We start from the raw sequence: 114,077 nt of genomic DNA, 5'->3' as shown, positions 1-114,077 counted from the left end.
CGCCGCGCGGAGATCGCGCACCAGATCACGGCGGCCGTCGAATCCGCCGCGGCACTGCACGTGGTCCTGATCATGCGCGACGACTTCTACCCGCAGTTGGCCGCGGTGACCCCCGCCCTGCTGGAGGCCGCCATGCCGGGGCTCCTCAACGTGCCGGGCACGTTGAGCCGGCAGGACCTGCTCGACATCGTCATCCGGCCCGCCGAGGACGTGGGGCTGCGCTTCCAGCCCGGCCTGCCCGAGCAGATCGTCGCCGACGTCCTGGCCACCGCCCCGGAGGGCGCCACGGCCCGCCGGGCACCGGTCACCGTGCTGCCGCTGCTGGAACTGGCACTCAAACAGCTGTGGGAGCGGCGCGAGGACGGATTCCTCACCCACGACGCGTACCGGCGCATCGGCGCGGTCACCGGAAGCCTGACCAACTGGTGCGACACCGTGCTGAGGCGGCTGACGCCCGCCCAACGGCCCGTCGCCCAGCGCGTCCTGACCTCCCTGGTCCGTCCCGACGACCCCGAGCTCCGCATTCCCGCCATCCGCGCGCAGCTGCCCCTCGACGAACTGCGCGAGCTGGCCGCCGGGCCCGGTGGGACACCCGACGGCGACGGCACCTTCGACGAGGTCATCACCGCCCTCACGAGCCAGCGGATCATCACCACCCAGACGCTCCGCGCCCCCGAACACCCCGGCCCGGAGGCGGGGCAGCCGACCGCCGAACCCGGGCAGCCGGTCGCCGAACTGATCCACGACGCGCTCATCCGCGACTGGGGCACGCTGCGCGAATGGGTGAGCCAGGACCACCGCTTCCAGAGCTGGCTGGACCGGACCCGGGAACGGCGCGCCCGCTGGGCCGAGAAGAACGACCCGGGAGACCTGCTCGGCGGAACGGCCCTGGCCGAGGGCCTCGACTGGGCGCAGCAGCGGGCCCTGCCGGGCGACATCGCAGCCTTCCTGGAGGCGAGCAAGAGCCGGCAGCAGGCCGCCATCCGCCGCAGCAGGCGCCTCAACACCGTCCTGGCGGCCCTGCTCGCAGTGGCCCTGGTCGCCGCGGGCGGCGCGCTGTGGCAGTGGCGGACGGCGGTCAGGGCACGCGAGGCCGCCCAGTCCCGGCAGCTCGCCTCCGAGTCGAACGCGCTCATCACGGCGAACCCCGAACTGGCCTCGTTGCTGGCCGTCCAGGCCTACCGGACCAGCCCTTCGGCCGAAGCCCGGGAGAGCCTGCAGAACGCTGCCGCCCTCCCGCTGCACCACCGCTTGTCAGGCCACGAAAGCGAGGTGTACGCGGTGGCGTTCAGTCCCGACGGGCGCACCCTGGCCAGTGGCGGCACCGACGGGACCGTACGGCTGTGGGACGTGGGCACCGGTAGACCGGAGGCCACCCTGGATGTGGCCACCGCCGCGATCGCCCTGGCCTACAGCCCCGACGGGAAGACCCTCGCCACCAACAGCGGCGAGTCGGATGTGGGTCTGTGGGATGTGGCCACCCGGAAACAGACCGCCGTGCTGACCGGGCACAGCGAACAGGTTCACGCGGTGGTCTTCAGTCCCGACGGGCACATGATCGCCACCGGCGGCGTCGACGACACCGTACGGCTGTGGAATGCGGCCGGCAAACCCCTCTTCCTCCTCGACGAGCACGGCGACAACGTGACCTCACTGGCGTTCAGCCCCGACGGAGGCGCCCTCGCCAGCGGCAGCTACGACGGAACCGTGCGCTTCTGGAACCCGGCCACGGGCAAGGCCCGTTCCGCTCTGCCCGAACAGCGGGGGGCGGTGTCGGCGGTGGCGTTCAGTCCCGACAGGCGTACCCTCGCCAGCAGCAACGGCGACGGGACGATGAGCCTGTGGAACCTGGGAGCCGGAGGCGGAACTCTTCGCACCACCATGGACGGGGATGCCGCCTCGATGTCGTTCAGCCCCGACGGGCGCACCCTCGCCACCGCCGACGGCCACAGCGTGAAACTGTGGGACGTGGAGACGGGTACGGAGCGCGCCACCCTGTTCGGGCACTCCAACGAGGTGACCTCGGTGGCGTTCAGCCCCGACGGGCGCAGCCTTGCTTCCGGGAGTCTCGACCACAGCGTCCGCTTGTGGGAGGTGACCGACCGCAGCACGCTGACCGGGCACACCACCGGCGTACTGTCCGTGGAGTACAGCCGCGACGGGCGGATGCTTGCCACCGGCAGCCCCGACGGGACGGTGCGGCTGTGGAACCCGGCCACCGGAAAGCCCCGCACCCGGCTCGACCAGCACGGCCCCTCGGTGATCTCCACGGCTTTCAGCCCCGACGGCCACACCCTCGCCACCGGCAGTCTCGTCGACCCGCGCGTTCGGGTGTGGGACGTGGGCAGCAGAAAGATCGTCGCCACCCTGGACACGCACACTCAGCAGGCGAACACCGTGGCGTTCAGTCCCGACGGGGGCACTCTTGCCGTCGGCACCTCGGACGGAACCGTGCAGTTGTGGGACCTGCGGACCCGCAGCATGCGAGGCGTTCTGGACGAGCACATCAACGCGGTGACGTCCATGGCGTTCAGCCCCGACGGCAAGACCCTCGCCACCGGCGGTCTCGACCGCACCGTGAAGCTGTGGGACGTCGCGAGCGAGAAGAGCCTCACCACCCTGGACGAGCACAGCGACCGCGTGACGTCGGTGGCGTTCAGCCCCGACGGGAACACGCTGGCGTCGGGCAGCTTCGACCGCACCGTTCGGCTGTGGAACCTCGCGGCCCGCAAGACCCGCACCACCCTGATCGGGCACGCCGACGCGGTGAACTCGGTCGAGTTCAGCCCCGACGGGCAGTCCGTGGCCAGCGGCAGCACCGACACCACCGTACGCGTGTGGGACGTCGGCTCCGGAAAGACCCGCACCACCCTCATCGGCCACTCCAACGCGGTCGAGTCGGTGGCCTTCAGCCCCGACGGCCGGACCCTCGCGAGCGGCAGCCTCGACAAGACCGCGCGGCTCTGGAACACCGTGCTCCCCGCCCCCGCCGCCGCGGTCGAGAAGATCTGCCGGGCCATCAAACGCGACCTCACCCCCGAGGAACGCACCGCCTACCTGGCGGGCCGGGCCGGTGGTGCGGTCTGCCCGTCCGGCTGAGGGGGCCGAGGTGGCCGGGCACGCGGTTCGGCTTCACCGTGTCTCTCGCAGGCAGTGGGCAGCCCGATGCGCAAGCCTGAGGCATCCCGATGTCGGGGTTGTATGCAGCCGGAGTGCATACAGGCCCCCGGTGAGGATCCGGCTTGCATGCACGTAGCCGCATACGCGGCAGACGGCAACGCACTCGAAGACAATTCCCGCAAGGAATATCTTGCTTGGTACATCTTTCACGCATGGTCCGGTGCTCAAGGAGCAGTCCTGGGCCCACCCCGCCCGGCAGACGCCCGCCCGTTCCGCGATCATCGCCGTGATGCGCACCACTCTGCGGGCCCCTCGGGTCGGGCATGCGCGAGCATGACCGGAATGGACACTCGTTTCCTCGGCATTGCCGATCTGGTCGAAGCCCCGTCCGTGGCGGTGGTGGTCGACGTCATGCGTGCTTTCACCGTGGCTGCCTGGGCCTTCGGCCAAGGGGCGGAGAAGATCGTTCTTGCCGAGTCGCTGGACGAGGCCCTGGCCCTCAAGGCTCGCCATCCGGATTGGGCTGCGCTCAAAGACGGTCCGCACGCGCCCGGCTTCGACATGGTCAACTCGCCAGGTCTGCTGCGGTCTGTTGACCTCAGCGGACGGACCGTCGTGCAGAAGACGACGGCAGGGACGGTCGGCGCCCTCGCGGTCAAGGACGCGTCGCTGGTGCTGTGCGCCGGCTTCGTGGTGGCAGAGGCAACGGCCCGGCTCTTGCGGACATGCAGCAGTGACGGTGTCACCTTCGTGGTCACGGGGGAAGACGGGCAGGCCGACGAGGATCTGGCGTGTGCCCAGTACATCGCTCGGAGGGCCACCGAGGCGGAGACGGATGCTGCAGAGTTCCTGCGTCGCGCTGCCGAGTCCCGCGCCGCCGCCGAGCTGACGGAGGGCGTGCGTCAAGGAGTACATCCCGATGACGTTGCGCTCTGCCTTGAGCTCGACCGGTTCCCCTTCGCCATGGCGGCCGCTTTGGAAGGCTCGCTCATGGTCCTCCGTCCGTGCGCCGTACCGTCGCTGACCGAAGATGCGCCCGTTTGACCGCTGGTGACGTCCGACTGTCACCAGACAGGGGTGCGCCCGGCGTGTGGGGCCCGGAAAGGGTGCGGCGGGCGGGGGGCGTATCGCCAGACTCCGGCAGAGGCCGGGGACAGGGTGTCGGCGGTGTCGCGTATGCGACGGCGGCCCAGGAGCCGCGGTCGTCCGCGAGGATGACAAGGTGGCCTCGCCGCTGCCGTCGGCGGCCTCGGCCGGCAGGTGCCAGGCGTCCGGGGAGGGCCAGGTCGATGAAGAACAGGCCTTGGCGTCGGAGGGCGCAAGCGCGCGATTCGGTTCAGTCCTGTCGTGGTGGGCTGGGGCACGGCATAACCTGAGAAGTGTCTGCGGTCACGGTCTCGTGAGAGCCATGACCCCAGTCGGCACAGATGGCTGCCATGCCGACGCCGGGCGGGGTTCCGAGGACAGGCCGTGTTCCAACCGTTCACGCTTGAACGCTCGTCGGCCCTCGTCCATGGCTGGTGCGGCGGGCGCCAACCGGCTTGAGGTGAAGCGCCATGTCCCACACCATGCGAAGGATGTCGCGGGTCGCAGCCTGCTTTGGTTTCGCGGCCGCTTGCATCTTGCCCAGCCTGGCGAGTACGGCCGAGGCGGCGGCGCCGGCGACTCCAGTCGGCCAGGGCTTCTTCCTCATCAAGGCCAGGCATTCCAACATGTGCTTGGACGTAGCCCACGCCAGCACGGCGCACGCCGCCCCGGTCGTGCAGGCCCGTTGTTGGAGCGGCCACAACCAACAGTGGCGCCTTGTGCCGCAAGGCGACGGGGTGCGATTCAAGATCCAGGCCAGGCACTCCAACCTGTGCCTGGACGTTGCGCATGCCAGCCGAAAGCACGGTGCCCCGGTGGTGCAGGCCAATTGCTCGGGCGGCAGCAATCAGGTGTGGTGGTTCGCGCCCGCGCAGGGAAGGAGGCCACTGGTGAACGGGCCCCTCGGGCGGGTGCCCCATATCGGCAACAGTGCCGCGATCGTCTCGGACCACACCGGGATGGTGCTGGACGTCCTCAACCGCAGCCAGGCCCACGCCGCACCGGTGGTCGTCGCGGGTCTCGGAAACGGACGTGAACCCGCCACCAACCAGCTGTGGCGCTTCGAGAGGCCGACGGCCAATCTTTGACCACTAGCCTTGCCGCAGACCCCGCCACGGGGATCAAGGACCTGAAATGGCATGGCACTGGTGCGCGGCCGCCGATATGTCGTGATGGACCGGCACAGATGCGTTCTGGGCACCCCTGCAGTTGAGGGTGCTCGAGGAGGGGAAATCCGCTGGTGGCGGGCTGGCGTACGGGGGATGCTGGCGTTGTGATCGAACGGGATGACGCGATACGCATCGTTGAGGAACACCTGTCGCGTGGCCATCAGGCGGGGGTCGCCCCCGGGGCCGAGCAGTTCCGGCGCAGCGTGATCGTCGGCGTGGTCGAGCACGAGCTGGTCTGGAAGGTCTACGTCCAATCCGAGGAGTATGCGCGAACGCGCAACGCAGCCGCGTTGCTGGTGGGACACGGTCCGTATCTGGTCGACCGCGCCGACGGAGGGCTCCACTCGGTCGGAGCCGTCTCCGAGATCGAGGGGGCATGGGAAGACGACTACCGGGGCCGTATCCGAGGACTGCCGGTACGCACTGCGATGGATGATCTCCACGACGAGCTACGGACGGCAACTGAAGCAGCGGGCGGGCGCATGGCCGCCGTCCGTGTCCTCCGCCGGAAGGTGCCCGAGTTGTCCCCGACACGTGCCCTCGCCTATGTCACCGGCCTCCTCGAAGGGGAAGTGCCGGCAGAGCTCCTGGCCGTTGCTCGCCGCGAGCTGGTGAAACCCGTCGACCGTGTACTGACCGTACGTACCTGCGGCGTTGATGCCGACTTCTGAGTTGCGACGCGTCGAACCCACCGACGGCATGCCGCCGACTTCGGTGGCTTCCGGTCCGGGTGTATGCGTCGCCCTCTCGCAGGTCAGCACGCCTGCGAAGTCGGGTCGGCGACAGTCCCTCGGTTCGGCAGAGGCGGGGCATCACGCCGGGCTGGGCAAGGACCAGCGTCCGCACCAGAGCGCAGGAGGCTCGCCCGTACGACCGGCGGTTGCTCAGCTTGATGCGCGTATGAGGTTCTGGCCGCGGCGTGCGCGGGCGAGGGTGCTGGACTCGGGGTCGCGGGGGTCGCGGGCAGCGGTGAGATCGGGGCCGTCAGGCGGTACTGCCGATCGCCAATCCGGCGTACGCCAGTGCCGAGAGGGCCAGGGCGGCGGCGGGCAGGGCCCGCGCGGGCGGGTCGCCGCGGTGCAGGTGGACCACTGCGGCCGCCGTCATGAGTAGCGCCAGCCCGATCGCGGCGGCCACGCCGAGGGGGGCGGAAGCCGGTCCGAGCACCAGCCCGACGGCTCCCGTCACTTCCGCGGCTCCGACGACGCGGTAGAGGCCCGGCGACATGCCGAGGTGTGCTGCCGCCCGGCGCATGAACGGCACTGCGGCGATCTTGGCCGCTCCCAGGGGCAGGAAGACCAGGGTCAGGAGGGCGGCGAGGGTGATCTGCGCGGTTGTCATGTCGACCGGCCCTGGCGTTCGGCACCCAGGCGGGCGAAGTAGTCGATGAGGTCGGGGGTGTCCACGGCAGCCGGGTTGACGACCTGCTCGACCGGGGCGCCCTGGAGGAGGCGTTTGACGGGGACTTCGAGTTTCTTGCCGGTGCGGGTGTGCGGGATGCCGGGGACTTCGAGGATCTCGTCGGGGACGTGGCGGGGTGAGGCGCCGGTCCGGATCGCCCCCTTGATCTTCTCGCGGAGCGGGTCGTCCAGGGTCGCGTCGGCGGCGAGGACCACGAACAGCGGCATCCAGTAGCCGCCGTCGGGTTCTTCCGCGCCGATGACAAGGGCCTCGGTGATCTCGGGGAGGCGCTCGACGACGTCGTGGATGTCGGCGCTGCCCAGGCGTACGCCGTTGCGGTTGAGGGTGCTGTCGGAGCGGCCGTGGACGATCACCGAGCCGTGGGGGGTGAGGGTGATCCAGTCGCCGTGGCGCCACACGCCCGGGTAGGAGGTGAAGTAGGCGTCGCGGTGCCGGGTGCCGTCGGGGTCGTTCCAGAAGGACAGCGGCATGGACGGCATCGGGCGGGTGACGACCAGTTCGCCGACCTGGTCCACGACCGGGACGCCCTGGGCGTCGTACGCGGCCAGGGCCACGCCCAGGTGGGGTGCTGAGAGCTCACCTGCCCAGACGGGTGTGTTGGGGGCGCTGCCGGCGAAGCCGGAGACGACGTCCGTGCCGCCGCTGATGGACGCGAGCAGGACGTGGTCGCCGACGTGGTGGCGGACCCAGGGGTAGGCGGAGGCGGGCAGTGCGGAGCCGGTGCAGCCGACCACGCGGATCGAGGACAGGTCGTGCGCCGAGGGGTCCATGCCGTACTTCGCCATGCCCAGCAGGTACTGGGGGCTGGTGCCGAAGACGGTCACCCGGTGGCGCGCGGCCAGCTCCCACAGGACGTCGAGCTTGGCGAAGGGCGCCGGGCTGCCGTCGTAGGTGCACGGGGTGGCGCCGGTGAGCAGCGTGGAGGCGACCAGGTTCCACATCATCCAGTGGGTGGTGGTGTACCACAGGAGGCGGTCGCCGGGGCCGAGGTCGGAGTGGAGTCCGAGGGTCTTGAGGTGTTCGAGCAGGACGCCGCCGTGGCCGTGGACGATGCCCTTCGGCAGGCCGGTGGTGCCCGAGGAGAACACGACCCACAGCGGGTGGTCGAACGGCACCGGCGTGCAGACGAGTTCCTCGGTGCGGGTGGCGGCGTCGTTCCACGGCACCACCGGTGTCGGGTACGGGTGCGACGGCCACGGCAGGCCCACGTGGTCCACGAGCAGCGCCGCCTTCAGCGTCGGCAGCTCACCGGCGAGTTCGAGGGTGGCCTCGCGGCGGTCGTGGGTGGTGCCGTTGAAGAGGTAGCCGTCGGCGGAGATCAGGACGGTGGGTTCGAGCTGGGCGAAGCGGTCGGCGGCGGCCTTGGGGGCGTAGTCCTGCCCGCAGACCGACCACACGGCGCCCAGGCTCGCGGCGGCGAGGAAAGCGACGATCGCGTGCGGGGTGTTGGGGAGGTAGCCCACGACCCGGTCCCCCGTACCGACGCCCAGGTCGCGCAGGGTGGCGGCAACGGAGGCCACCTGCGCCCGCAGCCGGTTGCCGGTCAGCTCGTGTCCGGAGCCGGTCTCGTCGAGGGCGATGATCGCCACGGTGTCGTCGGTGAGGTTGCGCAGGGCGTGGTGGGTGTAGTTGAGGGTGGCGCCGGGGAACCAGCGGGCGCCCGGCATCCGCTCCTCGGCCAGCACCTGCTCGTACGGGGAGTCCGCGTCGATGTCGAAGTACTCCCAGACCGCGGCCCAGAAGCCTTCCAGGTCGGTGACCGACCAGCGGTGCAGGGCGGCGTAGTCGGTCCCGTCGAGCCCGGCGTGGCGGGCGAAGTCCATGATCCGGCTGTCGGCGACGGCCTGCGGATCGGGCGTCGTGAAGGGTTGCGGGTACGGCCTGGTCATCGTGGGGCACTCCTCGGCAGGCTCTGCTCGACGGTCCGTGGGGAAGGGTGGGGGCTGCGCGTGGTGTGCAGGAGGGATGCCCAGGCGGCGGTGTCCGTGAAGTCGTGCCTCCCGGCCGGGACGCGGTCGATGACGACGCGGTCGGGGCGCAGCAGGACGGCGTCCGACCGGCCGGCGCGCAGCCAGGCGGCGAGGGTGCCGTCGTCACGGAGGTCGGTGACGGGGATCGCCGGGACGCCGAGTCCGCGGGCGAGGGCGCGCAGCGAGGGCGGGGGTTCGGTGGCGGTCAGGACGGTGAAGCCGTCGCCGAGCAGGTCGTCGAGACGGGAGCGCCGGCCGTCGAGTCCCACGACCCATGGCTGGGGGCAGTGGGTGCCTGCGAGGCTTCTGCGCATACGGCGCCGGACGAGGGGCCCGGCGGTCAGGGGCGGGCTGAGGTCGCGGCCCGCCGCCGCGGTGAGGCCGGGTACGCGGCAGGCCGCTGCCAGGATCCTGCGGCGCAGTGCGGCGGCGCCGTCCTGGCCGCCGGTCATGGCCCAGCCCATGGCGACCGCGAGCCGGATGGCGTGCCGTGCGTGCGGCTTGCGCTCGCTCTCGTAGGTGTCCAGCAGCCGTTCGTCGCCGCCCTGGCCCAGCACGCGGGCCAGTTTCCAGGTGAGGTTGTGGGCATCGCGCAGGCCCGAGCACAGTCCCTGCCCGATGAACGGCGGGGTGAGGTGGGCGGCGTCGCCGAGGAGGAAGATCCGTCCGCTGCGCCACCGGTCGGCCACCCGCGCCCGGAAGGTGTACTGCGTCTCGCGTACGACGTCGAAGTCCCCGTCGTACGAGGGCGACAGCCACGGTGCGATCAGTTCGCGGACCGGTCGCTGCCCGTCGTGCAGGCGGAACTCCCAGCGGTAGCGGTCCTCGCCGACGCGCATGAACGTCGCCGGCCGGTGCGGGTCGCAGACCTGGTCGACGCCTTCCCAGCAGCGGACGTCGGCCTTCGTGCGGACGTCGATGACGGTCCAGCGCTCCTCGAAGCGCAGGTCCTCCCATGCGGCGCCGATGGCGGCACGGGTGAGGCTGCCCGCGCCGTCGCAGCCGAGGACCGCCTCGGCCCGGAGGTGGTGCTCGCCTTCCTCGTCGCGGTAGGTCACGCGCACGGGGCCGGTGGTGTCCGGGACGATGCCGGTGACCTCGACACCGCCCCGCAGCTCGCACTCCGGGCGCTGGGCGAGGGCGTCGCGCAGCAGTCGTTCCAGCTCGGGCTGGTCGAACATGCTGGTCTGCGGGTAGCCGTGATGGCCGTGCTCGGTGCGCCGGAACTCGGCCATGACCCGGTGGCGGGCGTCCAGCAGCCGGAGTCCGTTCGCGGGGCGGGCGATCGCGGCGAACTCCTCGCCCACGCCTGCGGCCTGGAGGATGCGGCGCACCTCGTCGTCGGTGGCGACGGCACGCGGGAGCGGGTAGACCTCCTGGTGGCGTTCCAGGACGAGGGTGCGGATACCGCGCCGGGCGAGGAGGAGGGCGGCGGTCACGCCCACCGGTCCGGCGCCGATGATCACGACGGGTGCGGGGTCCGGCTGCGCGGGCCCGGGTGCGGTGTCCCGGGGTCCGGCCTGGTCGGCGGTCATGTGCGGCTCACCTCGGGTCCTTCCCCCGAGCTCTTCGAGCAGGGGGTGCCCTCGGCGTCCGTGACGGGCGTGCGCTGCTCGCCGAGGTCGATCCGCCCGTCCGGGGTCGAGATCGTCGCCGTGATCACGTCCCCGGTGTGCAGGTAGTGCGGGTTGCGCGCCTGGCTCTTGAAGAACGCCTTCCACTTCACGGCGGGCGGCAGCAGCGCGCCGATCTTCTCGACCGCCTTGGGCGGGGCCTTCAGGGCGGTGCCGCCGGGGGTTCCGGTGAGCAGCAGGTCGCCGGGGTCGAGGGTCTGGAAGCGGGCCAGCAGGGTCAGCGCCTGCGCCGGGCGGACGATCATGTCGGCGAGGGTGCGGTCCTGGCGCAGTTCGCCGTTGACCGACAGCCGCAGCCGCAGGTCGAGGAGGTGGGTGAAGTCCTCGGGCTCCAGCAGCGCCAGGTAGGGCCCGGTCGGTGTGAAGGTCGGGTACGACTTGCTCTCGTAGAACTGCGTCTTGGTCAGCTGCACCTCACGGGCGCTGACGTCGTTCGTGATCACCAGCCCGGCGACGTACGACGGCAGGTCGCGCTCCTCGACCACGGTGCCGACGGGCAGGGGCGCGCCCATGACGAGCCCGAGTTCGATCTCGTAGTCGAGGAACTTCACGTGCGAGGGGCGGACGACGGCCTCGCCCGGACCGCTGACCGAACCGGACGCCTTGCGGAAGAAGGCGGGCGGGATCTCGCCGGTGAAGCCCGAGTCGCGGGCGTGGCTGCGGTAGTTGACCATCTGGGCGACCACGCGGCAGGGGGTGGTGACCGGCGAGAGGGCGACCAGGTCGGCGACGGGCGTGCCCGCCTCCCCGGAGAGGGCGGCCTCGCGCACGGCAGCCCGGTCGGCGATCAGCTCGGCGGTGGTGACGGCCTTGGTGGCGACGGGGACGGCGCGGTCGCATGGGGTCTTCCCTGCTCGAGCGGTGTCGAGGGCTTGGGGAAGGAGGACCCACCATCCCTCGGCGGTGCGCAGGACGTTGGTGCTCATGTCGGTACCTTCGTGTGGGGGTCGGGTTTCAGGACCTGGCGGCTTTGAGCAGGCCCAGCAGGCGTGCCGGATCCATCTCGTTGTCGCCTCGCAGGGCTTCGATGACGTCACGGACCCGCTGCGGGGAGGGGCTCGCGCCGAGGAAGTCGCGGGTGGCAGGAGGTCCCCACTGGGCGAGGCCGGTGGTGGACATGGGTGCCCAGCCGGGCTCCAGGTCGCAGGAGAACAGGTCGCCGTCGGCGAAGTGCTCGAGCATGAGGCGGTCGGGGTCGCGCCAGTAGTCGAAGAGCTGGCTGCCCTGGATGTGCCGGCCGATGCCCCAGCTGCGCTGGTAGCCGCGCTCGGCCAGGTACTCGCCGCCCGCGGCAATCGAGTCGAGGTCGGTCACCTGGTAGGCGGAGTGGACGTAGCCGTTGCCCGGGCCCAGGTGCATGGCCAGTGTGTGGTGGTCGACGGCCCGGCTGCCCTGGTCGCAGCGGATGAACGCCATCGTCGGGCCTCGGCCGCGCTGGCCGTCCAGGAACAGGAAGTCGGACACGATCATCCCGAGGGTGTCCAGGTACCAGTCCAGGGCGCGCCCGAACACCCTTGTCTCCAGGACCACATGGCCCAGGCGCTGGATGCGGGAGGGTTCACGCGGCGGGCGCTGGGTGACGTTCGTCCGATGGTGATCGGTGCCGAAGTTGAGCAGCAGCGGCTGCTGCTCGGGCAGTGCCGGCAGTTCCTCCGCGCAGTGCACGACCCGGACCGGGAAGCCGGAGGGGTCGAGCAGGTCGACCGCCTTGCCGCCGCCGGGCACGTCCGCGTCCCGTACGGACGTGCCCGTGGCGCGGGCCAGCCGGTCCAGGTCGGCCCGCTCGGCGGCGCGGAACGCCGGGCCGATGAAACGGGAGGTCCGGCCGCGCCGGATCACCATGCACGGCGGGCCGGCGAAGGTGCCCCGCAGCCACAGTTCGCCTTCGCTCCGGGCGGCGATGGCGAAGCCGAAGTCCCGGGCGAAGACCTCGGCCCGGTCCAGGTCGGGCTTCTCGAACTCCAGCCATGCCAGGTCGGCCGCCTTGATCACGGGATTGCGGGACCGCCCGGGATGTTCGCCGCGCAGGGCTCCCTGCGCGCTGTGGAGGTCCTGGTGGGCCGTCCTGACGCCCGGGACGCCGACTGCTTCGATGCGGGCTTCGGACATGGTGTCCTCCAAGCAACATAGGCGTAATGATGAAATCATCAAGTGTGAGAGTTCCATCGTCAAGGTGCTCGCGGCGAGAGATGATGAATTCATCAGGACTGCGATGGTCATCGTCTCCACGGATAGACTCTGCGTATGCCTACGTCCGCCCCGCCCAGCAACCGGTTCGAGCGGCGACGCGCCGAGACCCGCGGAGCCCTCGTCCGCGCGGCCCGCCGGATACTCGCCGAGGCCGGGGACACCAGCGTCAGCATCCAGGTGATCGCGGAGCGCGCCGATGTCGGCTTCGGCTCGTTCTACAACCACTTCGACTCGAAGGCGGAGCTGTTCGAGGCCGCGGTGCAGGACGCGCTGGAGGAGTTCGGCCGGACCTTCGACGAGCACCTGGCCGGCATCGACGACCCCGCGGAGCTCGTCGCGGCGGGCTTCCGGCTCAGCGCCCGCATGGCCGAGTCGCACCCGGAGCTGATGCAGGTGCTGCGCCGCCGCGGCCTGGGCCACATCCACGCGGACAACGGCCTGACCCGGCGAGCCCTCCGGGACGTCCAGGTCGGCACGGCCTCCGGCCGCTTCACCGTCAGCGACCCGACAGTGGCCCTGTCCGCCCTGGGTGGAACCCTGCTGTCCCTGGTGGAGCTGCGATTCGCCCGCCCCGAGGTGGACGGCGACGACGCCGCGGTGAACCTCGCCGAGATGGTCCTGCGCATGCTGGGCGTACCGCCGGACGACGCCCACGAGGTCGCCCGGCGCCCCCTCCCCGACCTCGCCTGACCGCCCACCGGCGTCCGCCCTCGCCCCGCAGCGCACGGCGCGCCCGGACGTAACAGGAACGCGGTCGCAGCGACCCGACGGGGCGGCTCCGGCGGCCCCGCCCGAGGCCTCGGACCGTCCGGGCCGAAGCCTCCAACGTGCGCCGAACACCGCTCCGCGGCTCCCCCGCCGTCCCGGCACGGCTTTGCCGTACGGCTTTCCGCGCAAGCAGCGCGGCACGGTCGACAGCGACGCGACCGCTCGGCAACGAGACGACTGACGTCCTCCCCGCCGTGCAGAGCGGGGATCCCCAGACGCGCCACCCGCGAAGCGGACCAGGTGCGCCGACGGCCGCCACCGCGGGAGCCACGGTGGCGCAGAGGCCCGCCGGAGCGCCGGCGCGGCACCACCTCCGCCAGGCCTCCCCCACCCGCGGATCCGGTTGCCCCGAGGCGTCGGCGACGTGCGCGCGGGTCACGTCGGAACCTCCGGTCGATGAGGCATGGGACCCAGTAGTTGCACACTCATGGGCAATAAATTAACCTGCACATCAGTGGGCAATTAACTGCTTGCCCCGCCGGCCCACGGCCGCGCCCGCCCTCCACCCCCATCCACGGACCCGAAGCCTCCGCTTCGCCTCCCCCGAGGAGTTCTCGATGCCGCTCTTTGCGAACACACCCGCCGAGAAGACGACCGGGCCCTATCCACGGCGCTGGTGGGCCCTGCTGGTGCTCTGCCTGAGCCTGTTGATCGTCGTCATGGCGAACACGTCGCTCGTCGTGGCCGCGCCGGAGCTGACCAAGGACCTGGGCCTGTCCAGCAGTGACCTGCAGTGGGTCATCGACGGCTACACCGTCCCGTACGCCGCACTGATGCTCGTCCTGGGCGCGGTCGGCGACAAGTACAGCCGCCGCGGCGCACTCATCCTGGGCCTGCTGATCTTCGCGGGCGGTTCGGTGATGGGCGGCCTGGTCGACGAGACCAACCTGGTCGTCATCGCCCGCGCGATCATGGGCGTCGGCGCCGCCGTCGTCATGCCGGCCACGCTGTCGCTGCTGGTCGCGATCTTCCCCAGGGCGGAGCGCGCCAAGGCCATCACCGCCTGGAGCGCCACGTCCGGTCTCGCCATCGCCGCCGGCCCGGTGGCCGCCGGCTGGCTCCTGGAGGAGCACGCCTGGGGTTCCACCTTCCTCATGAACGTCCCCATCGCGGTCCTCGGCATCGTCGGCACACTGCTCCTGGTGCCGCCGTCCAAGGCCGAGGGCATGGGCCGGATCGACTACGTCGGCGGACTGCTCTCGATCGTCTTCATCGGCAGCCTGGTCTACGCGACCATCGAGGGCCCGCATTTCGGTTGGGGCGCCGGCCCGATCACCGCGGCCGTCGTGGCCGCTGCCGGCCTGCCGGCCTTCGTGGCCTGGGAGTTGAGGCATCCGAACCCGATGCTGGACGTGCGCAGGTTCAAGGAGCGGCCCTTCAGCGGCTCGATGCTCGCGGTGCTGTTCTTCTTCTTCGGCACCTTCGGTTCGATCTACTACTCCACCCAGTTCCTGCAGTTCGTTCTCGGCTACGACGCCCTGGAGACCGGCATACGCCTTCTGCCGCTCGCCGGAGCCGTCTTCGTCGGCGCCGCCGCCACCGGCAAGCTGGCCCCGAAGCTGGGCGTGAAGCCGGTCGTGGGCGCCGGCATGGTGATCGGAACGGCGGGTGTCTTCCTGCTCACGCAGATCGAGTCGGGCTCGACCTACTCGGACTTCCTGACGCCCCTGCTGATGCTCGGCTTCGCGATCGGCCTGAGCCTGTCCCCGGCCACCGACACCATCATGGGCTCCTTCCCCGAGTCCGAGCTGGGCGTCGGCGGCGGCGCCAACGACACCGCGCTGGAACTCGGCTGCGCGCTGGGGATCGCCGTGCTCGGCTCGCTCCTCGCCACGTCCTACAAGGACAAGCTGACCGCCGTGGTCGGCGGCCGCCTCCCGGCCGAGGCGATGGACACCGCCAAGGACTCGGTAGGCGGCGGCCTCGCGGTCGCCGAGCACATCGCCAAGACCCCGGGCGGTGGACCCCAGCAGGCCCAGACCCTGATCGAGGCCGTGCACGAGTCCTTCGCCCACGCCATCGCGCACACCAGCCTCATCGGCGCGGTCGTCATGGGCGCCGGCACCCTGATCGTCATCGCCGTGCTGCCCGGCCGCAAGGCGACCGTGAAGCACCGCCGGGAGGAGGCGGTGACGGCGGAGGCCGAGACCGTGGGCGCCGCCTGAGCCCCACGGGCCCGGCGCGCCCCATGAGCGCCGACCGGCCGGGGCCTCGATCCGGCCTCCTCCCCCCCATCGGGCCGTGCCTGAGCGGCGCACGGCCCCGGGCGGTGCCGGAAGAAGACACCCGGCACCGTCCCTTCTTGTTGATGCGATGCCACCACAACGTCGGAGGCGGGGGCACACGCGACAAGACCCCGGTGCCTTCGCACCGGGGTCTGTTCGGCCTCTGCGTCAACAGCCGTGTCGCCACTCAGCTGTCGGCGACGGCCTCCGCCGCGACCGCGGCAGCCACGTCGTCGACTACGACGCGCGCCTGGCTCTCCGGCACGCCGGCCGCGATGAGCGTGGCGACGGCCGTACGCGTCCCGTCGTCCTCCAGCGCGCCGGTGTTGACCTCTTCCAGCAGGGCGACCGTCATGGCCTCCAGGCCGGCACCCATGACCGCGGGCGGCAGGTGGGAGTGGAAGACGCCGTCCCGCTGCCCCCGTTCCAGAATGGCCGTGACCCTGACCCGGGCGGGCTGGAGGATCTCACCGACCCGTTCCCTGCCCAGATCCCGCTGGGCCAACGCCAGGAGCATCCGGTACCGGTCGCCCACCGGCCACATCGCCAACGAGAAGCGCGCGAGTGCCCGCTCGGCCGGGTCCGCCGCCGTCACCCCGGCCGCCGCGGCGGACTGGAGAGCCTCGGCGGCCTCCTCGGCCAGCGCCTCCAGGAGCGCCGCCCGGCCGGGGAAGTGCCCGAAAAGAGTGCGCCTGACGACACCGGAGGCCCGCGCCAGCTCCTCCAGAGTGGTATCGGGGTTCCGCCCGAGCTCCTGGCGTGCGGTCGCCAGGATGCGCGCCCGGTTGGACCGTGCGTTGCGTCGCTGCGGTACACGGCCGACGGGCTGGGACACGGAAGGACCTCGCTGATGGCAACCGGACGAAGAACGGGCACAGCCATTCTGACACGTGGGTTCCCGCCGATCCGTGGCCGCATCCGTGGATCGGCCTGCCCGGTCAGGCGGGAAGCTCGTCGATGCTCGCCGGCTCCTGGGGGGCGACCCCGTTGAGGCGGTGGCGGAAGTCGCTGGAGCTGGGATAGGCGGCGCGGCGGGAGCGCATGATGGAGCCCAGCGGACGGTGGGCCTCCAGGGCGTGCCACGGGCTGAAGGACAGGACGTCGTCCGCGTAGCGGCGGCGGGCGTCGCTGTAGGCGTCCTGGGCGGGCAGGTGGAGCACGGCCACGACTTCGTGGGGTGACAGCTCCTCGGGCCACAGGACCGACGCGTCCTCCACGGGCATGCGGTCGATGTCCGTGCACAGCTGGGCGCGGATGTCGTACTCGGCGCTGTTGTGCGCGAAGAAGTCGACGACGAGGTCGCGCAGCGCCGACTCGCCGGCCTTCTTCTCCACAGGTCGGCCGGTGAGGGCCCGTACGTTCGCGGAGCGCGGCGCGGCCGAGATCTTGGCGAGGTGGTCGCCGTAGCGCAATGCGGCCATGGAGTGGAAGGTCTCGCCGAGGATGTGGTGGTTGGCGGCGGCCAGGGTCTCGACGGCCGGTGGGAGCGGGCGTCCCGCGCGGGTGAGGGCCTTGGCCGCGGCGCGGGCGACGAGCCCGCTGAGCCGGAGCTGCTGGTCGCTCTGGCGGGGCTGCTTTTCCAGCAGGTCCTGGAGTTTGGCGTATTCGGCGACGTTCCCGAAGGGGAGTGTGGGGTGGTTGACGAGGAGGAAGTCCTGGGTGGTGTGGCCGTCGTCGAGGGCGCGGGGGCCGGGGGCGCCGATGACCTTGATCGCGATGCCGCGCTGGACGGGTACCTGGTCGGAGCGCAGGTCGCCGGGGGCGGAGGAGAAGCGGACGATCACCGGGTAGGCGGCCGGTTCGGCGAAGAGGCCCTGGGCCAGGTGGGCGGGGAGATCGGAGTGGATGCGCAGTTCGCCGGCGAGGACGCCGTGGCTCTTGGCGTGCGCGTCGCGCAGACCATGCCGGTGCTTGTCGGCGACTTGCCGGTTGGCGTTTGCCATCGCCCCGACGACCTGCCGGATGAGTTCGTCTTCGCCGGGATGGGGCTGCTCGACATCGTCGGAATACCGGACGTAGGTTCTGTTCGCTGGGGTCACGTACGTCTCCCGGTGGTCGGCGGTCAGCCGGCGAGCCAGCGGATGGCCGACAGACTGGGCACGAACAGGTATTCGCCGCCTCGCAGGCTGTTGAAGGTGCGGATGTCGTGGACGCGGCGCGGCGGCGCTCCCGGCACGGTGAAGTAGGCGCCTTTGTCCTGGACTCCGAGCATCGGGTCCTTCTCCTTGCCCAGGCCCATGAAGCTCCCCGAGTTGATCCATTCGCTCTGCAGGAACTCGACGGTGTCGACGGCGCGGGCGCCCAGGGCGATGAAGTCCAGGCCGCGCGGCTGGCCGTCGTCGGACAGGACCGATGGCGGCACGGGGCTGCCGTAGGAGGTGCCGCGCCGGATGATGCGGCGGATGTTGGGGTCGCTGAGGATCTCCATCTTGGTACCGCGCGGGTTCATGCGGCGGATGTGGGAGCCCAACGGCGTGTGAAGACCGCGCGGGTCATCGGCGTAGTCGAAGTCGTTGATCCGCTGCGGGTCAGCGCCCAGTGCGGCGTCGTCATGAGCCGGTGCGAGCGCCAGGGGGGCGCCACTGCGCCAGCGTCCGACGAGTTTGGCCGCCAGCAGCTCGCGCTCGGCCTCGGTCCTGCCGTTGTCGTGCACGTAGCGGTTGAATGCGGCGACATGCGAGTGGTACTTGCGGAACACCAGGTAGGTGCCGTTGCGGCCCAGGACGTCCGGGTACGGCATCGGCAGCGGGTGCCCGGATTCGCTGGGATGGCCCAGGAGGAACTCTCCGGCCCTGATCGCTCGCCCGTCGCCCGGCAGCGGCTCGGCACCGCTTCCCTCGACCACCGGCTGGGAGAATCCATCGCGGTAGCCGAACACGTTGAAGCCGTCGGCCCCGAAGTCCTGGCGGCCGAGCAGCCTGATGCCGGGCAGTCCGCGGAGGCGCTCCTCGTAGGCGGCGGTCTCGGCATGCCAGTCGGCCTCGGAATGGGCGTAGATACTGACGGCCAGATGCACGCGTCCCGTTCCGAAGGGCTGCTCCCAGCCACGCGGGGCGTTCGGCCCCGTGTCCCGCAATCGTTCGGCGCGAGCCGCCATCCCGGCACGGAAGTGGGCGGGGAAGGAGGCCAGCGATTCCTCCGGCAGACCCAGCGCGACCAGTCCCTGGTAGCTGAGGGCCAGCGAAAGCCACGCCTGCCGCGGCTCGTCCCAGCCGGCGGCCGTGGCCACCTGGGGCGCCAGCCGGCGCAGGGCCTCCTTGCCCGCCGCGGCCTCGGTGATCTCCAGGACCGCGTGCGTCCCGACGTACGGCTCGGGCCGGGCCCGCAGAATGACGCCCTGAATGTCATCCAGATCCAGGCTCGGCCGCCGGACGATCCGCTGGAACAGATTCACCGGATCGTCCTCAGTTGAGCTCGGTGACGAACTTCTGCACGGCCGCGTCCTGCCGCTTGAGCCGCCTGCCCTCGGAGACGGTGAGGGTGGGATGCGCCACGAACCACGCCTCCGCCGGGATCTGGTGCTTGACGATGAAGTCCTTGACCTCGGGCGAGGCGATGCCCGGCCAACCCTCGACGTTGCTGAACAGGTAGTCCATCATGTCGGGGATCTTGGTGGCGAAGTCGTCGATGTAGGCGTCCCACTCGCCGTCGTAGGCGGTGGCGAACAGCAGGCCGGTGTCGTTGTCCAGGAACACGAAACGCATGTTGTGCAGCGTGCCGACCTGCCCGGCGCCCACCAGGTTCCCGTCGATCAGCTTGAAGAACTTGCGCAGCCGATCGGCGCCGCCCGGCTTCAGCGGCAGGATGGTCGTCAGCTCCGACACCTCACCGCTCTTGGCGCCCACCCGGCCGGCGGTCGACACCGCGTGCTCGTCGCGTTCCTCCGCGCTGGTCAACATCTGGCCGACCCGGATCTTGAACGCGACGGACGCGTCGGTCAACGCCGCCTCCACCTTGTCCCGGATCCCCGCCGGGAACTCCTCGAACCTCGCCTTGAGATCCTGCTCACCCACCGTGCACCTCCAGCACCCAGAACACCCAATACCAATACATCGCATCACATATCGGACACGTCGCGTACTCAAAAGCGCCGATCGTGTCGCCGGATGCTCCGGGGCATGCGCGACGACCGGAAGGTCGTCGGCTGCCGGGCCGGGCCCGCGGCCGTCGTCGTTGCCGCCGCGGGGCGCCCTGGGGGGCGCGGCGCTGCCCATCCGCCTCCCGCGGCCCTCGACCGGACCTTGGCACGGGCGTCGGCGGCGTCGTCGGCGAGCAGAGCCGGTTCGGCGAGTTCGCGGCACTCCGCGAGGGTGTGCGCGGCCAGTGCCGCCCGTACCTCGGGGAGCGAGGCGGGCGCGGCCGACAGGCTGGTGATGCCGAGGCCGACCAGCACCAGGGCGAGCGCCGGGGCGGCGGCCGCCTCACCGCACACGCCGATCGGACGGCCGTGTGCGGCTGCGGACCGAGCGGCGGAAGCGACCAGCGTGAGCAGGGCCGGCGTCCAGGGGTCGAGGAGCCTGTCCGCGCATGGCCGAAGGGTGGGCCGACGGTTGCGAGGCGGGGGCGTCCCATGATCCACAAAATTGCCGCACGGCAGAACCGAAGGTGCTCGGGCCGCGTGATACGGGGGGAAGTCTTGGCATGCGCATGAGAGCGGGGGATCACAGGTGGTACCTGTGTCGAAAGTGAGGACGGCGGCGCTCGCCGCGGCAGTGGCGGCGTCGCTGATCGCGGGAACGGCGGCCGCCGCGGGGCAGCCGCCGGCGGCTGGGCCCGCCGCCCACCGGGGGAAGAAGGAACCGGCCCCGGCGGCGACCGTCACACTGGTCACCGGTGACCGGGTGGCCGTGGCCGCGGACGGGTCGGTCGTGCGGATCGACCGCGCCAAGGGCCGTGAGGGCACGCCGGTTTCGATCCGGCGAACGCCCGGGCACACGTACGTCATCCCGCAGGACGCGCTGCGCCTGCTGGACGAAGGGGTACTGGACCGGCGGCTGTTCGACGTCGCCGGGCTGGTCTCGGCCGGGTACGACGATGCGCGCCGCGGAACCCTGCCGCTGATCGTGTCGTACCGCCGGGACGGCGCCGGGGCCAGGGTCCCCAGTGCCTTCGGCGAGGCGCTGGCCGACTCCGCGCGAGACCGGCGGGCGCTGCCCGCCGTCGACGGGGAGGCGCTCGAATCGCCCAAGTCCGTTGCCCGGGAACTGTGGTCGCAGCTGGTGGGCCGTGCTCCCGCCGGGGCCGCGGCCCGGTCCGCGGCGCCCGTCGCACGACTGTGGCTGGACGGCAGGGTCCGCGCGGCCCTGGACAAGAGCGTCGCGCAGATCGGCGCGCCCACCATGTGGCAGTCCGGCTACACCGGAAAGGGCGTCAAGGTCGCGGTGCTGGACACCGGTGTCGACCAGACCCACCCCGACCTCAAGGGCGTGGAGGTGGCCGAGAAGAACTTCAGCAGCTCACCCGACAGCAAGGACCGGCACGGCCACGGCACGCACGTGGCCTCCACCGTCGCCGGCTCGGGTGCCAAGTCGGGCGGCAGGTACAAGGGCGTCGCCCCCGGCGCCCGGCTGCTGGACGGAAAGGTCCTCGGCGACGACGGCCACGGCAGCGAGTCCGAGATCGTCGCCGGTATGCAGTGGGCCACCGACCAGGGCGCGCAGATCGTCAACATGAGCATCGTCGCCGGCGACGGACCCGAGGTCGACCCGATGGAGGCGGCGGTCGCCAAACTGTCCGCCAAGGCCCTGTTCGTGATCGCGGCCGGCAACGAGGGCCCCAAGCCCGGCACGGTCACCTCCCCCGGCAGCGCCCCGGCGGCACTGACCGTCGGCGCGGTGGACAAGCAGGACCGGATCGCGGACTTCTCCAGCCGGGGTCCGACGGCCGCCGGCCTGTCCAAGCCCGACCTCACCGCCCCGGGCGTCGACATCGTCGCCGCCGCCAGCACCCAGGGCGGAGCGACCGGCGGCAACGGCTACGTCGCCATGTCCGGCACCTCCATGGCCACCCCGCACGTGGCGGGCGCGGCCGCCCTGCTGCTCCAGCAGCATCCCGGCTGGAGCGGCGCCCGCCTCAAGTCCCTGCTGACCGGTTCGGCCGCGCCGCGCCCCGAGCTGAACGCCCATCAGCAGGGTGCCGGCCGGGTCGACCTGAACTGTGCGCGGACCGCCTCCGTCGTCTCCGAGCCCGGCTCGCTCGACTTCGGCACCCAGCTGTGGCCGCACGCCGACGACAAGCCGGTGGCCAAGACCCTCACCTACCGCAACCAGGGCACCAGGGCCGTCACCCTCGCCCTGACCGCGGCCGGAACCGACGCGGCGGGCCGCCCGGCCCCCGCCGGGATGTTCACCGTCAAGGACGCCAAGCTCACCGTCCCGGCCGGCGGCACCGCGAAGACCACCGTCACCGTCGACACCCGCAAGGGCACCAAGGACGGCTCCTTCGGCGGCACCGTACTGGCGTCCGGCGGCGGTCAGTCCGTACGGACCGGCCTGGCCGTCCTGCGCGAGGTCGAGTCGTACGACGTGACCGTGCGGCACCTCGACGACGCCGGCAGGGCCGCTTCCAACTACTCCACCCAGCTGACCAAGGCGGGCAGCGAAGGGCAGGACCGTCTGGCGGTGCCGTACAAGGAGTCCGGCACGGCCGTCCTGCGCCTGCCCAAGGGCGACTACCAGCTGGAAGGCCAGGTCATGAGCCCGGGCGGCGGGAACCGCATGGCGGTCTTCGTCCAGCCGGCCCTGAAGGTGGCCGCGAAGAGCACCGTCACCCTCGATGCCCGCGCGGCCAAGCCGTTCGCCGTCACCGCCCCCGACCGCAACGCCAAGCTGGTCAGCGCCACGGTCGGGTACTACGACAAGAACGCCCTCGTGAGCGGCAGTTGGGTGTTCGACGGCACGACGCAGTTCCGCACCGCCGGGCTCGGCCAGGCCGCCGGCGACGGCATGCAGTCGCAGCTGTCCGGCGTCTGGCGGTCGCCCGCCGCGCCCACCACCGACTACCGGCTCGCCTTCCACCGCACCGGCAGCTGGTTCACCGGCCTCACCCGCACGGTCGCGCACGCCGACCTCGCCGAGCTGAAGTTCGGCTTTGGGGCGTCCGTCCCCGGCACCACGGGCCTGGTGCAGATCACCGCCTCGACACCGGACGGTTTCAGCGCCGGCCCGATCGCCACGATGCAGCGGGCCCTGCCGCTGGCCGGCACCCAGTACATGAGCACGACCGGCGTGCACTGGAACTGGACGGTCACCCAGGCCGACCCGCAGGGCGAGGCGCGGGTCATCTACAACGAGGGGCCCGTGTCCTACAAGCCGGCCGGGCGCTACACCCTGGAGTTCAACAAGGGCGTGATCGGCCCCGACCTGGCCGCCACCCCCGACCGGCAGGGGGCCAACCGCTACGGCAACACCCTCGACACCAACGTGCTGCTGTTCGTCGACGGCGCCGGTCACGCGGGCGAGCCCGTCCTGGCCGGGGGCTTCACCCGGCTGGAATCCGGCGGGCGGATCCTCGCGCAGACGGGCCCCAGCGAGTGGCTCACCACCGAGGTCCCGGCCGCCTCCGCCGTCTACAAGCTGACCAAGGAGGCGACCCGGTCCACCAAGGACACCACCACCAGCACGAAGGTGACCGGGGTCTGGACGTTCACCTCGGCCAAGGCCCCCGACCAGGGCCTCCGGCTCCCCCTGTCGACCGTACGGCTCTCCCCGCAGCTCACCCTGAACGGGACGGCGAAGACCGGCAGCACCCTGAAGCTGCCGCTGCACGTGGCCGGTGCCGCCGCCGCGCCCGGACAGCTCGCCGCGCTCACCGTGCACGTCTCGTACGACGGCGGCCGCACCTGGCAGCCGCTGAGGGTGACCACCGACGCGACGGGGGCCCGCTCGGCGACCGTCAAGCACCCCGCGACCGCGGGAGGCGTCTCCTTCCGGGTGGACCTGAAGGACAAGCAGGGCAACACGGCCCGGCAGACGATCACCGACGCCTACCGGCTCGTGCGGTGATCTGAGCACGACGACCTGAGCCCGAGGCCACACACCACCGAAGGGCCCGGCCCCGCACACCGCGGAGCCGGGCCCTCAACCAGACCCCGGATCGCGGCACTTCGCGTGGTCCCTCCCCCGGGTCGAGAACTGCTCGCGCGCGCCGCGGTCCGTAGGTGCCGGGACGTCGAGCGCTGCCGGCTGCGGTGACGCATGCCGAAGGTGATCGTTACTCAGCGAGTGGGTCGGACCGGGCGCTGGGCCCGTGGGGGAAAGGGTGTTGCGTGGCGACGTTGTGCCAGCCTGCCGTGTCGGTTCCGGAGTACGTCATCACCAGGGAGGAGACGCTTGAGTTCGCGCGCTCGCGCCATGCCGGTCATCCCCAACTGGGCCTCGTGCTCCGCCTGATCGATTTCTACATCGTGCACGCCGGAGGGCCGCGGATCCTCGACGACCTCGGCAAGTTCCTCGGCGTGCCCCCGGACTCCTTCAGATTCAGCCGGGCCACGCTCACCGAGTACGGGAACGTGGCGAGCGTCGTCGTGCTGGACGCGCTGCGCCGGCTGTTCGACGAGGGCGGTGCCGCAGACCGGGCGTGCGGCCTGCTGGCCGGATTCGGGCCGGGCGTCACCGCCGAGATGGCATTGGGCCGCTGGAGCCGTACGCCGTGACCATGTCCGAAGCAGGCGCCACGCCCACTGACGCCACATCCTGCACCGCCCCGCGACCGGCCGGCGGCCTGATCGTGCCGCCCGGCGCCGGCCGCGCGCTGCGTACCGCCGCACAGCAGGTGACGTTCAAGGTGACCGGCGCGCAGTCGCGCACCGCATCGAGCTTCGAGGTCGTCGTGCCGCCCGGATTCGACGTCGGCGCTCACGTCCACACCCGCAGCGAGGAGCTCTTCTACGTTCTCGAAGGGGAACTCGACGTCCTCGCGTTCGAGCCGCGCGTGCGGACTCCCGACTGCTGGCGCGGGTGGCGGTCCCCGCAGGGAGAACGTGTGGTCCGCGCCACACCCGGCACGGTCATCGTGGTCCCGCCGGGCTGCCCGCACGCCTTCGCCAATCCCACCGAGACCCCGGCGCGGATGTTCTTCCAGTCGGCCCCGCCGCCGGACCACGAGCGGTATTTCGAAGAGCTCATGGACATCCTGTCCGCCGGCGGGCCCCCCGAGGACGACGCCATCGCGGCGCTGCGCCGCCGCTACGACATCGAGCAGCTCACCCCGCTGCGCCACGACCGGCCGGAGAGGAGTCGGTGATGCAGCACACTGCTCCCCCGGTGTACGAGGCCGCCGATCTGGCGGCGCTGGAGTTCGACCCGTTCCTGCGCAAGGCACTGCGGGAAGCGCCGGTCGTCCGGGTCCGGCTGCTGCACGGCACCCCTGGCGAGTGCTGGCTGGCGACGCGGCACGACGCGGTCCGGTTCGTCACCTCGGACGCCCGGTTCAGCCGGGACATCGTCGGCCGTCCGCTGCCAGGCATGAACATGTACCTCGTGCCGCTGGACCGGGCGGTCAGCTTCGTCGATCCCCCCGACCACACCAGGGTCCGTTCCGTGGTCTCCTCGGCGTTCAACCGTTCGGGCATGGCGGCGCTGCGGCCGCGTGCGCAGGCCGTGCTCAACGGCCTGGTCGACCGCATGGTGGCGTCAGGGCCGCCCGCGGACCTCGTACGGGAGGTGACCTCGCCGTTCCCCCTGCACGTCATCGGAACGGTGCTGGGCGTGCCCGAGGCAGACCGGCCGCGCCTGCGCGTCTGGGCGGACACCGTGCTGGCGAGGGCGACGGACGAGGCAGGCGTCGAGCGGGCCCGCCAGGCGAAAGAGGCCGCCCGTGCCTTCTTCCGCGAGCTGGCCCGGGAGCGCCGGGCCCGGCCGCAGGACGATCTCACGAGCACGTTGGCGGCCGCGGTCGCCGGCGGCCGGATCGAGGAAGAGGAAATGCTCGCGCTGGCGGTGCTGATGGGGCTGAACGGTTGGCACGCCGTCCGCAATCACACCTCGAACATGATGTACGTACTCCTCAGCGACGACGGCCTGATGAACCGCGTGCGGTCGGACCTGCGGGCCGTGCCGGCGGCCGTGGAGGAGCTGCTGCGCTGGATTCCGCACAAGCACGGCGTCGGGCAGCCGCGCGTCGCCACCGAGGACGTGGACGTGGCCGGGGTCCGGATCCGCCGGGGCGAGGCCGTGTACGTGTCGTACGTGGCGGCCAACTGGGACGAGGCGTGCTACCCCGAGCCGGACCGCATCGACATCGGCCGACAGGGGCCGCCCCACCTGGCCTTCGGGTACGGCCCCCACCACTGCGTGGCACCGTTGCTCGCCCGGCTGGAGGCCGAGCTGCTCCTGACCACCCTGGTCGAGCGGCTGCCGGGCCTACGGCTTGCAGTCGATCCCGGTGAGGTCGCCTGGCAGAAGGACGTACTCATCCGCGGGCCGGTGGGACTGCCGGTGACCTGGTAGGCGCAGCGACGGGGCCGCAGGCAGGCGGTCCGGCAGCGGCGGGCAGGTGTGCGGGCCGGGACCGGTTGGCGCCCACCCCGTCCGCCGCGGCCGGCAGGACGGAGAAGGGGATGCGCGGTCTCACGCGGTGGGCAGCGCGTACGCTCGAACTCCTGGGCCGGGCGCGGTGGCTGGAGCGGCCTGCCGTACCCGGCCCGCGCCCGGCCCGCGCCCGGCGGCGCTCAGCGCAGTGGCCGGTAGGTGGCGATGATCACTCCGCTGCTGGTCGGCCGGGCGCTCACCAGCTGCAGCTTCTTCAGGGTGGCGTCGTCGGCGAACAGCTTCTTGCGGCCCTCGCCGGCGACCACCGGGTGGATCAGCAGCACCAGTTCGTCCAGCAGATCCTGTTCCAGCAGCGAACGCACCAGGGTGGGGCTGCCCGCGACGGTGATGTCCTTGCCCTCGCCCGCCTTGAGGTTCTCGATTGCGGTCGCGAGATCGCCGTCGACGAGCGTGCTGTTCGCCCAGCCCTCGACGCTGTCCAGCGTGGAGGATACGACGTACTTGGGCGAATCGTTGATCCACTTGGCGAATCCGGCGTCCTCGCCCTCGGTCACCGTCGGCCAGTAGCCGGCCCACTCGGTGAACGTCACACGGCCCATCAGGATCGTGTCGGCCGTCTCCAGAGTCTCGCCCAGCGCTGCCCCCATCTCCTCGTCGAAGGCGAACTGCCACTCGTTCGGCGACTGGGCGACACCGTCGAGCGAGACGAAGAGACCCGAGACGACCTTGCGCATGATTCCTCCGTGAGAAGAGTTCGGGGTCGTCTGCCGCGTCCCGGGCCGTCCGGCCGGGGGGGGAACCGACCCCGTCGGCTACGTCAGGAAGACTACGAGTCGACCGAAGAAGAGGGCTTGTACAGAAGCGACAGTGGTTCGGCACCGTCCGGAGCCGCCAGCCGGGTCGCGGTCCGGCCGATGAACCGGGTCAAGGACCGCGAGAGATGCGGCTGGTCGAAATAGCCCAGCAGGTGGACGACTTCCTGGGGCGGCGTCCCTCCCTGAATCAGCACCGCTGCCTCGCGGGCGCGCTGGATCTGCCGAATGGCGCCCTGGGTGAGGCCCGTCGACGCAACGAAACGCCGCTGAAGGGTCCGCTCGGAGACATCGAGGGCCGCGCCGCCGAGCACGGCGGGCACGATCGGGTCGCAGTCCACGACGCCCTCACGCATCATGCGCCGGACGAAGGCCTCCGCGTTGTCGTAGTCGGGTATGTGCCAGGCCGAGCCCTTCAGCCAGACCGAGCGCCGCGTCACGTCGGGTATCTCCGCACCACCGCCCACGAGCCGGCTGATCGGCACGTGAGGCATCGAGGTGCCCAGGGCGAAACTGATCCCGAAGAACGTGGCGTCCTCGGGGACCGGAGCTGAGCGCGCCTCGGGCTCCGGGCCCACCACGGCCGCCTGCACTTTTCCGTCGTGCTTCCAGAAGACGAGGTCCCAGTGCGAGGCCGCGATCGAGGTCATCCGGCCCGCGCCGATACTGCGGCTGCGCCATACCCGCTCGATGGAAGGCAGCTCCGAAGGCCGGCTCTCGATCTCCAGATCCACTCGGGCCCTCCCCCTCGCTGCGGCCTGAGCCGTCAGTGTGTCACGCTGGGCTGCGGCCTGTGCCCGGTCACCGGGGCGTTGGCGCGACCACCGGCAGGTGGCCGACGCGGTCGCGCTCTTCAACGGGCCTGCGGCGATCGGCTTCCGTGCAGCAGGGTGACATGATCGTGTCGTGAACAACACGAACTGGGAAGGTCTGTACCGGCAGCTCCTGGCCGCAGTGGCGCTGCTGGCCGCTCCCGCACCTGAGCAGGTGGCCTGGCTGAAGGAACACGCCGTCCCGGTCGACGAGATCGCCCTGAACTTCGACGACGCCGCCGTGATGGCACGGCAGCTCGCAGACGAGGGCTGGCTCACCCCCGAAGCGCTCTCCGAGCTCGCGCACATGGACGACCTGCTCAACCGCCTGACCGCGGACGAGGGGTCCGCCGTCTGGAACGTCTCAGGGCTCGGCACACACCCCGTGTGGGAACAGGTCCGTCAAGAAGCCGACCGGTTCCTCCGCGCAGAAGGCGAGACGGAACGGACGCTGCCGTTCGCCGAGTCGGCTCGCTGACGACCCGGCGCGGGTCCGGCGCGCCAGGGCCTCCACGCAGGCCCGTGAGCAGGCGATCACGATCCGAGTAACAGCCCTTGTGCCGGCCGGCCTCGGAGCGGGCGCCGGCCACCCCGGTAGGCGGTCTTCCGGGCGGGCAGCGCATCGTTGCAGACCACCCGGGCGCAGCCGAACGTACGGGCCGGCGCCGTGCGCCGGCCCGCAGTCGGCTCGATCCGAAACGAGTACCGCAGGCACGCGAGCAACGTACCGGCAGCCGCCGACAACGCCGTTCCGCCCAGGGGACGAACCGGCATCCCCTACCCTGCTCCGCAGGAGTTTCGCTTCCTCCCTCGGCTGAAGCCGGGGGTATCCACGAAAGGACTCCGATGACCGGACCCGAAGGCGAGCAAAGCCCGCCCGTCACCTCCGGTGCAGCACCGGCTTCCTCTGCACCGGCTTCCTCTGCACCGCCGGCCTCGGCGGCCGGGGGCAGCGCATCCGAGGCGGCAGGCGGCCCGGCAGGAGGAAGTGCGCCGCGAGACGCCGCAGCTGCCGGTGGCACCGCAGCGGACACCGAACGGCACCGCGTCACGATGATGGATCTCGGGCGGTTCACCGTCTCAGCCATCACAGTGGTCGCAGCCCTGGCCGGGCTGGTCCTCGGCATCCGGGCCGAACAGCGCGCGGGCAAGGAGGAACAGCGCGCCGAGGCGATGGACAACCTCGCCCGGGACACACGAGACAAGGTCTACGCCAACCTCGTCGACCTGTATTGGGACGGGTCGGTGCTGCATGTGGTGAACGGCAACTCCCGGGTGATGTCGATGCGGCTCGCACTTCCGGAGCGCAAGGTGTCCTGGGACCTGGATCTGGTGAAGCCGTGCAAGACGCTCCTGATCCCGGCCGGGGATCTGCGCAGGTCCATGGCCGGCAAGGAGCCGACCGTGAGGCTCGCAGACGGCGACCTGGCCAAGGTCCGGCTGCAGTTCATGGACCCGAACGGGACCGCCTGGGAGCGCATCAGCGGCAAGAGGCTGACCAAGACAGACACCTGGAAGCCGTCGGGAAGGCCCAACGCCGTGAGTGCCGAGGAATGGAACGTGAGGCCGGAAGAATCGCCGCAGTGCGACAAGGCTTGACGACATCACCATGCCTCCCCCCTCCGCACCGCCCGACCCAACCGAGCCCGCAGGTCAGGCGGCGGGACGGGGCGTGTGCGGATGCAGGCGGGCGGTGAGGAAGGTGAGGATCTCGTCCCGTGCCCTGACCGTGGGGTGGCCCGCCTCGTCGACGAGGTGGGCGGTGACCACGCTGTGCGGCGTACCGACCAGGTCGGTGAAGAAAGGGGGCGGCGCCGGGTTGGCGGCGGTGTCCGGGAGGACGCGTCCGTCGAAGGCGTCGCCCAGCAGGGCTCGGTAGGCTGCGAAGCGCTGCTCGGTGCACCAGCGGTCGCCCTCGAAGCGGTAGGCGAGGACGGTGAGTCCGTCGCGGTGGAGGCGGTCGCGTACCGCTCGGGCGTCCGCCGGGTCGAGTTCGATCCCGCCGGGGTCGTCGAGCGGCAGCGAGGGGTGGTTGACCACCGGGGCGATCACGGCGGGCTCCAGGGCCATGGTGAGGGCGAAGTTCCCCGTGAAGCACAGGCCGATCGCCCCCACCCCCGGCCCCCCGCACTCCGCGTGGGCCTGGCGTGCCAGGCCGCGCAGCCAGAGCGTCACCGGGCTGGTGCCGCCCCCGGCGAAGGCGCGGAACTCCGCGCTGACGCATGCGCGGCGGACGGTTTCCCGGCCGCGGTCTACCGTGGGGAAGGCGCCGTCCGTCCCGAAGAGGGAGGGCACGTGGACGGTGAAGCCCGCGTCCCGCACCCACCGCGCGAGCCGCAGGACGTGCGGGCTGATGCCCGGCATCTCCGGCAGCACCACGACGGCAGGGCCGGCCCCGGCCACATGCACCGTCTTCTCCACCCCCTCCACGGCGACGGTCCGGCGGATGAAGTCGGTGAGGGGATCGTCTTCGGTCATGGGGCCAGCCTGACGCGAAACCGGCGCCCGCGTGAGGGGCGGGATCGCCGGTGCCGGGGGCGATCTCGCCATACCCTGGGCGGAGGTGGGACGCGGTGCGCGGCAACAGGGGGGACGGGTGGGAGCGCAGGACAGGCAGCCTCCGGCGGGCGGCGAGGGGCCGGGGGATCTGCGGGTCGGGGTCCTGGCGTACCCGGGCTGCTTCGCGTCCGAAGTGTTCGGCGTGCCGGACCTGTTGACGATGGCCGGGCTCGCCGCCGGGCCGGATGCGCCCGGCTGCCGGGTGACGGTTGTGTCGCCCCGCCGCCGGGTCACGGCTTCGGGTGGCACCCGTCTGGACGTGCGGCCCCTGCGCGAGGTCGACGTTCTGGTGGTCCCCGGCTTCGAACTGGGTCCGGGTACGGATCTCGACGCTCTGCTCGACCGCCTCACCCCGGAGACCGCGGCGATCCGGGCGCAGGCCGGAGCCGGCACGGCCGTCGTCTCCCTGTGCGTCGGCGCGTTCCTGCTCGGCGAGGCGGGCCTCCTCGACCGGCGCCGGGCCACCACCTCGTGGCTGCACGCCGAAGACCTGGCCCGGCGCTGTCCCGAAGCCGAAGTGCAGCCCCAGCACCTGGTCGTCACCGACAGGGGCGTGACGACCACGGCCGCCTTCAGTGCCATGCACGACTTCGCCCTGGACCTGATCCGCCGGCACTACGGCGCCCGGGTGGCCCGGACCACCGCCCGTGTCGCGCTCCTCGACGACGTACGGAGCTCCCAGACCCCGTACGTCGATCCCCGGCTCCTGCCCCAGCCCGGCCGCGAGTTCTCCCAGCGGGTCATGCGGCGGCTCGACCAGAGCCTCGCCGAGCGGTACGACCTCGGCACCCTGGCGGACGCCTTCCAGGTCAGCACCCGTACGCTGCTGCGCCGCTTCGCCGAGGAGACCGGCCACAGCCCGCTGGTCCACCTCCAGGCCGCCAGGGTGCGGCGGGCCCGCCATCTGCTGGAGTCCACCGAGCACACCGTCGCCGCGGTGGCGGCGGCCGTCGGATACCAGGACCCGGGCACCTTCGCCGCACTCTTCGCCCGCCACACCGGCCGGCGCCCGAGTGCCTACAGAGCCGCGTTCCGCCGGGCGCCCTGAGGCGGTCGGGTCCGTGCGGACGCGGAGCCGGGGCGGGCGGGCGCCGGGGTGAGGCGTGCCGGTCGGGGGCCGGTCGGGGCGTGCGGTTACCGTCTGGGTATGACTTCTGATTCCTTGCGTTCCGTCACCGTCGAGCGGACTGCCCCCGGGGTGTTCACCGCGACCAACTCCCGGGGGGACACCGTCACCTTCAGCACCGGGGATGCTGCCGGGTTCACCCCGGTCGAGCTGCTGCTGGCGGCGATCGGCGGGTGCTCCGCGGCCGATGTGGACGCGGCGACCACGCGGCACACGGAGCCGGCCGTCTTCTCGCTGGACGTCAGCGGGCACAAGGTCACGGACGAAGGCGGCGGGAACCTGCTGACGGACCTGGCCGTCGCCTTCACCGTCACCTTCCCCGAGGGCGAGGCCGGCGACCGGGCGCGGGCGATCCTGCCGCGGGCGGTGAAGACCTCCCACGACAGGCTCTGCACGGTCAGCCGGACGGTGGAGGCCGGAACACCCGTACGTACGACGGTTGTCGACGCGGACTGAGTGCGCCCCTTGAGGAGTCTCAGGGGGTCGCACGTCGGCTTGAGGTGCCAGACGCCGCCGGGCGGGCCGACCGTCAGCGGATCGTGCCCGCCCGGGGCCCTGGTCGCCGAGCGCCACGGAGGGGTCGGGCCGAGGCCCTCGACGTGGAACCGCTCGGCGGCGGCGAGGGCCGCGCTCGGGGCGGTTAGCCTGTGGGCATGTCAGAGCGTGCGGTCCCGTGCCCGGCAGACCGACTGATCGTGTGGGGCGCTGCGGACGACTTGTGGGCCGGTTTGACGGCCTGTGCTGCTGTGCCGACGGTGTCCGGGACGGCGCCCCGCCCTCTTGCCGGCGGCCGGGTGGGGTACGTGCTGCTCGGCGCCCGTGTGGTGGAGGCGGTGCAGGACGGCGGCGTGTGGCGCGTACCGGAGACGGGAGTGCGCCGGGCGGCCGCGGAACTGAACTCCCTCGCGGTCGACGACCAGGACCTGGTACGCATCGGTCCGTTCCGCGGGGTGCCGCATCAGGAGCGGCGGCAGGTCGACGGCGGGCTGCGGCTCTGGCGCCGGCACATCGTGCAGGAACTTCAGGATGCGGTGGGTCCCGAGGGACGGGCGCGGGTGCGCAGCGGTCGGCCCCGCCCTCTCGCGGGGGTCGACTGGCAGCGGATCGCCGTGGCGAGGAGCGGCCACCAGGGAGAGCGGACGTGGTGGCTTCCGCGAGCCGTGGTCAGGCTGCTGGACGCGGCCGAACACGCCGAGGCCCGTTGGCTGCAGACCGCTCCGGCCTCCGCGGCCGCCCCTACCGGGTCCGGAACAGGGACCGGGACCGGGATCGGGTCCGGAACAGGGACCAGCACCGGAACCGGCACCCGCACCAGGACCGGGACCGGCACCGGGACCGGGACCGGAACGAGCACCGGGGAAGCCACGCGCCCGCGGCAGACCGCGGCCGCCGAGCGCCGACCGCCCGGCCGCCCTGAGGCCACCGCCGCCTCCCCGCGTCCGTACAACGGTGAGCTGAGGGGCCAGTTGTACTCGGCGCTCAGCAGGAGGCCCGGTCTCGCCCGCAAGGTGGCCGGGTGGATGTGCGCGGTCTGCCGCACCGCCCCCGCCGCCGTACTCGACCACTGCCACGAGCACGGCTACGTCCGCGCCCCCGTCTGCCCCTCCTGCAACACACTGGAGCGCCCGGACCACCTGTACCGCAACGACATCCGCGTCGCCGGCCGCTATACGCGCCTGTTCGACACCGCCGCCGCCGACTGGCTCGGCCACTGGCACCGCTGCCCCGGCTGCCGGGCCCGTACCACCCTGCCCCTGCCGCACCTGGCGGCATGGACCGCCCACACCGCCTGCCGCCCCCTTCGCCCGACGCACCGGAGCGCTCGCGGCCGTCAGCCGTGCGGGGTGCTGCGGGTGTCGTGGACGGGCAGTCAGAACGCGCCCCGCTCCTGCCTGCTGACGGTGTCGGTCGATTTCTGCCCTGCGGGCGAGCACCGTGTCCTGGCGCGGGTGCCCTACCGGGAGGCCGCCGAACGGTTCGGCACCTGGTTGGCCGAAACGGCGCCCGAGGTGGCCGCCGCAGCAGGCCCGGACCGTCTCGACGGTCTGCCCACGGAGTTCCGGCCGGTCATCGCGGACACCGGCGGCGAGGGTCTGGCCCTGTTCTGACGGCGATCACGCGCGTGTGGCGATTCCTGCGCCCCCGGCCGGCCCGAACGTGCGGCCCGAGACGCGAAGCGCGAAGCACGCGAGGAGGACCGCGCGCCGGGGGCCGCGCCCGGGCGGCCCGCCGGTCCGCCGCCGACGGACGGCGGCTACCGTGGGCGGCACCGTCGCGGCAGGGCTGGTTCACAGAGTGCGCGCACGGTCCGAGAGAGTACGAAGAGGGGGAGGAACCGAGATGGCTTTCCGCAGGCTGCTGGGCGCGCTGGGCGTGGGAGCGCCCGAGGTCGATACGGTGCTGGACCGGACGCGGTACGCGCCCGGCGAGGAGGTCACCGGGACGGTGACCGTGCGCGGCGGCGCCGCGGACATGGAGATCGAGCAGCTGACGGTCGAGTTGCTGGTGCGCTTCGAGGGCCACGGCAGCGAGGCCCGCTACCTGCGCCGGATGGCGAGCCGGGATGTCACCGGGCCGTTCACGCTCGCCGCGGGGAAGACCCGCACCGAGACGTTCTCCTTCCCGCTGCCGCTCGCCATGCCGCTCACGCACGCCAACGGCCGCGCGCTCCAGGGCGCCTACTGCGCGGTCCGCACCGAGCTCGCCGTCGACAAGGCGGTCGACCGCGGGGACCTGGACGTGCTGGAAGTGCACGCCCTGCCCTCGCAGGCGGCCGTTCTGCGGTCCTTGGAGGAGCTCGGCTTCCGGCACCGCGAGGCCGAGGTCAAGCCCGGCGTCGCCCACAACTCCCGCCAGGACGTGGACTGGTGGCAGGAGATCGAGCTGTCGTTCCCGGCCGAGTACCGGCTCGGCACGGTCGAGCTGCTGCTGGCCGTCCTGCCGGACGAGATCGACGTACGGCCCGGGACCGCCGTGGCACCTCTCACCCTGCGGCACGAGGAAACGGCCGACCACGCCGCACTGACCGCCCGCCTGGACGCCTACCTGAAGGCCGCGTTCCCGAAGCGCTGAACGGGCCCCGGCGGTCGGACGTACGCGTGCCGGCCGCCGGACGCACGCACCGGCGCCCGCCGTACGCGCCAACCGCCGGAGGGCGACGGGCGACGGGCGGGCATAGCCTTGTCGAGCGGGGGCCGGGAACGGGACGCGCGCAGGTGAGGACCGTGGGGACGCTGGGAATCCACCCCTCCGAGGAGGGCCGCTTCCGCCACCGCCGCGCGGACATCGCCTACGAGGTGGCCGGCATCGGCCCGCCGGCCGTGTACGCGCACGGCGGGCTGGCCGGCCGGGCCTGCGAGGACCGGATGGGCCTGTTCCGCTGGGCGCCTCTCCTGGACGCCGGCCGGAGCCTGATCCGGTACGACGCCCGGGGACACGCCGGGTCCACCGGCGAACCCGTCCCCGCCGACTACACGTACGCCTCCCTCGCGGACGACCTCCTCGCCCTGCTCCGCCACCTGCGGGTCACCGGGCCCGTGGACGCCATCGGCGCGTCGATGGGCTGCGGCACGGTCCTGCACGCGGCGGTCCGCGCGCCGGCCCGCTTCGCCCGGCTGTGCCTGCTCCTGCCGCCCACGGCCTGGGCGACCAGGCCCGCCTACGCCCGGGGCAACCGCGCCGCGGCCGACACCGTCGAGCGCGAGGGTGCAGACGCCTGGCGGGCCGGCCGCCGTGACCGGCCGCCGCCCGCGGTCGTGGCAGACATCGCCGTGCCCTCCCCCACGCCGCCCGCCGCCCTCCTGCCGTCCGTCCTGCGCGGGCTGGCCGACTCGGACCTGCCCGCGCCGGCCGAACTCGCCGCCCTCCGGCACCCCGCGCTCATCCTCACCTGGGCGGACGACCCGGGACACCCCCTCTCCACCGCCGAGGCCCTGGCCGACTGCCTCGCGGACGCCGACCTGCACGTCTCCCGGTCCCGCGCCGACGTCGCCACATGGGGCGAGCGCATCGCCCGATTCCTCGCCTGACCCCCGCCATCTCAGTCCCCGGCCGGGCGGCCGGACTGCCGCTGCCGCTGCCGCGGCAGACTCAAGCGGATAAGTCATCCGATTGTGCTACCCTCCAACTAAGCGGATGACCTATCCGGTTGGTTCTCGGGGTGGAGGAACGCATGAAGAAGTCGGCTGTGGTCACGGCCGGGACGGGGGGCATCGGCCTGGAGACGGCGCTGGGGCTGGCCGCCGCCGGGTTCGCGGTGACGGTGGTCGGGCGGGACCCGGAGCGGGGGGCCGGGGCTGTCGAGCGGATCAATGCGGCGGGCCCGGCGCACCCGGCCCGGTTCCTGTCCGCGGACCTCGCCTCGCTCGACCAGGTGCGTACGCTCGCCCGGACGATCGCGGCCGACCACGCCGCCTCGGGGGCACCGCTGACGGTGCTGGTCAACAACGTCGGGGCGATGTTCGCCGAGCGCCAGACCCGGGGCGGGGTCGAGGCGTCGTTCGTCGTCAACCACCTCTCGCCCTACCTGCTGACCGAACTGCTCCTGCCCACCCTCAGGGCCGGTGCGCCGAGCAGGATCGTGAACGTGACGTCGGGCGCGGTGACCGTGGCCAAGCGCGCGTTCGACGCCGTCGAGCCGCCGGGCGGCTACTACGGCTTCCACTGGTACGGCCGCGCCAAGCTGGCCAACCTGGCCTACACCTTGGACCTGGCGGCCCGGCTGGACGGCACCGGGGTCTCGGTCTTCGCCGCCGATCCCGGAGGGGCCGCGACCGACATGACCAACGGCACCATGACCGACCCGAAGATCGTCTCCCCCGCCCTGCGGCTGCTGTGGCCCCTGGTGCGCCGCACCTTCGAGCGCTCGACCTCGGGTCCGGCGTCCGCGGCAGCCAGGCCTTCCCTCGCGGCCGCCACGGACGAGACGCTGACCGGCCGCACCGGCATCGTCATCGGGGCCCAGGCGCACCCGGTCACCCCGCACCGGGCGGCGGCCGACCCCCGCGTCGCCGAAGCCGTACGCCGTCTCAGCGAGCAGCATGCGCCGCTCGCCCCCGCCTGAGCGCCGCACGGGGAGGGCGGCGCTGCGGGTACCGGGCGGGTACCGGGCGGGCGGCGGACTATCCGGATGAACCATCCGATTAGCATGTCCTCATGACGACGCCCCTACGCAAGGACGCGGCCCGCAACTGGCAGCGGATCGTCTCCGTCGCCCGCGACCTGGTCGACGAGGGCACACCGTTGCAGCTCAACGACGTCGCACGCCGGGCCGGGCTCGGGGTCGGCACCGTCTACCGGCACTTCGCCACGCCCGAAGCACTGCTGGAGACCGTCGCCGCCCCGTGCCTGGAGGCCCTGGCCGCCCACGGGCGGCAGGCGCTGACCGATGCCGACCCCTGGCGCGGCCTGACGGGCTTCCTCTTCCACACCGTCGAAGCTCAGGTCACCGACGCCGCCCTGCCGCCCGTCGCCGCGGCGGCCACGGACGCCGTGCCGCGCACCACGGAACTGAAGGAGTCACTGGCGTCGGCCGGCGCCACCCTCCTGGCCCGGGCCCGCGATGCGGGAGTGGTCCGCCCCGACCTCGCGGCCGCCGACCTCGTCCCGCTGATGTGCGGCATCGCCCACGCAGTGAGCGTCCACGGCGGCGGCACCCCCGGCGACCGGGTCGACACCGCGCACCGCTACCTGGCCGCCCTCCTCGAAGGCCTGCGCACGACACCCCCGGGCGTGTAGGCGTCGGGGCCCAGGCCCAGGCGCTCGACGGCTTTGCGTTGCCGCACCGGAGGCGCCGCGGGGTGCGGTGCCTCCGGCCTGCGCGATCGGGATGGTTCAGACGCGCGTGACGAGCCACGCACCGTGGCCGTTGCAGAGGTTGCGGTTGTTGGTGTTGGTGGCGCGGTAGCCCGGCGGGATGGGTGAGCCGGAGCAGGCCCACACGCCGTCATAGACCAGCTGGTGGTACCACGCGCCCCGACCGCTGCAGAGGTTGGCGTTGTTGTTGGTGAGGACGTAGCCGGGCGCGATGGGCGAGCCCGAGCAGGCCCATATGCCGTCACGGGCCAGTTGGTGGTACCACGCGCCCTGACCGTTGCAGAGATTGCGGTTGTTGTCCGTGATGACGTAGCCGGAGGCGATGGGCGAGCCCGAGCAGGCCCATATGCCGTCACGTTCCAGCTGGTGGTACCACGCGCCCCGACCGCTGCAGAGGTTGGGGCTGCTGGCGGTGATGACGTACCCCGGCACGATGGGCGAGCCCGAGCAGGCCCACACGCCGTCATAGGCGGGCTGCTGGTACCAGGCGCCCTGGCCGTTGCAGAGGTTGCGGTTGTAGTCGGTGATGACGTACCCGGCCGGAATGGGTGTCCCGGAGCACTCCCACCCGGATGTCGCCGCCTGCGCCCCCCGTTCCGCCGCGGCGGCGGAGACCGACGTACCGGCGAGCAACGCGGTGGCGACCAGGGCGATCGCTCCGATCACCGCCGCGACTCTGCCTCTGGCGGCCGCCATCCCCGTACGGACTCTCCCCGCCCCGCGGAAGGCGCCGGCCGGTTCACCGCTCCGCGCCCGCGCCGGCACACCGCGCCGCTTCAACTGCCGTTCTCGGATGCTCATGCATAGCCTCCAGGCCAAGGACTGCGGCTCATGCCGCTGTCACGACGGGCAGAACGTAGCAACGGAATTGCACGCATGACCGGCAGCGGCTGATTTGCCGGGAAAAAGGGCTCAAGGTCAACCCTTGACAGCGTTCGCACGCATGATCCATGGCCCAGCGCGCGCGGTGACGGGGCCCGGCCGCGCCGCTGGGGCGTCCGGGGGCCGCCCTGAGGCACGCCGACACGGTCACCGGCTGACGGGCCGGCTACGCGAAAAGCGGCCCTGGTCGCGCAGGGTGCCGATCTCGGCGTTGCGCCGGGCCTCTCAACGGACGGTGGCGCGGTAGCGGGAGGGCGAGGTGCCGAAGTGGTCGGTGAAGGCCTGGCGCAGGGATTCCGGCGTGCCGAAGCCGCAGCGGTCCGCCACGGCGGCGACGGGCAGGTCGGTCGAGGCGAGCAGGTGGGCGGCGGCCTCGGTGCGGGCCCGGCGCACGTACCGGGCGGGGGCCTGGCCGGTGTGCTGGGTGAACAGCCGCGCCAGGTGGCGCGGGGTCACCCCCGCCCGCGCGGCCAGGGCCGCCGTGCCCAGGTCGCCGGCGGGGTGGGCGACGATGTACTCGACGACCTTGCGGACCAGGTCGTCGGCGGGGGCCGGTGCGGCGGTGAACAGGCTCATCTGCGCCTGGTTGCCGGGACGGTGCAGGTAGGTGACCAGGTCCCGGGCCACTTGGCGGGCGAGTTCGGCGCCGTGGTCCTCCTCGATGAACGCGAGGGTGAGGTCCAGGGCGCTGGTGATCCCGGCCGCCGTGTAGACGCTCCCCTCCCGGATGTAGATGGGGTCCGCGTCGACGGTGACCCGCGGGTGCTTCCCGGCGAGCCAGGACGCGTACCGCCAGTGGGTGGTGGCGCGCCGGCCGTCCAGCAGTCCGGCGGCCGCCAGGACGGCCGCCCCCGTGCACACCGACGCGACCCGGCGGCTCTCACCGGCCAGGCGCCGTACGTGTCCGACGAGGCGCGGGTCCTCGGCCGCCCGCTCGAAGCCGATGCCGCCGGAGACGACGAGGGTGTCGAGCGGGCCGACGACGCGTTCCAGGGACTGCTGGGCCTGGAGGACGAGACCCGAGCCGCAGACGACGGGGGCGCCGCCGGGACCGGCCAGGCTCACCCGGTACGGCCTGTCCGGCGCGCCGAGGGCATTGGCCATGGCCAGGCCGGTGGTCACGCAGGCGATGTCGAGCAGTTCGGCCGACTCGTAACCGACCACCACCATCAGCCGCTCCCCCATGGGCCGACCCTATGCCGGACGGACGCGTAGCCCAAGAGAACGGACAGGGATCCGGCCCGTTGCTGCCACGCGGGTGCGGCCTGCGGACAGTGGAGGGACCCTGCCGCGCCGCCTCACTTGGAGACACCCGTGATGACAGAACCCGTCCCGCACGACCGCGGTCCCGCCCGGCCCCACCGCCGTCGTTCCCTCCTGGCCGCTCTCGGCCGGCGCCGGCCCACCCTGTTCGCGCTCGCGCTCGCGGTCGTGACCTTCGCCGACGGCCTCCCGGGGCGGGGCTTCCTCGCGGGCCTGCTGATCACCATGCCGGTGTGCTACCTGCTGTTCGGCACGTTCCGCCGGGCGTGGGGCACCCCGCGGACCCTCGTGCTGCAACTCGCCGGGCTTGCGGGCTTCGCAGCCGTGGCGCTGGGCGCGCTGGCGGTGGACGAGCCCTTCGGCCTGTACCTGCTGGCCGGCGGCTGGCTGGGCCACGCCGTCTGGGACTTCGCCCACCACCGCACCGGCGGCGTGGTCCCGCGCGCCTGGGCGGAGTGGTGCGGCGTGGTGGACCTCTGCGGCGCCTGCGCCCTGGCCCTCCTCGCCTGACACGGTCGCCCGTTCCGGCGCCGCGGCCCGTGTCCGGAGAGGTCGGCGCGCGGCGGGGACCTGCCACCCGATCCCGTGCCGGGAAGGCGGTCGAACCAGTGCCGACCCGGCCTCCGCAGGCACGGGGCGGGGCGCACAGGAATGCGGCCAATCCGCATTCCTGTGCGCCCGGCTTAATTCGCCTGCCGTTCTGCTACAGGTCGCGGGCGATGAAATGCACGCTCGCGCACTGGCCGTAATCGATTTCCTTGGTGACGGAGTCCTTGACCAACTGGCATTCCTGCAAGTACATGCTCTTCATGTTCGAGGCAAAATTATAGGAGATGGGTTCGTCCGTCTGGTATCCCGAGGTGTTCCAGACCTTCTCACTGCGACTGCCGCCGTCGTTGTACAGCGCGACGATGCGCACGGCGGCACCCTTTCCGTCGCTCATGGTGTCCCTCACCTTGCCGGCGAGGTACCAGCGACCGTCGTATCCCTTCCAGAGGGAGCCGTGGGCCCAGGTGCCTGCGATGTCCGCATCGGTGTGGGTGAGGTCCCACCCGGGGAGCGCGTGGGCGGGGGCCGTTGCCAGCGCGAGGATCGCGGGGGCGCAGAGTCCCACGAGGACGGACTTGAGCTTGTTCTTCACTTCTCTCCCTTGGAGTGGCGGAATACTGCGGGCCGACGATTTCAGAATCGCCCCGGAACGCGAGACGGACATTAATCTCACCCTTCCCCCTCGAACAGATCTTTCCGCTCCGGTGACCGGATCCAATACGGCCAGGCGAAACGGACAATCCGAGAAGCTGCACGTCAGCCGGGATCCTCGTTCCTTGATTCACCACCCGGTAAAGGATCTTTCACATCCGGAGTGACCGATATCGCCTCACGGAATGCAGGATTCCCGCTGATGGAAATCGGCGTCCTTACGCCAGGGGCACCCGTGGCCGGGGCCCTGTCCCGGGGCGCTACTCGCCCCGGACGCGACGCGGCCGCCCACGACGACCGGCCGGCGGCCCTCCGGGCCAGGTGTGCGCTCCGGGGAAAGTCGGCGGGCACGGACGGTCAACTCCCCTCGCTGCCGCGGCCGTACGTTCGGGGCGTGCCGGGCCGCGGGACTGCGGCGGGCACGTGATGCCTCATTCCACACCCGACAGACGGGATTGCCATGTTCGACATCGCCCAGGTGCAGGCCGCTCCGAGCGCCGACCTGCTCACCCCCGACAACGCCGTCATGCTGTTCGTCGACCACCAGCCGCAGATGTTCTTCGGCACCGGCAGCGGGGACCGGGCCGCCATCATCAACAGCACCGTGGGCCTGGCGAAGGCCGCCCGCGCCTTCGACGTGCCGGCGGTCCTGACCACCGTGGCGGCGGAGTCGTTCTCCGGCCCGCTGCTGCCGCAGTTGGCCGCCGTCTTCCCCGGTGAGAAGCCGATCGACCGCACCAGCATGAACGCGTGGGAGGACGAGGCCCTGGTCGAGGCGGTCAAGGCGACCGGCCGCAGGAAGATCGTGCTGTCCGGGCTGTGGACCGAGGTGTGCCTGGTGCTGCCCGCGTTGTCCGCCCTCGCGCAGGGTTACGAGGTCTACGTGGTCACCGACGCGTCCGGCGGGGTCACCCCGGCCGCCCACGAGCACGCCATCGCCCGGATGACGGCCGCCGGCGCCGTGCCGGTGACCTGGGTGCAGGTCCTGCTGGAGCTGCAGCGCGACTGGGCCCGCCAGGAGACGTACGGCGCGGTGATGGAGGTCGTCAAGGAGCACGCGGGCGCCTACGGCCTCGGGGTCGTGTACGCGCAGAGCATCCTCGGCGCGCACGCCGCCGGCTGACTCCGTTGGACACCGGCCTCCTGATCCTGCGCCTGCTCGTGGGCCTGCTGATCGCGGCCCACGGAGTGCAGAAGGTCAGCACGCACCTCGGCGGGCGCGGGCTGGCGGGCGGAGCCGAGGAGTTCCGTGCCGACGGTTTCCGCGGCGGCGCCCTCACCGCGCTCGCGGCGGGCGGCGGCCAGATCGGCTCGGGGCTGCTGCTGGCCGCCGGACTGCTGACGCCGCTCGCCGCGGCCGGGGCCATCGGGGTCATGACCGTCGCCCTCACCGTGAAACGGCCGCACGGGCTGTGGGTGCAGAACGACGGCTACGAGTACCCGCTGGTCCTGATCGGCACGGCTGCCGCGCTGGTGGCCACGGGCCCGGGGGCCTGGTCCCTCGACGGCGTGCTGGGCCTGACGCCGTACCCGCTGTGGTGGACCGTCCCGGTGCTCGTGGCGGGGGTGGGCAGCGGACTGCTGACCCGGCTCGTCCTGCACCGGTCCGCCGCCTAGACCCGCCGCACGTCCTCGGCCGCCCGCTCTGTCCCCCCGTACCGGAGCGGGCGGCCCGACGCCCCGCGCAGCGAGCACGTGCGCACTGGCCCGAACACCTCTCGAACACCTCTCCCCTCCCCTTCCGGAGCGATCAACGATGCATCCCGTACCTGCGCCCGCACCCCCGCCCGCGGAGGCACCCGCACGCAGCGGCGGCCGACTGCCGTCGTACCGCGAGGACGGGCAGATCCAGCCCTTCGGCACGCTCAGGCAGCTGCCGCTCGGCCTCGCGGACGGAGCGCGCGCCCAGACCTGCGACCGGCTGGTCGGGCTGCTCGCCGACACGCAAGTCCTCTACTCCCTGTACAAGAAGCACCACTGGCTCGTGCACGGGCCGACCTTCCGTTCGCTGCACCTGATGTTCGACGAGCACGCGCGTGCCCAACTCGCGCTCGTCGACGCCCTGGCCGAGCGGATCCAGGCCCTCGGCGGCGTCGCCGTGGGCGACCCGCGGCACGTCGCCGAGCTGACGTCCGTGCCGCGCCCACCGGACGGTGTCGAAGGGGTGCCCGCCATGCTGGCGCGGCTCCTGGAGGCGCACGAGCTGATCCTCGTCGAGGCCCGTGCGGCCGCGGCGGGGGCCTCCGCCGCCGGCGACGAGGGCACGGCCGACCTCCTCGTGTCGGGGGTCGTGCGCACCGGCGAGGCGCAGGTGTGGTTCCTCGCGGCCACGCTCGCCGAGAGCCCGGCCCCGCGGGCCTGACCCGGGCGCACGGCCCGCCGGCTCCCGGCCACCGAACCCCGACCACCAACCACCAACCACCAACCACCAACGTTCCCGTATCGAAGGAGCACCCATGCCCTACATCGACGTCGCCGAAGGCACCTCCGCCCCCGTCCGCCTGTACTACGAGGACCACGGCGCAGGCCGACCCGTGGTGCTGATCCACGGCTGGCCCCTCAACGGCGCCTCCTGGGAGAAGCAGACGGCCGCGCTGCTCGCCGCCGGCCACCGGGTGATCACGTACGACCGGCGCGGCTTCGGCCGCTCCGACCAGCCGGCGGACGGGTACGACTACGACACCTTCGCCGCCGACCTGCACGCCGTTCTCACCACGCTCGACCTGCGCGACGCCGTGCTCGTCGGCTTCTCCATGGGCAGCGGCGAGGTCACCCGCTACCTCGGCTCCTACGGCTCCGAGCGGATCGCCAAGGCCGTGGTCATCGGCGTGGTCCCGCCGTTCCTGCTGAAGACCGAGGACAACCCCGGCGGCGTCGACGGCAGTGTCTTCAAGGGGATCGAGGAGGCCATCGCCGCCGACCGGTTCGCGTTCATGACCTCCTTCCTCGCGGACTTCTACAACTCCGACGTCCTGGGCGGGGACCGGATCAGCGAGCAGGCGGTGCAGGCCAGTTGGAACGTGGCCGTCGGCGCCTCCGCCAAGGGCACCCTCGACTGCGTCCAGGCCTGGCTGACCGACTTCCGTGCGGACCTGCCGCGGATCGACGTCCCGACGCTGATCATCCACGGCGACGCCGACCGCATCCTGCCCGTCGACGCCACCGCGGTCCCGCTCGCCCGGCTGATCGACGGCGCCGCGCTCACGATCGTGCCCGGCGGCCCGCACGGCCTGCTGTGGACGCACGCCGACGAGGTGAACGCCGCGCTGCTCGCCTTCCTGGACTGAGCCGCCGCCGCTGCCGGGCGGGGGCCGCCCCCGCCCGGGAGCGGCCCCCGCCCGGGAGCGGCCCCCGCCCGCGCAGCCCGGACCACCCGCCTCCGCACACCACCCGCCCTCCCCCGAAGGAGCACCCCATGCCCCACGACCCGGTCCCCGTTCTCGAGCCTGCCGCCCAGGCCTTCGCCGAGGCGACCGCACGGCCGCCGTTCCTCTACGAACTCCCCGTCGCCGAAGGGCGCAAGGCGGTGGAGGAGGTCCAAAGCGGCGAGGGCGTGGCCCTCCCCGAGGCCGACGAGGAGTGGACCACCGCGGCCGGCGGTCCCACCGGTTCCGTCCGGGTCCGCATCGTCCGCCCCCGCGGAGTCACCGGTCCCCTGCCCGTCCTGCTGTACGTCCACGGCGCGGGGTGGGTGTTCGGGAGCGCCCGCACGCACGACCGGCTGGTCCGCGAGCTGGCGGTGGGCGCCGGCGCGGCCGTCGTCTTCCCGGAGTACGACCTGTCGCCCGAGGCCCGCTACCCGGTCGCGATCGAGCAGATCTACGCGGTCGCGCAGTGGATCGTCCGCGAGGGCGCCGCGCAGGGGCTCGACGCCGGCCGGATGGCCGTCGCGGGCGACTCGGTCGGCGGCAACATGAGTGCCGCGCTCACCCTGATGGCCAAGGAGCGCGGGGACGTCGTCCTGCGCGCGCAGGTGCTGTTCTACCCGGTGACCGACGCCTCCTGCGACACCCCCTCGTACGAGCAGTTCGCCGAGGGGTACTTCCTGCGCCGCGAGGCCATGCGGTGGTTCTGGGACCAGTACACGACCGAGGCCGCCGACCGCGCCCGGATCACCGCCTCGCCGCTGCGCGCATCGGCCGAGCAGCTCTCGGGCCTGCCCCCGGCGCTGGTGATCACCGCCGAGGCGGACGTGCTGCGCGACGAGGGCGAGGCCTACGCGGCCGCGCTGCGGGCCGCCGGGGTGCCCGTGACCGCGGTGCGCGTGCTCGGCACCCTCCACGACTTCGTCATGCTGAACGCCCTGCGCGAGACCCGTGCCGCCGGTGCGGCCCTCCGGCTGGCCACCGCCACCCTGCGGGAGGCCCTGGCATGACCGGCACCGACAACGGCACCCCCAACCCGCGCATGTCCGGCCCGCGCATGTCCGGCCCGAGCATGCCCGTGGCCGGCATCGTCCCGGCTTCCGGAGCCGGCGGGTCGGCCGCGGCCGACCTGCTGCTGCGCAACGCACGGATCCACACCGGCGACCCGGCGCGGCCCTCCGCGACGGCCGCCGCCGTGCGCGACGGCCGGATCCTCGCCCTCGGCGACGACCACGACCTGGCTGCGCACGTCGGACCGGAGACCCGGATCGTCGACGCCCTCGGCCGCCGGGTGGTCCCCGGACTCAACGACTCCCACCTGCACGTCATCCGAGGCGGCCTGAACTACGTCCTGGAGCTGCGCTGGGACGGGGTGCGCAGCCTGCGCGAGGCTCTGGGGATGCTCCGCGCGCAGGCGGGCCGCACACCCAAGGGGCAGTGGATACGCGTCGTCGGCGGCTGGACCGCCGAGCAGTTCGCCGAGCGCCGGATGCCGACGGTCGCCGAGCTGAACGCGGCGGCTCCCGACACCCCGGTGTTCGTGCTCCACCTGTACCAGTCGGCCCTGATGAACCGGGCTGCCGTGCGGGCCGCCGGTTACACCCGCGACACGCCCGACCCGCGGGGCGGGCAGATCGTCCGCGGTCGCGACGGCGAGCCGACCGGGGTGCTGCTGGCGGCGCCCGGAGCCCTGCTGCTGTACTCGACCCTCGCCAAGGCGCCGGCGCTGGACGCGGCCGACCGGCGCACCTCCACCCGCCACTTCCTGCGCGAACTCAACCGCTTCGGCCTCACCTCGGCCGTCGACGCCGCCGGCGGGTTCCAGAACTTCCCCGACGACTACGCCACCGTCGTCGACCTGGCCCGCTCCGGCGAGCTGTCGCTGCGCATCACGTACCACCTCTTCCCGCAGACCGCAGGACAGGAGCTGGCGGACCTGCGCCGCTGGACGCAGACGGTGCGGCCCGGGGAGGGCGACGAGTGGCTGCGCCTCGGCGGCGCGGGAGAGAACCTGACCTGGGCCGCCGCCGACTTCGAGAACTTCGCCGAGCCGCGGCCCGAGCTCGCCGCCGGCTACGAGGCGGAGTTCGAGCAGACCGTGCGGCTGCTGGCCGAGCACGGCTGGGGCTTCCGCCTGCACGCCACGTACGACGAAACCATCCGCCGCAACCTCGCGGTCTTCGAGAAGCTCGCCGCCGAGGGGTTGTTCCCCACCGGCGGCCGCTGGCTCTTCGACCACGCCGAGACGGTGTCCGACGAGAGCCTCGACCGGATCGCCGCCCTCGGGGGCGCCCTGTCCGTACAGAACCGGATGTCCTTCCAGGGCACCGTGTTCCTGGAGCGGTACGGGGCCGAGGCGGCCTCGCGCACCCCGCCGGTCCGGGCCATGCTGGAGCGCGGGCTGACCGTGGCCGCCGGCACCGACGCCACGCGCGTGTCCTCGTACAACCCGTGGGTGTCCCTGCACTGGCTGGTGACCGGCCGCACCGTGGGGGGCACCGCCCTCTACCCGGCCGCGAACCTGCTCGACCGCCGGACGGCCCTGGAGCTGTACACCCGGGGCGGCGCGCGCCTGACCGGCGAGGAGGACGTCAAGGGCATGCTGCGCGAGGGGTTCCTCGCCGACTTCGCGGTGCTGTCCGCGGACTACTTCACGGTGCCCGAGGCCGCGATCCCGGACATCGAGTCGGTGCTCACCGTGGTCGGGGGGCGGATCGTGTACGCGAGCGCCGAGTACGCGGACCTCGACGAGCCGCTGCCGCCCGTCAGCCCGGACTGGAGTCCGGTGGCCCGGTTCGGGGGGTACCGGTCGGCGGGTGCCCGCCAGGCCGATGCCGTGGCCGAGGTGGTCGCCGCGTCCGAGGAGCACCGCCGCTGGCGGTCCGACCGGGGTGCCGTACCGGCGGGCGGGCCCGCCTCCATCGATCCGTGTTTCGCCCACTGACCGGGGAAGGACCGCACATGAGTACGGACTCGGCCGCCGACGAGCACGGCGGCGGCGGGGCGGACCGCCGCTTCGAACCGGATCTGCGCGCCATGACCCGGATCACCCTCCGGCCCATGGCCTCGCCGATGCCGCTGGGGTTCTTCACGGTGGCCCTCGCCTCCGTCCTGACGGGCTGCCTGCAGCTGGGGGTGTTCGACGGGGCCGACCGGCGCGCCGTCGCCCTGTGCGTACTGCCCGCGTTCGCCCTCCAGTTCCTGGTGAGTGTCCTGGCCTTCGGCGCACGCGACGTGGTCGCGGCCACGCTCATGGGCGTCTTCGCCGGCAGCTGGCTCGCGTACGCCCTGGTGACGGGGACCGGTGCGGCGGGCGGACCCCGCGTGCTGGGCGTGTTCAACCTGGCCTTCCTGGTGCTGGGGATCCTCATGGCCGCGGTGACCCGGCCCAAGCGGGCCCTGTGGCTGGTGATCGTGGCCTCCCTGCCCCGGTGGGCCGCCGCCGGGCTGGGAGGGCTGACCGGCGAGGAGGCCCTCGTCCGGACCGCGGGTGCGTGCGGCCTGGTGGTGGCCCTCGCGGCGGGTTACGCGGCCTTCGCACTGATGCTGGAGGACATGCGCAGCGAGGAGGTCCTCCCGATCGGCCGCAGCGGGCCCGCCCGGCACGCGGTCGAAGGCGACCTCGCCGTGCAGCTGCGCAACCTGGAACGGCAGGCCGGAGTGCGCCGCACGCTGTGAGGCCTCCCCCCGGGCGCCCCGGGGCCGGAGCCCGGAGGGGGGTCCGGGCGGGCCGGGGCGGGGCGGTCGCCTCAACGGGAGGCCGCCTGCCACTCCCGCGGCGACATCCCGTACGCCGTGCGGAAGGCCCGGCTGAAATGGGAGGGGCTGACGAAGCCCCACCGCTGGGCGACGGCCGAGACCGCCTGCCCGGTGCCGGAGCGGCGCGCGAGGTCGCGCCGGCACCGGTCGAGGCGTTCGCGGTGGATCCACCGGCCCACGGACGTACCCTCGGCTTCGAAGAGCCGGTGCAGGTAGCGCACCGACACGTGGTGCGCGGTCGCGATCCGCTCCGGTGTCAGACCGGGATCGGCCAGGTTCTGCAGGGCGTACTCCTTGACGCGGGTGAGCATCGCGCGGGCCGTCTCGGGCGCCTGCGGGTCCGGTCGGCCCTGCCGCTCGCGTACCAGCACGGCGAGCAGTTCGGCGGCGGTCAGGGCGAGCCGGTGGCCGGTCTCCGGCTCCAGCCCGGCCGCGTGCTCGGCCAGTCCGGCGAGGTAGCGGACGAGGAGCCCGGCCGTCCCGGAGCGGCTGTCGAAGAGGGTCCCCGTCACCGAGCCCAGGTCGTCCTCGGAGACGCCGATGTCCTGCTTGCGCAGGCGGAAGGCGGTGAACCGGAATGCCTCCGGCTGCTCCCTGCGGTACGGCCGGCCGGCGTCCGAGCAGGTGAAGGTCCCCGGCACGACCAGTGCCTGCCGCCCGTCCTGGGTGAGCCGGGCGGTGCCCTGCTGCTGGACGGTGAGGGTGACGAACTGCCCGCCGCCCTGCGCGATGCGGCGCCGGCTGCGGACGACGGTCTGCGGGCCGGCCCCGACCTCCGAGATCTGCAGGCCGCCGACGTGCCGGCTGGCGATCGTGCCGAGTGCGGACCGCCGTTCGTGCAGGGTCAGGTCCAGCGGGACGAAGGTGTCCGACACCAGGCTGTGCCAGTGGTCGGCGCGGTCGTCTGCGGACAGGGCGGCAGTGGTGGTGACCAGGGGCAACGTGACTCCCGAGGGCGTGCGGGGGGGGTTCCGCTTCCACTCTCGGAGCAGGGCGCGCCCCTGCCATCCGTCATGTGACTTGCCTCGTGCACGTCACACCCCCGGCGGCCGGGGGTCCGGCCGCGCTCAGTGCCCCCTGCGCGCCTCCTGCTCCACGACATCGCGCAGTTGGCTGCGGGAGGTGACGCCCAGCGCGGGAAACGCCTGGTAGAGGTGGGTGCCGACGGTCCGGGGGGACAGGAAGAGCCGTTCGCCGATCTCACGGTTCGTCAGCCCCTGCGCGGCGAGGCGGACGATCCGCTGCCGCTGCGGGGTCAGCGACCGCAGGGCGCTGTGGCGGGCCGACTCGACGGTGACGCCCGCGGCCCGCAGCTCGGCCTCGGTGCGCTCGCTCCAGTGCACGGCGCCGAGGCCGTCGAAGATCTCCCGTGCGGTCGTGAGGGCCTCGCGGGCCTCGGCGATCCGGCGCTGCCGGCGCAGCCACTCGCCGTACTCCAGCCAGACCTGGGCCCGTTCGAACGGCCACCGCTGCCCCGACGGGTCGTGCAGCGCGGCCAGGAACAGTCCTCCGGCCTCCGCCGGGTCGGCCAGCAGGGCGGAGGCCCGGTCCATGACCTGCCGCAGCCGGGCCGAGGCCCCGTCCCCCACCTCGGCAGTCACCCGTTCCAGCACCGTACGGGCCTCGTCGGCGCGGCCGGTCTGGACGGCGGCCGCGGCATGGTCGGCGACCGCGTAGCAGGACAGGTGGTGGTGGAGCGGGGCACCCGCGGCGTCGAAGAGCGCGCGCAGGTGCCGGTGGGCGCCGGCGTGGTCGCCGAGGGCGGTGGCCGCCAGGCCTGCGGCGCGGCGCGCGCGCACCACCGTCCCCAGCGCGCCCGCCGGTTCGGTCACGGCCAGCGCCTCGGCCGCCTGCCGCAGCGCCCGCTCGGGTTCTCCGGTGAGGGCGTGGACGGTGGCCAGTACGGTCAGCGCCCGTACGGAGCCGAGCGTGTGCCCGCCTTCGGGGACCCGTGCGACGAGCCGCTCGACCCCCAGCCGGGCGTCGGCCCACCGTCCGCCGTCCACGTTCGCCCAGGCCAGGTCGGCGGCGGTCATCCCGGCGTGGAAGGCGTCGGCGTCCTCCCACTGGGGGTTCACCAGTTCCCCGAGCAGGCTGACCGCCGTCTCGGTCTCGTCGAGCACCATGCTCAGCACGCCGAGGGTGTGGAGCTCGGTGGGGAGCCGTCCGGGGGCCGCGGCGACCGCGGGCAGCCGGTCGCGGATCGAGGGTCCGTGGACGAAGGGGTCCGTCACGCCGAGGTCCCAGAGGTGGAACGGGTGGTCGGCGATCCCCTGCGGGTCACGCCCCCGCAGCAGTGCCCGCAGGCGGTCGAGCTGGGCCGGGGAGCCGGAGTGGTAGGCGATGCCCGTCGCGATGGTGGAGACCCCGGCGCCGATCGCCGCCGGGTGCATCAGGCCGTCGGTGTCGACCAGTGCGAAGGCCCGGTCCATGCGTATCGTCAGCATGGCGACGAGCCCGCCGAGGGCGGAGATCCAGCCCGTGGCCGCCGGATCGGTGTTGGCTTCGAGGGCCCGCGCGGCGAGTGCCTCGGCCTGTGCGAGGTCTCCGACGAGGACCGAGGCGTACGCGGCGGTGGCCAGCCGGCGGGTCCGGTCGGCCGCGTCGGTGCCGAGCTGGGCGGCCCGCTCCAGACCGGCGACCGCCTCCGCCATGGCTCCGCGCGCCACCGCCCGCATGGCGGTCTCCTCCAGGGCGCTCGCGACCGATGCATCGGGGGCCACGGTCGCCGCGGACAGCTGCCAGGCGCGCCGGTCGGGGTCTGCGCGGAGCGCGTCGGCGAGACCGAGGTGGGCGCGGCGGCGTTCGGCGAAAGGAGCGGCGCCGTACACGGCGGACCTGATGAGGGGGTGGCGGAAGTCGATGCGTTCGGCGTGGAGGCGGATGAGCCCCGCCTGCTCGGCGGGCTGCCAGACGTCCACGTCCGTGCCGGGCGGCAGCGCGGCCATGACGTCCGCCAGGGCGGCTCCCTCCGCCGCGGCGGCCAGCAGCAGCGCCTCGCGGGACGCGGCGGGCAGCGCGCCGACCTGGTCGGCGAAGGTGCGTTCCAGCAGGTCCGTGACGGGCACGTGGCCCGTCAGCGGGAGGCCGCCGTCCTGGGCCGCCTGCCGGGCCAGCTCCACCAGGGCGAGCGGGTTGCCGGCGGCCGTGTCGAGCACCCGGCGGCGGGCCGAGCCGACCGGGGCGTCGGGCTGGGCGCCGAGGAGTTCCTCGGCTTCGGCCGGCTGGAGGGGCGGGACCACCAGTTCGGGCACGGACCGGTCCAGCCAGTCGGGGCGGCCGGTGCCGCGGGCGGCGACGAGCAGCCCGATGGGCTCGCCGGCGAGGCGGCGGGCGAGGAAGCCCAGCACCTGGCAGCTGCCGCGGTCGATCCACTGGACGTCGTCGGCCACGAGCAGGAGCCTGTGCGCGGAGGCGAGTTGCGAGGCGAGGGTCAGCACCGCGAGGCTCATCATCATCAGGTCGGGCGGTGCCGGGTCGTCGCCGAGGCCGAATGCGCTCAGCAGGGCGGCCCGCTGCCGGACCGGCAGGCCCTCGACGCCGTCGAGGACGGGGAGCAGCAGCTGGTGCAGCCCGGCGAAGGCGAGTTCGGTCTCGGCGGCGTTGCCGCGCACCCTGAGGACCCGCGCACCGGCCGCCGCGGCCTCCTCGGCGGCGGAGTCCAGGAGGGTGGTCTTGCCGACTCCGGGCTCGCCGAGCAGCAGCAGCGCCGCGGCGGGGGCACTCGGCCCGAGCGCTTCGGCGATGACCATCCGTTCCTTCTGACGACCGATCAACTCACTGCTCCTGAACTTGCCGTACACATCCGAAGGCCGTTCTTCCGGGGTCGAGCGGCGAGCGGCGAGCGGCGGGTGAACGGCGAAGGACCGAGCATATCTCCCGTGATCATGAAGGAGCGACGGCGGGCGGGCCCGGTCCCCTCGGCAGCACCGGTGCCGCGTGGCGTCGGTTGCGACGGCCGTCTTCCGCCTCCGTCGCGACCGTGCGGGCGGTGCAGCCCACGTAGATCCCGGCGGGGGTGGGGCCGCTCACTCCGCGGGAGGAGGTCGCCGCTCTGCGGGGGGCCTTCAGGAGGAGCCGGGGTGGAGCACGGGGGTACGGTGCACCGGGCTGACGGCGCTCGCGGGCCCGGGGGGCAAGTGCCGCTCCGGACGGGCCGGTCGGGATTCCGAGGGCCCGCCCACCCCGTGTCCCGCGGAACGCGCTCCAAGCCCATGGAACGACCGGCTTCGTGTGCGGGCCGTGACAGGGCACGGCCCCATCCTTGAGTCTCGCTCAACGGCACTGTTCCGATCGTGGCTTGATGGTCCTGTGGGCGGGGCGGTGTAGTGGTCGGGCAATGCTCCGACCAGCTGGGACAGGTGAACCATGAGGATGCGGGCGATCGGCCAGGACCGCTTCGGCGGTCCCGAAGTGCTGAAGGTGGTGGAGGCGCCGCGGCCGCAGGCGGGGCCCGCCGAGGTGCTCGTGCGGGTCGTCGCGGCAGGGGTCAATCCGACCGATGCCTGGCACCGTTCCAGCAGCGGGCTGTCAGGTGGCGACCTCCCCATCCGGTTGGGCTGGGACGTGTCGGGCGTGGTCGAGGCCGTCGGAGTGGGTGTCACCGCCTTTGCGCCTGGGGACGAGGTGTTCGGGATGCCACGCCATCCGCGCCCTGCGGGCACCTACGCCCAGTACGTCACCTCCCCGGCCCGGCACCTGGTGCACAAGCCGTCCGGGATATCCCACACCCAGGCCGCCGCCTTGCCCCTGGCCGGTCTCACCGCGTGGCAGGCGCTGGTCGACACCGCCGATGTGCGCACCGGGCAGCGCGTGCTGGTGCACGCCGCGGCGGGCGGCGTCGGGCATCTGGCCGTCCAGATCGCAAAGGCCCGCGGTGCCCACGTCATCGCCACGGCCCGGTCGGCGAACCATGACTTCGTACGGGGCCTGGGTGCCGACGAGGTCATCGACTACACCCGGACCGACTTCGCTGCGGCAGTGCGCGACGTCGACGCCGTCATCGACACGATCGGCGGGGAATACGGGCCGCGCTCCCTCAGGACCCTGCGGCCGGGGGGTGTCCTCGTCTCGCTCGCCTCGCCGGCCGAAGCGGCACTCGGCCGAGTGGCACGGCCGCTCGGGCTCCGCGCCCAGTTCATGATCGTCGAAGCCGACCGGGAAGGCCTGCGGCAGCTCGCCTCGCTCGTCAGGGCGGGTCGGCTGCGGCCCGAGGTCTCCGCCTGCCTGCCCTTGGAGCAGGCCGCACGGGCGCACGAGCTGGTCGAGAGCGGCCGTACCCGCGGCAAGACCGTACTGACCGTGGGGCGCGTCTGATGGCGACCTTCGTCCTGGTCCCCGGTGCCTGGCACGGCTCCTGGACCTTCCAGCGCCTGGCACGGCAGCTGCGCGCGCACGGCCACGAGGCGCACCCGGTCACCCTGACCGGCGTCGGCGACCGCAAGCACCTGCTGACCGGCACCGTCAACCTCGAAACGCACGTACGGGACCTGCTGAACCTGCTGGAGGACGAGCAGATCTCCGACGCCGTCCTGGTCGGCCACAGCTACGGCGGAATGGTCATCACCGCAGTCGCCGACCGGCGCCCCGACCGGGTGAGCGGCCTGGTCTACATCGACGCGATGGTGCCCCGGGACGGCGACTCGTGCTGGTCCCTGGTCACGGAACTGGAACGGGGCTGGTACCTCAACGGCATCGGCCTGACCGGCTACGCCAGCGTCCCCCAGCCCTTCTTCGACCCGCGCGCCACCCCGCACCCGCTGGCTTCCCTCCTCCAGGCCGTCCGCCTCCGCAGCGACCTGTCGGCCTTCCCCGGCGGCAAGGACTACATCTACGCGACCGGGTGGGAGACTCCCTCTCCGTTCGAGCCCCTCTACCGGCGCCTGCTGGCCGACCCCTCCTGGCGGGTCCACGCCGTCCGATCCGGCCACAACGTCATGCGCGACGCCCCCGGGGGAACTCCTCGACATCCTCATCCGAAGCAGTCCGGAGCACGCGCCGGGCCGGACGCACACGACACCGGACGACACGGTGCCGGCCTCCGGCGCGCACGCATGAGGCCGCCCCGTGTGCTGGCCGCGGCGCAGTTGCTGAACTCGATCGGCGACGGCGCGTACTACGTCACGTCCGCGCTCTACTTCGCCGGGACCGTGGGCCTGACGCCCGCCCAGATCGGCTTCGGCCTGACCGCGGGCTGGGCGGTCGGATCGGTCGCCGGGGTGCCGCTGGGAATCCTCGCCGACCGGTGCGGCGCGCGCGGCACCGCCGTCGTCCTGGCGCTGGCCACTGCGCTAGCGGTGGCGTCGTTCCTGCTCGTAGGTTCTTTTCCGCTCTTCGTGGTGGCCGCCGTGTGCTACGCGAGCTGCCAGTGCGGTCTCGCCGCCGCACGGCAGGCGCTGCTGGCCGGACTGGTGGAGCAGGCCCAGCGCACAAAGGTGCGCGCCTTCCTGCAGTCGACGGCGAACGCGGGCCTGGCGGTCGGCGCCGCACTCGGCGGGCTCGCCCTGCAACGGGACACGCGCGAGTCCTATGCGGCGGTGCTGGCGGTGGACGCGCTGAGCTTCCTGGCCGCGGCGCTCGTCCTGAGCCGACTGCCCGTCGTCGCCCGGGCGCGGGCGAAGCCGGGTGAGCCCAGGTTCGCGGTCCTCCACGACCGCCCGTACGCGGCCGTCACCGTCGTCAACGCGGTCATGCTGTTCTACATGCCGCTGATCAGCCTGGTGATTCCGCTGTGGATCGTTCAGCAGACCAGGGCACCCACGTGGGCCGTCTCCGCGCTCCTGGTGGTCAACACCCTCAGCGTGGTCGCCTTCCAGGTCCGGATCGCGCGGCGGGTGACGGGCTTGGGGAGCGCGGTGCGGATGGTGCGGGGCGCCGGTCTGGTCATGTTCGCCGCATGCGCCGTCTTCGCCCTTTCCGCGGCCGGGTCGGCCGCCTGGAGCGCCGTACTGGCTCTGCTGGCCGCGGCGGGTCTGCAGGTCCTCGGCGAGATGATGCTCGCCTCCGGCGCATGGGAGATCGGCTTCGGACTTGCTCCGGCCGACAGGCAGGGCCAGTACCAGGGCTTCTTCGGCACCGGGCAGGCTGTTGCCAGGATGCTCGGGCCGGTGTTCCTGACCGCCTTGGTCCTCGGTTGGGGTACCGCCGGCTGGCTCGTCCTCGGCGGCCTCTTCGCCGCGGCCGGGGCAGCCATGGGGCCGGCCGTCCGCTGGGCGGAGCGCACCCGGACACCTCCGTACCGCTCCCCGGCGATGGCTGGAGCCGATGTGCCGGCCAAGCCCGCCGGCTCTTCCGGGGCCGCCTGAACCGGCCCGTCACCGTCGACGGATGCCGGTGGAGGCCGAGGCTGAGGTGGCGGGACGGGTGTCAGGTGTTGGCGTCGACGGCGGCTTGGACGAACGCGCGCAGACGCGCGCTGACGTTGCTCTCCAGCCAGACCGGTCCCCACTGGACGGGCGCGGCGTCGTTGAGCGCCACGTACGCGATGTCGGGGCGCGGGTAGAACCGCCGGGCGTGCTCTCCGACCGGGAGGACGCCCTTGCCCGCAGCGACCAGGGCCAGGACCTCCGGGAAGGTGGCTGCCATCGGGCCGCTCGGCACCACCCTGCCGCCGGGGGTACGGGGAGGCGTTCGTTCGTGGCGCAGTTCCTGTGGCAGGTCGTGGGGCAGCTGGATCACCGGCTGTTCGGCGAGGACTTCGAGCGACACCGACGCATGGGCTGCCCACACGGATCCGGCGGGCACGGCCAGGACGCGGGCCTCGGACAGCAGGACGGGCCCGGCGGTCGCCTGTGAGACGGGAAAGGCCGTGATCAGGACGTCCAGTTCACCTTCGTGCAAGCGGGACATGGCGTCATGGATCTGGCCCTCGTGGATGGTCACCTGGCAGTCGGGGTGGCGGACCGCGAACAGCTCAAGGGTCTTCAGGAGGAGCTGCCCGGCCGCCGCCCCCAGGAATCCGGCTCTCAGCAGGCCGGTCGTCCCGCGGGCACGCTCCATCGCCCGGTGCACCGCATCGTCCATGCCGCGGACCAGAGGCGCCAGTTCCGCGGCCAGGTCGCGGCCGAGCGGGGTCAAGCGGACCCGACGGCTGGTCCGTTCGAACAACGGCGCGCCGATCCGGCGCTCGACCTTCCGAATGGTCTGGCTGATCCGCCCGGTCGTCAGACCGAGCCGCTCGGCGACCCGGCCGAAGTGCAGCTCCTCGGCCAGGGCCAGGAAGGTCTGCACCTCCGTGCGTTCCAGAAGCACCGCGCATCCCCCGCTCTCGAGCACCACTGCACGACACCGCTCCGGACCACGGCTCGGCAGTTCGGCTGTCGGGAGGGCCGACACGCGTTCCCCAGCGGCTGGAACAGCCAGGCCATGATGCCAGGCACCGCCGCAGCGGCGGCCCTGCGCGGGCGATGGCGGGCCGGTTTGTTCACGTATCGGACAGGGTGTTGCGGGCACGCCTCACCCTGCCCAGACTGAGCGGATCCGCTTCCCCGCAGAACAGCAGGTGCCGTCATGGGCCAACATGTGCACATCCGCCTCAAGGACGGCATGGAAGTGTCAGCCGCCGGTGAGCTCGTCGAAACGTTCCACTGCCGGTGCGGCAGGACGTGGGCCAAGGTCTACCCGCTCGAGGGTCGCGAGCCCTACACCGTGCACGGCGCCGCCTGAGGCGCTGCCGCCTCCGGGGCGCCAGGGGGACGCGACGGGTCGGCGCCCGCCGCGTCTGCTCGGCCTCTGCTGCTCCGGTACTCAGATGCTCTGGGTCCCCCGCATCCCTTCGCTCTCCCCCATGCCTTCGCTCTCCCGCACACCTTCGCTCTCCCGCACGCCTTCGCCCTCCTGCACGCCTTCGCTCCCTTGCATGCCCTCAGCCGCCCCGGCCGTGCCCTGCATGCCCTGAGGGGCTTCGGACGCCTGGGGCTGCCGGGACGCCTTCCGGGCCTCGGCGCCCGTTCCCTTGAGCTCGATCTTGCGGCGCTTGCTTTCGGTCACCTTGGGGATGCGTACGGTGAGCAGCCCTTCGCTCAGGTCCGCCTCGCACCGGCCCGCGTCCACTGAGCTCGGAAGGCTGGTGCGGTAGGAGAACTCGCCCGTCCTGCGGGACAGGACCTTTCCGCGATGCTCCTCGGAGACCTCTCCGCTGATGCTGAGCTCGTTGTCGCCGACCTCGATGTCGACGTTCTCCGCGGGAACGCCCGGCAGCTCCATCCGGACGATGTACGCGTCCTCGGTTTCCTCTTCCTCGGCCATCGGCAGCCACTGATGGCCACTGGTGGCGGCGGGAGCCGCTGCCCGCTCCAGCAGTCGGCCCATCTCACCCCACATGTTCTCGAACTCCAGGAACGGGTCCCAGGACGAGCGCAGTCGCTCGGAAAGAGCGCCTCCGCGGCGGATCGGCAGCGCCATCGCCAACACCTCCATGTCGTCGGCGGCCGGGAGCGGAGCCGCAACCACTCGGAGGGGGTGGTGCCGGTGCTCCCGTCCCCCGGCGGCTGTCCACGCCACCGCCCGTCAAACCCCGTGGACGCCCCGGCGGACCAACGCATGCGCGGCGATTGCCGGGTCCGGGCAGGGGTAGCACCCGAGCAGGTGGGGTGCGCGTCGGGCTCGCCCGGCGCGGCCGGGGGTCTCGGACGGTCACCGCCTGGAGTGGAGGAGCGGACATCATGGCTGGCAACGCATCGCTCGACCGGAGTGACTGGGCGAGCACACTCGACGAAGTCACCGCCGCCCACGAGGGGGAGCTCGTCACCATTGAAGTGATGGACCAGTCGATCGGGCACCAGTACGAAGCCGAACGGCTCCCCTTCTCCTACCTCGCGTACGACGCGAAGGGCGACGCGGTGATCGTCGCCGTGGGCGGGCAGCCGCCCCGCTACCCCGTCGTACTGCGGCACATGGTGGCGCATCCCAAGGAGATCGACGTCTCGACGGCCGAGGTCCCCGGGGCGGCCATCCGGGTCCTGGACCAGGAGGACACCGCCACCTTGATCACTTTCTACGCGGCCGGGTCGGCCGCGGAGTCCTGACGATCCGGCCCCCACGGCCGCGTCGTGCAGCACACCTCCACTGCGCCGGATTCCGGCGGCGGCGACGGACGCACAACGGCCCTGCGGCGCTGCCGCAGGGCCGCCACGGGCGCCCGGGACGGCCGGGCGCCCGTTGGCCGATCACGGCTGCAGCTGCTTGCCGCCGCCGGTGCCGATGTCGATCTTCCGCGGCTTGGCCTGCTCGGCGACCGGGATGCGCAGACTGAGCACACCGGCGTCGTACACCGCCTCGATGTGCTCCGTGTCCAGGTTCTCGCCGAGGAACAGCTGCCGGGTGAACGTACCCGTGGGCCGCTCGGAGATCACCACCTCGGCGCCTTCCCTGGCCTCCGGCTTGCGTTCGACCTGGACGGTCAGCACGTCCTTCTCGACGCTCAGGTCGACGGAGTCGGGGTCGACGCCCGGCAGGTCGAACTTGACCCACACCGAGCCGTCCTCGCGCCAGGCGTCCATGGGCACCGCCGCGGGGCGCTGCACGCCGTCGAAGAGCCGGGCGAATCGGTCCAGCTCATGGAAGGGGTCGGTCCGCATCAGCATCGGATCATCGCCTCCTCATCGGTGTCGATGGCTGTTCGCGGTGTTGCTCCCGACAGCTCTTATATAGCTCGCAGCAAGTAACTTGACAAGGTCCGGCTCAGTTTTAACCGGGCCGAGAGGGGGGCCGGCTCGCCACCCGTTGACCCACAGTTACTCGTATGTAATGTGGCATATGTAACGAATCGGAGATTCAGTCGCTGTGCTCGAGCGGGGTGTGACGCGAGCACGTGTGAGCGGGGTGCTTGCGGCCCGGATGCCCGGGCGCGCGACGCAGGGGTGAGCACGATGAGCAGGTACCGCACGCTGTCGCCGGCGGGCACCGACGGATTCCTGCCCGTGACGGAAATGGCGGTGGCGGCCGTCGATCCCACGGGGACGGTCACCGCGTGGAGCCCCGGTGCCCAGATGCTCCTGGGCTACGCGCCGGCCGAGGTGGTCGGACGGCAGGCGGCCGGGCTGCTGGCGGACGGCCGCCTCCCCGACCCCGCCCGGCGGCACCTGGCGGAGCACCGGGCGTGGATCGGCAGGGTGGTCCTGCGCCATCGCAGCGGGTACCGGATCGAGGCGGACCTGCAGGCGTGCCCGCTGCTGGACGCCGGGGACGGCATGTGCGGGTGGTCGGTCCAGGCGACGATCCCCGAGGAGAGCGACGGAGCCGCCCTTGCCCTTCAGCGCAGCCTCATGCAGCAGCGGCTGCCGCACCTGCTGGCCGTGGAGACCGCGACCCGCTACCTTCCCGCCGAGCCGCACGCGGGGGTGGGCGGCGACTGGTTCGACGTGATCCCCCTGTCCGGTGCCCGGGTCGCCCTCGTCGTCGGCGATGTCGTGGGTCACGGCATCCACGCCTCCGCGGCCATGGGGCGGCTTCGCACGGCCGTGCGCACCCTGGCCGACGTGGACCTCCCGGCGGACGAGCTGCTGACGGACCTCGACGACCTGATCCTCGAAGAGGCCCGCGAGCGCCCGAGCTCCGACGGGGAGATCGGGGCGACGTGCGTGTACGCGGTCTACGACCCGGTCTCCGCGCACTGCACGGTGGCCAGTGCCGGCCATCCGGCGCCGGTGGTGGTGCGTCCCGACGGCGCGGTGGAGGTACTCGACGTGGAGCCGGGCCCGCCGCTGGGGGTGGGGGGCGTGCCCTTCGAGGCCGTCGACGTCCCCCTGCCGGCGGGCAGTCTCCTGGTGCTCTACACCGACGGCCTGGTCGAGGCGCGCGGCCGGGACATCGAGACCGGCATCGAGGCGCTGCGGCGCGCGCTGTCCGGCCCCGCCCCGTCGCTGGACAACGTGTGCGACACCGTGATCGGGTCCCTGCTTCCCGACGCCCCGGACGACGACGTGGCCCTCCTGGTCGCCCGCACCCGGCCGCTCGACGCCGCGCACGTGGCCACGTGGGACATCCCCGCCGACCCGGCGGCGGTTCCCGACGCGCGCCGTCGGGCCGCCGCCCAGCTGGAGCGGTGGGATCTGGAGGAGGCGGTGCCCACCACCGAGCTGATCGTCAGCGAACTGGTCACCAACGCGATCCGGCACGCCGGCGCCCCGATCGAACTGCGGTTGATCCACAACGGCATGCTGATCTGCGAGGTCTCCGACTCCAGCAGCACCTCTCCGCATCCGCGGCGGGCCCGTGCGCTGGACGAGGGCGGACGCGGGCTGCTCCTGGTCGCGCAGCTCGCCGAGCGGTGGGGGACCCGTCACACCGCTGCCGGGAAGACGATCTGGGCCGAGCAGGCCCGCCCCCTGCACCCGGCGGCTCCCGCCCGGACGCCGCAGCGCCCGGGGCGACCGGGGACCGTCGCCGTCGAGGGGCCCCGGCCGCCCTGCGGGGCCGGAGCCTGACGGATGCGCGGCCCGGCGGGCACGGGGGGCCTGAGCCCTCTCCTCGCTGCAATCTGAACCTGCACCGGGGCCTGCATCCGCTCCTGCGTCGCGGGGGCCGCAGTGCCGAGGCCGTGAGCGAGCGGACCCGGCCTGCGTAGCGCCCCGCCGGATGGGCAGGCGCGGGCCGAAGCGAGAGGAGGAGATGACCATGGTCCTGGTGACGGCGGAACTTGCGGGGGCGCCCTGCTGGATCAGCCTGACGGCGCGGGATCTGACCGCCTCCGAGAACTTCTACCGCGCGGTGCTCGGGTGGACGTTCCGACGGGGATCCCTGGGCCGGGCGTTCTCCGTGGCGGAGGCGGACGGGGTCCCCGTGGCCGGCATTGCCGCGGTGGCCCGTGAACTGGCCGTCCCGGTGGCGTGGACCCCGTACTTCGCCGTCGACGACGCCGACGACGCGGTGGCGCGGATCCGCGAGCGCGGCGGCACCGTCGGCGTCGGACCCGTGGCCTACCCGCCGCGCGGGCGCGCGGCCCTGGCAGTCGACCGGGAGGGCGCGAGCTTCGGGATCTGGGAAGGGCGGGTCCTGACGGAGTGGCGGATCGGAGACGGGACGGCCCCTGCCTGGCTGGAACTGCACACCGGGGACGCCTTCGATGCCGCCCTGTTCTACGGCGAGGCCCTCCAGTGGGCCTCGGACGGCGGGACGGGCTGCTGCGAGGTCTCCTACGAGCACGACCAGGTCGTCCTGCGCTACGAGGGCGAGGAGGTGGCGCGCCTCAACAGCGGTCCCGTCGAGGAAGCCGCCGAGAAGCCGCAGCTGCGACCGCGCTGGCTCGTCCACTTCCGGGTCCGGGACCTGGACACCGCCACCGGGGCCGCCGTCGAACACGGCGGGACGGTGGTGCAGGAGGGCACGTGGCCGGGCGACGCGCGCCGGGTCACCGTACGGGACCCGGACGGGGCGCTGTTCACCCTCGACCAGTCCCACACCGCCCCCTGGCCCCTCAGGCCTGAGGCGCCTCCTTCCGTGCGGGGGTGAGATCCGGGAAGGCGGCGCCGGCCCGGGCATGCCGAAGCCGAACGCGGGCAGGCGCCGGAGGCCGCGTGGGGGACGGAGACGGTCCGGCTTGGAGGATGGCGATGGCGAAGGCTGTGGGTATCGACCTGGGTACGACGAACTCGGTGATCGCCGTCTACGAGGGCGGCCAGCCCCGGGTGATTCCCAATACCGAAGGGGGCCGGACGACGCCGTCGGTGGTCGCGTTCACCGACACCGGCGAGCGGCTCGTCGGCCAGATGGCACGACGCCAGGCGGTGCTCAACCCCCAGGGCACCGTGTACTCCGCCAAGCGGTTCGTCGGCCGGAGGTACGGCGAGGTGGCCACCGAGGCCGGCCAGGTCTCGTACGAGGTCGTGCCGGGTCCCGAGGACGCGGCGCGCTTCTCGGTGCGCGGCAAGCAGTACGCCCCGGAGGAGATCTCCGCCTCGGTGCTGCGCAAGCTCGCCGACGACGCGGCCAAGCAGCTCGGGGAGAAGGTCACCCAGGCGGTCATCACCGTGCCGGCGTACTTCAACGACGCGCAGCGGCAGGCGACCAAGGACGCCGGCCGGATCGCCGGGCTGGAGGTCCTGCGGATCATCAACGAGCCGACCGCGGCCGCCCTGGCGTACGGGCTGGACAAGAAGGAGCACGAGACGGTCCTGGTCTTCGACCTGGGCGGCGGCACGTTCGACGTCAGCATCCTGGACGTGGGCGACGGCGTGGTGGAGGTGCGCTCCACCGCCGGCGACACCCACCTGGGCGGCGACGACTTCGACCGGCGGCTGGTGGACCACCTGGCCGAGGACTTCCAGCGGCTCAACGGGATCGACCTGCGCCGCGACCCGCAGGCGCTGCAGCGGCTGTACGAGGCCGCGGAGAAGGCCAAGGTCGAGCTGTCCTCGACCGCGCAGACACAGATCAACCTGCCGTTCGTCACCGCGGACGCCTCGGGCCCCAAGCACCTGACGACCACCGTGAGCCGGGCGACGTTCGAGCAGCTCACGGCCGACCTGGTGGAGCGGTGCATGGGCCCGGTCCGGCAGTCGATGGCGGACGGCAAGGTGACGGCCGACGACCTGGACGAGGTGATCCTCGTCGGCGGGTCCACCCGGATCCCGGCCGTGCAGGCGCTGGTGCGGCGGCTGACCGGCGGCAAGGACCCGAACATGTCGGTCAACCCCGACGAGGTCGTGGCGCTCGGCGCGGCGGTGCAGGCGGCGGTGCTCCAGGGCGAGGTCAAGGACGTGCTGCTGCTGGACGTGACCCCGCTGTCGCTCGGGGTGGAGACGCTCGGGGGGCTGATGACCAAGCTCATCGAGCGCAACACGACCATCCCCACCCGGCGCAGCGAGACCTTCACCACGGCCGAGGACAACCAGCCGGCCGTGGACGTGGTCGTCCTTCAGGGCGAACGCGAACGGGCCGCCGACAACCGGGTGCTGGGCCGGGTGCGGCTGGACGACATCCGCCCGGCGCCCCGGGGCCTGCCGCAGATCGAGGTGACGTTCGACATCGACGCCAACGGGATCCTGAACGTGTCCGCGAAGGACAAGGACACCGGCGCCGAGCAGAGCATCACCGTCTCCGGCAGCGGCACGCTGGAGGAGTCCGAGGTCCAGCGGATGGTCCAGGACGCCGAGCGCAACCGGGCCGAGGACTCCCGGATCCGCGAGCTGGTGGAGGCGCGCAACGAACTCGACAGCTTCGCGTACCAGGTGGAGCGGCGTCTCGGCGAGCTCGGCGACGCCGTCGCCGTGCACGAGAAGGCGCGGGCCGAGGCACTGGTCGCCGATGCGCGGCAGGCCGTCAAGGAGGAGGCGCCGCTGGACCGGCTGCGGTCGTTGACCGGGGATCTCCAGCAGGTGCTGCACGGGCTGGCGGCGGCCGGCGGGCCCGGTGGCGCAGGCCCCGGCCCCGGCCCCGGGCAGGGTCCCGGCTCCGGGACCGGGCCGCAGGGCGGCAGGGGTCCGGGCGGGGACGAGGACGTGATCGACGCCGAGTTCCGGCCCGGCTGACGCCCGTGGGGGTGTGAGGTGACCATGAACGACAAGGCGCGAGAGCCCGGCCGCCCGGCGCAAGGCCCGGACGTACCGCGCGACGCCGTACGGGACGCGGCCCGGGGCCGGGCAGACGAACCCCGGGAGGTTCAGGCGCCGGAGCAGGAGGCGCGGCCCCCGCGTGACCCGGAGCAGCAGCCCGCGCCCGCCCTCCCCGAGCTGGACGCCGAGGAACTGCGCGACCGCTGGCAGCGCGCCGTGGCAGACATGGAGAACCTCCGCAAGCGCTGCGAACGGCAGCAGGAGGAGGTGCGCCGCAGCGAACGGGACCGCGTGACGGCCGAATGGCTGCCGGTCGTGGACCACCTGGAGCTGGCGCTCCAGCACGCGGCGGCCGATCCACGCGCGATCGTGGCCGGGGTGGAGGCGGTCTGCCAGCAGGCGTTCGCGGTGCTCGACCGGCTGGGCTACCGGCGGATCGCCGAGGTCGGTGACCGCTTCGACCCGGCCCTGCACGAGGCCGCCCAGGTCCGCGCGGAGCCGGAGGCCGCGCCGGGCAGCATCGTCCAGGTGCTGCGCCCGGGATACGGCAGCGGCAGCGGGCTGCTGCGCCCGGCGGTCGTGTCGGTCGCGGCGAAACCGGAACGATGACGTTGCGGCGGCGTACGAGGACGTGCATGCCGCGGCGGACGGTGGTTCGAGGACGGGTGAGGTAGCCGATGGCCGCGCAGAAGCGTGACTACTACGACGTACTCGGCGTTTCCAGGGACGCCGGTGCGGAGGAGATCCAGCGCGCCTACCGCACCCTCGCCCGCCGCTGGCACCCCGATCTGAACAAGGACCCGGGCGCCGAGGAGCGGTTCAAGGAGGTCAGCGAGGCGTACGAGGTCCTCTCCGACCCGGAGAACCGCAAGCGCTACGACCGCTTCGGCCACGCGTGGCAGCAGGCTCGGGAAGGCTCCGCGCCCGGCCCCGGCGGGCCCTTCGGAGGGGGCGGCGGGCGGCGGGTGTACGTCAACACCGGTGGCGGCCCCGGCTTCGGCGGGTTCGGCAACGGCTTCGATGCGGGCGGCCTCGGGGGCGGCTTCGGCGGGACGGACTTCGAGGACCTGCTCAGCGGTCTGTTCGCCCAGGGCGGGCCGCAGGGCGGTTACGGGCGGACACCGGGCGCCGACCAGGTGGCCGAGATCACGCTCCAGGTGGAGGACGCGTACGCCGGCGGCCGCAGGCGCGTCGCCCTCGACACCGCCGCCGGCCCCCGCAGTTACGAGGTGAACGTCCCGCCCGGCGTGACCGACGGGCAGCGGATCCGGCTGGCCGGAGAAGGCGGCGCGGGAAGCGGGGGCGGCGCGGCCGGCGACCTCTACCTGCGGGTGCGGCTGGCTCCCCATCCGCGCTACCGGGTCGACGGGCGGGACATCGCCGTCGACCTCCCGGTCGCACCGTGGGAGGCCGCGCTCGGAGCGTCGGTCCCCGTGGACACCCCCGGCGGGACGGCCACGGTGGACCTGCCGGCCGGCTCCTCCAGCGGGCGCAGGCTGCGGCTGCGGGGCCGCGGCATGCCCAACCCCCGGGGGCAGCCGGGCGACCTCTACGCCGAGGTGAAGATCGTCGTCCCGCCGCGGCCGACCCAGGCCGAGAGGGATCTGTTCGAGCGCCTCGCGAAGGAATCCCGCTTCGACCCCCGCAACCCTCCCAGCGGAAGGGGATGAGCGTCCGTGGGGCACGACCGGAACCGCTACCCGCTCGCCCGCCCGAGCGCCGTCCACGGCTCGCACCGGGCCGTCGTCACCGTCGAGGAGTTCGCGGCCGCCACCGGCCTGCACCCCGACCTGGTGCGCCGCTACGTCACCCTGGGCCTCCTGGAGCCCGACACGGATCCGGCCGGGGGCCTGTGGTTCGGCACCGGGCACCTGGTTCGGGTGGCCCGCATCCGGCGGCTGCGGGCCGGCCTGGGCCTGAACTACACCGCGCTGGCCGTCGTACTGGACCTGCTGGAGCGCATCGAAGAACTCGAAGCCGCCCTCGGCGGACGGCACCCCGACATCGACGCCGTGCGCGGGAGATGACACCTCGTGGACATGAACCGACTCACCCAGAGGTCCCAGGAGGCCCTGCAGGACGCCCAGACCAAGGCGCTGCGCTTCGGCCACGTCGAAGTCGACGGGGAGCACCTCCTGCTGGCCCTGCTCGACCAGGACGAGGGGCTGATCCCCCGGCTGCTCGGTGCCTGCGGAAGCGACCCGGGCCGGGCCCGCGCCGCGGTGGAAGCGGAGCTGGGGCGGCGCCCGAGCGTATCGGGCCCGGGCGCCACCCCCGGCCAGGTGTACGTCACGCAGCGGCTGGCCCGCCTGCTGGACACGGCCGAGCAGGAGGCGAAGCGCCTCAAGGACGAGTACGTCTCCGTCGAGCACCTGCTGCTCGTCCTGCTCACCGAGGGCACCGGCAGCGCGGCCGGCCGCATCCTGCACGAGCAGGGCCTCGACCGCGAGCGGTTCCTCGAGGCCCTGACCGAGGTGCGCGGCAACCAGCGCGTGACCTCCGCCACCCCCGAAGGCACCTACGAGGCCCTGGAGAAGTACGGCCGCGACCTCGTCGCCGAGGCCCGCACCGGCAGGCTCGACCCGGTCATCGGACGGGACGGCGAGATCCGGCGCGTGGTGCAGATCCTGTCCCGCAAGACCAAGAACAACCCCGTCCTGATCGGCGACCCGGGCGTCGGCAAGACGGCCATCGCGGAGGGGCTGGCCCAGCGCATCGCCCACGGCGACGTGCCGGAAGGCCTGCGCGACAAGACCGTCTTCGCCCTCGACATGGGCTCGCTGGTGGCGGGCGCGAAGTACCGCGGCGAGTTCGAGGAACGGCTCAAGGCCGTCCTGCACGAGGTCACCGCCGCCGAGGGCCGCGTCCTGCTGTTCGTCGACGAGATGCACACCGTCGTCGGCGCCGGAGCCGCCGAAGGAGCCATGGACGCCGGCAACATGCTCAAGCCGCTCCTCGCCCGCGGCGAACTGCACATGATCGGCGCCACCACCCTCGACGAGTACCGCAAGCACGTGGAGAAGGACGCAGCCCTCGAACGCCGGTTCCAGCCCGTCCTGATCGACGAGCCCAGCGAGGAGGACGCCGTCTCCATCCTCCGCGGGCTGCGCGAACGCCTGGAGGTCTTCCACGGCGTGAAGATCCAGGACAGCGCCCTGGTCGCCGCCGTCACCCTGTCCCACCGCTACATCTCCGACCGCTTCCTGCCCGACAAGGCCATCGACCTCGTCGACGAGGCCTGCGCCATGCTGCGCACCGAGATCGACTCGATGCCCGCCGAGCTGGACGAACTCACCCGGCGCGTACGGCGCCTGGAGATCGAGGAGGCGGCACTCGCCAAGGAGGACGACCCCGCCGGCCGCACCCGCGTGGCGGAGCTGCGCAGGGAACTCGCCGACGCCCGCGCCGAGGCCGACGCCCTGCGCGCCCAGTGGGAGGCCGAACGCCAGGCCCTGCGCAAGGTGCAGGCCCTGCGCGAGGAACTGGAGCACGTACGCTACGAGGCCGAGGAAGCCGAGCGCTCCTACGACCTCAACCGCGCGGCCGAACTGCGCCACGGCCGGCTGCCCGACCTGGAGCGGCGCCTCCAGGCGGAGGAGGAGCAGCTCGCCGCCAAGCAGGGCGGGCGCCGGCTGCTGCGCGAGGTCGTCACGGAGGACGAGATCGCCTCCATCGTGGCCCGCTGGACCGGCATCCCCGTCAGCCGGCTCCTGGAGGGCGAGCGGCAGAAGCTGCTGCGCCTGGACGAGATCCTGCACGAGCGGGTCATCGGCCAGGACGAGGCCGTCCAACTCGTCGCGGACGCCGTCATTCGTGCCCGCTCGGGGGTCAAGGACCCGCGCCGGCCCATCGGTTCGTTCCTGTTCCTCGGCCCCACCGGCGTCGGCAAGACCGAACTGGCCCGGACCCTGGCCGCCGCGCTGTTCGACACCGAGGACAACATGATCCGCCTCGACATGAGCGAGTACCAGGAACGGCACACGGTCAGCCGCCTGGTGGGCGCCCCGCCCGGCTACGTCGGTTACGAGGAAGGCGGCCAGCTCACCGAGGCCGTGCGCCGCAAGCCGTACTCCGTCGTGCTCCTGGACGAGGTGGAGAAGGCCCACGCGGACGTCTTCAACACCCTCCTGCAGCTGCTGGACGACGGCCGCCTCACCGATGCCCAGGGGCACACGGTCGACTTCCGCAACACCGTGGTGGTGATGACGAGCAACATCGGCTCCCAGTACCTCCTGGAGGGAGTCACCCCCGACGGCGAGATCAAGGAAGAGGCCCGCGCCGCGGTCATGGCGGAACTGCGCGCCCACTTCCGGCCGGAGTTCCTCAACCGGGTCGACGACATCGTGCTGTTCAAGCCGCTGACCCTGCCGGAGATCGAACGGGTCGTGGACCTGCTCACCGAGGACCTGCGCCGGCGGCTCGCCGGCCGCCGCCTCGGACTGCACCTGACCGAGCCGGCCCGCCGCCACATCGCGGCCGAGGGCTTCGACCCCGTCTACGGCGCCCGGCCCCTGCGCCGCTTCATCCAACGCGAGGTCGAAACGCGCATCGGCCGCGCGCTGCTGACCGGTGACGTCGCCGACGGCTCCACCGTCACCCTGGACGCCCCCGACGGACAGCTCACCGTCACCTGGACGGCGCCCGCCGGGGCCGGGCCGCCGGAGGGGGATGCGGAGGCGGACGCGGGCGCGAAGGCGGCGTGAGCGGCCGACGGGAACGGTCGGGGTCATGCGCCTCGGCGGCCCAACGGCAGACGCAGCGGCACGTCCGATGAAGGGTCGGCCAGCTCCGGCCACCCGGCACGGACCCGGCGCCGCGGGGCATCCGCACGTGCATCCTGGAAGCCGCCTCGCCGATGACTCGGCGGGCGGCCGGCGGGGAACAATAGAGATACGACCAGCCTGGTCTGGTGAGGGACCCCGCGCCACCACGAGGTCACGTAGCGTGTGGCCGCAGGACGGTACGGGAGGTCTTGCTCGGCTGCGCACGGCCAACCCGTGCGCGTGACGGCCTCCGTTCCCGCAGTGCTGCGGCAAAGCCGACCGTAATGGGCTCCCGACACCCGAAATGGCGGCCCCCGCCATGCTCCCCCACACCCACCCCCGTGCCCCGGGCCCGGACCCGTTCGCCCCCGCGCGCGCCGCGACCGACGCCGCGCCGTGCATCCGCCACACCTTCCGCGTGATCATGCAGCGTACGGTCCTCGGGGGCGTGGCCCCGGCCGACGCCGAACGCGCACAGGCCCACGCACTCCTCGAGCAGCTCGTCCCGCGCCCGACGGAGGCCACGCTGCAGGCCCGCATCGCGTCCCTGTGGGAGGCCGTCATCGCCCTGGCGCTGGTCGGCGCACGCGCCCACAACCCGCTCGGCCACCTCGCCGGAGGCTGCGCCGCCACCCTCGAACCCCTCATCCGCCGCAACCACACCCCCACCCCAGGGGAACTCCAGGACGCCGAAGCCGCCCTCCGCGACCTCCACCAGGCCCTGATCGTCCGCTACGGCACACCCCGGACCCCCGCCTCCTGAGCCGGCCGAAGACGTCGGTGGACCGGCTCGGCGCTCTCGTACGGGGCGCCCTACCGGCTGATGTGGAGGACGCAGACGTCGTCGCGGCGGGCATCGGGGTCCACCAGCGCGGCCAGGACGCCGTTCAGGAGCGTGGTGCCGGCCTCCGGGTGCAGGGCCGTGCGGGCGAGGCGCTCCAGGCCGCCGTCGAAGTCCTCGCGGGGCTTTTCGATCAGGCCGTCGGTGTAGAGCAGGAGCTGGTCGCCGGGCATGAGGCGCACGGTGGCTGCTTCGTAGTGCGAGCGCGATGCGGCGCCCAGCAGGATGCCGTCCGGCGGTGCGAGGTAGCGGGCCTCGCCCCCGCGCAGGAGCAGGGGCGGGGGGTGTCCGGCCTGGACCCATGTGAGTACGGAGGTGCCGGGCTCGTAGCGCGCCATGATCATGGTGGCGGTGCTGAACGCGCGGTCCCCGCTGTGCAGCAGGAGGGTGTTCAGCCGGGTCAGGATCTCGGGCAGGGGCGTGCCGGTGACGGCCATGCCCTTGGCGGTGAAGCGGAGCTGGGCCATGGTGGCCACGGCGTCGAGGCCGTGGCCGGCCACGTCACCGACCACGATCAGGGCGTTGCCGTCGGGCAGTTCGACGGCGCTGTACCAGTCGCCGCCGACGGCAAGTCCTTCCTGGAGTGGCTGGTAGGCGACGTCCACGGTGAGTCCGGCGAGTTCGAGGGTCTGCTGGGTCTGCGGGAGCAGGGCGTGCTGGAGCCTGGCGGCGAGGTCGCGTTCGGCATCCAGCAGAGTGCGCTGGGCCGAGGCGGCCTTCTCGGATTCCAGGAGCCTGGCTTCGGCGTCCTTCACGGCGGTCAGGTCCTGGAAGAAGCCGTGGACTTCCACGGGCCGGCCGTCGACGTCCGTCTCGGCTTCGGCGACGATGCGCACGTGCCGTACGCGTCCGCTGGGGGTGGTGATGCGGAAGGTGTGGTCGATGGGACTGCCCTGGCCCAGCAGGCGGGGCACGACCTCGCCGAGGGCGGGCAGGTCGTCGGGGACGACATGGCGGGGCAGCTCTTCCAGGGTCATCGGCCCCAGGGACGGGTCCCGGTCGAAGACGGTGAAGGCTTCGTCGGACCAGGTGATGGTGTTCCGCACCAGGTCCCAGTCCGCCCACCCCATGCTGCCCAGGCGCTGCATCACGGTCAGGCGCCGCTGCTCGCGTTCCCCGGTGTCCAGGCGCACCCAGGAGACGGTCAGTCCGCCCCGGCAGGCCGCCGCCCGGACCGCGAAGCGGGAGTGCCGCGGGATGCCGGCGAGGATCTCCTCGTACTCGAACGGATCCCCCTGGTAGCGGGTCCCTGTCTGGAGGGCGTCGAGGTAGCCCTGCCACAGCGGGGAGCCGACCACGGTCGGGTAGGTGTGGACGACGCTGAGCCCCACGAGGTCTTTGCCCCGCCGGCCGCCGATGTCGACGGCGTCGGGTGAGGCCGCCAGGATGCGGAAATCCGCGACCTCGCCATCAGGTCCGTACTCCGGGGCCAGGAAGATCACCGATCCGGGGAGGCCGTCCAGGATCTCCTGCACCGCTGCCGGCGGCAGTGCCTCATCGGTCCGCGCGCCTGCCTCGGGAGGCCGGGAGGGCAGATAGCGGCGGGACGAGAAGACCGAGGCGCCGTCGGCTTCACCGGGGCCGCTGTCTTCCGGGCCCGGTACCGAGCGCCCCGCGTTCCCCGTCATGGACCGAGCATGTCACACGTCGCGGTCGGGGCTGCGCCCAGGCGGCCGCGCGGACGGCCCGTGCCGGACTGCCGGGCCGATTCCGAGCGGGACTCCCGCCGTCCGCGGAAGGCCTGCGTACGGGTTCGGCCCCGGCAGATCCACCCGAACGAGCCCGCCCCGCGCGGGTGACACGCAGTGGGCGGCACACCGCGGAAGGCGGGGGTTGGCGAGGGCGGAGCAGCGGTGGCAGGTGGAGGGGTCGTTTGCCGGGTGGGTGATGCTTGGGGGATGCGTGCTGCCCGTCTGATCCGCATGGCTCTCCTGATCCAGTCGAACCCCGGCCTGACCGCGGCCGCTCTCGCCCGTGAGCTGGAGGTCTCCGAACGGACGGTGATCCGCGACGCGCAGGCGTTGCAGGAGGCCGGCGTCCCGGTGCGCTCGGAGCGGGGGCGGGTGGGCGGGTACTTCCTTGCTGCGGGATACCGGACCCGGCTCACCACGCTCCATCCGAGCGAGGCGGAGACGCTGTTCCTGTCGGGTCTGCCGTCGGCGTTGCGGGACCTGGGGCTGTCGGACGCGGCGGAAACCGCCCGGCTGAAGCTCACCGCGACCCTGCTGCCGTCGGTGCGCAGGGCTGCGGAGTCGTCAGTGCGCCGCTTCCACCTCGACGCGCCGGCCTGGTTCCGCGAACCCGCCACCCCGGAACTGCTGCCGGAACTCGCCCGCGCGGTGTGGGCGGACCGGCCCGTCGAGCTGTCGTACGTGCGCCCGGGCCGGGACGGCGCGCCGTCCTCCGTCGTGGCGCGGGTGGTGGAGCCGTACGGGCTCGTGCTGAAGGCGGGCACCTGGTACGCCGTCGTCCGCGTCCGCGGTGGGCGGGAGGATCACGAGGGCGGCTGGCGCACCTACCGTGTCGACCGGATCGCCTCACTCGGACCCGCTGCCGGAGCAGAGGAGCCGTTCCTGCGTGATCCGGGCTTCGACCTGGCCGCACACTGGGAGGCCCGTTCGGCGGCCTTCGCGCGCGCCTTGCTGCGCACCACCGTCACGGTCCGGCTGACCGACGCGGGACTGCGGCGGCTGCCCGCCGTCGCGGACCCGGCCGCCGTCGCGGACGCGCTGGCCTCCGCGAGCGGCCCGGACCCCGCCGGCCTGGTCACCCTGGACCTGCCGACGGAATCCGAGGACGTCGCCTTCGATCAGCTGGCCGGGCTGGGCCCGGACGCCGAGGTACTGGCCCCCGCCCGCCTGCGCGGCCGCTTCCGTGAGCGCGCCGCAGCCCTGGCCGCCCTCTATCAGGCCGACTGGCGGGCGGCGGAAGCGGAGGAGCCCGCGGATCAGCGGTAGTCCTCCGGGGCGGCTTCCCGGCTGCGGTCGAGGGCCTCGAAGTACGCCCACGCGTCGGGCCGGCTGCCGTCCACGTCCGTCACCCCGTACGCCCGGGCGAGTTCCGCGCTGGAGGTGGACTTGCCGTTCCACCGCTTCGCGCGGTCCGGGTCGGCGGCGAGCGCCGCGACCGTGCGGGCCAGGTAGGTCGGGGACTCCGCGATCGCGAAGGCCGGCTCCTGGGCGATCGCGTCACGCCAGTTCTCCTCGCTCACCCCGAAGTGGGCGAGCATCTGCTCCGAGCGCAGGAAGCCCGGCGAGACGGCGACCGCCGTGCCCCCGTACTCCGCCAGCTCCTGGCCCAGCCCGAACGCGAGGCGGATCGGGGCGTTCTTCGCCAAGTCGTAGTACATGTTCTCCCGGTAGCGGCGGTTGGAGTGCGCGGTGCCGTCGGTGACCTCCACGTGGAGCGGCGCGTCGGAGCGGATCAGCAGCGGCAGCAGCAGCGCCGCCGTGATCACATGCGAGCGCACTCCGAGCTCCAGGATCCGCAGGCCGTCGGCGAGCGGGGTCTGCCAGCTCTTCTTCCCGAACACCGAGGCGACCAGAAGGTGCTCGCCGCCCCACAGGTCGTTGACGAGGACGTCGAGCCGCCCGGCCTCACGTTCGATCCGCTCGGCCAGGGCGCGTACCTGGGCTTCGTCGAGGTGGTCGGTGGGAACCGCGATCCCGGTGCCGCCCGCGGCGCTGACCAGTTCGGCGGTCTCCTCGATGGTCTCGGTGGTCCGGCCGACCTCGCTGGGCCGCTCCCTGGTGGTGCGGCCGGTGACGTAGACCGTCGCGCCCGACCGGCCCAGCTCCACGGCCTGGGCCCGACCCGCCCCGCGGGTGGCACCCGCGACGAGCGCGACCCGCCCCGCGAGCGGACCGGCCGCGCCGCTCCGTCCGGTCTTCCGAGTGTGCTGGGTGTGCTGGTTGGTGATTTCCGTGTGGGTCATGCCATCGAGCATCCACGCTAAACCCGACAGACCATGTCACCTTTTTCTTCCGGCGTAACGCTCCACCACGATTGCCGCGAGTACTTGCTCCATCTGCGGACCGGGCGGGGCCCCCGCCCGGTCCGGAGAGCTTGGGCAGACGGGCGTACGGCCTCGGGTGGTCTCGGGGCGCGGGGAGGCCCGGGCCATCCGCTTGAGCGGCACCGGGGAAGCGGCCTCGGGGCGGCCTGGTGGTTCATCGCCATGGACCGCGCCTGCCAGATGCAGCTCCTCGCCGACCTCGTCTGCGAACAAGAGCCCGATGTCCTGCAGTAGCGCCACGGCCGCGGCCCCCGGCGTACGCAGGTCCCTGCGGCCCCGCGCGCGCCGTGCCGGGCGGCGGGGGCCGCCGAGGGTGAGGGGGGTGGAGGCGTCAATGCCTGCGGTCAGTCCTGGTCCGGCCTGGCCAAGGACCGGAAGCGGTCCCACTGGACCTCGGGTCGGGGCAGGGAGCGGCGCTTCAGGTAGCGGTCGGTGGAGGCCTTGGCCCGCCGCAGGACCGATACGGCGTCGCGCGCCGAGCCCGAGCCCATGGGTTCCACCACGTGCGTCGGCACCAGGACGAAGTCCTCTCCGGCACGCCGGAGTTCGCCGCGCACGAGGGCGTTGTACATGTGGTTCAGCAGGGCGTCGTGGCGGTGCACCAGGAGGGTGGCCGGGCCCGGTGCGGCGGCGCAGTCGGCCGGTACGGACAGCCGGTACCCGGCCGGCCCGGCCACCGGACGGGTCCGGGCCAGCACGGGCGCACCGGATGCGTCCCGCGCGGCCAGGACGGCCGTGGGAAAGCGGCCGAGCTGCGAGGATCCGGGCAGGGAGACTCCGGGCCCGATCGCGGGCGACGCCGGTCCGGCCGGCTGCGCCAGGGGCGGCCGGACGCGCACGGCGTCCGGCTCCACGGTGATCAGCAGCCGCAGGTAGTACCAGCCCATGAGGGGTCTCATCGGAAAGCGGACGTATCCGCGGCTGTGGGGCTGGCGCGCGAACAGGGTCCGCCAGTAGTCCTCGGCCCCCTGGGGTCCGGTCATGACCGTGTCGGGGCATGCGGCGCGGCCGGACACGAGGATCTGCGGGGGGCCGTCGAGCCCGCTGCCCGTCGGGTCGGAGAAGAGCAGTGCGACGCGGCCGTCCCGGCGGATGTTCAGCGCCTTCTGCGCGAACGCGAGGGACGTGGTCAGCAGCAGCGTGCCGTCCGGCCGGCGGCGGACCGCCGTCGGCCACGCCGCAGGGGTGCCGTCCTTGGCCAGGGTGGCGAACTCGCAGGTCCGGTAGGCGTCCAGGACGTCGAGCGGCGCCGAAGCGAGGACGGTCACCGGCCCGTCCCTCCGTCCAGCGGCGCGCGCAGGGCACGGCACGCGGCGGTGTACTGGCGCCGGCCGAAGGCCCGCCACAGGAGGCGGCCGATCAGGGGTGCCCTGTCCAGGAAGTACGCGCGCTCCTGCGGGTCGGCGTCTTCCAGGAGCGAGCCGAGGGCCAGCATGAGCTTGTCCTTGGGAACCGTCTCCATGCCCCGGCGGCCCACTGCGTCCCACTCGGCGACCGACAGGTGCTCCTCCACCAGCGGCAGAACGAGCCGCTCCTCGTCGTCGAGGTGCTCCAGGAGCGCGACGCGGTGCTCTTCCAGGGCCCGTACGAGCTCCTCGCCGGCAGCACCGTCGGCGCTCCGCTGCCAGGTGGGCGCCTGGCCGGTCACCGCGGCCAGGCTCCGGTCGATGCGGGCGTGCTGCTCCTCCATGCGCACGACGATGTCCGTACCGTCCGCGAGTGTGCGGGCCCGCTCGCGCAGCAGCGGCCAGATCGTCTCGTCCTCGACGGTGTGGTGGTGGTGCAGGCCGGTGACGTACTCGGCCAGGTGGGCGCCGACGACTGCGGCACGCTCCACCGCGCCTTCGGGTACGGCCCGGACCAGCTTCGGCAGGAGGGCCGACTCGCGCCGGAAGACGCGGTGCACCACGACCATTTCGTGGGTGTAGGGACGCCCGGGGACGGGGCTGGGGAAACTGCTCTGGGACACGCTCGACTGCTCCGTGACGGGTGGCGGATCGGATGGGAGCAGCGTGCAGGGCGCCGCTTGGCGTCTGCTTCGGGCGGACTTGGCGCCGGCTTGGCGGGTTCTCGCCGCCGCTCGCCGCCCCGCCGCCCTGCGCCCCCCCGCGACCCCGCCGACCCCGCCGACGCCGCCACCATCGTCTTGCCGGCCGTCCACATCAGCTCTGAGCAGGGACGTTTACTCCTCGTCCAATGATCGTTTCGGCGCTGTCCGGTAGATTCCCGGACGTGTTGCGCATACGAGTTCTGGGCCCCCTGGAAGCCGAGAGGGAAGGCGTCCCGGTCCCCTTGGGAGCCCCTCGGCAGCGTGCCCTGCTCGCCCGACTCCTCGCCGCCCGCGGCGCCGTGGTGTCGGTCGACCGGCTCGCCGAAGACCTGTGGCGCGGCAACCCGCCGCCGAAGGCCACCGCTTCCCTGCACGCGTACGTGTCCAACCTGCGCCGCCTCGTGGAGCCCGAGCGGCCGCCCCGCGCGCCCGCCCGCGTCCTCGTCACCGCCGCACCGGGGTACGCCCTCCGGCTGCCGAGCGAAGCGGTCGACGCCCGGCGGTTCGAAGCACGCCTGGAACAGGCGCGCACGGTCCCCGCCCCGCAATCCCGCCACCTGCTGGGCGAGGCACTGTCCTGGTGGCGCGGCCCCGCGTTCCAGGAACACGCCGACGAGCAGTGGGCGGCGCCCGAAGCCGCCCGGCTCACCGCCCTGCTGGGGGACGCCCGCGAGCTCGCCGCAGCGGCCGAGCTGCGCAGCGGGTCCCCGGCCGAAGCGGCCCGGGCGGCCACCGCCCTCGTGGAAGCGCACCCGCTGCGGGAGGAGGGCTGGCGGCTGCTCGCCCTCGCCCACTGGGCCTGCGGGCGCCAGGCCGACGCGATGGCTGCCCTGCGCCGCGCCAAGGCCGTACTGCGCGAGGAGCTGGGCTGCGACCCCTCCCCCGTACTGGCCGGCGTGGAGCGGGCCCTGCTGGACCAGCGCGTGGACGTCCTGCAGGCCGCGACCTCACCGGCTCCCGACACGTCCGACCCTCTGGTGCCGGCGTCGGCCGTACGGCCCCACCCGTCAGGTACGGGCGCCACCGCCCACGACCGCGACACAACGAACGACCGCACCGCCGCCACGCACGACCGCGCCGCCGCGAACGACCGCACCGCCACCACCCGCGACCGCGCCGCCGCGGTCGGCACCAGCGCCGTCGGCACCGGCGGCGCGGACCCGCACGTCCCGGCGCCGGAAGCGGCCGCGGTGCACACCGCGAAGCCGTTCCTCGGGCGGGAGGAGGAACTGCGCACCGCCTTGGCCGCCGCGCGCACGGCACGGGCGGACGGCGAGCTGGTCCTGGTCACCGGCGAGGCGGGCGCCGGAAAGTCGGCCTTCCTCGCCCGGCTCGCCGACCGGCTGGCGGTCGACGGCTGGACGGTCGTGGTGGGGCGCTGCCCCGAATACGAAGGAGCGCCGCCCGCCTGGGCGTGGGTCGAGGCACTCGGCGCACTCGCGCGCACCGCACAGCCCGCGCCCCCTGCCGAACTGGCCGTGCTCCTGCACGAGCCTGATGCCGCGCCCGCCGCCACGCGCGACGAAGCGACCGCAGGCCGCTTCCGCATGCACCGGGCGTTCGCCGCCTGGCTCTCCGCCGCGGCCGCGGACAAGCCGCTCGCCGTGCTGCTGGAAGACCTCCACCGCGCCGACGCGGAAACACTGGCGCTCCTGGAGGCAGCGGCCGCCCTCACCGGCGTCCCCCTGCTCACCGTGGCCTGCTACCGCCCGGCCGAGGTCGGTGAAGGGCTCGCGAAGACCCTCGCCCAGCTCGCCCCGCGCGCCCCGCACCGGATCGCGCTGGGCGGTCTGCCGGCCGACGCCGTCGCCACCGTCGTCGCCGCGGTCTGCCGCACTCCTGTGGCCCCGGCCACCGTGGCCGCGATCGCCGCACGGACCGGCGGCAACCCGTTCTACGTATGGGAAAGCGCCCGCCTCCTGGAAAGCGAAGGCGCCCTGGTCGCACTGTCGGACGTGCCCCAAGGGGTCCGCGACGTCCTGCGCCGCCGGCTGGCCCTGCTGCCCGAGGCTGCCCTCACCGCCCTGCGCCTGGTGGCCGTCATGGGCACGGAGACCGACGCGGCACTGCTGGTGGAGGCAGCCAGCACCGACGAGGAGACCCTGCTGGAAGGACTCGACGCCGCCCTCACGGCCGACCTGCTCACCGAGCCCGGGCCGGGCCGGGTCGCCTTCGTCCACGCCCTCGTGCGCGACACGGTCTACACCGACCTCACCGGAATACGCCGTGCCCGGCTGCACGACCGCATCGCCGCGGTCCTGCGCCGGCACCGCCCCGACGACCTGGCGGCGCTGGCCCACCACTTCGCCCGCTCCGGCCGGACCTCCAACGCCCCGCTGGCCGTGGACTACGCCCTGCGCGCGGCCGAACTCGCCGAGCAGCGGTACGCCCACGACATCGCGGTCGGACTCATCGCCCAGGCGCTCGACGTGCACACGGCAGCCACCGCGGACCCGCGAACGGACCCCGCCGCAACCATCGCCCTCATGGTGCGCCTGCTCACCGCCCAGGTCCGGGCCGGGGCCACGGACGCGGCACGCCACACCCGGCAGCGCGCCGTGGACCTGGCCGTACAGGCGCACCGCGACGACCTGGTGGCAGCCGTCTACGGAGCCTGGACCGAGCCCTCCCCCTGGCGCAGCAGGCTCGAAGGCCGCTTCGAGCCCACCGCCCTGGCCCGGTTGGAACGCCTCGCCGAGGACCGCGCCCTGGACAGCGCAACCCGCGCCAGGGTCCTCCAGGTTCTGGCGGACGCAGTGGCCGGCGAGAACGCAGCACGCGCCCGCGACGCGGCCGACGCACAGCTGGAACTCGCCCGCGCCTCCGGAGAACCCCGGCTGCTGGCCTCCGCCCTGATGACCTCGGCCAAACTCCTCCCCCACGAACGACACACCGAGGACCGCGACCCCCTCGTCACGCGCCTGCGCCACCTGGCAGCCGAGCACGACCTGCCCGCCTACCGGTGGGTGTGCGAGCACCTCGACGCCATGACGGCCGCCGGCCGCAACGACCCGGCGAGCGTCCACCGGCACACGCGCGAGGGCCTGCGCCTCGCCGACCAGTACGGAATGCTCTGGGCGCGCGGCATCAACGCCACCACCCGGGCCATGCTCGCCGCCATCGCGGGACGGTTCACCGAGGCGGAGGAGCGCTACGCCCAGGCCGACGAACTGTTCCGCCGGGTGGGTGCGCACCACGCGAACGGGCCGCGCACGCTGGGCCTGTGGACGATCCGCTTCACCCAGGGCCGGACCGCGGACATCGAGCGCAGCGTCCGCGAGGTCCACGCGGCGGTCGGCGCACCGGTGGCCGTGGCGCACGCCCTCCTGCTGGCCCGCCAAGGGCGGCTGGAGGAAGCGCGCGAGGTCTCGTTCCCCGCCCGGCCGGTGACGGACCACCTCTACGGCATCGAGCTGGACTACCGGAGCGAACTCGCCGTCCGCCACGGGGACACGGCCACGGCCGGCATGCTGATCGGGCACCTGCTGCCCCTGCGGAACCAGTTCGGCGGCGCAGCCGGCGGAGCCTATGCCACCCGGCCGCTCGCGCAGCCGCTGGGCGACCTGTACCGCCTGCTCGGTGAGCGGACGGCGGCGGCCGACGCCTACGCCCACGCAGAACGCGTCGCCCTGGCCTGGAACTCCCCGCACCACGCCGCGTCCGCTCGCCGCGCCGCCGCCGAGCTGTCGGCCTCGCCCTCTGTTCCCCGCGGGTGCACACCAGGCCGTGCTGCAACCGGGCCGGCCGCCCGGTGAAGCGCCGGCGGCCGGGCGGCGGGGGCGCGCTCAGCCTGCCGGGGTGGCGGGCGTGCCAGGTCCGGCCCGACACCGCCGCGCTCCGCACCGGCGCAACCCGTACGCACCGAGTCCGTCCCGTATCGTCGGAGCGGGCGTGGGAGCGGGCGTCGCACCGGGCGTCGCATCGGGTGTCGCAGCGGGCGTCGGAGGGGCATCAACCTCAGAACTCCATCAGGTCTCGTTGACGTAAGCCCCTCGGCGTGCGACAAAGGCCTCAGGCAGCCGTACTCACTCCGCCGGAACGGCGCCGACGGCTTCCCCTCGCTCGCGCCCCGGCCCCGCCCTGCGGCCCCGCGCCGCAGGGTTCCGCTTGCGTCGGCATGCCGGCACCGCACGACAGGATTTTCGATGTGACCCCTACTTCCGCATCGGCTGCACCGGGCCGTACCTGGACGGTGCGCCTCACCGGCTATGCCGACCACACGGCGTCGGTCAGCTGCAGCAGCGCCGCCTGCCGCATGCCGGCGCGCTCGCGGGACACCGCGTCCCTGCGGCGCTTCGCCGCGGACCACGCCAAGGCCCACGCGCGCCTGGCGGCCCTCCGCCCCGGCACCTCGTGCGCGTGCGGCTCCGCGCAGTGCGCGTGGCACGAGAGCAGCCCCGCGCAGTGCACCGCGGCCACGCTCCTGGTCCTCGTCCACAATCCGGCCGTCGGGCAGGTCTGGACGCTGGCCGAGGTCTGCCAGGCCTGCGCGCGGCAGATCCCGCACACCACGATCCTCGGCAGGCCCGCGGTGCCGGCGCCCGCGGCGCCCTCCGCAGCGCCGCAGGGACCGCGCGTCGCGATCCCCGGCGGGTTCTCCTCTCCCGGAGCCGCGTCCGAACCCTCGACCGCTCGGCGTCGGCCGCGCCGCGCACCGCGCCGTACGGGCTGACCGGCCGTCGCCTGCCGGGCTCCCCCTGGGCGGGGTGGCCGTGGCTGCTGCGCCTGCCGCGGCTGTTGGCGGCAGCGTCCCGTCGTGGCATGGGTGCCGGGTGGCCGTGCCGTGGGCCGTCCGGGTTCCGGAGCCTGCCGCAACTCGCGGCGCACGGACCCCGATTGAGGGTCAGGCGCCGGCGGTCGAGTACGCGCCTGCCCGGGCCGCGGCCGCGGCGGCGCGGGCGGCGGTGGCGGCGAGTTCCGGGGTCAGCGGTTCCGGGGTGGTCAGCAGGCGGTAGTAGAGCGGGGCGGAGACGGCCCTGACGACTTCGGCGGGATCGGTGCCGGCGGGGAGTTCGCCGCGGGCCACGGCCGCGGTCACGCACGGGGCCCATTCGGCGACCCGGATCCGGTAGAAGCGGTGCAGGGCGTCCGCGGTGCGCGGATCGGTGGCGGCCGCCGCGATGACCGCCTTGAACAGGGCGCCCTGGCGGGGGTCGGACAAGGTGGTGCGGACCAGTTCGGCGTTGGCCAGGAGGTCCCCGTCCAGGCTGCCGGTCTCGGTGCGCGGCACGGACTCCTCCGCCATGTGCGCCAGCAGGTCTGCGACCAGGCCCGTGGTGGTGGCCCAGCGCCGGTACACGGTGGTCTTGCCGACCCCGGCCCGGCGGGCGACCTCGGCAAGGTCGAGTCCCGCGAGCCCGGACTCGGCGATCAGGTCGCCCGCCGCGTCGAGTACGGCCGCGCGGACCCGGGCGGTACGGCCCCCGGGCCGAAGGGTGCCGGGGTCGGCGGGCTGCCCCGCCCTGCCTGGGTCTCCCTCGGCGGGCTGGTCCGCCTCCCGCCCCGCGGGGAGCTCCCGGGGTGTCACTTGATCCGCCATAACGGGACTCCAGTTCCATTACTGCCGTACGACTGCTACCTTGGGACCATCTTAACGGGGCCACAGTCCCATTAGAGAACTGGGGGTTGTCATGGAGTACAGGAGACTCGGTACGTCCGGCCCGGAGGTCTCCGCGCTGAGCTTCGGAGCGGGCACCTTCGGCGGCTCGGGCCCGCTCTTCGGGGCCTGGGGCGACACGGGCGTGCGCGAGGCCCGGCGCATGGTGGACGTCGCCCTCGACGCGGGCATCACCCTTTTCGACACGGCCGACGTCTACTCGGCCGGGGCCTCGGAGTCCGTCCTCGGCGAGGCGACGCGCGGCCGCCGGGACCGGCTCCTGCTGTCCACCAAGGCGGGACTGCCCACCGGGGACGGTCCCGGGGAGGCGGGCACCTCCGGGCCCCGGCTGGTACGAGCCGTAGAGGAGGCGCTGACCCGGCTGGGGACCGACCGCATCGACCTGTTCCAGCTGCACGCCTTCGACGCGGCGGTACCCGTGGAGGAGGTGCTCGAAGCCCTGGACGGGCTGGTCCGTGCGGGCAAGGTGCTCCACGTGGGCGTCTCCAACTTCGCCGGCTGGCAGCTCATGAAGTCCCTGGCCGCCGCCGAACGCGACGGCCGCCCCCGCTACACCGCACACCAGGTGTACTACTCCCTGATCGGCCGGGACTACGAATGGGACCTGATGCCCCTCGCCCGGGACCAGGGGGTGGGCGCCCTGGTGTGGAGCCCGCTCGGCTGGGGCCGCCTGACCGGGAAGGTCCGCCGCGACCGCCCGCTGCCGGCGGGCAGCCGCCTGCACGCCACCGCCGACTACGGTCCGCCGGTCGATCCGGAGCTGCTGTACGACGTGGTGGACGTGCTCGGCGAGGTCGCGGCCGAAACCGGCCGGACCGTCCCGCAGGTGGCCCTGAACTGGCTGCTGGGGAGGCCCACCGTCGCCTCCGTGATCATCGGGGCCCGCAACGAGGAACAGCTGCGCCAGAACCTCGGCGCGGTGGGGTGGTCGCTGACCCCGGAGCAGACCGCGCGCCTGGACTCCGTCAGCCACCGCCCGGCCCCGTACCCGCACTTCCCCTACGAACGCCAGGAAGGCTTCACCCGCCTCAACCCGCCCATGCTCCCCCGGCCCGCCTGACCGGGAACGTACGGCGGACCGGGATCCGGCACCGGCACGGGCGTCAGGGCCTCATCAGGCCGCCCACCCACCAGTCGTGCGGCTTGCCGTCGTTGGCGATGCTGCGGTTGCGCAGGGTTCCTTCCACGGTGAAGCCGAGCTTCTCGGCGACGGCACGCGAGCCCGTGTTCCCGGCCATCGCCCACCATTCGATGCGGTGGACGTCGAGCGCGGCCCAACCCCAGTCGCACAAGGCCCGGGCGGCCTCCACCGAATACCCGCAACCGCGCTGCTCCTTGACCGCCCAGTAGCCGAGTTCCCAGACTCCGCGGCTGATGAGGGTCAGGCAGTACGAGCCGACCAGCGCGCCGGTGTCCTTGCGGAACGCGCCGAGGGTGTAGTCCCTGTCCGCGGCCCAGTGAGCGGGCAGCTTCTCGCAGACGAGCTCTTCCGCGTCGGCACGCCGGTACGGCACCGGCACCGGCGTGTAGAGCTGGATGTCCTCGTCCTGGCAGGCTTCGTGCACCGCCTCCACGTCGGCGGGCGTGAAGGCCTGCAGGACCAGACGGTCGGTCTCAAGCGTCACCGGTTCCATCGCGGCAGTATGACCGCCAGCGGCAACCGGCAACCAGCGAATATCCCGGCCCCGCATCGCTCGCCACGGGCCCGGGCCCCGCTCGATTCCGGTGGCACGGACGAGCGCTACCATCGAACGGGCGAACGGACCCCGGAGCTGCAGTTCCCTCCGTTCCCCAAGACCCCGAAGGACACCGGGACGCTCAACGCGGCGACCCGCAGGTCCTGTTCTGGCCGGCGCCGGTGGCGAACCTGCTCGGCGTCACCCACGACCGGGACGAGGTCCGATGAGCCGGGCTCTGCAACAGGCCGTCGTACTCTTCGACTTGGGGCGCCACGAGCAGGCCGCCGCGCTCGCCGCCCAGCACCTCGCCACGACGCCGGACGACGCGGCCGCACTCGTGCTGCTCGCCCGCTGCCGGCACCGCCTCGGCGACGAACAGCAGGCGCTCACCAGCGTCGAACACGCCCTGCGCGTCGCCCCCGAGTCGCCGAGCGGATGGCTGACGTACAGTCACGTCCTGCTCGCCTTGAAGGAGTACGAGCAGGCCGAGCAGGCCGCCCGGCGCGCCGTCGCACTCGCCCCGCACCACTGGGGCAGCCACTACACCCTCGGTGTCGTCCTCGACGGCGGCGGGCGCAAGAAGCACAGGCGGGCCGCGCACGAGTCGGCCCGCACGGCCGTCGCCCTCGCACCCGAGGAGAGCCACGCCCACTTCCTCGTGGGCCTGACCGCGCAGCGCACCGGCAACCACCGGGTCGCCCGGCAGGCGTACGAGACGGCGCTGCGGCTCGACCCGGAGAGCAGCGCAGCCCACTACAACCTCTCCCTGCTCCACCTGCGCCGCAGCTGGCTCCGTCCCGGCTCCTGGGCCCGGGCCGCCGAGGGCTTCGTCCAGTCCGCCGCCCTCGACGTGGACGACCGCCAGGCCCGCCACACCCTGGAGACCATGGCCTGGGGAACGGTCTCGGGATCCCGCTGGGTGGCCCTCGCCGGAATGATCGCCGTGTCGTGCGGCTCCGCCCACCTGCGTGCGGGCGCCGCCGGCCTCGACGCCCTCGCCACCTACCTGGTGTGCGCGGCCGTACTCCTCGGCAGTTGGGGAGGCTGGCTGCTGTGGCAGAGCCGGCGGGTGCCGCCCCACCTGCGCCGCCCCCTCCTGCTGGTGTCGCGCGGCAGCCGTCAAATCCGCGGGATGGCGTTCGCCGTCGCGCTGCTCATCGTCCACTCGTCCCTGGTGCTGGTGTTCTGGCGCAGCGCCCTGTTCAGCGCGCTCGCGATTCCCCTGTTCTTCTTCGCGATCACCATGTCCGTGGCGGGCCACACCGCCCTGCGGCAACGCGAACCGTCGGCGTAGGGCCGGAGAGGCTGCGCCTGCGCGGCGGGCCCCGGCGCTCGCCACTGAACGGGCGGGCGGGCGGGCGAGGTGGGGCGTACCAGGTGGACGTACGAAGTCACTCCGTGAGGGCGAGTGAGCGGAGGGCGGTGTCCAGGGTGCGGGTCAACTCGCCGACGCGTCCGCCGCCGCTCGGTGCGGGCGGGAAGCGTGTGAGTACGTCGATGACGGACGGGGTGGCACGGTGCAGCACCCGTTCGAGGTGTTCGGCACCCACGCTCCGGTCGTCCCCGGCGGCGAGTTCGACGGCTCTGGCCGCGTGGGCACCGGCTCCGAGGATGTGCTTGACCTGGGTGCTCTTGGCCAGCGGGTGGAGGTACGCAGCGCCTGCCGCGGACATCGCCGCCCGAGCCGCCTCGCCCGCCGCCGCGGTGTCTGCGCCCTTGGCGGCCTTGAGTGCCGCCCAGGCGGTGTCGCGCAGCGCCTTCCCGCGCTCACCGCCTCGCGCGAACTCCCATGCGGCGCCGATCGCGTTTCGAGGCCGCACGTCGTCCGGTTGAGCGCCTTCGAACACCTCCAGCACCCCTTCCGCACACGCCGCAGCGAACGCGGTGACCGCGCGGAGGTCTTGCTTGCTCAGGGCGATCTCGCCGGACTCCCCTGCCGTGTCCCCGTCCTCGACCATGGCCCAAGACAGTACTCGCCGTGATCCACATGCGCGTCATATGCACATGTGCCTGAATGAAATGGGGTGAGCCGACTCCTGATCGCCCAGGTTCGGATATTGAATCCGAAATCGCTTCTTCCTGTGCGAAGTCAGCGTGTGAGCACCGGGCCGGTGCCGGCAGATGCCGGCGGATCACCCGCCCACCCGATGAAGAACACCTCTGCGTCGGCCGTGTGCTTTTTCCACGCCGACCGGGAGAGGGGAATGTGAATTCACCATGACCGAGCAGATGCATCGAAGAATTCAGGAATCAGACCATGCGGAGATGACGGCTCGCGTTCGCGAAAGCCTGGCGGAATCGGGCATCGACTCGTTCGACGCGATCGTGGAACGACTGGCCGCCACCGCACCGCGCATCACGCGCGAGGATCACATCATGATGATCGGCCATGCCGACGGAGATGCCCAACTCCCTCCCCGGCCGCACCGGCCGCCCGAGATGGCAGTGGTGATCGACGGCGAGACGAACGAGCCCGAGACGGTCCACGAGTTCGACGGCCAGCCGCTGTACTCGACACCGGGCCTCGACGGGAAGGGGAACGAGGTCCTCTACATGTTCACCACGCTGGAGGGGATCAGGGACCACCTCGTCACCGCTGCCCGCCACAGCGACATCGGCACCACCAACCCGGACTCGCTCTCGGTCGACTCGCACTACTACGAGCACGACGACCTCGGTGGAGACTGGCTGCAGAACGGCCCCGGAAGAGGGTGGCGAGACCTCAAGAAGGTGCCCCGTGGGGCCTTCGGTCTGGGCGACTGGAATGACATCATCTCCTCGGTCGACTGGTGCCGCTGGCACATCACGCTGTTCGACAGGCCCAACTGGGGCGGCTCGCGGCTCGAACTGCCGGCCGGTCTCACGCGCTACCACCTGAGCAAGTTCGGCTGGAACGACTGCGTCTCCGGAACCGTGAACTGGGGCAGGCGGTTCTGAACCGTCACCGCCGGCCCGGCCGGCGGCCCGCCCCGGCACGGGCCGAGCGGGTCCGACGGGTCCGGGTGATGCGGGGAACCGGCCTCAGGGGGTGGGCCGGCGGTGCCGGTGGCGGAGCGGGGCGGGTGACTCCTGCGCCGTCGCGTGCGGATGCCCGCTGCGCCCGCGTGCCGGAGCAGCGGGCGCGGCGGGCGGCATCCTTCGGGGTTCAGCGGGCGCACCCGAGTTCCCGGTGCGTGCGGGACCGGTGGTCCTCGGCTTCATGGGCGCCTGGCACCACGTCAACGTCGGGCCCCGCTCCGGGAACACAGCGATGCCGACGCCGGCGGACGACGCGGCGGGGTGGAACCCCGCGGGCCGTCACCGCTGTCAGGCGTCCGCCGCGCGGGCCGGACGGTCCCCGGCCGCCCGGGACAGCGCTTGCGCCGTCTTCTCCACGTCGGCGCCCAGCCCGATCGCCACGGCGGCCGCGCCCAGGACACGGGACAGGTGCCGGGCGCCGGACGCGCGCAGCGCGACCCGGGCGTCGCAACCGGCCGCGACCAGGAGGAACGAGGCCCGGCCCGCCCGATCGGTCCCCACGTCCACCGCCCGTACGAAGCACCCCGGTGCGGTGCCGAACGTCACGAGCTGCGCACGGGTGCGGGAGGCCAACGCGGCCGCCGGCGGGTCGTCGACGTCGAGGACGGCCAGCCCCTTGCTCGGGAGGGCCTCGACCAGTTCACCCGCGGCCCGGGAGGACCTCTCTCGGCCGTCGCTTCCACCGCCCTGGGCGGCCCCCGCATCGAGGACCAGGCCGACCATCGGCGGGGCGATGCGCGTGAGGCGGGAGACGTGGTCGGGGCTGCCGGCGGCCATCTCCAGCACCAGGAACTGCCATCCGGAGCCCAGTCGCGTCACGGCCAGCGGGACGGCGAGTCCGTCGTCGTACGGCTCCGTGGCGGTGATCGTCGGCCGGAGGGCGGGCAGCAGGCGCGAGAGGAGCTCCTTCGCGGCCCTCGTCCCGTCCGCCGAGCCGGCCAGCCCGATCACCATCGCCTTCTGGGCCCTGGCCAACACGGCACACGCGAGCGCACCGAGGGCCTCCCGCACGTCGTCGACCACTACAGCGGGCACACCCACCGGACGGGTCGCGAGCACCGCCGCCGCACCGGCCCCGACAGCGGCGCCCGCAAAGGCGTGCCCGTCGCCGTGCGCACCGGTCAGCGCAGCGAACAGGCCCCCGCGCACGACCGCCCGCGGGTCGACGACTGCCGGCCCGGTCACCAGCGCGCCCGGGTCCGGCACGTCGTACAGGCGCCCTCCGACAGCGGCGGCAATGGCTTCCAGCGCAAGAGGGATCACAGGGCTCCTCCACATCGGCGTGACCTGCCCGGACGGTACCGGCCGGCGGCCAGCGGCGGTGGCCCTCTGCGAGGGGGCGGCCCTGCTGTTCGCCTCCGCGGGGGACGGCCGGGGTGAATCCCGAGACCGAGAGGTCCCCAGGTGGTTCCGCGGGCGGGGGTCGGACCGGGATCATGGGGATCCTGCCGGAAGTCGGCACGAGGGAATCGGGGGATCTCATGAAGTTGTTCGCTCGCGTGGCCGCGGTGGTGCTCACCGCGGCGACGATGCTCGCGCCCGCCGGGTCGGCTTCGGCGGACGGGCCGGTGCCCGAAGGGCGGGTGCCGGGCTGTTCGGTGGTCTGGTTCGACCTCGGTGACACCCTGGTCGACACCTCCGACCGGGCCCACCTCACGTACATGCGGGGCGCACTGCGGTACCTGCGGCAGCTGCACTACACCGGGGTGCCGGTGGGCATCATCACGAACGTGCCGCCGAGCTGGGGTGCGACCGATGCCGAACGGGCGGAGGCGACGAAGAAGTACATCGCGGCGAGCTGGTCGGAGGCGGAGCCGTTCGTCTGGGAGTACTTCGGCGAGCGGATCCTGACACCGCGCAGCGCCGAGGAGTCCAAGCCGGCACCGGCCCTGTTCCGGCGTGCCGTCGAGAACTCCGGCGGCTGCCGGGCCGTGTTCGAGGGCGAGAACCCCGACGAGGTCACCGCGGCCACGGCGGCGGGCATGCTCGGCTACCAGGTAGGCCGGAGCGGGCGGCCGGCCTACCTGCCCCTGCACCGGGTACTGCTGCCCTTCCTCGGCTGAGACCGGCCCGCGTCCAGGCGTCCCGCCGTCGTCCCGGAGCCCGGCCTCCGGGACGACGGCAGCGGCGGCATCCGCCGACCGGGTCAGGACGCGGGCGCGTACCGTTCCGGAGGCGTCGCACGGGGCGGAACGGGGAGGAAGATCGCGGTCACGCAGGAATTGCCGGGCCCGAGGGTGCATGAACGTTCCGTTCCCGGTCATACGGGCAGCACCGGGCGGTCGTCGGCAGGACCGCCCCCACCGGAAGGACAGCTGCCCCATGGCCTCCACCGCCCTCACTCCCACGCCCGGACACCACGACAGCGGAACGGGTGGAGGTGCCTGGCGGGTAGCGGAGGCCGAGCGGTTCACCGCGGCCACGCCGGAGCACTGCGCGGCCGCCCGGGCGGGCGACGCGGCCGCCAAGGAGATCTGCGGCGGCTGCCCCGTCCGCATCCCGTGCCGCCGCCACGCCCTCGCCCAGCGCATCCCGTACGGAGTGCGCGGGGGCCTCACCGCGGACGAACGCCATGTCCTGCTGCTCCCCACGGGCGTCGAACCGTCCTGAACGACCGGCCGGAAGGTAACGTCCGGCCGGTGGGGACTGCGCGCGTGCGGCGGCTGCCGCCCGGACGGCAGCCGCCGCGTACGGGGGCGAGGAGGGGGCAGACGCCCGATCATGACGGAACCGATCACCCGGCTCGCCCGCCTCGCCCGTCGCCACCGGGAGCCCGTCGTCGTCCAAGCCGTCCGGTCCACCGCGGCCGCGGTCCTCGCGTACGTCGTCGCCCTGCGCCTGAGCAGCGAGCCCGCGCCGCTCACCGCGCCGCTGACCGCCCTGCTCGTCGTCCAGGTCACCCTGTACTCGACCCTGACCACCGGCATCCGGCGGATGAACTCGGTGGTCGCGGGCGTCGTCATCGCCATCGGATTCAGCGCGCTGGTGGGACTGAGCTGGTGGAGCCTGGGCCTGCTGATCCTCGCCTCGCTGCTGGTCGGCCACCTGGTGCGGGTGGACGAGTTCGTACCCGAGGTGGCGATCAGCGCGATGCTCGTCCTGGGCGTGACGCGGGTCGCCGCCACCGCCTGGGACCGCATCCTGGAGACCCTGATCGGCGCCGCCGTCGGCCTGCTGGTCAACCTCCTGGTCGTCCCGCCCGTCTGGGTGGGGCCGGCCGGCGAGGCGATCACCGGCCTCGCCGCGCGGATGAGCCGCCTGCTGGACCACATGGGCCGGACCCCGCTCGGTGCCACCGACCTGGGGCAGGCCGCCGCGCGCCTGCACGAGGCGCGCCGCCTCGACAACGACATCGCCGAGGTCGACGCCGCCCTGCGGCAGGCCGAGGACAGCCTCAGGCTCAACCCGCGGGTCAAGGAGGGGCTCCTCTTCCGGCTGGTGCTGCGGACCGGGCTGGACACCCTGGAGATCTGCGCGGTGGTGCTGCGCGTGGCCTGCCGGACGCTGACCGACCTCGCGCGGGCCCAGCCGGCGGGGAGCCCGGGCCCGGAGCTGCCCGCCGGTGTGCACGCCGCCCTGCGGAGCGTGACGGAGCACACCGCCGTGGCCGTGGAGAGCTTCGCCGAGCTGATCGCGGCGGAGGTCAGCTCGAACGCCCAGGAGGCGGAGGCGCGGCTGGCCCGCGAGCTGGCCGTCGCCCGTGCGAGCCGGGACGAGTTCGCCGTGCTGCTGCTGTCCCGGGTACGCGAGCATCCGGCGCAGTGGCAGCTGTACGGTGCCCTGCTCGCGGAGATCGACCGGGTGCTGGACGAGCTGGGGGTCGAGAAGCGCAGCGAACGGCTGATGGAGGAACTCGACCGGCACGCACGTGCCCGCGGGAGCCGCGGCCTGAACCTGCGTGCCCGGCTCCGGTCGGGCCGCGGTACCGGCTGACGGGGCAGGGCGGCCCCTCTCCTCAGCGGAACTCGTGGACCACCTGGATCTCGCCGACGATGCGGGCGTTGAACTCGTCCAGCTCCTCGGCCGGGATCCAGAGCTCCAGGATCGTCTGCCCGCCCGCCTGCCGGACGGGGTACCGGCTCAGGAACTCCGACTCGACCTCGAACCGGGTGACGAAGCCCGCGCCGTCGTGCTTCACGTTCCAGTCCCGGGCGATCCTGATCGCGTAGTCCTCGTTCAGGACGGGGTAGAAAATCGGCTGCTCGGGCAGCCGGGGCGGCCATGCACGCCAGTCCAGCTCCCGCACCAGATCCAGCTCCTCGGGGCCGGTGGGGCGCCAGAGGGTGGTCGTTGCCTGCCGGCTGCTCATGTACATCACTCTCAACGCGGGCCGCGGGCACGGCCGGACGGGTCGGGAGACCGGACGATACCGGCACCTCGAACGCGGCAGCCACGCAGTTTCCGCGGCGTGGGCGCGAGGCCGAATGAGCAGGTCCGGCAGCTGCACACCGCCACCGGAACGTGCGCGGGTGCCCGCTTGGTCAGCGGGAACGGTCGGTGAGGCGTTCTGCGGCGCGGGTGATGTTGCGGGCCATGCCGCCGAAGACCACGGCGTGGAAGGGGGACACGCTCCACCAGTACAGGTGGCCGAGGAGGCCGCGGGGGTGGAACAGGGCGCGCTGGCGGTAGCGGGTGCCGCCGGTGCGCGGGTGCGCGTCCACGTGCATCTCGAGCCAGGCGAGGCCGGGCAGGCGCATCTCCGCACGCAGGCGGAGCAGCCTGCCCGGTTCGATCTCCTCCACCCGCCAGAAGTCCAGGGAGTCCCCCACCCGGAGCCGGGCGGCGTCGCGGCGGCCCCGGCGGATGCCCGCGCCGCCGACCAGGCGGTCGAGCCAGCCTCGTACGGCCCAGGCCAGCGGGGCGGAGTACCAGCCGTTCTCGCCGCCGATGCCCTCGATGATCTGCCACAGCTCGCGCGGGCCGGCGCTGGTCTCCCGCGAGCGGTGGTCGGTGTAGAGGCTGCCGCCGGCCCAGTCGGGATCGGTGGGCAGCGGGTCGCTGGGGGCGCCGGGCAGTGAGGCGTTGGACCAGCGGGTGGTGACGTTGGCTTCGCGGACCCGCTGGAGTGCGAGTTCGAGGGCGCGGTCGAACGGCATGGGGTGTCCGGGAACGTCGGGTACGTGGCGGGCGATGTCGTGCTCCTGGCAGACCACCTCGTGCCGCAGTGACTCGGCAAGGGGCCGGGCCAGGGCGGGCGGGACCGGGGTGACCAGGCCGATCCACAGGCTGGACAGCCGCGGGGTGAGCATCGGGACCCGGAGGATCAGCCGCGGCGGCAGCCCGGCGACCTCCGCGTAGCGGCGCATCATCTGCTCGTACGTGAGGACGTCGGGTCCGCCGATGTCGAAGGTCCGGTTGGTCTCCGGGGGCATGCGGGCGCTGCCGACGAGGTAGCGCAGCACGTCCCGTACGGAGATGGGCTGGACCCGGGTGCCGACCCAGCTCGGGGTGACCATGACCGGCAGCCGCTCGGTGAGATAGCGCAGCATCTCGAAGGAGGCGGAACCGGACCCGATGACCACGGCGGCCCGCAGGACGGTGGCAGGTACGGGCCCGCTCAGGAAGATGTCGCCGACCTCGGCGCGGGAGCGCAGGTGCGGGGAGAGCTCGCCGGGGGCCTTTCCGGCCGGGACGAGGCCGCCGAGGTAGACGATGCGGCCCACGCCGGCGGCGTGGGCGGCTCGCGCGAAGGTACGGGCGGCCTCCCGGTCGCTGTCCTCGAAGCGGGTGCCGCCGTTGAGGGAGTGGACCAGGTAGTAGGCCACCTCGATGCCCTGCAGGGCGGCGGTGGTGCCGGCCTCGTCCGTGACGTCCCCGCGGACGGTCTCGACGCGGCCGGCCCAGGGCTGGTCGCGGAGCCGTTCGGGTGAACGGGCCAGGCAGCGGACGCGGTGACCGGCCGCCAGCAGCTCGGGGACCAAGCGGCCCCCGATGTAGCCGGTCGCGCCGGTCACCAGGCAGTGCAGAGGCGCTGGGCGTGCTTGCGGGCTCTCGTCCACGTCGGCCTCCTGTGCAGGCGCCATGGAGCGTCGCGTGTTCCGCGCACCGGTGGGGACACGGGCCGCGAGACCCCGGGACCACCGAAGCTATACGGCCGCGCACCCGTCGTCAGCTCGGACACTCCGGCCCGGAGCCGGCCGTCGGAGCAGTCGGCCCGTTCGGCATCACGGGTACTCGTTCGGCATCACGGGTACTCCGGTCCGGTCCGGGCCACCGGAGCAGTCGGCCCGTTCGCGTTCGCCGGCAGCGCCAGCGAAGAGTCCGTGTGGAGGGTGAGGCGGGTGGGGGTGAAGGCGGTGGCGTCCAGCGGGGAGTGTCCGCTGCCGGGGTTGCGGGCGTAGCGGGGGTGGGCGCCGCCGCTGATCTGCCACCGTATGCGGTGGCCGGGCTCGAACCGGTGGGCGGTCGAGCTCATGGGCACGGTGAGGTGCGAGGGCTCGCGGCCGTCCGTGCGGAGGCGGCCGAGGCCGTCGCAGACGTTGACGGAGCGGCCTTGGGCGTCCACGTCGCACAGGCGGGTGAACACGTCGGCATGGCCGGTGTCCGTGGAGATGGCGAGGCGTGCCGAGACCGGTCCGAGGATCTCGACGGGCTCGGTCAGCGGCGGGCCCGTGAACGTCAGTACGTCGTCCCGGGACTCCAGGGCGGTGTTGTCGCGCGGACCGGCGGCGGGCGAGAGCAGGGGTCCGCCGACGGACGGGGTGGGGTCGGCCGGGTCGTAGCGGAACGAGGCCAGGGGGGCGGAGTCCGTGGGGGCCTGCCGGGTGAGGTGCCCTTCCGCGGTGGGAAACCACGGGCTGTGGGCGGCGGTGGCCGGCGGCGGCCAGTCGTCGAGATCCCGCCAGGCGTTCCGGCCGCCGATGTGCACGCGCACCCGGGTGGGACGCAGGCCGGCGGGGTCGGCGCACAGGTGGGCGCGCAGCCAGGCGAGGGTCTCGGCGAACACCTCGGGCCAGCCCTGCTGCAGGGCGGAGGTGTGGGTCCAGGGGCCGACGAGGAGGGCGGTCTCGCATCCGGCCCGGCGCAGGCGTCCGTACATCTCGAAGGTCTGGTCGGCGAGGGCGTCGTGCCAGCCGGTGATGAGGCTGGTGGGCACGCCGAGCCGTTCCGCCGCGCCGGCCAGAGAGGCGCCGTGCCAGTACGCGTCCTCCGCGTCCGGGTGCGACATCGCGTCGTCGAGCCAGGGGATGTCGCCCCCGAGGGCCTGCGCGTACGCCCCGCGCAGGGGCCGTGCGGTGGTGACCTCGCGCATGCGGCGCTGCAGTCGCAGAGTCGCCCTGAGGAACGGGGCCAGGCCCCGGTGCTGGTAGGTCATGCCCACGCCGACGGCGAGTGCCGTCTGCAGGCGGAGCGCGCCGTGCGTGTGGAAGAGGGCGTGGGGGTCGTGCAGGCCCACCTGGACGGCCATGGCCTTCAGTTCGGGTGGCGGGTCCATGGCGAGGGCCCACTGCACGTAGCCCAGATAACTGGGCCCGACGGTGCCCAGGGTGCCGTTGAACCAGGGCTGCTCGCGGAGCCAGGAGACGGTGGCCCGGCCGTCGGCGGGCTCGTTGCGCCACAGGTCGAACGCGCCTCCCGAGCCGCCGGTGCCGCGGCAGCTCTGCAGGACCACGTGGAAGCCCTGTTCGGCGAAGAGCAGGCCGTACATCGGGGACCACGGCAGGCCCCGGCCGTAGGGCGAGCGCACCAGGAGGGTGGGGAAGTCGCCCGCGGTGCGCGGAAAGTAGTGGTCCGTGATCAGCGGGGTGCCGTCGCCGGCCGGCACCGCCAGGCCCGGCTCCCAGCCGACCTCGTGCAGTCCGGCCGGCAGGCGGCGCCAGGCCGCCCTCATCAGGCGTGGGGCGAGGGGCGGTTTCCCGGGCGGCGGCGCCCAGGCCGGCTTCGGCGCGGGATGGTGCGTGCGTGGCATCAACGTTGCCCTCCTTCATTTCCGTACGATGTACGAGAATAGAGCATGCTTGACTGGGCACCGCGAGGGCCGCCGATCAGGGAAGCCGGTCTCGGGAAGGGAACAAGGAGCGTGGACCATGCCGCGTGACGGTGGGGCCGACGCCCCGGGCATCGACCCCCGGCAGCTCTGGCCTGCCTCTGTCCCGCCGCGCCGAGGCCGCAAGCCCGCCTACAGTCGCGAGGCGATCACCGCGGCCGCCGTCGCCCTGGCGGACGCCGAGGGGCTCGAAGCAGTCACCATGCGGAGCGTCGCCGCACGGGTCGGTGCCGGGGTCATGTCGCTCTACAGCTACGCCCCCGACAAGGAGACGCTGCTGCACCTGATGGTCGACCACGTGAGCGGCGAACTGCCGACCACGAACGCGCTCAGCGGCGACTGGCGCGCCGATCTCAAGGCCATCGCCCGCCTCCAGCGGGCCCACATGCTGCGCCACCCCTGGCTGCCCGCGGCGCTGTCCACCCGCCGCATCCCCGGACCCCGCACGCTGGCCTTTCTGGAGCACGCGCTCGCGGCCCTGCGGCCCGCCGGACTGGACGGCGCGGCGAAACTGGAGGTGTTCGCCCAGCTCACGGCGTTCGTGGCCGGGCACGTCGGCCACGAACTCGCGCAGGCCGCAGCCGCGCAGTCCCCCGAGCGGGCCGCGGCCGAGGCCCGCTACCTCGCGGCCGTCGCCGCGGACGGCCACCACCCGGAACTCGCCGAGGCCCTCTCGGCCCCCGGCCGCCCCCTCACACCGGAGGCCACCTTCACCCGCTTCCTCGACCGCCTGATCGACGGCCTCGACACCGGCTGACCGCGCACCACCGTCACCGTCCCCGTTCGGCCGGACGAGCAGCCCGCGGCGCTCAGGCGGGGAGGGGCGGACGGCGGGGTGGCGGTTTCGGAACGTGCGGGGCGGGGCGGTTATCCGGCGTCGAGCTGGTGGTCGGACCAGACGTAGGCTTCGGGCAGCAGGTCGGTGATCGGGACGGCTCGGACGCGGTCGCCTGTGCCGACGATGACCTCGAGGGTGGGGAAGTAGTCGAGGAGGGCCTGACGGCAGCGGCCGCACGGGGGGACGACCCCGCGGTCGCGGTCGCCGACGGCGACGATCGTGTCGAGCTCGTAGACGCCCTGGGCGGCTGCCGCGCCGATGAGGACGAGCTCGGCGCAGGGGCCTCCCGTGAAGTGGTAGGCGTTCACGGCTGTGACGATCCGGCCGTCCCGGGCGCGGGCCGCGGCCGCCATGGTGTGGTTGTCGCCCCGGCAGCGGGTGCGGGCGATGTGCGCGGCGGCCTCGATGAGTTCGCGGTCGAGGGGGTGGGTCTGGGTCTGGGTCTGCGTGGGCATCTCTTCGGCTTCTCTGCGTGCGTCGGTGTCAGCTGTCCTGCCTCGGCTGTCAGTTGACCTTCACGCGTGCGACGCGGGTGTGCAAGCGGATATCGGCAGTGTGCTCGTTCCGCCGGACGACGGTCCCAGGCGCGCGCGGAGTGGGATGGGCCTTCGTGATCGCCTGCGTGGAACGTTCATGTGCTTCTAGGCTCAGGCTCAGGGGAACACGCAGTCGAGGCGGGTGGGGTTCGTGGAGATCGGGTTGGCGGACGCGGTGGCGGCGGTGCGCGACGAGCTGCTGGAGGCCGCGGCGCGCGCCGCCGGGCAGGACATCGCGTTCGTGGTGGGGCCGGTGGAGATGGAGTTCGAGGTCGAGCTGCGCGCGGATGCCAAGGCGAAGGCGGGCTTCCGGGTGTGGGCGGTGGCCGGGGATGCGGAGGCGGGCGTCTCCCGGGGCCGCACGCACAGGGTGTCCTTCACCCTCACCCCCCGGCATCCGCACGGCGGTGATCTACTGGTCGGCGGGGCGGCGGGGCGGGCTCCGGGCCCCGGGGACGCGAGCGGGCGGATTCCGGACTGACCGGAGTCGGCGGGGACGGGGACGGGGACGGGCGCGGGGCGGATGTCGAGGTGATGCAGTGAGGCGGGAACGTCTGGTCGCGGTGGGGGGTCCGGGCGGGCCCGGGTCGGGGTATCTGGTCGGGCCGCGGCTGGTGCTGACCTCGGCGCATGTGATCGAGCGGGTCGGGGCGCCGGTGCAGGTGTTCCGACCGGGTGCCGACTCGGTGTCCGGCGCCGTGGTGGTGTGGTGCGGTACGCCCGGCGGGCGGGACGATGCCGCGCTGGTGCTCGTCGATGACGACGGGTGGCGCCCGCCGGCGGGGCCGGGGGTCCGGTGGGGGCGCCTGGTGACCGAGCACCCCGGGCAGTCCTGCCAGACGTGGGGGGTGCCGGACGCGGTCCAGCGGCGGGGGACCGCGGTGGAGGCCGCGCAGCTGGCCGGGACGGTCAATCCGGGCAGCGGCTACGTGGGCAACCGGCACGTGATGGACCTCGGCCAGCATCCGCCTGTATGGCCGGTGGACGGGTCCTCGCCGTGGGGCGGGCTGTCGGGGGCGGCGATGTTCTGCGGTCGGCTGCTGACCGGGGTGGTCGCCGCCGATGCGGGCCACGCGGGCCATGCCGCGCTGATGGTGGTTCCGTCGTACGTGCTGCACCACGATCCCGGGTTCCGGACCGTGCTGGCCGAGCACGGCGCGGGTGCCATGGCGTTGGAGGCGGTGGAGTTCCAGGAGCTGGCCGAGGCGGATCCGGTGGTGCCGAGCGCCGGTCTGGGGTCTGCGGCGGCGCTGCTGCAGGCGGATCGCCAGGTGGTGGGGTTCCACGGCCGCGAGGAACTGCTGGGGCGGCTGGTCGGCTGGTGCCGGCAGGAGGGCTTCGGCAGCTGGCTGCTGCACGGTCCGGCGGGGCAGGGCAAGACCCGGTTGGCCCACGAGCTGGCCGCCGGACTGGCTGCGGACGGGTGGGCGGTGCTGTGGCCGCGCGCCGGTGCCGCTCCCGCGGAGCTGCGTGCGGTGAGCAGGGCTGCCAAGCCGCTGCTGGTGGTGCTGGACTACGCCGAGACGCGCACGGAGCAGCTCGCCGCGCTTCTGGAAGCCGCCGCGGAGCACGGTGGGGGCACCGCCTTCAAGATCCTGCTGCTGGCGCGGACGGCCGGGGACTGGTGGCTGCGGGCGCAGGCGGTCAGCCGAGCCGCCGAGGAGCTGCTCGACGGGACTCCGGTGGTCGCGCTCCCGGCGTTGGAGAGCGATGCGGGGGCGCGCGGTGCGTCGTACCGGCGGGCGGCGGAGGCCTTCGCGGCGGCGCTGCCGGAGGTGCGCGGGTGGCAGGGGTACGACTGGCCGGCGCTGGCCGCCGCCCTCGCCCCTCCGGAGGTGGACCGGGCGGGGCTGGACAACGCGCTGACCCTGCACATGACCGTCCTGGCGGACTTGCTGGACGCCGCCGAGCCCCGCCCGGCCCCGGGCGGCCCGGGACACGGGACGGCGGCCGGGGCCGGTGTCGAAGACCGGCTGCTGCTGCACGAGCGCCGCTACTGGGAACGGAGCGCCGCCGCCCGGGGCCTCGGTGCGATGCTGGGCGCGGGCACGCTCGATGCCGCCCTGGCCGCCGCGCTGCTGGTCGGAGCCGAGACGTACGACGAGGCCGACGCGCTGCTGCACAAGGTGGCGGGTCTTGCCGACCAGCCGCGCCACCGCCGTGACGCCGTGCGCGCCTGGATCGCCGCGCTGTATCCGTCGCCCGGCCGTTCGGGCCCGTGGGGCGGTCTGCAGCCGGACCGGCTGGCGGAGCGTCTGGTCGGCCGTCGGCTGGAAGCCGATCCGCTGCTCGCCCACCAGCTGGTCCCCGGCGTCAGCGGGGCGCAGGCGACCCGGTTGCTGACCCTCTACAGCCGTGCTGCCGCGCACCCGGTCTTCCAAGGGCGGCTCGACGCGGAGCTGACGGCGCTGTGCGTCCGGCACCGCAGCGTCCTGGCACCGACCGCGATGGCCGCCGCCACGTACGTGGAGCACTCGGCGCCCCTGGTCGAGGGCCTGCGTGAGATCACGGGTGATCCCGGCACGCCGCTGGACACCTTGCGGCAGCTCAGCGACCGCGTTCCGCTCAGCCGGCGCCTGGCCCTGTGGGCCTGTGACCTGGCCCGGCACCTGGTCGAGCGGCTGCGCGCGCTGCCCGAGCACACGCCCGGCCGGACGCCGGACCTCGTACTCGCGCTGCAGGTCCTCTCCGGGCGGCTGGCCGGTCTGGACCGGCGCGTGGAGGCCCTGGCCCCGGCCGAGGAGGCCGTCGCGCTCGCGCGGTCCCTGGCCGGGGCGCGGCGGGACGCCGTCACTCCGGTGGGCGTACTGCCGGATCCGCGGCCGCGGGCGGGTGCGCCTGCGGATCCCGTGCTGCTGGTCGCGAGTCTCAACGGCCTCGCCGACCGGCTGGGGAGCCTGGGACGCCGGGCGGAGGCCGCGGCGGCCGTCACGGAAGCCGTCGCCGTCTCCCGCAGCCTGGCCGCCGCGGATCCGGCGGCCCACGTGCCCGACCTCGTCGAGAGCCTGAACAACCTCTCCGGGCGGCTGGCGGACCTCGGGCGCCGGGAGGAGGCGCTGGCCGTGTCCGAGGAAGCCGTACGCCTTCGCCGGGGCGCCGGGTCCGGGGCCGGTACCGGGGCCGGGGCGGGTGCCGGCTCCGGGGCGGAGGCGGGGACACGGGCGGATGCCGAGGCAGGGGAGGCCGGGACCGACGCCGATGTCCGCCAGCTCGCGCGGACCCTGGAAGTCCACTCCGAGCGGCTGTGGGACCTGGGCCGCAGGCAAGAGGCGATGAACGTCCTGGTGGACGCCGCGCTCGTCCACCAGCGGCTCGTGGACACCGACACCGGCAGCTACGCCTCCTACTCCCCCGGTCTCGTCGCGGCGCTGAACAACATGGCGGTCAAGGGGACGGAGATGGGCTGGCTTGCGGACGCCCTGTCGGTGGCCGAACGCGTGGTGCGCATCAGCCGCAGCGCGGCGAAGGCCCGCCCGGACGCCCATCTGCCCCTCCTCGCCGAAAGCCTGTCCCGGCTGGCGTGGCCGTTGGAGGATCTGGGACGTCACGAGGAGGCGCTGGCGGCTGCCGAAGAGTCGCTGCGCATCCAGCGCGGTCTGGCCGAACTCCACCCGGGCGCCCGCCTGCTGGAGCTCACGGCGAGCGTGAGCACCGCCGGAGCGCTCTACGCGGCCCTCGGCCGGCACGACGAGGCACTGGCGGCGGCCGAGGAGTGCGTCCTGATCTGCCGCCGCCTCGCCGACGCCTACCCCGAGGTCCACGTGCGCCATCTGGCGATCGAGCTGGTCACCCTCGGCACGCGGCTGGCGGCCGTGGGCCGGGAGGGACCGGCCCTGGCGGCCGTCGAGGAGGCCCTCGCCCTGCGCCGCACCCTGGCGTCCCCTGACCCGGGCACCCACCTGGCCGACCTCGCGAGCAGCCTGATCTCACTCTCCGTCAGGCTGGAGAAGAGCGGTCGGCAGCAGGACGTCATCACGGCGCTCGAAGAAGCCGTGACGGTCTACCGGGTACTGGCCGAGACCGACCCCGAGACCCACGTCCCCCGCCTCGCCGACACCCTGTACGGCCTGTCCCGCAGACTGGAGGCGGCCCGTCGCTGGGACGAGGCCCTGGCCGCCGTCACCGAAGCCTTCCGCCTGCGCCCCGAGCTGGCCGTGTACGACCTCGCGGCGCAGCGCCGGGGAGGCGCGCGGGGATCCTCGGGGTGACGGCGCCGGAACCGCCCGTGCGCCCGCGGGCGGCGTGTTCAGCGCCGCTGCCATTCCTCGGCCAGGAGGCGGTACGACTGCACGCGGTCGGTGTGGGCGTGAGTGATCGTGGTGATGAGGAGTTCGTCGGCGCCGGTGGCGTCGCGGAGGCGTTCCAGGTGGTCGGCAACCGTTGCCGGGGAGCCGACGAACTGCGTTTCCACGCGGTCGGCCACCAGGCTCGTGTCGGCGTCCGTCCAGGGCAGTGCCCGTGCCTCGGCGGGCGAGGGGAAGGGGATGGCACCCTCGCCGGTGCGGATGCTGCGCACCCAGGGGGCGTAGCCGGCGGCCAGTTCGCGGGCGGTGGCGTCGTCCTCGGCCACGACCACGTCCGCCGAGACCGTCACGTAGGGCCGGTCCAGCTCGGCGGACGGTTTGAACGCGGCCCGGTAGGCCTCGACCGCCTCCAGGACGGTCGCCGGGCTGACGTGGTAGTTCCCGGCGAACCGCAGGCCGTTGCGCCCGGCCGTCTCGGCGCTCTGCCCGGCGCTGCTGCCGAGGATCCACACCTGGACCTCGGCCCCTTCACCGGGCACGGGGTGGGCGGCCGCGCCCTCCGGGGACCGGTACTCGCCCCGCAGGAGGGCGAGGATGTCGTCCACCTGCTCGCCGTAGTCCTGGGAGACGGCTCCGGGCAGGTTCAGCAGCCGCTGCTGGAGCGCGACCCGCGGATGTCCCAGCAGGTGGGCGAAGGAGAAGCGGGCGGGGATGCGCAGCCCGTTCGGGGTGTACCCCTCGAAGGGCTCGGCTTCCGGGGCGGGCTGCTGCGGCGGGCGGCCTGCCGAGCGGCCGAGCCCCAGGTCGAGGCGGCCCGGGTGGAGCGCGTCGATGAGGCCGAACTCCTCGACCGTGGACAGGGCCGTGCGGTGGCCGAGCTGGACGGCGCCGGAGCCGATGCGGATCGTGGTCGTGGCGGATGCGGTCAGCGCCAGCAGTACCGCCGGGGAGGTTCCCGCCACTCCGGGGTTGAGGTGGTGCTCGGCGAACCAGTAGCGGGCGTAGCCGAAGCGTTCGGTCTGGCGTGCCAGGTCGATGCTGTGGTGCAGGGCGTCGGCGGCGGTGGCACCGGAGGGCACGGGTACGAGATCGAGGACCCCGAGCGGAATGCCGGACATGGTCGGGTCTCCTTCACAGGTCGGGGAACGGGGGGTCGGCGATCTCCCGGCGCAGCACCGGTGCGATCTCCGACTGGAACAGCTCCAGCGAGCGGCGGTGGGCCGCCGCCTCCAGACCGCCCGGCTCGGCCTGGAGGTGCAGGACGGTGTGGCCGAGTTGCTCGTGCTGGCCGTGCACCTTCTCGACGATCTGCTGCGGGCTGCCGATCAGCGCCGAGCTGCGCTCCACGAAGTCGTCCAGGTCGGGGAAGACCGGCTGCGCCCCCGCCTGCTCGTGGGCGGCGAGGTACTGGGCGAACGCCGGCCGGTACGCCGCGACCGCCTGCTGCGAGGTCCGGGCCGCGTGGAAGCCGGCCGTGCCGGCGCCCACCACCGCGCGTGCGGGGTCGTGCCCGTGGTGGGCCCAGCGCTGCCGGTAGTGCCGGACCAGCTCGGCGTACGGGCCGATGGGATGGGTGACGTTCGCCGAGAACAGGGGGTCCCCGTGGCGGGCGGCGAGCTCCACCGACTCCCGGCTGGTCGCGCTGCCGTGCCACACCCGCGGCGGCGGGCCGCCCGGCCGGGGCAGCACCTCGGCCTCCTCCAGGGCGGGCCGGAAGCGGGGCGCGGCCGTCACGCGGTCCTCCCGCCACAGCCGCCGGAACAGCTCGTAGCCTTCCGCGTTGCGCTCCCACTGGTCCTCGGGCGTGACGTGGAACAGCTCCCGCTGCGCCGTGCCGTTCCCCTTGCCGATCATCAGCTCCAGGCGGCCGCCGGACAGGTGGTCCAGCGTCGCGTAGTCCTCGTACGCGCGGACGGGGTCGAGCAGGCTCAGGGTGGTGACGGCGGTGTACAGCCGGATCCGGCGGGTGAGGGCGGCGATGTGGGAGAGGAGCACGGGCGGGGAGGAGGACAGGAACGGCCGCTCGTGGCGCTCCCCCACGGCGAAGCCGTCGAAGCCGAGTTCCTCCGCGAGCAGCGCGCTGTCCACGGCCTCGCGGAACCGCTCCCGGACGGGGGTCAGGGCGCCCGTGACCGGGTCCGGGGCGTGCGTGATCAGGGTGAGGGCCAGGAACTTCACGAGGCGGCGGCCTGCCGTTCGCCGGCCGGGCGTACGGCCTGCGGCACGGCGAGTCCGAGGTGGTCGCGCAGGGTGCTGCCGGTGTACTCGGTGCGGAAGACTCCGCGCTCCTGCAGGAGCGGGACCACGGTGTCGGCGAAGGGGTCCAGGCCTCCGGGGGTGAGGTGCGGTACGAGGATGAAGCCGTCGGCGGCGTCCGCCTGCACCAGGGTGTCGATGGCGTCGGCGACGGTGGCCGGGGAGCCGATGAAGGTCTGCCTGGCGGTGGTGGCGATGACGAGCTCGCGGATGGACAGGTTCTTGGCCTCGGCGAGCGCCCGCCACTCCCGGGCGGTGGCTTGCGGGTCCGTGAACTGCCGTACGCTCGCCCGGCCGAGGGCGACGGTGTTCTCGCCGGGCACGGGGTCGATCGCGGGCAGCGGGCCGTCCGGGTCGTAGCCGGAGAGGTCCCGGTTCCACACGTGCTCCAGGTACTTGATCGCGGTCTGTCCGCTGACCTGGAGCCGGCGCACCTCGTGGGCGAGTTCCCGGGCCTCCGCGTCGGTGTCCCCCAGGACGAAGGTGGCGGCCGGCAGGATCTTGAGCTCCTCGGGGCGCCGTCCGTACCGGGCCAGCCGGCCCTTGACGTCGGCGTAGAAGGCGCGGCCCTCCTCCAGGGTCCCGTGCCGGCCGAAGATGGCGTCGGCGCGGGCGGCCGCGAACTCCCGGCCCTCGTCCGAGTCCCCCGCCTGGAAGATCACCGGCCGCCCCTGCGGGCTGCGCGGGACGTTGAAGCGGCCCTCGATGTCGAAGTGCCGCCCGTGGTGGGCGAACGCGCCCGCACGGGCGTTGCGCAGGAACACGCCGGTGGCCGGGTCGGCGGCGATCTCGGTGCCGTCCCAGGAGTCGAACAGCTCGGTGGCGGTCTCCAGGAACTCCCGGGCGCGGGTGTAGCGGTCTTCGCGGGGGAGGAAGCCCCCGCGGCGGAAGTTCTCGCCGGTGAAGGCGTCCCAGGAGGTCACCACGTTCCAGGCGGACCGGCCGCCCGTGAGGTGGTCGAGGCTGGCGAACTGGCGGGCCACCTCGTAGGGCTCGTTGAAGGTGGAGTTGATCGTGCCGGTCAGTCCGAGGTGTTCGGTGACGGCGGCCAGGGCGGCGAGCACGGTGAAGGTGTCGGGCCGGCCGACCACGTCCAGGTCGTATATCTTCCCGCCCTGTTCGCGCAGGCGCAGTCCTTCGGCGAGGAAGAGGAAGTCGAACCTGGCGCGTTCGGCGGTCTGCGCGAAGTGGACGAAGGAGTCGAAGTCGATGTGGCTGCCGGCCGCCGGGTCGCTCCACACGGTGGTGTTGTTGACGCCGGGGAAGTGGGCCGCGAGGTGGATCTGCTTGAGCGGCTTGGTGCTCATGGTGTCCTTCCGGAGCCGGGGTCGTCGGGGCGTTCGGCCGTCGGCGGGGGTGGGGTGGGGGCAGGGCGGTCAGGCCGCGGGTCCGGCGGCGTACCGGTTGGCCGGGCGTTCCAGCCCCAGCAGTCCGCGCAGGGTGTCCGCCTCGTAGGCGCGGCGGAACGCGCCGCGCCGCTGGAGTTCGGGGACCAGGGACCGGGTGATCGCGGGCAGGTCGTGGGCGATGGCGGCGGGCCTCAGCCGGAAGCCGGTCAGGCCCGCCCGCTGCCACTCCTGCAGCAGGTCGGCGAGGCGGCCGGGGGTGCCGGTGAAGACCGCGGCGCCGGTGCCGTACGGGGCACCCGCCAGCGCGTCGAGCCGGTCGCGGCGGGCCTGCGCGGCCCGTCGGTCCTCGTCGAGGAAGACGGTGAGGTCGGCGAAGACGTGCCGCGGGCCGGGCGGGGGCGGCAGGACGGCGGCCACGGCCCGGGCCTCGTCCAGGTCGCGCGGCGTGACGTACACGAGGTCGACCAGCCCGGGCCGGGGTGCGGTGGTGCCGGCCGGGGCGGTGACCAGGGGCTGCCCCTGCGGCGGGCGGGGGGTGATCGAGGGTCCGCGCACGCTGAAGTACGGCCCCCTGAAGTCGATGTGGTGGAGCTTGTCGCGGTCGACGAACCGGCCGGTGGCGGCGTCCCTGATCTCGGCGTCGTCCTCCCAGCTGTCCCACAGCCGCCGGACGACCTCGATGTGGTCGGCTGCCTCGGCGGCCAGCTCGCCCACCGGGACGGGGAACTCGCGGCGGCCGAAGTGCCGTGCCTCGTGCGCGAGTCCGGAGGTCTGGACGTGCACGCCTGCCCGGCCGCGGCTGACGTGGTCGAGGGTGGCGAGCGCCTTGGAGATGTGGAAGGGCTCGGTGTGGGTGGCGGTCACGGCCGGGACCAGCCCGATGCGCCGGGTCAGCGGGGCGATCCGGGCCGCGGTGAGCACCGCGTCCAGGCGGCCGCGCACCTGGTCCGTCCGGGTGTCGGGGTGTGCGGCCGAGGCCGACTGGAGGGTCAGTCCGTCCTCGAAGGTGACGAAGTCGAGCAGTCCGGCTTCGGCTTCGGCGACGGTATCGGCCCAGTAGCGGGCGGTGAAGAGCTCCGCGGGCCGGGCTCCCGGCTCGCGCCAGGCCGCCGGGTGGGCGCCGGCGCCGTCGAGCGCGACGGCGAGGTGCAGTTCGGGCACGACGGATGACGCCTTTCTGATCGGTGGTGGGGAACGGGCGAGTGCAACGGCAGGCCGGGAAAGGCGGGCGGGCAACAGCGGATGTGCAAGGGCAGGCGCGGGAATGGCAGCCGCGCAGGTGCGGAGGAACGACGGCCGTTGGAGGTGTAATTGACGCTACGCCGGGCGGCAGACCGGGACAACATCCGCAGTATTAAGGGAGTTTGGCGGGATTGTTTCCCGGGGTCCGGACCGCGAGGAACGACGGCCGGTGGCGCAGGCGGAACCCGATCGACTCGTACAGCCGGATCGCCGTGGTGTTGTCCGCCGTGGTGTGCAGGAAGGGCACTTCGCCGCGCTCGCGGATGCCCGCGGCCACGGCACGTACCAGGCGGGTCGCCAGTCCCCGGCCGCGGTGGTCGGGGTGGGTGCACACCGCGCTGATCTCGGTCCAGCCGGGCGGCCGCAGCCGCTCCCCTGCCATGGCCACCAGGCGCCCCCGCTCGCGGATCCCGAGGTACGTGCCCAGTTCCACGGTGCGGGGCAGGAACGGGCCGGGTCGGGTGAGGGAGATGAGGTCGAGGATCTCCGGGACGTCTGCCGGACCGAGCCGGACGGCCTCCGGCTCCGGTGCGGCCCGCAGCGCGGTGCCGACCAGCTGCACGCCGTCGATGGCGTCCACGGTCTCCCAGCCGTCCGGCGGGCTCAGCAGGCCGGTGAGACCGACGACCTGTGCGTCGCCGGCCAGGGCGTGCAGGGCCTGCCAGGACCCCGGGTCTTCGGGGTCGGCGAGCGCGGCGAACAGGGACACGTCGGCGCGGTAGCGGGCCGCGCCGGCGGCGCCGCGCGGCGGCAGCTCCGCGAAGGAGGCGTGCGGCCCGGACAGCGAGGCCCAGGCGGGGTTGTCGAGGACGTGGGCCGGCCGCTGCGCCGGGGCGGACGCGGACACCTCAAGGCCTCGTGAGGGGCAGGCCGGGCGGGTTGACCTCGGAGACCTTCGCGGCCGGCCGGATGTACGTCCAGCCGGCCGAGCGGAGCACCGGGCCGGCGGCGGCCTCCTGCAGGTGCGGCAGGCTCTGCGCGAGCCGGTCGAGGGGCACGTTCAGGGCGTCCGGCAGGTGGCCGGTCGCGAACTCGCCGGGAGTACGGACGTCTACGACGGTCAGCTCAGCGAGGCGGGAGTGCGCCTCGGTGACGCCGATGGCACGGGAAGCGGTCATGGCGGTACGCGTCCTTGCGGGGAGCGGCGGAGAGAGCGGAGGAAGAGGGGGGCAAGGGCAAGGGAGAGGAGGACAGGAGGGGGTGGAGGGGGTGGAGGGGCGGCCCGGGGAGTGGCGCGGGCTTCGGCGTACCGGCCGGATCGCGGCACGGCGCACGAGGTGGGGAGGTGCTGCCTCGGATCCTAGGGACTGCGTGCACCCTCGTCCCGGACCGCGCGCGACTGCCACGAGCCCGCCATGTTGCGGCAACAACCCGCCAGCGCACCGCTCGGACACGGTCGGCGGCAGCCCGCCGCAGGATTGTGACGTGCACCTTGCAATCGCATGACAGCGACCTGCGCATGCTTCCCACTGCACGGGACACCACCTCAGACTGACTCGTCGCCAGGTCTCGTTCTCCTCCGATTCAGAGGCATCGAGACCGGATCGGCATCAGAACACACGGCGTCGCCCGCAACCGGCCGCGCATGTCCACCCCCCTCAGAAAGCCACATCCCGCATGTCCCGAACCGGCACACCCCCGCCGGCCCTCCGTACGGCCCCCGCCCCCGCTCCTCGCATCGCCCCCGGCTCCCCGGCGCGCGGGAAGGCGGGGTCGTGCTCCGTCACGTGATGCGCAAGACGGCCGGCTGGCTGGCCATGATCGTGGTCGCCACCAACGTCACGTACGTACTCGCCGCCTGGTTCCTCGACCCGAGGTCCAACTACAAGAGCACGCGGCCGGTGCGCTCCGAGGCGGAGATCGACCAGGCCCTGGCGCCGTACAACCTGGACCCGAGCGTGCCGCTCGTGCAGAGGTGGTGGCACTGGCTCGGCGACGTGGTACTGCACTTCGACTGGGGGAAGTCCCCGGTGGGCGCCCCGGTGAACGGCGAGATCGGTTTCCGGGTGCTGGTCAGCGGCCAGCTCGTCACCGCCGCCACGCTCCTGTCGGTGCTCCTCGGGGTGGGCCTGAGCGTGTCCACGGCCTCCCGGCAGTACGGCTGGTGGGACCGGCTCACCCAGCTGGTGTCGGTGTTCCTGTTCAACATCCCCACCGCCGTGGCCGCGCTGGCCGTGGTCCTCCTCGGGATCTGGCTCAACCAGAGCCTGGGTCTGCGGTTCCTGTACGTGGCAGGGGAGAAGTCCCCGACCGTCGAGGGCCTGCTGCCCACGGTGGCCGACCGGGTCCAGCACCTGATCCTGCCCACGCTCAGCCTGACGCTGCTGGGGTACGTGGGCTACCACCTGACCCAGCGCACGCTGCTGCTCGATGCCATCGGCTCCGACTACGTACGCACCGCACGGGCCACCGGACTGACCCGCGCCCAGGCCATCCGCCGGCACGCGCTGCGCGCTTCGCTGATCCCGACGGCCACTTCCGTGGCGTTCGGCATCCCCGCCATCTTCACCGGCGCGGTCATCACCGAGACCGTCTTCGGCTGGAACGGCATGGGCCAGTACTTCATCCAGACCATCGGCAAGAACGACGTGCACGGCACCGTCGCCGTGGCCGCGTTCGGAGCGGCCATGACCGCGATCGGCGCGATCCTCGCCGACATCGCCGTCGTCCTCCTCGACCCCCGGGTACGGGTGAGGTGACATGACGGACACCGTGATCCCCCGGCCCGCGCCGCCCGCATCGGGGAGCGATGAGCAGGCACCGGCATCCCGGCCGGGGAGCGGCCGGCTCTACCTGCGGCGCTTCGCCCGCAACCGCGGGGCCCTGCTCGGCGTGGCGCTCTTCGTGCTCCTGGTGCTCTTCAGCGCCTTCGGCGGCATGTTCTCGCCGTTCTCGTACACCGACGCGGACTTCACCGCGCTCACCCGGCCGCCGGGCGCGCCGCACTACTTCGGTACCAACCAGGGCGGCAACGACGTGTACGCCGAGGCCGTGCACGGCCTGCAGCGCTCGCTGACGATCGCCGTCAGCGTCTCGGTGCTGACGGTCGTGCTGGCCGCCGTGATCGGCGCGGGCGCCGCGTACCTCGGCGGGAGGGTGGAGAAGCTGACCCTGGCGGTGATCCACTTCCTGCTGGTGGTCCCGTCGTTCCTGATCCTGGCCCTGGTCTCGCACCGTCTCGCCGGTGACTGGCGGGTCCTGATCCTGGTGCTCTCCGTCTTCGGCTGGATGACGACGGCCCGCGTGGTCTGGTCGCTGTCCACGTCGCTGCGCGAGCGCGACTTCGTACTGGCGGCCGAGTTCATGGGGGTGCGGCCGTGGCGGATCGTGCTGCGGCACATCATCCCCAACCTGGGCTCCCTGCTGGTGGTCAACCTGACCCTGGGAGTGGTCGCCACCGTGCTCAGTGAGACGGCCCTGTCGTTCCTCGGCTTCGGGGTGCAGACCCCGGACGTGTCGCTGGGCACCATGCTCGCCGACGGCTCCGGCACCGTGACCAGCGCCCCGTGGCTGTTCGCGTTCCCGGCCGGCCTCCTGGTGCTGCTCACCGTGTCGATGACGCTGGTCGGCGACGGACTGCGCGACGCCCTCGACCCCACCTCCGTATCGGCGGCCTCGGGAGGCGCACGATGACCTTCACCCTCTCCCCCGCCCCGGAATCGCCTGCGCGCGGCGGCGGGCCGGCCCCCGTCCTGTCGGTGCGCGACCTGCACATCTCCTTCCCGTCCGAGGCGGGACCGGTCGCGGCGGTACGGGGCGTCGGGTTCGACCTGCTGCCGGGCCGGACGCTGGGCATCGTCGGCGAGTCCGGTTCGGGCAAGTCCGCGACCGCGATGGGCATCATGGGGCTGCTGCCGCCGACCGCCCGGGTGTCGGGCGAGGTGCTGCTCGGCGGCCGCAACCTGGTGGGTCTGGACGACGCCCGGATGTCCCGGGTGCGCGGCAAGGACATCGGCATGGTCTTCCAGGACCCGCTGTCCGCGCTGACGCCGATCCATTCGGTGGGCCGGCTCCTGTCCGACGCGCTGCGCGTGCACCAGGACCTGACGAAGCAGGCTGCGTGGAAGCGCGCGGTGGAACTGCTCGACCTGGTCGGGATCCCCGAACCGCAGCGCAGGGCGCGGTCCTTCCCGCACGAGTTCTCGGGCGGGATGCGCCAGCGCGTGGTCATCGCCCTGGCCATGGCGAACGCGCCGTCGGTCATCGTGGCGGACGAGCCCACCACCGCCCTCGACGTGACCGTGCAGGCCCAGATCCTCGACGTGCTGCGGACCGCGCAGGCCGAGACCGGCGCGGGGGTCGTGCTGATCACGCACGACCTCGGCGTGGTCGCCGGGTACGCCGACGAGGTGGCGGTGATGTACGCCGGCCGGATCGTGGAACGGGCGGGCCCCGAGGAGCTGTTCCGGCGGCCCGTGATGCCCTACACGATCGGGCTGCTGGGCGCGGTGCCCCGCCCCGATGCGCCCAGGGACCGCCCCCTGGTGCCGATCGGGGGCGAGCCCCCGTCCCTGGTGGCCCTTCCGGCCGGGTGCCCCTTCGCGGACCGGTGCCCGGCCGCGCTCGACCGCTGCCGTACGGCGGAACCGGAGGCGGTGCACATCGCCGGGCACGGGCAGGTCGCCTGCCTGCGGGCCGAGGAGATCGCCGACGGGCGGCTGGAGGCGGAGGCGCTCTTCCCGGCCCCGCCGGAGGACGCCGTCACGGAGTACGGCGTCACGGAGAACGGCGTCACCCAGGACGGCGTCACCCAGGACGGCGTCACCCAGGACGGCGGCGCGAACGACGGCGGGCAGGGCGACGGCGGGCAGGGCGCGGGCACCCTGGGAGAGGTGGTGCTGAGGGTCTCCGGCCTGGCCAAGACCTTCCCCGTCACCAAGGGCGCCTTCCTCAAGCGCCGCGTCGGCACGCTCCACGCGGTCGGCGATGTCGGGTTCGAACTGCGGGCCGGGGAGACGCTGGGCCTGGTGGGCGAGTCCGGCAGCGGCAAGACCACCACCCTCCTGGAGATCCTGCGGCTGAGGCCGCCGGAGCGCGGCCGGATCGAGGTCGCGGGCACGGACGTCGCCGGACCCCGGTCGGCGGAGCGGCTGCGCGAGCTCCGCGGGGCGCTCCAGATCGTCATGCAGGACCCGATGGGGTCGCTCGATCCGCGGCTGCCGGTCTTCCGGCTGCTCGCCGAACCGCTGCACGCGGTGGGCGCCGACCGGCAGGAGGTCCGGGAGCGGGTGACCGAGCTGCTGGGCCTGGTCGGCCTCGACCCCTCGCTGGCGGATCGTTTCCCCGGAGCCCTCTCCGGCGGGCAGCGCCAGCGCGTCGGCATCGCCCGGGCGCTGGCGACCCGGCCGCGGATCGTGGTGCTCGACGAGCCGGTCTCCGCGCTGGACGTGTCCGTGCAGGCGAGCGTGGTCAACCTGCTCGCCCGGCTGAAGCGCGAGCTCGGCCTGGCGTACCTGGTCGTCGCGCACGACCTGGCCGTGATGCGGCACTTCGCCGATCGCATCGCGGTCATGTACCTGGGGCACGTCGTCGAGATCGGCACGACCGAAGCGCTGTTCCAGGATCCCCGGCACCCCTACACCGAGGCCCTGCTCTCGGCGATCCCGGTGCCCGACCCGCGGCGCGAGCGCACCCGCGAGCGGATCGTGCTCGACGGGGAGCAGCCCAGCGCGACGGACCTGCCGCCGGGCTGCGTCTTCGTCGACCGCTGCCCGCTGTACCGGCTGCTCGACGCCGGGGTGCAGGAGCGCTGCCGTACGCAGCGGCCTGCGCTCGGCCCGGCGGCTGCGGGCTCCGGCCACCACCACGCCTGCCACGCCCGCTGACGGCAGCCGCGTCCCGCCCGCCGCCCAGGGCCGCGCCACGCCCTCCGCCTCGGGCCCTCTCACCCTGCCCGCCCGGACCGCGCCACGCGCACCGGCTCGGGCCGCACCACGCCAGCCCGGCTCGCATCCCGCGCTCCGGGCCGGGCCCCATCACTCCGGCACCGCACCCCGAGGTGCCGCAGCCCCCATGAAGGAATGAGGATCCACTCCGCCATGCGATCGAGAATCGCCCTCCCCGCAGCCGCCCTCGGCGCGGCCCTCGCGCTCGCCGTCTCCGGCTGCACCGCCTCCGATTCCGGCACCGCGGGTGCCGGCCAGGGGGCGGGCAAGGGCGGCAAACCCGCCGCCGCCCCTGCGAAGGTCGACTACAACCCCCAGCCGTACGAGAACGTGAAGGAAGGCGGCACCTACACCACCGCCGGCACGATCGACGACCAGGGCAACCCGTTCAACGCCAACGCCACGCTCACCGCCAAGCGCGTCTGGTTCTGGTACAACCCGGACGTCATCACGTACTCCCCCACCGGCGAGGTGCAGTACAACCCGGACTACCTCAGTGATGTGAAGGTCAGCGTCACCGGCGGGAACCAGCGGGTGGTCCTCACCCTCAACCCCAAGGCCGTCTACAACGACGGCACCCCGATCGACTGGCGTGCCGTCAAGGCGACCTGGCAGGCCAACAACGGCACGGACAAGAAGTACAACGCGGCCGAGACCGAGGGCTACAGCCACATCGCCTCGGTCACCCGCGGCGCGGACGACAAGCAGGCGGTCATCGACTTCAAGGGCGTCGCCCCCTGGTGGTCGAGCCTGTTCACCACCTTCCTGCACCCCGAGGCCGCCACCGTCGCCGGCTACAACGACGCCTACGTCAAGAAGGTGCACCCCGAGTGGGGCGCCGGGCCGTACACCGTGGGGAAGTTCGACGCCAAGGCCGGGGACCTCACCTTCGTGCGCAACCCCAAGTGGTGGGGCAGGAAGGGCCGGCTGGACAAGCGCGTCTACGTCAACCTGGAGTCGGACGCGGCGGTCAACGCCTTCAAGAACGGCCAGATCGACTACACCTCGACCGGTGACGCCGAAGGCCTGAAGCGGCTCTCCGGAGTCCCGGGCACCGGAATCCGCCGGGGCGGCAGCCCGTTCGCGTACTCCTTCTACGTCAACGCCAAGTCGCCCAACCTGCGGGAACTGCAGGTGCGCAAGGCGCTGCTGGAGAGCATCGACCGGGAGCAGATCGCGAAGATCCAGTTCCAGGGGCTGGGCGACTACAGCGAGCCGCTGCCCGGCTCCCTGCTGCTGTTCAGCTTCCAGAAGGGCTACTCCGACAACGTCGGTGCCGTGATCAAGCACGACCCGGAGAGCGCCCGCAAGACCCTGGACGCCGCGGGCTGGAAGCCCGGCGACGACGGCGTGCGCGAGAAGGGCGGCAAGAAGCTGGTCGTCACCTACACCCTGCGCGGCGACGACCCGCTGGAGAAGGCGACCGCCGGCGCCCTCGTCCAGATGCTCAAGCCGGTCGGCATCCGGGTCGAGCTGAAGAACTCCACGGACGCGGACTTCGCCAAGATCCTCACCGAGCGCAGCTTCGACATCTTCCTCGTCGGCAACCGCTCCTCGGACCCGTTCGGCGCCCGCTACCTGTGCGAGTTCTACTGCACCGACAGCGGCTCCAACATCGTGGGCATCGGCACCCCCGAGCTCGACAAGGAGATCCGTGCGGTCTCCGCGACGGCCGACCCCGTCCGCCAGGCCGCCCAGGCCAACGCGGTCGAGCTCAAGGCGCTCGCGCAGTACGGCTACCTGCCGCTGTTCAGCGGCCCGTCGATCTACGGCGTCAAGAACGGCCTGGCCAACGTCGGCGCCACGATCTTCGGCACCCCGCTGCCGGAGACGGTGGGCTGGCAGAAGTAGGGCTGGGGCGACACCGGCCCGATGCACAAGGGGGCGGTGACCGGACTTCCGGTCACCGCCCCCTTGTGCGCGCCCTCCGTGCGGGGTCCCGTCACCCCGCGGGGGTCAGGCCTTGACGTTCACCGCCGCCCAGGCGGCGTCCACCGCCCTGACCTCGGCGCTGCCCGCGCCGTACAGGTCGGCGGCCGCCTTCAGGGTGCCCTCACGGGCGCCGTGGTAGTCGGTGGTGGAGGTGAAGTACGCGGTCAGGGCCTTGTACCAGATCTGCACCGCCTTGTCCCGGCCGATGCCGGCGACCGTGGAGCCGTCCACCGTCGGGCTGTCGTAGTGCACGCCGTTGATGTCCTTCGCGCCGCTGCCCTCGGACAGCAGGTAGAAGAAGTGGTTGGCGACGCCGGAGGAGTAGTGCACGTTGAGGTTGCCGACGCCGGCGCTCCAGTAGTCGGCGGAGCCGCGGCCGTCCTTGCTCGGCTTGTCCTGGTAGCGCAGCGGCTTGCCGTTGCCGAAGATGTCGATCTTCTCGCCGAGCAGGTAGTCGCCGGGGTCCTGGGCGTTGCCGGCGTTCCACTCCACCGCGGTGCCGAGGATGTCCGAGGTGGCTTCGTTGAGGCCGCCGGACTCGCCGGAGTACTGGAGGTTCGCGGTGGCGGAGGTGACTCCGTGGCTGAACTCGTGGCCCGCCACGTCGAGCTGGGTCAGCGGGTGCTGGTTGCTCGCGCCGTCCCCGTAGGTGATGGTGAAGGCCTGGTCGTCCCAGAACGCGTTCTGGTAGGCGTTGCCGTAGTGGACGCGGGAGACCGGGGCCCGGCCGTCGTTCTTGATGCCGTTGCGGTGGAGCACGTTCTTGTAGAAGTCCCAGGTCCGGGCGGCGCCGTACGCGGCGTCCACGGCGGCGGTCTGGTTGTGGGCGGGGGTGCCGTTGCCCCAGGCGTTGTCCGCGTCGGTGAACGCGACGCCCTTGCCGCCGGTGCGGTGCTGGAGGTCGATCGTGCTGGATCCGCCGCGCTCGGCGTCGACGAGGGTGTAACCCTTCGACGACTTGGTGGTGTTGAGGCTGACGGTGCCGCTGTACTGGCTGGCGCCGGTGCCGACGGCCGCGGCCCCGACACTGCCGGGCTCGGCCGCGGCGCCCTCGGCGGTGATGCCGTCGGCTATGCCGTCGATCAGCTGGTTCTCGTACAGCTTCCGCCCGGTGTTGGCGTCGGTGACCACGCGCAGCCGGCTCGGGGTGACCCCGTCGTGCTGCGTGCCGTGGACGACGGTCTCGTAGGCGAGGACGGGCTTGCCGTCGGCGGCCCAGATGACCTTGCGCGGGGCCGCGCCGGTGGCGGCGCCCTTGGTCTTCGCGGCCTTGGCGGCCCCGACCGCCGCGGATCCGGCGGCGGCCGGGCTCAGCTTGGGCGTGAGCGAGGCGACCTTGATGGTGGCCTTGACGGCCTTGGTGACCTCTTCGACGGTGCCGTCGGCGGCCCGGTGGACGATGAGGTCGCCGCCGAGGACCGGCAGGCCCGCGTAGGTGCGCTCGTACCGGGTGTGGACCGTGCCGTCGGCGTCCTTGACGACGTCCTTGACGACCAGCTTCTCCTGGGCGCCGAGCCCGAGGGAACGGGCGGTGGCGGCAAGGGAATTGGCCTCGCGGCTCTCCGGGGCTGCGCCCGCCGTGGCGGTGGCGGCACCGGCGGCGAGCAGGGAACCGGTGAGGACCGCGGCGCCGGTCGTGAGCGCGATGCGGCGCGCCCGGCCACCCGTGGGGGAAAGGGAGGACATGGGGAATCTCCAAAGTGTCATGAGCAGTCGGGCGGGATCGCCGCCCGACTCGCACAAGGTGAACTGCCTTGATGGGCAGGGACACTCCCAGTCCGCCGCGCACATGTCACGTGGCACAAAAGGGGGTTCGGGTGGTGGCGCCGGATTTGCGGCCCGTCTCTTCACGCGAAGGACAAGACGCCGACACGTAGGGACACGGGGGCCACAGGAATCCGCAACATGCGTGACCGAAGTTCAGGGTTGCCGGTTCGGTGGGCGCTCTTGGCGGCACTGGTGTCGCCGGGGCAACTCTGACACCATCTCAGCCGAGATGATCAACTTGGGGTTGGTCCGTCTCACCTGCATTGACGTGGTCGTGCAGGCGTTGAGCACCGAGAAGAATCCGAGGACGACCTTGAAGACCTTACGGGCCCGCATACCGCACCTGGTGACGGCCGTGTTGCTGCTGCTGGGGGCGATGACCGCCGCGACCGCGCAGGCGCAGGCCGCTCCCCAGCGGGCCGCGGGGGGCAGCGCGAACGTGTGCTCCGACGCCGCCGTTCCGGCCGGCTGGGTGATCACCAGCTCGTACCGGGGCAGCGGCTGCACCACCGGTGTCTGGTACACCATCGCCGACACGAGCGGGTTCAACTCCGCCTCCGTGTGCTCCCAGTCCCCGATCCCCACCGGGTGGGTCATCACGAGCTCGTACAGCACCAGCAGCTGCGCCGGCACCGGGGTCGGCTACTCCATCGGCAACACCGCCGGCCAGAGCTCCGCGGTCGTGTGCTCCCAGTCCCCCATCCCCACCGGGTGGGTGATCACCAGCTCGTACAGCACCAGCAGCTGCATCGGCACCGGCGTCGCCTACAACATCGGCAACACCGCCGGCCAGAACTTCGCCGCCGTGTGCTCCCAGTCCCCCATCCCCACCGGGTGGGTGATCACCAGCTCGTACAGCACCAGCAGCTGCATCGGCACCGGCGTCGCCTACAACATCGGC

96 protein-coding genes and 1 pseudogene (1 of these 97 running past the window's edge) are annotated in these 114,077 nt (G+C 73.1%); 56 read left to right on the top strand and 41 right to left on the bottom strand.

Translation table 11 applies throughout. The features are described from left to right. The 4 genes from ACZ407_RS13865 to ACZ407_RS13850 all read left to right on the top strand — a co-directional run. Nucleotides 1–3,099, top strand: partial view of an nSTAND1 domain-containing NTPase gene (locus tag ACZ407_RS13865; RefSeq protein ID WP_468128266.1) — the 3' portion only. Its footprint begins 1,056 nt before the window's first position; only the last 3,099 of its 4,155 coding nucleotides appear in the window; its start codon lies off the left edge, out of view; its stop codon occupies nucleotides 3,097–3,099. Between the two features lie 363 nt (nucleotides 3,100–3,462). Next, nucleotides 3,463–4,164, top strand: coding sequence for a 2-phosphosulfolactate phosphatase (locus tag ACZ407_RS13860; protein WP_468128265.1), 702 nt, complete (start codon nucleotides 3,463–3,465; stop codon nucleotides 4,162–4,164). Between the two features lie 512 nt (nucleotides 4,165–4,676). Then, nucleotides 4,677–5,294 carry an RICIN domain-containing protein gene (locus ACZ407_RS13855; protein ID WP_468128264.1) on the top strand — a complete coding sequence of 206 codons (618 nt, stop codon included), beginning with the start codon at nucleotides 4,677–4,679 and terminating at the stop codon, nucleotides 5,292–5,294. A 185-nt stretch (nucleotides 5,295–5,479) separates the two neighbouring features. Further along, complete coding sequence (locus ACZ407_RS13850) at nucleotides 5,480–6,046, top strand: YrhB domain-containing protein (protein WP_468128263.1); 567 nt, start codon at nucleotides 5,480–5,482, stop codon at nucleotides 6,044–6,046. Between the two features lie 313 nt (nucleotides 6,047–6,359). Here the strand turns inward: ACZ407_RS13850 and ACZ407_RS13845 are convergent, their stop codons facing one another. The 5 genes from ACZ407_RS13845 to ACZ407_RS13825 are packed head-to-tail and all read right to left on the bottom strand — an operon-like array spanning nucleotide 6,360 to nucleotide 12,510. Next, complete coding sequence (locus ACZ407_RS13845; protein ID WP_468128262.1) at nucleotides 6,360–6,716, bottom strand: DoxX family protein; 357 nt, start codon at nucleotides 6,714–6,716, stop codon at nucleotides 6,360–6,362. Then, nucleotides 6,713–8,686, bottom strand: coding sequence for an acetoacetate--CoA ligase (locus ACZ407_RS13840; RefSeq protein WP_468128261.1), 1,974 nt, complete (start codon nucleotides 8,684–8,686; stop codon nucleotides 6,713–6,715). Before ACZ407_RS13840 ends, ACZ407_RS13845 begins: the two co-directional genes overlap by 4 nt. Beyond that, complete coding sequence (mhpA, locus tag ACZ407_RS13835; RefSeq protein ID WP_468128260.1) at nucleotides 8,683–10,302, bottom strand: bifunctional 3-(3-hydroxy-phenyl)propionate/3-hydroxycinnamic acid hydroxylase MhpA; 1,620 nt, start codon at nucleotides 10,300–10,302, stop codon at nucleotides 8,683–8,685. Before mhpA ends, ACZ407_RS13840 begins: the two co-directional genes overlap by 4 nt. Further along, on the bottom strand, nucleotides 10,299–11,327 hold the full coding sequence (locus ACZ407_RS13830) for a fumarylacetoacetate hydrolase family protein (protein WP_468128259.1): 1,029 nt from the start codon (nucleotides 11,325–11,327) through the stop codon (nucleotides 10,299–10,301). The genes mhpA and ACZ407_RS13830 overlap by 4 nt, the downstream gene beginning before the upstream one ends. Before the next feature lie 28 nt (nucleotides 11,328–11,355). Beyond that, a complete protein-coding gene (locus ACZ407_RS13825) occupies nucleotides 11,356–12,510 on the bottom strand; it encodes a VOC family protein (RefSeq protein ID WP_468128258.1) in 1,155 nt (384 codons plus the stop codon). Nucleotides 12,511–12,645: 135 nt separating this feature from the next. Between ACZ407_RS13825 and ACZ407_RS13820 the strand changes: the two genes are divergently transcribed. Together ACZ407_RS13820 and ACZ407_RS13815 are read left to right on the top strand one after the other, a co-directional pair. Continuing rightward, nucleotides 12,646–13,281, top strand: a complete 636-nt coding sequence (locus ACZ407_RS13820) for a TetR/AcrR family transcriptional regulator (protein ID WP_468128257.1) — start codon at nucleotides 12,646–12,648, stop codon at nucleotides 13,279–13,281. A 635-nt stretch (nucleotides 13,282–13,916) separates the two neighbouring features. After that, complete coding sequence (locus ACZ407_RS13815; protein ID WP_468128256.1) at nucleotides 13,917–15,524, top strand: MFS transporter; 1,608 nt, start codon at nucleotides 13,917–13,919, stop codon at nucleotides 15,522–15,524. A 247-nt stretch (nucleotides 15,525–15,771) separates the two neighbouring features. Here the strand turns inward: ACZ407_RS13815 and ACZ407_RS13810 are convergent, their stop codons facing one another. From ACZ407_RS13810 to ACZ407_RS13790, 5 genes are all read right to left on the bottom strand, one after another. Beyond that, nucleotides 15,772–16,419: a TetR/AcrR family transcriptional regulator gene (locus tag ACZ407_RS13810; RefSeq protein WP_468128255.1), complete on the bottom strand. Its 648-nt coding sequence runs from the start codon at nucleotides 16,417–16,419 to the stop codon at nucleotides 15,772–15,774. Nucleotides 16,420–16,522: 103 nt separating this feature from the next. Beyond that, entirely contained in the window at nucleotides 16,523–17,623 is a 1,101-nt protein-coding gene (locus tag ACZ407_RS13805) for a catalase family protein (protein WP_468128254.1), read from the bottom strand. 23 nt (nucleotides 17,624–17,646) lie between these two features. Next, complete coding sequence (locus tag ACZ407_RS13800) at nucleotides 17,647–18,978, bottom strand: Dyp-type peroxidase (RefSeq protein WP_468128253.1); 1,332 nt, start codon at nucleotides 18,976–18,978, stop codon at nucleotides 17,647–17,649. A 10-nt stretch (nucleotides 18,979–18,988) separates the two neighbouring features. Continuing rightward, nucleotides 18,989–19,597 carry a hypothetical protein gene (locus ACZ407_RS13795; RefSeq protein ID WP_468128252.1) on the bottom strand — a complete coding sequence of 203 codons (609 nt, stop codon included), beginning with the start codon at nucleotides 19,595–19,597 and terminating at the stop codon, nucleotides 18,989–18,991. Nucleotides 19,598–19,665: 68 nt separating this feature from the next. Continuing rightward, the gene (locus tag ACZ407_RS13790; RefSeq protein ID WP_468128251.1) at nucleotides 19,666–20,163 is read right to left on the bottom strand and encodes a putative PEP-binding protein; all 498 of its coding nucleotides are present in this window, start codon (nucleotides 20,161–20,163) and stop codon (nucleotides 19,666–19,668) included. A gap of 97 nt (nucleotides 20,164–20,260) precedes the next feature. On the opposite strand from ACZ407_RS13790, the gene ACZ407_RS13785 reads away from it, so the two are divergent. The 4 genes and pseudogenes from ACZ407_RS13785 (at nucleotide 20,261) to ACZ407_RS13770 (ending at nucleotide 26,032) form a co-directional block, all read left to right on the top strand. Then, a complete protein-coding gene (locus tag ACZ407_RS13785) occupies nucleotides 20,261–23,587 on the top strand; it encodes a S8 family peptidase (RefSeq protein WP_468128250.1) in 3,327 nt (1,108 codons plus the stop codon). A 386-nt stretch (nucleotides 23,588–23,973) separates the two neighbouring features. Next, nucleotides 23,974–24,237, top strand: a pseudogene (locus ACZ407_RS13780) (3-oxoacyl-[acyl-carrier-protein] synthase III C-terminal domain-containing protein); the annotation flags it as partial. A 2-nt stretch (nucleotides 24,238–24,239) separates the two neighbouring features. Further along, nucleotides 24,240–24,827 (top strand): cupin domain-containing protein, encoded by a 588-nt coding sequence (locus ACZ407_RS13775; RefSeq protein WP_468128249.1) that lies wholly within the window; start codon nucleotides 24,240–24,242, stop codon nucleotides 24,825–24,827. Further along, nucleotides 24,827–26,032 (top strand): cytochrome P450, encoded by a 1,206-nt coding sequence (locus tag ACZ407_RS13770; RefSeq protein WP_468128248.1) that lies wholly within the window; start codon nucleotides 24,827–24,829, stop codon nucleotides 26,030–26,032. The genes ACZ407_RS13775 and ACZ407_RS13770 overlap by 1 nt, the downstream gene beginning before the upstream one ends. Nucleotides 26,033–26,253: 221 nt before the next feature. On the opposite strand, the gene ACZ407_RS13765 is transcribed toward ACZ407_RS13770, so the two are convergent. Then, nucleotides 26,254–26,808: a dihydrofolate reductase family protein gene (locus ACZ407_RS13765; protein ID WP_468128247.1), complete on the bottom strand. Its 555-nt coding sequence runs from the start codon at nucleotides 26,806–26,808 to the stop codon at nucleotides 26,254–26,256. Nucleotides 26,809–26,900: 92 nt separating this feature from the next. Next, the gene (locus ACZ407_RS13760) at nucleotides 26,901–27,620 is read right to left on the bottom strand and encodes a helix-turn-helix domain-containing protein (RefSeq protein ID WP_468128246.1); all 720 of its coding nucleotides are present in this window, start codon (nucleotides 27,618–27,620) and stop codon (nucleotides 26,901–26,903) included. Between the two features lie 172 nt (nucleotides 27,621–27,792). Between ACZ407_RS13760 and ACZ407_RS13755 the strand changes: the two genes are divergently transcribed. Next, a complete protein-coding gene (locus ACZ407_RS13755) occupies nucleotides 27,793–28,176 on the top strand; it encodes a hypothetical protein (protein WP_468128245.1) in 384 nt (127 codons plus the stop codon). Nucleotides 28,177–28,232: 56 nt separating this feature from the next. On the opposite strand, the gene ACZ407_RS13750 is transcribed toward ACZ407_RS13755, so the two are convergent. Next, entirely contained in the window at nucleotides 28,233–28,472 is a 240-nt protein-coding gene (locus ACZ407_RS13750) for a helix-turn-helix domain-containing protein (RefSeq protein WP_468128244.1), read from the bottom strand. 72 nt (nucleotides 28,473–28,544) lie between these two features. Between ACZ407_RS13750 and ACZ407_RS13745 the strand changes: the two genes are divergently transcribed. Then, nucleotides 28,545–29,297: a hypothetical protein gene (locus ACZ407_RS13745; protein ID WP_468128243.1), complete on the top strand. Its 753-nt coding sequence runs from the start codon at nucleotides 28,545–28,547 to the stop codon at nucleotides 29,295–29,297. A 54-nt stretch (nucleotides 29,298–29,351) separates the two neighbouring features. Here ACZ407_RS13745 and ACZ407_RS13740 read toward each other — a convergent pair whose 3' ends face one another. After that, nucleotides 29,352–30,176: a dienelactone hydrolase family protein gene (locus tag ACZ407_RS13740; RefSeq protein ID WP_468128242.1), complete on the bottom strand. Its 825-nt coding sequence runs from the start codon at nucleotides 30,174–30,176 to the stop codon at nucleotides 29,352–29,354. A gap of 223 nt (nucleotides 30,177–30,399) precedes the next feature. Between ACZ407_RS13740 and ACZ407_RS13735 the strand changes: the two genes are divergently transcribed. From ACZ407_RS13735 to ACZ407_RS13705, 7 genes are all read left to right on the top strand, one after another. Then, nucleotides 30,400–31,305 carry a GlxA family transcriptional regulator gene (locus tag ACZ407_RS13735; protein WP_468128241.1) on the top strand — a complete coding sequence of 302 codons (906 nt, stop codon included), beginning with the start codon at nucleotides 30,400–30,402 and terminating at the stop codon, nucleotides 31,303–31,305. A 99-nt stretch (nucleotides 31,306–31,404) separates the two neighbouring features. Continuing rightward, nucleotides 31,405–31,839 carry an OsmC family protein gene (locus tag ACZ407_RS13730; protein ID WP_468128240.1) on the top strand — a complete coding sequence of 145 codons (435 nt, stop codon included), beginning with the start codon at nucleotides 31,405–31,407 and terminating at the stop codon, nucleotides 31,837–31,839. 299 nt (nucleotides 31,840–32,138) lie between these two features. Then, a complete protein-coding gene (locus ACZ407_RS13725) occupies nucleotides 32,139–33,491 on the top strand; it encodes an endonuclease domain-containing protein (RefSeq protein WP_468128239.1) in 1,353 nt (450 codons plus the stop codon). A gap of 232 nt (nucleotides 33,492–33,723) precedes the next feature. Continuing rightward, nucleotides 33,724–34,455 (top strand): sporulation protein, encoded by a 732-nt coding sequence (locus tag ACZ407_RS13720; RefSeq protein WP_468128238.1) that lies wholly within the window; start codon nucleotides 33,724–33,726, stop codon nucleotides 34,453–34,455. Nucleotides 34,456–34,607: 152 nt separating this feature from the next. Further along, entirely contained in the window at nucleotides 34,608–35,411 is an 804-nt protein-coding gene (locus ACZ407_RS13715) for an alpha/beta fold hydrolase (RefSeq protein WP_468128237.1), read from the top strand. Between the two features lie 143 nt (nucleotides 35,412–35,554). Continuing rightward, nucleotides 35,555–36,445 (top strand): SDR family NAD(P)-dependent oxidoreductase, encoded by an 891-nt coding sequence (locus ACZ407_RS13710; protein WP_468128236.1) that lies wholly within the window; start codon nucleotides 35,555–35,557, stop codon nucleotides 36,443–36,445. 92 nt (nucleotides 36,446–36,537) lie between these two features. Next, nucleotides 36,538–37,119: a TetR/AcrR family transcriptional regulator gene (locus ACZ407_RS13705; RefSeq protein ID WP_468128235.1), complete on the top strand. Its 582-nt coding sequence runs from the start codon at nucleotides 36,538–36,540 to the stop codon at nucleotides 37,117–37,119. A gap of 96 nt (nucleotides 37,120–37,215) precedes the next feature. Here ACZ407_RS13705 and ACZ407_RS13700 read toward each other — a convergent pair whose 3' ends face one another. Further along, nucleotides 37,216–37,998 (bottom strand): hypothetical protein, encoded by a 783-nt coding sequence (locus ACZ407_RS13700; protein WP_468128234.1) that lies wholly within the window; start codon nucleotides 37,996–37,998, stop codon nucleotides 37,216–37,218. 306 nt (nucleotides 37,999–38,304) lie between these two features. Beyond that, complete coding sequence (locus tag ACZ407_RS13695; protein WP_468128233.1) at nucleotides 38,305–39,264, bottom strand: GlxA family transcriptional regulator; 960 nt, start codon at nucleotides 39,262–39,264, stop codon at nucleotides 38,305–38,307. Nucleotides 39,265–39,396: 132 nt separating this feature from the next. On the opposite strand from ACZ407_RS13695, the gene ACZ407_RS13690 reads away from it, so the two are divergent. Continuing rightward, entirely contained in the window at nucleotides 39,397–39,852 is a 456-nt protein-coding gene (locus ACZ407_RS13690; protein WP_468128232.1) for a hypothetical protein, read from the top strand. Nucleotides 39,853–40,045: 193 nt separating this feature from the next. Here ACZ407_RS13690 and ACZ407_RS13685 read toward each other — a convergent pair whose 3' ends face one another. Continuing rightward, nucleotides 40,046–40,483, bottom strand: coding sequence for a hypothetical protein (locus ACZ407_RS13685; protein WP_468128231.1), 438 nt, complete (start codon nucleotides 40,481–40,483; stop codon nucleotides 40,046–40,048). A 519-nt stretch (nucleotides 40,484–41,002) separates the two neighbouring features. Here ACZ407_RS13685 and ACZ407_RS13680 point away from each other — a divergent pair. The 7 genes from ACZ407_RS13680 (at nucleotide 41,003) to ACZ407_RS13650 (ending at nucleotide 47,585) form a co-directional block, all read left to right on the top strand. Further along, complete coding sequence (locus ACZ407_RS13680; protein WP_468128230.1) at nucleotides 41,003–41,665, top strand: hydrolase; 663 nt, start codon at nucleotides 41,003–41,005, stop codon at nucleotides 41,663–41,665. A gap of 5 nt (nucleotides 41,666–41,670) precedes the next feature. Further along, nucleotides 41,671–42,159: a DoxX family protein gene (locus ACZ407_RS13675; protein WP_468128229.1), complete on the top strand. Its 489-nt coding sequence runs from the start codon at nucleotides 41,671–41,673 to the stop codon at nucleotides 42,157–42,159. A 139-nt stretch (nucleotides 42,160–42,298) separates the two neighbouring features. Continuing rightward, entirely contained in the window at nucleotides 42,299–42,904 is a 606-nt protein-coding gene (locus tag ACZ407_RS13670) for a Dps family protein (RefSeq protein WP_468128228.1), read from the top strand. Nucleotides 42,905–42,998: 94 nt separating this feature from the next. Then, nucleotides 42,999–43,829, top strand: coding sequence for an alpha/beta fold hydrolase (locus ACZ407_RS13665; protein ID WP_468128227.1), 831 nt, complete (start codon nucleotides 42,999–43,001; stop codon nucleotides 43,827–43,829). Between the two features lie 128 nt (nucleotides 43,830–43,957). Beyond that, nucleotides 43,958–44,917 (top strand): alpha/beta hydrolase, encoded by a 960-nt coding sequence (locus ACZ407_RS13660; RefSeq protein WP_468128226.1) that lies wholly within the window; start codon nucleotides 43,958–43,960, stop codon nucleotides 44,915–44,917. Between the two features lie 47 nt (nucleotides 44,918–44,964). After that, nucleotides 44,965–46,851 (top strand): amidohydrolase, encoded by a 1,887-nt coding sequence (locus ACZ407_RS13655; protein WP_468128334.1) that lies wholly within the window; start codon nucleotides 44,965–44,967, stop codon nucleotides 46,849–46,851. Between the two features lie 17 nt (nucleotides 46,852–46,868). Beyond that, nucleotides 46,869–47,585, top strand: a complete 717-nt coding sequence (locus ACZ407_RS13650; protein WP_468128225.1) for a GPR1/FUN34/YaaH family transporter — start codon at nucleotides 46,869–46,871, stop codon at nucleotides 47,583–47,585. A 71-nt stretch (nucleotides 47,586–47,656) separates the two neighbouring features. Here ACZ407_RS13650 and ACZ407_RS13645 read toward each other — a convergent pair whose 3' ends face one another. Further along, nucleotides 47,657–48,607 (bottom strand): AraC-like ligand-binding domain-containing protein, encoded by a 951-nt coding sequence (locus tag ACZ407_RS13645; RefSeq protein WP_468128224.1) that lies wholly within the window; start codon nucleotides 48,605–48,607, stop codon nucleotides 47,657–47,659. A gap of 126 nt (nucleotides 48,608–48,733) precedes the next feature. Continuing rightward, nucleotides 48,734–51,442, bottom strand: coding sequence for an AAA family ATPase (locus ACZ407_RS13640; RefSeq protein WP_468128223.1), 2,709 nt, complete (start codon nucleotides 51,440–51,442; stop codon nucleotides 48,734–48,736). A 598-nt stretch (nucleotides 51,443–52,040) separates the two neighbouring features. On the opposite strand from ACZ407_RS13640, the gene ACZ407_RS13635 reads away from it, so the two are divergent. After that, nucleotides 52,041–52,982 (top strand): NADP-dependent oxidoreductase, encoded by a 942-nt coding sequence (locus ACZ407_RS13635; protein ID WP_468128333.1) that lies wholly within the window; start codon nucleotides 52,041–52,043, stop codon nucleotides 52,980–52,982. Beyond that, entirely contained in the window at nucleotides 52,982–54,970 is a 1,989-nt protein-coding gene (locus tag ACZ407_RS13630; protein ID WP_468128222.1) for an MFS transporter, read from the top strand. Before ACZ407_RS13635 ends, ACZ407_RS13630 begins: the two co-directional genes overlap by 1 nt. Nucleotides 54,971–55,031: 61 nt before the next feature. Here ACZ407_RS13630 and ACZ407_RS13625 read toward each other — a convergent pair whose 3' ends face one another. Beyond that, entirely contained in the window at nucleotides 55,032–55,916 is an 885-nt protein-coding gene (locus tag ACZ407_RS13625) for a LysR family transcriptional regulator (protein ID WP_468128221.1), read from the bottom strand. A gap of 258 nt (nucleotides 55,917–56,174) precedes the next feature. Here ACZ407_RS13625 and ACZ407_RS13620 point away from each other — a divergent pair, with 258 nt between their 5' ends. Beyond that, a complete protein-coding gene (locus ACZ407_RS13620; protein ID WP_468128220.1) occupies nucleotides 56,175–56,330 on the top strand; it encodes a hypothetical protein in 156 nt (51 codons plus the stop codon). A gap of 81 nt (nucleotides 56,331–56,411) precedes the next feature. On the opposite strand, the gene ACZ407_RS13615 is transcribed toward ACZ407_RS13620, so the two are convergent. Continuing rightward, nucleotides 56,412–57,068, bottom strand: a complete 657-nt coding sequence (locus ACZ407_RS13615) for an Hsp20/alpha crystallin family protein (RefSeq protein ID WP_468128219.1) — start codon at nucleotides 57,066–57,068, stop codon at nucleotides 56,412–56,414. Nucleotides 57,069–57,328: 260 nt separating this feature from the next. On the opposite strand from ACZ407_RS13615, the gene ACZ407_RS13610 reads away from it, so the two are divergent. Then, entirely contained in the window at nucleotides 57,329–57,691 is a 363-nt protein-coding gene (locus ACZ407_RS13610; RefSeq protein ID WP_468128218.1) for a DUF5335 family protein, read from the top strand. Between the two features lie 141 nt (nucleotides 57,692–57,832). Here the strand turns inward: ACZ407_RS13610 and ACZ407_RS13605 are convergent, their stop codons facing one another. Continuing rightward, on the bottom strand, nucleotides 57,833–58,249 hold the full coding sequence (locus ACZ407_RS13605; RefSeq protein WP_468128217.1) for an Hsp20/alpha crystallin family protein: 417 nt from the start codon (nucleotides 58,247–58,249) through the stop codon (nucleotides 57,833–57,835). Between the two features lie 285 nt (nucleotides 58,250–58,534). On the opposite strand from ACZ407_RS13605, the gene ACZ407_RS13600 reads away from it, so the two are divergent. From ACZ407_RS13600 to ACZ407_RS13565, 8 genes are all read left to right on the top strand, one after another. Next, nucleotides 58,535–60,091 (top strand): ATP-binding SpoIIE family protein phosphatase, encoded by a 1,557-nt coding sequence (locus ACZ407_RS13600; protein WP_468128216.1) that lies wholly within the window; start codon nucleotides 58,535–58,537, stop codon nucleotides 60,089–60,091. Nucleotides 60,092–60,281: 190 nt separating this feature from the next. After that, nucleotides 60,282–61,115: a VOC family protein gene (locus ACZ407_RS13595; RefSeq protein WP_468128332.1), complete on the top strand. Its 834-nt coding sequence runs from the start codon at nucleotides 60,282–60,284 to the stop codon at nucleotides 61,113–61,115. Nucleotides 61,116–61,216: 101 nt separating this feature from the next. Then, nucleotides 61,217–63,133, top strand: coding sequence for a molecular chaperone DnaK (dnaK, locus tag ACZ407_RS13590; protein WP_468128215.1), 1,917 nt, complete (start codon nucleotides 61,217–61,219; stop codon nucleotides 63,131–63,133). 24 nt (nucleotides 63,134–63,157) lie between these two features. Next, nucleotides 63,158–63,766 carry a nucleotide exchange factor GrpE gene (locus tag ACZ407_RS13585; RefSeq protein WP_468128331.1) on the top strand — a complete coding sequence of 203 codons (609 nt, stop codon included), beginning with the start codon at nucleotides 63,158–63,160 and terminating at the stop codon, nucleotides 63,764–63,766. A gap of 68 nt (nucleotides 63,767–63,834) precedes the next feature. Next, nucleotides 63,835–64,827, top strand: a complete 993-nt coding sequence (locus ACZ407_RS13580) for a DnaJ C-terminal domain-containing protein (RefSeq protein ID WP_468128214.1) — start codon at nucleotides 63,835–63,837, stop codon at nucleotides 64,825–64,827. 6 nt (nucleotides 64,828–64,833) lie between these two features. Then, nucleotides 64,834–65,184, top strand: a complete 351-nt coding sequence (locus ACZ407_RS13575) for a chaperone modulator CbpM (protein ID WP_468128213.1) — start codon at nucleotides 64,834–64,836, stop codon at nucleotides 65,182–65,184. 6 nt (nucleotides 65,185–65,190) lie between these two features. After that, the gene (clpB, locus tag ACZ407_RS13570) at nucleotides 65,191–67,860 is read left to right on the top strand and encodes an ATP-dependent chaperone ClpB (protein ID WP_468128212.1); all 2,670 of its coding nucleotides are present in this window, start codon (nucleotides 65,191–65,193) and stop codon (nucleotides 67,858–67,860) included. Nucleotides 67,861–68,338: 478 nt separating this feature from the next. After that, nucleotides 68,339–68,683 carry a hypothetical protein gene (locus ACZ407_RS13565; RefSeq protein ID WP_468128211.1) on the top strand — a complete coding sequence of 115 codons (345 nt, stop codon included), beginning with the start codon at nucleotides 68,339–68,341 and terminating at the stop codon, nucleotides 68,681–68,683. A 50-nt stretch (nucleotides 68,684–68,733) separates the two neighbouring features. Here ACZ407_RS13565 and ACZ407_RS13560 read toward each other — a convergent pair whose 3' ends face one another. Continuing rightward, a complete protein-coding gene (locus tag ACZ407_RS13560) occupies nucleotides 68,734–70,389 on the bottom strand; it encodes a PP2C family protein-serine/threonine phosphatase (protein WP_468128210.1) in 1,656 nt (551 codons plus the stop codon). Between the two features lie 270 nt (nucleotides 70,390–70,659). Here ACZ407_RS13560 and ACZ407_RS13555 point away from each other — a divergent pair, with 270 nt between their 5' ends. Then, a complete protein-coding gene (locus tag ACZ407_RS13555; protein ID WP_468128209.1) occupies nucleotides 70,660–71,718 on the top strand; it encodes a helix-turn-helix transcriptional regulator in 1,059 nt (352 codons plus the stop codon). Here the strand turns inward: ACZ407_RS13555 and ACZ407_RS13550 are convergent. The 3 genes from ACZ407_RS13550 to ACZ407_RS13540 form a co-directional block, all read right to left on the bottom strand. Next, entirely contained in the window at nucleotides 71,709–72,695 is a 987-nt protein-coding gene (locus tag ACZ407_RS13550) for an SDR family oxidoreductase (protein ID WP_468128208.1), read from the bottom strand. The genes ACZ407_RS13555 and ACZ407_RS13550 overlap by 10 nt on opposite strands. A gap of 425 nt (nucleotides 72,696–73,120) precedes the next feature. After that, on the bottom strand, nucleotides 73,121–74,044 hold the full coding sequence (locus tag ACZ407_RS13545) for a pyridoxamine 5'-phosphate oxidase family protein (RefSeq protein WP_468128207.1): 924 nt from the start codon (nucleotides 74,042–74,044) through the stop codon (nucleotides 73,121–73,123). Then, nucleotides 74,041–74,745, bottom strand: coding sequence for a hemerythrin domain-containing protein (locus ACZ407_RS13540; RefSeq protein WP_468128206.1), 705 nt, complete (start codon nucleotides 74,743–74,745; stop codon nucleotides 74,041–74,043). The genes ACZ407_RS13545 and ACZ407_RS13540 overlap by 4 nt, the downstream gene beginning before the upstream one ends. 323 nt (nucleotides 74,746–75,068) lie before the next feature. On the opposite strand from ACZ407_RS13540, the gene ACZ407_RS13535 reads away from it, so the two are divergent. Then, on the top strand, nucleotides 75,069–78,581 hold the full coding sequence (locus ACZ407_RS13535) for a BTAD domain-containing putative transcriptional regulator (protein ID WP_468128205.1): 3,513 nt from the start codon (nucleotides 75,069–75,071) through the stop codon (nucleotides 78,579–78,581). A gap of 392 nt (nucleotides 78,582–78,973) precedes the next feature. Then, entirely contained in the window at nucleotides 78,974–79,498 is a 525-nt protein-coding gene (locus ACZ407_RS13530; RefSeq protein ID WP_468128204.1) for a hypothetical protein, read from the top strand. A 171-nt stretch (nucleotides 79,499–79,669) separates the two neighbouring features. On the opposite strand, the gene ACZ407_RS13525 is transcribed toward ACZ407_RS13530, so the two are convergent. Then, nucleotides 79,670–80,365: a TetR/AcrR family transcriptional regulator gene (locus ACZ407_RS13525; protein WP_468128203.1), complete on the bottom strand. Its 696-nt coding sequence runs from the start codon at nucleotides 80,363–80,365 to the stop codon at nucleotides 79,670–79,672. Between the two features lie 91 nt (nucleotides 80,366–80,456). Between ACZ407_RS13525 and ACZ407_RS13520 the strand changes: the two genes are divergently transcribed. Continuing rightward, nucleotides 80,457–81,503 (top strand): aldo/keto reductase, encoded by a 1,047-nt coding sequence (locus tag ACZ407_RS13520; protein WP_468128202.1) that lies wholly within the window; start codon nucleotides 80,457–80,459, stop codon nucleotides 81,501–81,503. Between the two features lie 43 nt (nucleotides 81,504–81,546). Here ACZ407_RS13520 and ACZ407_RS13515 read toward each other — a convergent pair whose 3' ends face one another. Continuing rightward, nucleotides 81,547–82,077, bottom strand: coding sequence for a GNAT family N-acetyltransferase (locus ACZ407_RS13515; protein ID WP_468128201.1), 531 nt, complete (start codon nucleotides 82,075–82,077; stop codon nucleotides 81,547–81,549). Nucleotides 82,078–82,345: 268 nt separating this feature from the next. Between ACZ407_RS13515 and ACZ407_RS13510 the strand changes: the two genes are divergently transcribed. Then, nucleotides 82,346–83,416, top strand: a complete 1,071-nt coding sequence (locus ACZ407_RS13510) for a tetratricopeptide repeat protein (RefSeq protein ID WP_468128200.1) — start codon at nucleotides 82,346–82,348, stop codon at nucleotides 83,414–83,416. 97 nt (nucleotides 83,417–83,513) lie between these two features. Here ACZ407_RS13510 and ACZ407_RS13505 read toward each other — a convergent pair whose 3' ends face one another. Next, the gene (locus ACZ407_RS13505) at nucleotides 83,514–84,080 is read right to left on the bottom strand and encodes a putative immunity protein (RefSeq protein WP_468128199.1); all 567 of its coding nucleotides are present in this window, start codon (nucleotides 84,078–84,080) and stop codon (nucleotides 83,514–83,516) included. Nucleotides 84,081–84,387: 307 nt separating this feature from the next. On the opposite strand from ACZ407_RS13505, the gene ACZ407_RS13500 reads away from it, so the two are divergent. Beyond that, nucleotides 84,388–85,059, top strand: a complete 672-nt coding sequence (locus tag ACZ407_RS13500; RefSeq protein WP_468128198.1) for a hypothetical protein — start codon at nucleotides 84,388–84,390, stop codon at nucleotides 85,057–85,059. A 369-nt stretch (nucleotides 85,060–85,428) separates the two neighbouring features. Here ACZ407_RS13500 and ACZ407_RS13495 read toward each other — a convergent pair whose 3' ends face one another. Continuing rightward, on the bottom strand, nucleotides 85,429–86,403 hold the full coding sequence (locus tag ACZ407_RS13495) for a Mur ligase family protein (RefSeq protein ID WP_468128197.1): 975 nt from the start codon (nucleotides 86,401–86,403) through the stop codon (nucleotides 85,429–85,431). A gap of 218 nt (nucleotides 86,404–86,621) precedes the next feature. On the opposite strand from ACZ407_RS13495, the gene ACZ407_RS13490 reads away from it, so the two are divergent. The 3 genes from ACZ407_RS13490 to ACZ407_RS13480 all read left to right on the top strand — a co-directional run bounded on the left by ACZ407_RS13490 (nucleotide 86,622) and on the right by ACZ407_RS13480 (nucleotide 89,073). Continuing rightward, nucleotides 86,622–87,203 carry an HAD family hydrolase gene (locus ACZ407_RS13490; RefSeq protein WP_468128196.1) on the top strand — a complete coding sequence of 194 codons (582 nt, stop codon included), beginning with the start codon at nucleotides 86,622–86,624 and terminating at the stop codon, nucleotides 87,201–87,203. Between the two features lie 259 nt (nucleotides 87,204–87,462). Continuing rightward, nucleotides 87,463–87,750: a WhiB family transcriptional regulator gene (locus ACZ407_RS13485; protein ID WP_468128195.1), complete on the top strand. Its 288-nt coding sequence runs from the start codon at nucleotides 87,463–87,465 to the stop codon at nucleotides 87,748–87,750. Nucleotides 87,751–87,861: 111 nt separating this feature from the next. Next, a complete protein-coding gene (locus ACZ407_RS13480; RefSeq protein ID WP_468128194.1) occupies nucleotides 87,862–89,073 on the top strand; it encodes an FUSC family protein in 1,212 nt (403 codons plus the stop codon). Nucleotides 89,074–89,095: 22 nt separating this feature from the next. Here the strand turns inward: ACZ407_RS13480 and ACZ407_RS13475 are convergent, their stop codons facing one another. From ACZ407_RS13475 to ACZ407_RS13465, 3 genes are all read right to left on the bottom strand, one after another. Then, nucleotides 89,096–89,449 (bottom strand): hypothetical protein, encoded by a 354-nt coding sequence (locus ACZ407_RS13475; protein WP_468128193.1) that lies wholly within the window; start codon nucleotides 89,447–89,449, stop codon nucleotides 89,096–89,098. Between the two features lie 172 nt (nucleotides 89,450–89,621). Then, complete coding sequence (locus ACZ407_RS13470; protein ID WP_468128192.1) at nucleotides 89,622–91,163, bottom strand: SDR family oxidoreductase; 1,542 nt, start codon at nucleotides 91,161–91,163, stop codon at nucleotides 89,622–89,624. 161 nt (nucleotides 91,164–91,324) lie between these two features. Further along, the gene (locus tag ACZ407_RS13465; RefSeq protein WP_468128330.1) at nucleotides 91,325–92,971 is read right to left on the bottom strand and encodes a CocE/NonD family hydrolase; all 1,647 of its coding nucleotides are present in this window, start codon (nucleotides 92,969–92,971) and stop codon (nucleotides 91,325–91,327) included. A gap of 196 nt (nucleotides 92,972–93,167) precedes the next feature. Here ACZ407_RS13465 and ACZ407_RS13460 point away from each other — a divergent pair, with 196 nt between their 5' ends. Further along, on the top strand, nucleotides 93,168–93,884 hold the full coding sequence (locus tag ACZ407_RS13460) for a TetR/AcrR family transcriptional regulator C-terminal domain-containing protein (RefSeq protein WP_468128191.1): 717 nt from the start codon (nucleotides 93,168–93,170) through the stop codon (nucleotides 93,882–93,884). A gap of 110 nt (nucleotides 93,885–93,994) precedes the next feature. On the opposite strand, the gene ACZ407_RS13455 is transcribed toward ACZ407_RS13460, so the two are convergent. Continuing rightward, a complete protein-coding gene (locus ACZ407_RS13455; RefSeq protein ID WP_468128190.1) occupies nucleotides 93,995–94,420 on the bottom strand; it encodes a cytidine/deoxycytidylate deaminase family protein in 426 nt (141 codons plus the stop codon). Between the two features lie 232 nt (nucleotides 94,421–94,652). Here ACZ407_RS13455 and ACZ407_RS13450 point away from each other — a divergent pair, with 232 nt between their 5' ends. Together ACZ407_RS13450 and ACZ407_RS13445 are read left to right on the top strand one after the other, a co-directional pair. Next, a complete protein-coding gene (locus ACZ407_RS13450) occupies nucleotides 94,653–94,982 on the top strand; it encodes a trypco2 family protein (RefSeq protein ID WP_468128189.1) in 330 nt (109 codons plus the stop codon). Between the two features lie 58 nt (nucleotides 94,983–95,040). After that, entirely contained in the window at nucleotides 95,041–98,709 is a 3,669-nt protein-coding gene (locus tag ACZ407_RS13445) for a tetratricopeptide repeat protein (RefSeq protein WP_468128188.1), read from the top strand. Between the two features lie 38 nt (nucleotides 98,710–98,747). Here the strand turns inward: ACZ407_RS13445 and ACZ407_RS13440 are convergent, their stop codons facing one another. From ACZ407_RS13440 to ACZ407_RS13415, 6 genes are all read right to left on the bottom strand, one after another. Then, on the bottom strand, nucleotides 98,748–99,863 hold the full coding sequence (locus ACZ407_RS13440) for an LLM class flavin-dependent oxidoreductase (protein ID WP_468128187.1): 1,116 nt from the start codon (nucleotides 99,861–99,863) through the stop codon (nucleotides 98,748–98,750). A gap of 13 nt (nucleotides 99,864–99,876) precedes the next feature. Then, nucleotides 99,877–100,923: an LLM class flavin-dependent oxidoreductase gene (locus ACZ407_RS13435; protein ID WP_468128186.1), complete on the bottom strand. Its 1,047-nt coding sequence runs from the start codon at nucleotides 100,921–100,923 to the stop codon at nucleotides 99,877–99,879. Then, complete coding sequence (locus tag ACZ407_RS13430; RefSeq protein ID WP_468128185.1) at nucleotides 100,920–102,308, bottom strand: NtaA/DmoA family FMN-dependent monooxygenase; 1,389 nt, start codon at nucleotides 102,306–102,308, stop codon at nucleotides 100,920–100,922. The genes ACZ407_RS13435 and ACZ407_RS13430 overlap by 4 nt, the downstream gene beginning before the upstream one ends. Before the next feature lie 69 nt (nucleotides 102,309–102,377). Next, entirely contained in the window at nucleotides 102,378–103,511 is a 1,134-nt protein-coding gene (locus ACZ407_RS13425; protein ID WP_468128184.1) for an LLM class flavin-dependent oxidoreductase, read from the bottom strand. 193 nt (nucleotides 103,512–103,704) lie between these two features. After that, a complete protein-coding gene (locus ACZ407_RS13420) occupies nucleotides 103,705–104,439 on the bottom strand; it encodes a GNAT family N-acetyltransferase (RefSeq protein WP_468128183.1) in 735 nt (244 codons plus the stop codon). 1 nt (nucleotide 104,440) lies between these two features. Beyond that, nucleotides 104,441–104,710, bottom strand: a complete 270-nt coding sequence (locus tag ACZ407_RS13415) for a rhodanese-like domain-containing protein (RefSeq protein WP_468128182.1) — start codon at nucleotides 104,708–104,710, stop codon at nucleotides 104,441–104,443. Between the two features lie 597 nt (nucleotides 104,711–105,307). Between ACZ407_RS13415 and ACZ407_RS13410 the strand changes: the two genes are divergently transcribed. The 4 genes from ACZ407_RS13410 to ACZ407_RS13395 all read left to right on the top strand — a co-directional run bounded on the left by ACZ407_RS13410 (nucleotide 105,308) and on the right by ACZ407_RS13395 (nucleotide 111,328). After that, nucleotides 105,308–106,291 carry an ABC transporter permease gene (locus ACZ407_RS13410; RefSeq protein ID WP_468128181.1) on the top strand — a complete coding sequence of 328 codons (984 nt, stop codon included), beginning with the start codon at nucleotides 105,308–105,310 and terminating at the stop codon, nucleotides 106,289–106,291. Nucleotide 106,292: 1 nt separating this feature from the next. Continuing rightward, nucleotides 106,293–107,225 carry an ABC transporter permease gene (locus ACZ407_RS13405; protein ID WP_468128180.1) on the top strand — a complete coding sequence of 311 codons (933 nt, stop codon included), beginning with the start codon at nucleotides 106,293–106,295 and terminating at the stop codon, nucleotides 107,223–107,225. Then, nucleotides 107,222–109,417, top strand: a complete 2,196-nt coding sequence (locus ACZ407_RS13400; protein ID WP_468128179.1) for a dipeptide ABC transporter ATP-binding protein — start codon at nucleotides 107,222–107,224, stop codon at nucleotides 109,415–109,417. Before ACZ407_RS13405 ends, ACZ407_RS13400 begins: the two co-directional genes overlap by 4 nt. Nucleotides 109,418–109,630: 213 nt before the next feature. After that, nucleotides 109,631–111,328, top strand: coding sequence for an ABC transporter family substrate-binding protein (locus ACZ407_RS13395; protein WP_468128178.1), 1,698 nt, complete (start codon nucleotides 109,631–109,633; stop codon nucleotides 111,326–111,328). 105 nt (nucleotides 111,329–111,433) lie between these two features. Here ACZ407_RS13395 and ACZ407_RS13390 read toward each other — a convergent pair whose 3' ends face one another. Beyond that, on the bottom strand, nucleotides 111,434–113,095 hold the full coding sequence (locus tag ACZ407_RS13390) for a M4 family metallopeptidase (protein WP_468128177.1): 1,662 nt from the start codon (nucleotides 113,093–113,095) through the stop codon (nucleotides 111,434–111,436). 394 nt (nucleotides 113,096–113,489) lie between these two features. Between ACZ407_RS13390 and ACZ407_RS13385 the strand changes: the two genes are divergently transcribed. Beyond that, nucleotides 113,490–114,077: hypothetical protein (locus tag ACZ407_RS13385; RefSeq protein WP_468128176.1), on the top strand; the 588-nt coding region annotated here is incomplete at its 3' end.

The organism is Streptomyces sp. NPDC030809 (genome assembly GCF_055572195.1).
Note: the sequence above shows the minus strand (reverse complement) of the source record. Positions and strands in the feature narration are given on the sequence as shown.

Bases quoted from the DNA above. Each gene is read 5' to 3' on its own strand.
- ACZ407_RS13860 (WP_468128265.1), top strand. From the start codon at position 3,463: ATGGACACTCGTTTCCTCGGCATTGCCGATCTGGTCGAAGCCCCGTCC.
- ACZ407_RS13855 (WP_468128264.1), top strand. From the start codon at position 4,677: ATGTCCCACACCATGCGAAGGATGTCGCGGGTCGCAGCCTGCTTTGGT.
- ACZ407_RS13845 (WP_468128262.1), bottom strand. From the start codon at position 6,716: ATGACAACCGCGCAGATCACCCTCGCCGCCCTCCTGACCCTGGTCTTC.
- ACZ407_RS13840 (WP_468128261.1), bottom strand. From the start codon at position 8,686: ATGACCAGGCCGTACCCGCAACCCTTCACGACGCCCGATCCGCAGGCC.
- mhpA (WP_468128260.1), bottom strand. From the start codon at position 10,302: ATGACCGCCGACCAGGCCGGACCCCGGGACACCGCACCCGGGCCCGCG.
- ACZ407_RS13830 (WP_468128259.1), bottom strand. From the start codon at position 11,327: ATGAGCACCAACGTCCTGCGCACCGCCGAGGGATGGTGGGTCCTCCTT.
- ACZ407_RS13825 (WP_468128258.1), bottom strand. From the start codon at position 12,510: ATGTCCGAAGCCCGCATCGAAGCAGTCGGCGTCCCGGGCGTCAGGACG.
- ACZ407_RS13820 (WP_468128257.1), top strand. From the start codon at position 12,646: ATGCCTACGTCCGCCCCGCCCAGCAACCGGTTCGAGCGGCGACGCGCC.
- ACZ407_RS13815 (WP_468128256.1), top strand. From the start codon at position 13,917: ATGCCGCTCTTTGCGAACACACCCGCCGAGAAGACGACCGGGCCCTAT.
- ACZ407_RS13775 (WP_468128249.1), top strand. From the start codon at position 24,240: ATGTCCGAAGCAGGCGCCACGCCCACTGACGCCACATCCTGCACCGCC.
- ACZ407_RS13770 (WP_468128248.1), top strand. From the start codon at position 24,827: ATGCAGCACACTGCTCCCCCGGTGTACGAGGCCGCCGATCTGGCGGCG.
- ACZ407_RS13765 (WP_468128247.1), bottom strand. From the start codon at position 26,808: ATGCGCAAGGTCGTCTCGGGTCTCTTCGTCTCGCTCGACGGTGTCGCC.
- ACZ407_RS13750 (WP_468128244.1), bottom strand. From the start codon at position 28,472: ATGCCGGTTCGTCCCCTGGGCGGAACGGCGTTGTCGGCGGCTGCCGGT.
- ACZ407_RS13745 (WP_468128243.1), top strand. From the start codon at position 28,545: ATGACCGGACCCGAAGGCGAGCAAAGCCCGCCCGTCACCTCCGGTGCA.
- ACZ407_RS13740 (WP_468128242.1), bottom strand. From the start codon at position 30,176: ATGACCGAAGACGATCCCCTCACCGACTTCATCCGCCGGACCGTCGCC.
- ACZ407_RS13730 (WP_468128240.1), top strand. From the start codon at position 31,405: ATGACTTCTGATTCCTTGCGTTCCGTCACCGTCGAGCGGACTGCCCCC.
- ACZ407_RS13720 (WP_468128238.1), top strand. From the start codon at position 33,724: ATGGCTTTCCGCAGGCTGCTGGGCGCGCTGGGCGTGGGAGCGCCCGAG.
- ACZ407_RS13710 (WP_468128236.1), top strand. From the start codon at position 35,555: ATGAAGAAGTCGGCTGTGGTCACGGCCGGGACGGGGGGCATCGGCCTG.
- ACZ407_RS13705 (WP_468128235.1), top strand. From the start codon at position 36,538: ATGACGACGCCCCTACGCAAGGACGCGGCCCGCAACTGGCAGCGGATC.
- ACZ407_RS13700 (WP_468128234.1), bottom strand. From the start codon at position 37,998: ATGAGCATCCGAGAACGGCAGTTGAAGCGGCGCGGTGTGCCGGCGCGG.
- ACZ407_RS13695 (WP_468128233.1), bottom strand. From the start codon at position 39,264: ATGGGGGAGCGGCTGATGGTGGTGGTCGGTTACGAGTCGGCCGAACTG.
- ACZ407_RS13690 (WP_468128232.1), top strand. From the start codon at position 39,397: ATGACAGAACCCGTCCCGCACGACCGCGGTCCCGCCCGGCCCCACCGC.
- ACZ407_RS13680 (WP_468128230.1), top strand. From the start codon at position 41,003: ATGTTCGACATCGCCCAGGTGCAGGCCGCTCCGAGCGCCGACCTGCTC.
- ACZ407_RS13670 (WP_468128228.1), top strand. From the start codon at position 42,299: ATGCATCCCGTACCTGCGCCCGCACCCCCGCCCGCGGAGGCACCCGCA.
- ACZ407_RS13665 (WP_468128227.1), top strand. From the start codon at position 42,999: ATGCCCTACATCGACGTCGCCGAAGGCACCTCCGCCCCCGTCCGCCTG.
- ACZ407_RS13660 (WP_468128226.1), top strand. From the start codon at position 43,958: ATGCCCCACGACCCGGTCCCCGTTCTCGAGCCTGCCGCCCAGGCCTTC.
- ACZ407_RS13655 (WP_468128334.1), top strand. From the start codon at position 44,965: ATGTCCGGCCCGAGCATGCCCGTGGCCGGCATCGTCCCGGCTTCCGGA.
- ACZ407_RS13650 (WP_468128225.1), top strand. From the start codon at position 46,869: ATGAGTACGGACTCGGCCGCCGACGAGCACGGCGGCGGCGGGGCGGAC.
- ACZ407_RS13635 (WP_468128333.1), top strand. From the start codon at position 52,041: ATGCGGGCGATCGGCCAGGACCGCTTCGGCGGTCCCGAAGTGCTGAAG.
- ACZ407_RS13630 (WP_468128222.1), top strand. From the start codon at position 52,982: ATGGCGACCTTCGTCCTGGTCCCCGGTGCCTGGCACGGCTCCTGGACC.
- ACZ407_RS13620 (WP_468128220.1), top strand. From the start codon at position 56,175: ATGGGCCAACATGTGCACATCCGCCTCAAGGACGGCATGGAAGTGTCA.
- ACZ407_RS13615 (WP_468128219.1), bottom strand. From the start codon at position 57,068: ATGGCGCTGCCGATCCGCCGCGGAGGCGCTCTTTCCGAGCGACTGCGC.
- ACZ407_RS13610 (WP_468128218.1), top strand. From the start codon at position 57,329: ATGGCTGGCAACGCATCGCTCGACCGGAGTGACTGGGCGAGCACACTC.
- ACZ407_RS13605 (WP_468128217.1), bottom strand. From the start codon at position 58,249: ATGCTGATGCGGACCGACCCCTTCCATGAGCTGGACCGATTCGCCCGG.
- ACZ407_RS13600 (WP_468128216.1), top strand. From the start codon at position 58,535: ATGAGCAGGTACCGCACGCTGTCGCCGGCGGGCACCGACGGATTCCTG.
- ACZ407_RS13595 (WP_468128332.1), top strand. From the start codon at position 60,282: ATGGTCCTGGTGACGGCGGAACTTGCGGGGGCGCCCTGCTGGATCAGC.
- dnaK (WP_468128215.1), top strand. From the start codon at position 61,217: ATGGCGAAGGCTGTGGGTATCGACCTGGGTACGACGAACTCGGTGATC.
- ACZ407_RS13585 (WP_468128331.1), top strand. From the start codon at position 63,158: ATGAACGACAAGGCGCGAGAGCCCGGCCGCCCGGCGCAAGGCCCGGAC.
- ACZ407_RS13580 (WP_468128214.1), top strand. From the start codon at position 63,835: ATGGCCGCGCAGAAGCGTGACTACTACGACGTACTCGGCGTTTCCAGG.
- ACZ407_RS13560 (WP_468128210.1), bottom strand. From the start codon at position 70,389: ATGACGGGGAACGCGGGGCGCTCGGTACCGGGCCCGGAAGACAGCGGC.
- ACZ407_RS13555 (WP_468128209.1), top strand. From the start codon at position 70,660: ATGCGTGCTGCCCGTCTGATCCGCATGGCTCTCCTGATCCAGTCGAAC.
- ACZ407_RS13550 (WP_468128208.1), bottom strand. From the start codon at position 72,695: ATGACCCACACGGAAATCACCAACCAGCACACCCAGCACACTCGGAAG.
- ACZ407_RS13525 (WP_468128203.1), bottom strand. From the start codon at position 80,365: ATGGCGGATCAAGTGACACCCCGGGAGCTCCCCGCGGGGCGGGAGGCG.
- ACZ407_RS13520 (WP_468128202.1), top strand. From the start codon at position 80,457: ATGGAGTACAGGAGACTCGGTACGTCCGGCCCGGAGGTCTCCGCGCTG.
- ACZ407_RS13515 (WP_468128201.1), bottom strand. From the start codon at position 82,077: ATGGAACCGGTGACGCTTGAGACCGACCGTCTGGTCCTGCAGGCCTTC.
- ACZ407_RS13510 (WP_468128200.1), top strand. From the start codon at position 82,346: ATGAGCCGGGCTCTGCAACAGGCCGTCGTACTCTTCGACTTGGGGCGC.
- ACZ407_RS13505 (WP_468128199.1), bottom strand. From the start codon at position 84,080: ATGGTCGAGGACGGGGACACGGCAGGGGAGTCCGGCGAGATCGCCCTG.
- ACZ407_RS13500 (WP_468128198.1), top strand. From the start codon at position 84,388: ATGACGGCTCGCGTTCGCGAAAGCCTGGCGGAATCGGGCATCGACTCG.
- ACZ407_RS13490 (WP_468128196.1), top strand. From the start codon at position 86,622: ATGAAGTTGTTCGCTCGCGTGGCCGCGGTGGTGCTCACCGCGGCGACG.
- ACZ407_RS13485 (WP_468128195.1), top strand. From the start codon at position 87,463: ATGGCCTCCACCGCCCTCACTCCCACGCCCGGACACCACGACAGCGGA.
- ACZ407_RS13480 (WP_468128194.1), top strand. From the start codon at position 87,862: ATGACGGAACCGATCACCCGGCTCGCCCGCCTCGCCCGTCGCCACCGG.
- ACZ407_RS13475 (WP_468128193.1), bottom strand. From the start codon at position 89,449: ATGAGCAGCCGGCAGGCAACGACCACCCTCTGGCGCCCCACCGGCCCC.
- ACZ407_RS13470 (WP_468128192.1), bottom strand. From the start codon at position 91,163: ATGGCGCCTGCACAGGAGGCCGACGTGGACGAGAGCCCGCAAGCACGC.
- ACZ407_RS13465 (WP_468128330.1), bottom strand. From the start codon at position 92,971: ATGAGGGCGGCCTGGCGCCGCCTGCCGGCCGGACTGCACGAGGTCGGC.
- ACZ407_RS13460 (WP_468128191.1), top strand. From the start codon at position 93,168: ATGCCGCGTGACGGTGGGGCCGACGCCCCGGGCATCGACCCCCGGCAG.
- ACZ407_RS13455 (WP_468128190.1), bottom strand. From the start codon at position 94,420: ATGCCCACGCAGACCCAGACCCAGACCCACCCCCTCGACCGCGAACTC.
- ACZ407_RS13440 (WP_468128187.1), bottom strand. From the start codon at position 99,863: ATGTCCGGCATTCCGCTCGGGGTCCTCGATCTCGTACCCGTGCCCTCC.
- ACZ407_RS13430 (WP_468128185.1), bottom strand. From the start codon at position 102,308: ATGAGCACCAAGCCGCTCAAGCAGATCCACCTCGCGGCCCACTTCCCC.
- ACZ407_RS13415 (WP_468128182.1), bottom strand. From the start codon at position 104,710: ATGACCGCTTCCCGTGCCATCGGCGTCACCGAGGCGCACTCCCGCCTC.
- ACZ407_RS13405 (WP_468128180.1), top strand. From the start codon at position 106,293: ATGACGGACACCGTGATCCCCCGGCCCGCGCCGCCCGCATCGGGGAGC.
- ACZ407_RS13400 (WP_468128179.1), top strand. From the start codon at position 107,222: ATGACCTTCACCCTCTCCCCCGCCCCGGAATCGCCTGCGCGCGGCGGC.
- ACZ407_RS13395 (WP_468128178.1), top strand. From the start codon at position 109,631: ATGCGATCGAGAATCGCCCTCCCCGCAGCCGCCCTCGGCGCGGCCCTC.
- ACZ407_RS13390 (WP_468128177.1), bottom strand. From the start codon at position 113,095: ATGTCCTCCCTTTCCCCCACGGGTGGCCGGGCGCGCCGCATCGCGCTC.